Genomic DNA, 113,593 nt, shown 5'->3' on the forward strand with positions numbered 1-113,593 from the left:
GGTGCTCGAGCTGCGCGTGGCCGCGCTGTGGGCGAGCACCATGGAGCGGGCCCAGCAGACGGCCTCGATCGTCGGCGAACGCCTGGGCCTGCCGGTCGTGTCCGACGACCGCCTGCGCGAGCTCATCAACGACGATCGCTGGACGCCCCCGCTCTGCGACAAGGACGAGCCGGGCGACGTCTATGCGGCCTGGCTCGACGGTGACCTCGACGGCACCATCTTCGGGGAGACGGGACACGACGTCATCGCCCGGCTGCGAGACGTGGTGGAGGAGGTCGCCGACCGGTTCCGCGGCGAGGCCGTCCTGCTGGTGTCGCACGGCGGCATCATCGAGCTCGGGCTGAGCCATCTGTGCCGCAACGTGACGCCCTCGTTCGTCGACCGCCACCCGCTCGGCAACGGTGAGGCCGTCGAGGTGGAGGTGGACTCGTCGGGCTGGGTGTGCACGAGGTGGGCCGGAAAGCCCCTACCACTCCCTCTCTAGCAGGGGTTCTCGTCTCGTCCGGGCACTCGCGGCATGCCCGTGACAGACCCGTGGGGCTGGGTGGCGACGCGCGCTCGGTCCCAGCCCCACGGCATACCCCTGCTTGTCCCCCTGCTCCTTCCCCTGATCCCCGTCAGGCGTTCTTGGCGGCGGTGAAGCCCTGCTCGAGGTCGGCGATGATGTCGTCGATGTGCTCGATGCCCACGGCGAGGCGAACGAGGCCGGGCGTCACGCCGGCGGCGAGGCGGTCCTCGTCGGGCCCCTGTGAGTGCGTCGTGGACGCCGGGTGGATCGCCAGCGATCGGACGTCGCCGATGTTGGCCACGTGGCTGTGCAGCGTGAGGGCCTCGACGAAGCGCTTGCCCGCCTCCAGGCCACCCTTGATCTCGAAGGCGAGCACGGCGCCGGCACCCTTGGGGGCGTAGGTCTTTGCTTTGGCGTAGCTCTCGTGCTCGGGCAGTGAGGCCCACACGACACGCTCGACCTGGTCGTTGCCCTGGAGGAACCTCGCGACCTGGTGGGTGTTCTCGAGGTGTCGGTCGAGGCGAAGGCTGAGCGTCTCGATGCCCTGCGCGATGAGGAAGGCGTTGAACGGGGAGATGGCCGCACCGAGGTCGCGCAGCAGCTGCACCCGTGCCTTGAGGATGAAGGCGAGGTTGGCGCCAAGCGCGCTGCCGACCCCGAGGTCCCGCGCGAACACCAGCCCGTGGTAGCTCTCCTCGGGGGTGTTGTAGTTGGGGAACTTCTCGGGATCCCTGCCGTAGTCGAAGGTGCCACCGTCGACGATGACCCCTGCGATCGAGGTGCCGTGTCCCCCAAGGTATTTCGTCGCGGAGTGCACGACCACATCCGCGCCCCACTCGAGCGGGCGGATGAGGTAGGGCGTGGCGATCGTGTTGTCGACGACGAGGGGGACGCCGTTGTCGTGGGCGACCTTTGCCACGGCCTGTATGTCGAGCACCTCGGACTTGGGGTTCGAGATGGTCTCGGCGAAGAACAGCTTCGTGTTGGGCCGCACCGCCGCCTTCCAGGACTCGACGTCGTTGGGGTCGTCGACGAAGGTGACCTGGAGCCCGAACTTCGGCAGCGTGTGCTTGAGCAGGTTGAAGGTGCCGCCGTAGAGGCTTGGGCTGGCGACGACGTGGTCGCCGGCTTCGGCGATGTTGAGGATCGCGAGGGTCTCGGCGGCCTGGCCCGAAGCCACGAGGAGCGCGCCGACGCCGCCCTCGAGGGAGGCGATGCGCTGCTCCACCGCGTCCTGCGTCGGGTTCATGATGCGGGTGTAGATGTTGCCGAACTCCTTGAGCGCAAAGAGGTTCGCAGCGTGGTCGGTGTCCTTGAAGACGTAGGACGTGGTCTGGTAGATCGGCAGCGCGCGGGCGCCGGTTGCGGCGTCGGGTTCCTGTCCCACGTGGATCTGCCGGGTCTCGAAGGACCAGTTCGGGGTGTCGCTCATCGGTGGTGTCCTCTCACATCAGGTTCGGTATGCCGTGTGTGCACGAGTCGGGGCTTGCGCCCGAGACGCCCGTCGGACTGCGGTCGTCGTACGTGCCGGAGCCCTTGGGGCGTCACCGACGGCGGTGATGAGCACCGTCGGTGACGGTGCGGGACACGTGATGAGGTCTCCCGCGCTTGCGATCGACGTCATGCCGCTCGCCAGGTCTTCACCCGGGGCACCCCACCGCGGTTGGAGGGTTGCCGGCCAGCGAGCCGGGGCTTGGCGCTGGCACTCATGACCTGCCGTGATGATAGGCATAACTCTCAGACGCAGTGCACGCCTGTCTCTCATGGCGGACGGTGCAATCGGGTGGCGCGCGGGCTTCAGTGGGCACAGGCTCCTCGTGGGGACACCTCACAGGGGATGCAGAGGTGCCGGCCCCACAACACGGGGACCGGTCCCCTCTGCACTTGACGTCGTTTCGGACGTGACGTGACCCGAAGCCGCCCCCACTCGTTGGCCCAGGTGGGAGCCAGTCGGCGAGACACGGCTGTGGAAAGACCAAATGGTCCCAATGCGACAGATCCGTAGACTCGGCTCCACAGTGTGCTGTGAAGGGCAGCGCCCTCCAAGGGTCGAGATGGGGAGAGTTTTGGCCGGATACGCGAGAGCCACAGTCTTCGGTGTCGGCGTTGCCGCGGCGCTTGCGTTGGCGGGCTGCAGTGACGGTGCCGGCGCGCAAACGGGGCCCACCTCCTCGGGACCGTCGAGCAGCGCGACGACGAGCGCGACGGTGTCCAGCTCGGCCACGACGTCTCCGCCCTCGCCCACTGCCGCCGTCAGCATTCCCGCCGCGGCGCGTCAGCACACAGAGGAAGGCGCCAAAGCCTTCGCGAAGTTCTATCTACTGACCTATTCCAAGTCGGCGTTTAGCGCGGACGCGGCCTCCCTTGAAGCCCTTAGTAGCGACTCGTGCGGAGGCTGCAAGTCGCTCATAGACCTCGTCAATGGTTATCGCGCGAAGAACCAGCACGTTGATCGGGTTGCGCTGACGGTGGACACAACCATGCTGCGCCCCGAGGGAACGTCCGAGCGACCGGTTGTAGACGTGCTGGCGAAAGATGCACGAAAGCAAGTGCTGAACGCCGACGGCAGCGTGGCGAAGGTGGTGGCGGCGGCCAGCATCAACTTCAGACTGACTATGCGCTGGGATGACAACAACTGGGAAGTCGATGACCTGCGGGTTGCACAATGACGTCGCGGCTGTTGGCATCTGCAACGGCAGTGGTCCTGTCTGGTGCAGCCGTAACCTCGACGGCAGGGCCTGCGAGCGCCGGAGGAGTTCCTACGCCACCTCCACCCGCAACTGAGGTCACCAACGACACCATCGGTGCGGTCACTGCAGATGGGTTCATGACTCCTGTCCAGCCAGCGACACCGAAGAATTCGGCCAATGCCGAGCCTGCCCGCAACGGAGACAAGCCTGCATACGAGTACCGACTCACGCTGGCTTGTGGCTCGAACCGCGTTCGGAGCATGGAGGGCAGCAGTGACGTCACGAACTGCTCGTACGCCCTGACCGCCTGTCGATATCGCACTCCCCCTTCGGACAAGCCGCTGTACTACCTCTGGCGTCGCACGGCAGAGCCGGCGAACAGCCCATGGCAACTCGTCGGTGACATGTGCGGGACCGAGGCCGCCCCTGCGGCCGCTGCGCCTCCGCCCATCCCCACGATGGGGCAGATTCAACAGGCATTTCGCCGCCTGCCTTTCTCGAGGCCGACGGTTCGCATCGAGCCCAAGGGCAACGTCACCCTGGTCAACCTCCCGACCTTCTACGAGGGGACCTGGCCGAGTGACAGCGGCCTGCAGCCCGGCGAGGTCAGCAAGCCCGTTCAGCTCCTGTCCTGGTCGGTGGAGTTCAAGATCGACTCAGAGTCCTACAACTTCCACTACGGCGACGGCTCCTCCTCCGGCACCGTGAAGGACGCCGGTGGCGGCTACCCCGACGGCAGCGTCAAGCACACCTACACCCAGCCGATCGAGGCCGCTCAGGTCCGCGTCGACTCACGGCTGACCGGACAGTTCCGCGTGAACGGCGGCGACTGGATCGACATCGACACCGTCGCAGACCTGCAGAACGAGCCCGTCACCACGCTCGAGGTCCGTGAGGCCAAGGCGCGCCTGTACACCAACTGAGGATTCAGGGGTGCGTAAGCGGTGCCCCGGTACGCAGGGCTATGACGACGTCGTGGATCGCTCGGGTGACGGCTGCGGCGTGGACCGGGTCCTCCACAAAGCCAGCGTGGGTCGCCCCTGCGACGACCCGATGAAGGCTGTTGGCGGACAGCCTGACTGTCTGGTTCTGGTCAGCCATCCACCCCTTGGAGTTTCCGCGTTCGGCCGTCAGGACGATCAGTGGCTTCGCATCGAGGCTGCGCAGGCTCCCCGCCTCAGCCGCGGATCGACTTGCGACGCCGTACTCATCGAGGACTCCGGCCATTCCCTTCGCGGTGGCGGCGGTGGCACGGGCATCGTCCCGGTACTGCGGCGGTAGATCCGAGTAACTGGTGTCGGCGAGGATCCGACCAAGCCCGAGCCGAGAGGTCGTCGCGAACAACGTGGACGCGTGCTTCACAAGGCTGTACGAACCCGCTTTGGGTTGGGAGACGGGCTTGTTGTTGGCGGCGGTGGAGTCGACCAGGACGAGTCCGGCAACCTCGTCGGGATACATCGCGGCATACGTCCGCACGTACAGTCCGCCGAAGGAATGCCCGGCCAGCACGTACGGACCCGGAACATGTGCGCGGTCCAGCAGCGCATGGAGGTCTGTGGCGATCTGCGCACCATCGGGCGGACTCGCAGCAGGATCGCTCCAACCACGCCCCGCTCGGTCGTACACGCAGACCCGGCTGTCACGGGCCACCGCGGGAGCGATCAACCCCATCGACGCCGCCGAGCCGCCCGCACCGGGCTCGAGAATCACGGTCGGGCCGTCAGAGCCAGTGCAATCCAAGTGGAGTCGGTACGGTCCCACGTCGACGAGCTGCCCGCGCATGGCAACCGTCGGTGCGGTGGACTGGCTTATCCTCTCGTAGGCCCCGCCCAAGGCGAGGAGCACCAGGACGACCAACACCGGGTTCAGCAGCCACACCCTGGCCCGGCTGTGCATGTCGCGCCTGGCGCGGGTCCATGCCCAGACCACCAAGACCAGCAGCGCGGGCGGCCAGACCCATCCCAGCGCGTCCACCACGGGGTCGGGGGCCACGAGCACCATCACCCCAGCCACCGCCATGAAGACCGCGGGCGATACGGCCCAGCGTTGTGGCTGCTCGGTGAACCGAGTGGACAGCACCGCCAACAGCGCCCACCCGATCGCAAAGCCGAACAGCACCATCGCAGCGGAGAAGTTCACGTCCACCGCGCCCACGGGTAGGAACGGAAGGACGAACGCCGCTACGAGACCGGCAGCCAGCGACCCGACCACGACACCACCGAGATGCCTGCGCCGTGACCCTGGCCCAGCGGCAGCAACCCGGGCGGCGTCCGAGGTCTCGGACGCACTTCGCTGGGTCATGACGGATCCTCTCCCCTTGGTCGGGTCCACGCCCCCATCGAGCATGCGCCCCGGCGGCGCGAACCCGGAATAGCCCAACCGGGCCCACGCGGTGCCATCCGGAACGCATCGCCGGGATATGCCAGCAGCAGGGACTGAGATCGCCTTGCCACAGCCCAAGCGGCCAGTCTCCGCGCTGCCGGCTCGGCCCCCGGCAGCGTCACCAACCCGGTGTGGCTCAGCGGGACCGGTAGCGCGCGTAGATCAGCCCGCTGCCGAAGGCACGCTCCTCGACCAGCTCGAGATCGAGGCGCACCCCGCTGGGGAAGAACCGCTTGCCGCCGCCGACCACACTCGTGGTGATGAACAGGTGGTACTCGTCCACCAGGCCGGCCGCGATCGCCTGGGCCGCGAGGTTCGGGCCGTCGACGGTGAGGTCATGATCAGCCTCGGCCTTGAGCTCGCGCACCGCGTCAGGGTCGAACGTCCGCACGATCCTGGTCTTCTCGCTCGACACCGACTCCAGCGTCGTCGAGTACACGATCTTCTGCGCCGCCTGCCAGTCGCGCGCGTAGTGCAGGATGTGCGGCGGCACGTCGGGCAGTGTGTGCGCGGTCTCCCAGTAGACCATCGTCTCGTACATCCGTCGGCCGTAGAGGTACGTGCCGACGGGACGGAAGAGGTCGCCGATGAAGGTGTGCACCTCCCGGTCCTCGGCCCCGAAGCCGAGGTCGCCCTCCGCCGGCTCGGCGTAGCCGTCGAGCGAGGTGATCATCGAGTAGATGAGCTTTGCCATGCGTCTCCTCCGGGTACGAGCGCGTCAGCCTGCCAGCGGTCCTGCAGGCTTCGACCTCCGCACGACCCGGAACTCATCGTTGCCCACCTACGACCTCTGGTCACACCGTCATCCCCGGAGAATCGAGCCCTGCACTCCCATTGCATCGAGGAGCGCCCTGAGGCCGCGCTCAACTGGCATCTCTCAGAACCCGCCCGACCGTTGACAGCACGAGCACTTCTGGCCCCGCTACGTTGCCGCAATGGGTGGCGACAGCGGCGAGCCCCGAAGACGTCGTGCTTGCCATGGCGGCAGCGGGCCACGAGGCGACGTTCAACACCCTCCTTCTTCTGACCGGCGAAGAAGACATCGCGGCCCTCCGAGTCTGGCGCGGCGAACATGCTCCACGAGGTTGCCGACGTGGTCGAGGAGAGTCGCTTCGCCGACATCGCCTCCGAGCTCGACAACCCGGAAGGACCGGGTCTCCCCGCTCCCGGCGGGCAGGTCGACGCCGCCACCATCACCATCGGCGCCGGCTTCACACTCCTACGCCTGACAGGGCGTATCGACGAAGACGGTCGACTCCAGACGCTCAGGGCCCTGGACGTCCTCATCCATCGCTACGACTCACCCCCACAGCTCGTCCGCCAGCGCAGGGATCTCGAGTCCTGGGCGGGATGAAGATCCGAGCCGCTTGGTGCACCCGTAGCCGGATCGTTCAGGGACGACCCACGACCTGCCGCACCAGACGGGCGATCTCGACGTCCTCGCGGGCCTCCACCACCGCGACGGCCACCGAGCTCTCAGGAGCGTGGACCAGCGCGTCGAGCTCGGGGGCCTCGTTGTCCGACGCCGAGACCCGCGCGCCCGTGAAGCCCAACCCGGCGATAGCCCGGATCCGGATCGAGGCCGCGTTCTCCCCCACCCCACCGGTGAAGGTGATGGCGTCGACACCACCGAGCGACGCGACCATCGCGCCCATCTCGCGCACCAGCCGGTGCACGTAGACGTCGATGGCCGCCGAGGCCTCCTCGTCACCCGCCTCGGCCCTCGAGAGCACCTCCGCCTGGTCCGCGCTGCCGGCCAGGGCCTTCACGCCCGACTCGTGCTCCAGCCCCTCGTTCACCTCGTCCGCGGACAGCCCGCCCTCGCGCAGCAGCCACAGCACCATGCCGGGATCAACGGTCCCCGACCGCGTCGCCATCACCAGTCCCTCGAGCGGCGTGAACCCCATCGTCGTGTCGACACTGCGACCGCCCGCCACCGCGCACAGCGACGCCCCCGCCCCGAGGTGGCAGGTCACGATCCTCAACGAGGAGAGCGGCCGGTCCAGCAGGTCAGCCGTGCGCTGCGCGGCATACGCGTGCGAGAGCCCGTGGAAGCCGAACCGGCGCAGCGGCCACCGCTCCCGCCACACCGCCGGCACGGCATACGTCGAAGCGGCTGCGGGCAGCGTGCCGTGGAAGGCGGTGTCGAAGCACGCCACTGAGGGAACGTCGCCGAACGCCTTGCGGGCGGCGTCGATCCCCGCCAGCGCCCGCGGCTGGTGCAGCGGCGCGAGCGAGGTCAGCGCCTCGATCTGCGAGCGCACCGCGTCGTCCACCACCACGGGGTCGGTCATGTCCGCGCCGTGGACGACCCGATGGCCGACCGCGTCGAAGGACCAGTCCCCGGCCACGGAGTGCAGCACCGAGGCGTCGCCGTCGTCCCAGTGGTCGATCTCGTGCTTGTCGACGATGGAGTCCGACTCGTCGAGCACGCTCAGCTTCAGGCTCGACGACCCGGCGTTGACGACCAGCACCCGGCCGATCGTCATGACTGCGGCCACGTCCAGTCGCGCACCTCCGGCATGTCCTCCCCGTGCTCGCGCACGTAGCGGTGGTGGCTCGAGCGCTTGTCCGCCATCTGCTGCCTCACCACCGCGGCCCTCGTCGCGAGGCCCGGCACGCGGTCGATGACGTCCATGACGAGCTTGAAGCGGTCCATGTCGTTCATCACCACCATGTCGAACGGCGTTGTGGTGGTGCCCTCCTCCTTGTAGCCGCGCACGTGCAGGTTGTCGTGGTTGGTGCGCCGGTACGTCAAGCGGTGGATCAGCCAGGGATAGCCGTGGTAGGCGAAGATGATCGGCTTGTCGGAGGTGAAGATCGCGTCGAACTCGGCGTCCGGCAGCCCGTGCGGGTGCTCGCTCGCCGACTGCAGCTTCATGAGGTCGACCACGTTCACGACGCGCACGCGCAGGTCCGGCAGGTACTGACGCAACAGGTCGGCCGCCGCGAGCGTCTCCAGCGTCGGCACGTCCCCGGCGCACGCCAGCACCACCTCGGGCGACCCCTCGTCGTTGCTCGCCCAGTCCCACACGCCGATGCCACGGGTGCAGTGCGCTGCCGCGTCGTCGACCGTGAGCCAGTTCGGCTGCAGCTGCTTGCCGGCCACGACGACGTTGACGTAGTCGCGGCTGCGCAGGCAGTGGTCGGCCACCGACAGCAGACAGTTGCCGTCCGGTGGCAGGTAGACCCGGATGACCTCAGCCTTCTTGTTCACCACGTGGTCGATGAACCCCGGGTCCTGGTGCGAGAAGCCGTTGTGGTCCTGCCGCCACACGTGCGAGGTGAGCAGGTAGTTCAGCGACGGGATCGAGGCCCGCCACTCGATCTGCTGCGTCGTCTTCAGCCACTTGGCGTGCTGGTTGAACATCGAGTCGATGATGTGGATGAACGCCTCGTAGCAGCTGAACAGGCCGTGCCGACCGGTCAGCAGGTAGCCCTCGAGCCACCCCTGGCACAGGTGCTCGGACAGCACCTCCATGACCCGCCCGTCCGGGGCGAGGTGCTCATCGGTCGGCAGCACGTCGGCGTTCCACGTCTTGTTGGTCACCTCGAAGACGGCCGACAGCCGGTTCGAGGCGGTCTCGTCCGGCCCGAACAGCCGGAAGTTGCTCATGTTGCGGCGCATCACCTCGGCGAGGAACCCGCCCAGCACCCGCGTCGCCTCGGCCTCGCTGCCTCCAGGTCGGGGCACCTCCACCCCGAAGGCGCGGAAGTCCGGCAGGTCGAGGTCGACCGTCAACCGACCACCGTTGGCGTGCGGGTTGGCGCCCATCCGGCGCTCCCCTTTCGGCGCCCAGTCCTGCAGCAGCTGCACCGGCCGGCCGTCGGCGTCGAAGAGCTCCTCGGGCCGGTAGCTGCGCAGCCAGCCCTCGAGCACCTCCATGTGCTCGGCGTTCCCGCGCACCGACGCCAGCGGCACCTGGTGCGAGCGCCAGGTGCCCTGCACCTGCACGCCGTCGACCTTGTCCGGCCCCGTCCAGCCCTTGGGCGTCTTGAGGACGATCATCGGCCACAGCACCTCGGGGTCCCCCGGCGTCGGCGTCGAGCCGTCCTCCGAGCGGGCCTGCTGCTGGATGGCGCGGATCTCGTCGAGCACCGTGTCGAGGGTCGCGGCCATGTCGTGGTGCACCTGGGTCGGGTCGTCGCCCTCGACGAGGTAGGGCTTCCACCCACACCCCTCGAGCAGCTTCGCGAGGGCGTCGTCACCGATGCGAGAGAGCACCGTCGGGTTCGCGATCTTGTAGCCGTTGAGGTGCAGGATCGGCAGCACCGCACCGTCGCGCGCCGCGTCGAGGAACCGCGTCGACTGCCACGACGTCGCTAGCGCACCGGTCTCGGCCTCGCCGTCACCGACCACGCACGTCACGACGAGGTCGGCGTTGTCGAAGGCCGCACCGAAGGCGTGCGCCAGCGAGTACCCGAGCTCGCCGCCCTCGTGGATCGAGCCCGGCAGCTCGGGCGCCACATGGCTCGGGATGCCACCGGGGAACGAGAACTGGCGGAACAGCCGCTGCATCCCGCGCAGGTCCTGGCGGATCGAGGGGTAGGCGTCGCTGTAGCTGCCCTCGAGCCAGGCGTTCGACGCGATCGCCGGGCCGCCGTGCCCTGGGCCGATGATGTAGATCATGTCGAGGTCGCGCTCCCGGATCACCCGGTTGCAGTGTGCGTAGATGAGGTTGAGCCCGGGCGTGGTGCCCCAGTGCCCCAGGAGCCGCGGCTTGATGTGCTCGGGCGCCAGCGGCTCCTTCAGCAGCGGGTTGTCCAGCAGGTAGATCTGCCCGACGGACAGGTAGTTGGTCGCCCGGAAGTACGCGTCGACCCCCTCCAGCGCCTTCTCGTCGAGTGTCGCCCCGTGCTCGCCTGCCGTGACCCTGCGCATCAACGCTCCTCACTCACCCCCGGACACCGCGCGGACGCGCGACGCCGTATGCCGTGCAGCCCACCCTGTCAGGGGTCACCGCGCGGGGCCACAGGACTTCCGACCCGTCCGGATTTGTCCGGGACGGTGACGTGCCTGCGGGTCGCCTGTTTGGATGGGTGCATGGCCATCGAAGGTGAGTACGTCCCGAGCCCACGCGGCTGGGTCCGCGAGCAGGTCGAGACGATCGAGGCGGAGGGCACCACCCGCGCGGTGCACATCATGAACCGCCCCGTCGTGCTGCTCACGATGTTGGGGGTGTCGGGCAAGGTGCGGAAGGTGCCGCTCATGCGGGTCGAGCACGAGGGCGTGTATGCCGCCGTGGCCAGCCAGGGCGGCGCGCCAGAGCACCCGAAGTGGTACGCCAACCTCCGCAAGAACCCGGTGATCGACCTCCAAGACGACACGAGGACGTGGACCGCCCGGGCCCGGGAGATCCACGGCGCCGAGCGTGAGGAGTGGTGGCAGCGCTGCGTCGAGGCCTACCCGCCATATGCGGAGTACCAGCAGAAGACCAACCGGATGATCCCCGTGCTGCTGCTCGAGCCCCACCCGGAAGACGACGCGCAGAGCCCCTCCCACCGGCGATGAGGACGGCCGGTCGCACCGGTCTGTCCATGGTGTAGAGCCGACAAGGACCTCGCGAAGGAGGCCGTCATGGACGTCGAGTTCACCGCCACCCTGCAGAGGAGCCCAGCCCCTGGTGGGTGGACCTACCTCATCTGGCCGGAGTCCGCCAGCTACTTCGGCACGCGCGGCCTGGTGAAGGTGCGCGGCACCGTCGACGGCGAGCCGTTCGAGAGCGCCTTCATGGCCCTCGGCGACGGCAACCACAAGCTGCCCGTCAAGGCCTCGGTCCGCCGGGCGATCGGCAAGCAGGCCGGCGACGAGGTCACCGTGCAGCTCCTCGAGCGGCTCAGCGGGTCGGCTGCCGCGTCCGGTTGAGCCACCACAGCCCGAGGACGGGCAGCACCAGCGGCACGTAGCCGTAGCCGGACCCGAAGTGCGACCACACCGTCTTGTCGGGGAACGCCTCGGGCACGACGTAGGACGCCAGCCCGACGACGAGCACCCCGACCAGCTCGATGAGGATCGCCGCCAGGGCGACCCGCCAGGAGGTGCGGCTCCCCCGGGCCAACGCCACGGTGGCCACGATGTAGACCACCGCCGCCAGCGCGGAGAGCAGGTAGGCCACGGGTGCTCGCGAGAAGTACTCGCTGATCTGCAGCACCGAGCGGCCGGTCGCGGCCAGGGCCAGCACGGCGTACACCGCCACCAGCACGACCCCGGGACCCGACCGCGTGCTCGTGCTGGCCTCAGCCATGGAGGTCCCAGATCTGCTGCAGGCGGCCGGTCATGATCGCCACCGCGAAGGCGCCCGCGGCGATGACGCCCATCGCCCAGCGGGTCTTCTCCTTGATCGCGAGCAACGCGACGGCCGGCGGGATGAAGGGCAGCGTGAGCCCGTATGCCGCGTACGTCGCCTTCTCGGCGCCGCCCCCGCCCACGTCGCCCACGGTCACGAGCACCACCACAGCCTGGACCAGCAGGCCGAGCTCGAGCAGGCCCGCGACAAGCAGCAGCCGGTCGTCGATCAGCCGGTCACGCCACGCGTACCAGCCGGCCATCAGGGCCAGGGCTGCCGAGACGGCGTAGATGGCGACGGTCAGGGGGAACAGCACGCGGGCAAGGCTATCCGGCACCGGTGTGCGCAGCGGTGGCCGGGCAGCGCACCCGGTCGCTGGCCCAGGCGGCCGGCGGGTTCAGGCCGAGAGCTGCGCCTCGTCGAGGGTGTCGCGCAGCGCCTCGAGCAGGACGTCGATCTCGTCCTCGGTCGCCACCAGCGGGGGCGCGAGCCGGATCGTCGAACCGTGGGTGTCCTTGGCCAGCACCCCGCGCTCGAGCAGGCCCTCGCAGAGCTCGCGTCCGCTGAGCAGCGCGGGATCGACGTCGACCCCGGCCCACAGGCCGCGCACTCGGATGCCGACCACGCCCTGGCCGACGAGCTCGCGCAGGCCGGCCTCCAGCCGCTGCCCCAGCACCATGGCGCGCTGCTGGTACTCCCCCGTCTGCAGCATGGCGACCACCTCGCTGCCCACGGCTGCGGCCAGGGGGTTGCCGCCGAAGGTCGAGCCGTGGCTGCCCGGGGTGATGACGCCGAGCACCTCGGCGTCGGCCGCGATCGCCGAGACCGGGTAGAGGCCGCCGCCGAGCGCCTTCCCGAGGATGTAGATGTCGGGCTTGACGCCCTCGTGGTCGCAGGCGAACGTCGTGCCGGCGCGCCCGAGGCCCGACTGCACCTCGTCGGCGACCATGAGGATGTCGCGCTCCCGGCACAGGGTCCGCAGGTCCCGGAGGAAGCCGTCCGGCGGGATGATGACGCCACCCTCCCCCTGCACCGGCTCGAAGAGCACGGCGACGGTGGTCTCGTCGACCGCGTTGGCGATGGCGTCGATGTCGCCGTACTTCACGCGGGGGAACCCGGGCGTGAACGGGCCGTAGTCGGCGGTCGCCACGTGGTCGGTCGAGAAGCTGATGATCGTGGTGGTCCGGCCGTGGAAGTTGCCGTCCATGGTGATGATGCTGGCGCGGTCGGCGGGGACACCCTTGACCTGGTAGCCCCACCTGCGGCTGACCTTGATCGCGGTCTCGACGGCCTCGGCCCCGGTGTTCATCGGGAGCACCATGTCCTTGCCGCAGAGTGACGCGAGGTCGCGCGCGAAGGGCCCGAACTGGTCGTTGTAGAACGCCCGGCTCGTCAGGGTGAGCTTCTGGAGCTGCTCGGCAGCCCGGGCGACGAGCCGCGGGTGGCAGTGCCCGAAGTTGAGGGCCGAGTATCCGGCCAGGCAGTCGAGGTAGCGCCGGCCCTCCACGTCGGTGACCCAGCAGCCCTCGCCCTTCTCGAGGACCACCGGCAGCGGGTGGTAGTTGTGCGCGGCGTAGCGTTCGGTGAGCTCGATGTGCTCAGCCGACGAGTGCCTCACGGGTCAGCCCACCGGACGCTCGAACGTGACGAGCACACCCTCCGTGCCACCGGGCCCCACCCGGCCCTTGACCTCGGCCGAGGTGATGGCCTTCACCCGCCAGCCCTGGGACGCCCACTCGTTGAGCACCTTCTCGAGCTTGTCGGCGGACATCTTTCCCCCGATGAGGCCTTCGCGAAGCTGCACGACCTTGTACTCGTATCGCATGAGCCGACACTAACCGCCGCCGGCGCACACCGCCCGGGCCTTTCGGACTGTCGGCCATCGACTCACCGCACGCCGCGCCGGAAGCCAGCCACGCCCCGGACATGCCGGTCGCCCCGCCGGGGTGGGCGGGGTGTGGGGCGGGGTGGTCAGAGGTGCCAGGTGACGTGGGTGGCGGTGATGGTGCAGGTCAGGTCGCGGTCGTGGACGAGAGTGTGGTGCCGTCCGCAGAGCAGGGCGGTGTTGGTCAGTGCGGTCTCGCCGTTCTGCCACCAGGGGACGCCGTGGTGGGCGTCGCACCACTGGGCCGGCACGGTGCAGCCCGGGTAGGTGCAGCCGGTGTCGCGCAGCCAGGCGGCGAGGCGGATGGCGGGGGTGACCAGGCGTTTGCGGCGGCCGACGTCGAGCAGCTCGCTTCTGGTGCCCAGGACGGCGGGGATCAGGTCGGCGTCGCAGGCCAGGCGGCGCACGGTGCCGGCGGTGAGCAGCTCCTGGCCGAGGGTGAGCCCGGCCCCGCGGGCGGCGCCGGTGAGCTGGTCCAGGCCCATGGTGACCACGAGGGCGGCCTTGCTGGTCCTGGGTGCCTTCCCGGGGGAGGAGACGCCGCGGCCGATGACGGCCAGCAGGGCGTCGGCGCGCCTCGCGGCGGGGGTGCGCAGGTCGGGGTCGTCCTTGGCCGGTCGGGGCCGGGCCAGGGGGTCGATGGCGGCGTCGAGGATGGCCGCCCCCTCGGGGTCGAGGACGATCCGGTAGCTGCTCATCCCGGCCGGACCGGGACTCTTGAACAGCGAGCGTGCGGCCCGGCGGCGTTCCTCGAGGTGCTCGGCGTCGCGCTCGGGCCGCAGCAGCGCACTCGCGTGCCGGATCGCGATGGCGAGCTGCTTGTCGGTCAGGGCCGGGGCGGCCTCAATGAGGGTGGCGGTGTCGGCGTCGAGCTGGTCGGGGTCGGCCAGCGGCGCGGCGCCGCGGTGGAAGCGGGCCAGCTGGGCCGCCTTGGGCAGGCTGATCGCACCGGACTCCACCCCGGCGGCCAGGGCCGCCAGCCGCCGGTCCCGGCACGCGTCGGCCACCACCTGCAGGGTGCCGGCGTGCCCGGCCGCCATGCCGGGCGCGGCCTGGGTGGCCCAGTCGAGCCCGGACCAGCCCTGCTCGCTGCCGAGCCCGCGGGAGCGGGCCTCGGCGACCACGGCGACCTGCTGCGCCTCCGCGCCCGCCCTCACCCGCTCGAGGTGGCCCAGGGTCTCGGCGACCTCGGCGTCCGACAGCGCCCACAGCTGCCCGGTCTGCGCCCCGGCCAGGGCGGCGTCGGCCGCCCTGGCCGGCGACAGCACCGGCCGGGTGCCGAACGCCGAGAGGCCTGCCGAGGTGGACATGCAGACAACGGTAGGGGCGACCACCGACAACCAAGTGAACCCGATGGCAACGGACTCCGTTGCAGCACAACGTGATTCGACGGCATACTCGCGCCTCCGGCACAACCCGGCACCCAGCGGCGGTGGACGACGTGACAACAGGCGCCACCCTGTGGACGACCGAACCGAGAGACAGTCTCCGGACTCGCCTGCCTGCCCCGCCGACTCGTCCGATACTCGTGGTTGGACCCGACTACGAGAGGAGGAGCTGTCCGTGGGCGCCGACGACGTCGCACTGGCCCGGCTCAGCGCGGCCGAGCTCGTGGCCGGGTACGCACGGGGTGACTTCTCCCCCGTCGAGGTGCTGTCGGCCGTGCAGCACGTCATCGACCGCCGCGAGCCCGAGCTCAACGCATTGTGGAGTCCCGACCCCGGGGGCGCCCTGGAGGCCGCCCGCGCCGCCGAGGTCCGGTGGCGCACAGGTGCACCCCGAGGCCCGCTCGACGGCGTCCCCACGACCGTGAAGGAGAACCTCGCCCGCGCCGGAGTCCCGATGCCGCTCGGCTGCGCCGGGGTCGACCCGACTGTGCCGGAGGCGAACTCGCCCGCGGTCGACCGGATCCTGGAGGCTGGCGGCGTCATCCTGGGCTCCACCGTGATGCCCGACTGGGGCATGCTCTCCTCCGGCGTCTCCAGCCTGCACGGCACCACGCGCAGCCCGTGGGACCCCCGGTGGACCTCCGGCGGCTCGTCCTCGGGCGCCGGCGTCGCGGCGGCCGCGGGATACGGCCCACTGCACGTCGGCACCGACATCGGCGGCTCCATCCGGCTCCCCGGCACCTGGCTCGGGCTCGCCACCCTCAAGCCGAGCGCCGGCCGAGTCCCGCTCGACACCCCCTTCCTCGGGCGGGCAGCCGGGCCGATCACGCGCACGGTCGACGACGCGGCCCGCCTGCTCGGCGTCCTCAGCGGGCCGGACCCGCGCGACTTCACCAGCCTGCCGCCGGAGCGCCTGACCCTCGACGAGACAGACCTCGAGCTCGACGTGCGCGGCCTGCGCCTGGGCCTGCACCTCGACGCCGGGTGCGGCACACCGGTCGAGCCCGAGGTGGTCGCCGCCGTCGAGCAGGCAGCCGCGCTGTTCGAGGATGCCGGTGCGGTCGTCGAGCCGCTCGCACCCTTCATGGACGACGCGCTGCTCGCCGACCTCGACCTGTTCTGGCGGGTCCGTTCCTGGGTCGACTACTCCGCGCTGCCTGACGAGCGCAGGCGCAGGGTGCTGCCGTTCATCGTGCAGTGGGTGCACGGCGGCGCCGACGTCTCGGGCGCGCGGGTCATGGAGTGCTACCGCAGCACCATGACCATCCAGCAGCGCACCGTCGCGGCGACCCTGGGGTTCGACGCGGTGCTCTCCCCCGTCGCGCCGGGGCCGGCCTTCCCCGCCGAGTGGCCGATGCCGTTCGGCAGCGAGGACGCCGGGATGGTGCACATCGGGTTCACGGCGCCCTTCAACCTCTCCGGGCAGCCCGCCGGCACGGTCAACTGCGGCTTCACCGGGGACGGCCGACCCATCGGGTTGCAGGTCGCCGGACGGCGCTTCGACGACGTCGGAGTCCTGCGGGTGCTGCGGTGGTACGAGCGGCACCGGCCGGAGGCCGCGCGCCCGCGCTGGCCGATCACCGCGTAGGCGAGCCCGCGGCATACCGCTGCTGTTGTCGCCGCGCAGGCCGCTGACCTGCGCGTTAGTGTCCGGTCATGGCCAGGCTGCGCACTGTCTCCCCCAACTCGAGGGGCTGGACCCGCCGACGCGCGGGCAAGGGTTTCGTCTACCTCGACAGCGACGGGCAGCGACTGCCGGAGGAGGACGTCGAGCGCATCCGCGCCCTCGCCATCCCGCCGGCGTGGAAGGACGTGTGGATCTGCCCCCACCCCAACGGGCACATCCAGGCGGTCGGCACCGACGACGCGGGTCGGCGGCAGTACCTCTACCACCCCGACTGGCGGATCAAGCGCGACAAGATGAAGTTCGACCGGGTGAGCGAGGCGGCGCGCAAGCTCCCCGACGCCCGCCGGCAGGTGCTCGAGCACCTCGGCCTCGACGGCATGCCGCTGGAGCGGGCGAGTGCGGCGGCGGTGCGGCTGCTCGACCTCGGCTACTTCCGCATCGGCAGCGACAGCTATGCGGACGCGAACGGCTCGTTCGGGCTCACCACCCTCGAGAAGCGGCACGTGCGCGCCCGGGGCGGCAAGCTCGTCTTCTGCTTCACCGGCAAGTCGGGCATCGAGCACTGCGTAGAGATCGACGACGCCGACGTCATGGCCGCGCTGGAGCGGATGCGCAAGCGGCGTGGTGGCGGCGATCGCCTTCTGGCATACCAGAACTCACGCCGTTGGAGCAGCCTCGACGCCGCCCTGGTCAACACCTACCTGCGCGAGCTGCTCGCCGGCGACCTGACCGCCAAGGACTTCCGCACCTGGCACGCCACGGTCATCGCGGCGACCGCCCTGGCGATGTCGGACGAGCCCGGCGACACCAAGCGCTCCCGCCAGCGAGCCATCAAGTCCGCGGTGCAGGAGGTCTCCGAGTACCTCGGCAACACCCCCACCATCGCCAAGAACTCCTACATCGACCCCCGCGTCATCGACCTCTACGAAGACGGCACCACCATCGCGCACGTCGCGCGCAAGGTGCACGAGACCCCCGACGTCCGCCAGGCCGAGCTGGAGAAGGCGGTGCTGGAGATGCTCGCGGCCGACGGGTCGGAGGCTGCGGCGCGGGCGGTGCGCAGCCGGGCGCGGAAGACCTCGCCTCGGAAGGCGGTCACCGGCGCCCGGGGCTGAGGGTATGCCGCGTGCCTGCCGGCCGCGGTCAGGCCGGCTTCAGCCGCTGGCTGAGGAACGCGAGGACCCGGTCGACGGCCACCTGGCTGCGGTGCACGGTCAGCGTCGCGTGGTCCATCCGGCCGCTCGGGCGCAGGTCGACCCGGAGGAACCCGTCACCGAGCTCGCGCGCGAGGGTGTCGAAGCGGGTGCCGGTGGCGCGGTCACCGTCGTAGCGGACCCCGAGGACCGGGCAGCCTTGCGCCACACGGGTTTTCACGCAGGCGAGGTCTGCCGGGCTCAGGTTGAGGTCGCCCCGCCGACGTCGTCCGACGGGGAACGGCGTCGACGGCTGCGCGACCACCGGCGCGGCCACCGACGGGTCGACCATGGCCGCCAGCGCGAAGCCACCGGTGAAGCACATGCCCACGACGCCGACTCCCGGGCCGCCGGTCTCCTCGTGCAGGTGGCGGGCGAGGCTGCGCAGCCAGCCGGCCACGGGGGCCGTCTCGCCCACCGCGAGCTTGGTGAACTCGCTGCTGATGCAGACCCGTGGGATCACGCGCAGAACCTCCCCCACCGTGCCCGGCGCACCGGGGGTGCCGAACAGGCTCGGCATCGCGACTGTGAAGCCCGCCTCCACCACCTCGTCGGCGAACGCGACCACGTCGGGGGTCAGTCCCGGCAGCTCGTGGATGACGATGACACCCGGACCCTCACCACGCCGGTAGACCGGGTGGCTGCGGCCGTCCGCGCTGTGCTCGCCCTCGACCCAGCCCTGCAGGGCCGGGGTGGCTTTCACCGCGCCCGGCCCCGGTCGAGGTCGTCGAAGGGAGCGCAGTAACCGGACACCCGGGTGGCCCCACCGGCGGCGTTCGCGAGGTTGCGGAACGCGAGAGCCGTGGCCACGTCGTCGCCCCGCTCGGCGGCCCGGTCGAAGGCCTGGCACAGGCCGTAGGCGGCGGGCACGTTGGCGCCCTGGCCCGCCGCCGAGGTCGGCGGTGCGGACACGGCCGGTCGTGGCTGCGGCCGCTCGGTCGACAGCGGGAGCACCCCGGTCAGGGCGGCGGCCGCTGCCCCTCCCGCCACCAGTGCGGCCGAGGCGAGCGCGAGGGCGACCCGCACCCAGTGCGGGCGTTGCCTCCCTGCGGTCGCCTGCGCCCCCACGCGGCGGCGGGTGAGGTGGACGACCGTCGGCGAGTCGCTCGGCTCGACCGGGTCGGGACCGGTGCGCCGGCCCGCCTCATCGCCGACGTCGCGGTGCCCCCGGAAGGGCAGCAGGGTCCCGCCACTCTCAGGCGACAGCGAGCGGACGTTCACGTGCCCGAGTATCCATGGTCGGCAGGGGCCGCTGGGTCCTTATGCCGCGTTTTGGGGCGAGGCCGCCGTCCGTGCGCCCAGGCCCGTTGGGGCACCGCCATCTCGCCCAGACGCGACCACCCGCTACCCGGGGCGGTGACGTTGACGATGTGCGGGGTCTGGGCGAAGTATGCCGGCAGCTGCGCGGTCGCCTTCTGGAAGTGCGCTGACTCCACGTGGGTGGCCCCCGCGGCGTCGTTCACCGAAGGCCTCGACCAGCACGTACACGTTCGGCTCAGCGCTCCTTCGCGCGTGGTCAGGGGTGGCCCCTGGTGCCACTGCCACGCAGGGCGGAGGGCCGGCGCTGCGGCCGGCGCACGGGTGGTGCGGCGTGGGTATGCCGGCGTGCGCCCGGCATACCCACGCCGCTCCGTGTCAGGAGGCGCGGCGCGATCCCAGCCCGCGCACCTCCGGCGCCCCGAGCCGGGCTGCGTCGGCCGTCTGGTCATCCGGCTCCTTCTGGGACTGCAGCTCGGCCTCGACGCGGGCGAGGTAGTGCTCGACCTCCTCGTCCACCCTCTTGGAGTCCCAGCCGAGGACCGGGGCGACGAGCTCGGCGACGTGCCGTGCCGAGGACTGGCCACGGTCGAACGTCTCGATCGAGATCCGGGTCCGCCGCGTGAGGACGTCGTCGAGGTGGAGAGCGCCCTCGGCCAGCGCGGCGTAGTACGCCTCGACCCGCAGGTACTCCGGAGCGCCCTCGATGGGCTCGCCGAGGTCCCGGTTCTCGCCGATGAGCTCGAGGAGCTCGTCGGTCAGCGTCCCGTAGCGGCGCAGGAGGTGCTCCACCCACGCGACATGGATGCCGGCCCGGTCGGCCCGGGCCTGCCGCTGGTTCCAGGCGGCATGGAACCCGTCGGCCCCGACGATCGGCACCGAGTCGGTGCACGACTTCGGCACCTTCCACGGCAGCGCGTGGGCCACGACGTCGACGGCGTCCTTGGCCATGACCCGGTACGTCGTGTACTTGCCGCCGGCGACCATGACGAGGCCGGCCACCGGGCTGACGACCGCGTGCTCGCGGGAGAGCTGGCTGGTCGCCTCAGACTCCCCCGCGAGCAGGGGCCGCAGACCCGCGTAGACGCCGGTGATGTCGTCGTGCGTCAGCGGCGTGGCGAGCAGCCGGTTGGCGTGGTCGAGCAGGTACTCGATGTCGCTCCGGCTGGCCGCCGGGTGCGCGAGGTCGAGGTGCCAGTCGGTGTCGGTGGTGCCGATGATCCAGTGCGTGTCCCACGGGATGATGAACAGCACGCTCTTCTCCGTGCGGCTGATGATCCCCGTGCTGGCGTGGATCCGGTCGCGGGGCACGAGGATATGCACGCCCTTGGAGGCACGCACGTTGAACTGCCCCCGCCCACCGACCATCTCCTGGATCTCGTCGGTCCACACGCCGGCCGCGTTGATCGTCGTCTTCGCCCTGACCTGGTGGGTGCGGCCCGTCTCGAGGTCCTCCACCTCGGCGCCCACCACCCGGTCGCCCTCCCGGAGGAACCCGACGACCCGAGCGCTGGTCGCGCACAGGGCGCCGTACCGGGCCGCCGTGCGAGCGATCATCATCGTGTGCCGTGCGTCGTCGACCTGGCCGTCGTAGTACTGCACGGCTCCTACCAACGCGTCCTTGCGCAGCGAGGGAAACGCCCGCAGCGCCTGCCTCTTCGTCAGGTGGCGGTGGCCCGGCACGCCGTGCCGGCCGCCCATGCTGTCGTAGAGGAGGATGCCGCTGCCGACGTATGGCCGCTCCCAGATCCGGTGCTGCAGGGGGTAGATGAACGGCACCGGACGGGCCAGGTGCGGGGCCAGGCGGTTGAGGATGAGCGACCGCTCGTGCAGGGCCTCACGGACGAGCGCGAAGTTGAGCTGCTCGAGGTAGCGCAGCCCGCCGTGGATCAGCTTGCTCGAGCGGCTCGACGTGCCGGCCGCGTAGTCGCGTGCCTCGACGAGGCCGACCCGCAGACCGCGGGTCACCGCGTCGAGGGCCGCCCCGGCACCGGTGACGCCGCCACCGATGACCAGGACGTCGAGCTCCTCGGCGGCCATGCCCTCCAGCGCCTGTTCCCGGCTCTGCGGGTCGAGGCGGGCCACCTGTTCGGGCATCGTCAGACCTCCACCCAGTCGAGCGTGCGCTCCACAGCCTTGCGCCAGCCGCGGTAGCCCTCCTCGCGCTGCTCGTCGTTCCACTCCGGCGTCCAGCGCTTGCTCTCGTTCCAGTTCTCGCGCAGCTCCTCCGGGTTCTCCCAGAACCCGGTCGCGAGCCCTGCGGCGTAGGCGGAGCCGAGCGCGGTCGTCTCCGCGACGACGGGGCGGCTGACCGGCACGCCGAGGACGTCGGCCTGGATCTGCATGCACAGGTCGTTGGCGGTGACGCCACCGTCGACCTTGAGCACCTCGAGCTTGACGCCGGAGTCCTTCTCCATGGCGTCGGCCACGTCGCGACTCTGGTAGCAGATCGCCTCGAGGGTGGCCCGCGCCAGGTGCGCGTTGGTGTTGAAGCGCGACAGGCCGACGATGGCGCCGCGCGCGTCCGAGCGCCAGTAGGGCGCGAACAGGCCGGAGAACGCGGGCACGAAGTACATGCCGCCGTTGTCCTTGACCTGCCGGGCCAGCGACTCGCTCTGCGACGCGCCGGAGATGATGCCGAGCTGGTCGCGGAGCCACTGCACGGCCGACCCGGTGACCGCGATCGAACCCTCGAGCGCGTAGATGGGCTTGGCGTCACCGAACTGGTAGCAGACGGTGGTGAGCAGGCCGTTCTCGGAGCGGACCAGCTCCTCACCGGTGTTGAGCAGCAGGAAGTTGCCCGTGCCGTAGGTGTTCTTCGCCTCGCCGGCCGCCAGGCAGACCTGACCGACCATCGCCGCCTGCTGGTCGCCGAGCGCGGCGGCGAGCGGGACCGCCCCGCCGAGGGGGCCGTTCTCGAGCGTCTCGCCGTAGAGGCTGGGGTCGGAGGACGGACGGATCTCGGGCATCATCTGACGCGGGATGCCGAAGATCTTCAGCAGCTCGTCGTCCCACTCGAGGGTCTCGAGGTCCATGAGCATGGTGCGGCTGGCGTTGGTGACGTCGGTGACGTGCACCCCTCCGCGGGTGCCGCCGGTGAGGTTCCACAGCAGCCAGCTGTCGGTGTTGCCGAAGATGGCCTCGCCCTTCTCGGCCGCCTCGCGAACGCCGTCGACGTTCTCGAGGATCCACTGGATCTTGCCGCCGGAGAAGTAGGTCGCCGGGGGCAGACCGGCCTTGCGACGGATGACCTCTCCCCGCTCGTCACGGTCGAGCGCCGCCGCGATCTTGTCGGTGCGGGTGTCCTGCCACACGATCGCGTTGTAGTACGGGCGGCCGGTGCGCTTGTTCCACACCACGGTGGTCTCGCGCTGGTTCGTGATGCCGAGAGCGGCCAGGTCGGAGGGGCCGAGCCCCTTGCCGTTCATGACGGTCTGCAGCACCGAGCTGGTGCGGTCCCAGATCTCCACGGGGTTGTGCTCGACCCAGCCCGGGTTGGGCATGATCTGCTCGTGCTCGAGCTGGTGGCGGGCCACCTCGTTGCCACCGTGGTCGAAGATCATGAACCGCGTGCTGGTGGTGCCCTGGTCGACGGCGCCGACGAATTCAGCCATGACGTGCTCCTTGTTCTTGGGTGTTCTGGACGTGCTTGGGGTGGGCGGGGTTCGTCAGTTGACCGATGACGTCCTCGCGTGCGGGTTGGGCTCCTCGGTGGGGACCTCGCCGACCTCTTGCTCCTCCTCCACCGGCGGGAGGAACTTCTCGATGAGGAACACGTATGCCGCCGAGCCGAGCAGCCCGCCCACGATCGGGCCGACGATCGGAACCCAGAAGTACAAGGCGCCGTTCTGGTCCTCGAACGCGGTCTCGTAGCCGGTGAGGAAGGAGGCCAGGCGGGGGCCGAAGTCACGGGCGGGGTTGATGGCGTAGCCGGCGTTGGTGCCCCAGGCCATGCCGATGGCGACCACGATGAGGCCGACGATGAACGGCGCCATCCAGGCGACGGGCGCACTGTTGCGGGTGTCGGTGACGGCGAGGACCAGGAACAGCAGGATCGCGGTGCCGATGACCTGGTCGAGGAGCGCGGCGCCCTGGCTGATGTCCATGGCTCCGTTGCCCGGAAGGGTCGAGAAGATGCCCTGGGTGGCGATGGTGTGCCCGGGGTCGACGGTGTTGATGGCCTCGGCGTAGCCGAGCCGCACAATGAGGGCCGCGGTGAAGGCCCCGGCGACCTGCGCGAGCGAGTAGGGCAGCACCTTGCGCCACTCGAAGTCCCGGAAGACGGCGAGGGCGATGGTCACTGCGGGGTTGAGGTGGGCGCCGCTGATGCGGGCTGCGGTGTAGACGCCGAACACCACGCCGAGGCCCCAGGCCCAGGCGATGGAGTCGTGGTCACCGAGCGCCCCCTCGCTGGTGACGACCTGGGCCACCACCGCCGTGCCGAGGATGATGAGGATCAGGGTCCCGAGGAACTCGGCGATGAGCTCGCCGACGAGCGTCCGTCTTCCGAGCGCTGCCATGTCAGTACTCCTTTGTACGAGTGGCTCTGCTGTGTGCGAATGGCTCTGCTGGGTGCGAGTAGCTCTGCTGTGTGCGAGGAGCTCTGTTGGGTGCGGAGGGGGCTCTGCCGGCCGGGCCACACACACATGTGGCTCATCCGAGACTCGCCCCCAATTGCCGATCGTGCATCTCGAGGGTTGTTGGCGACCGTAGGCTGCCCCCGAACCCGAAACAACGGCGACCGTTCGACATCGTCGAACGCACCCCGCGTTTGACAATGTCGAACGCCGTGGCACGGTGGGGTCATGCCCGGGTCCGTGCAGTCGGTGGAACGTGCCGCAGCGATCGTGCGGCTGCTCGCCGCGGAGAGCGAGCCGCTCGGGCTGGCCCAGATCTCCGGGGCGCTCGGGCTCGCCAAGCCGACCGCCCACGGCCTGCTGCGGACGCTGTGCGAGGTCGAGTTCGTGGACAAGGACGAGGTGACGGGTCTCTACCGGGTCGGGCGCGACCTGCTCCAGCTGGGGTCCACGCAGCTCGATGTCAACGAGCTGCGTTCCCGAGCGATCAACTGGACCGACGCGCTGGCCGCCCGCACGGGCGAGTCCGCGCGGGTGGCCATGTTCCGCGGCGGCGCAGCGGTGATCGCCCACCACGTGTTCCGAGTCGCGGCCGGGCCTCAGACCCTCGAGACCGGAGCCACCATCGCGCTGCACGCGACGGCGCTGGGCAAGGTGCTCATCGCCTTCGACCCTGGGGCGGCGCGCAGCGTGCTGGACGGACCGCTCGAGACCCTCACCCACCGCACCATCACGGATCGTCCCACCCTCATCCGCCAGCTCGCCGACGTCCGGGACGCCGGCTACGCCGTCGCGGTCGAGGAGTCGGAGCGGGGCCAGGCGGGCATCGCCGCCCCGATCCGCGACCGCGGTGGCTACGTCGTGGCAGCCGTCGGCGTCGCCGGCCCGGTCGACTCCCTCTGCGACGGTCGCGGCCACCCGCGCGACGCCCTCGCCGAGGACGTGCTGTGGGCCGCCCGGGCGATCTCCCGCGAGTTCGGGCACGGCCGCTCGTGACCGACCGCTACGTCGCCGCACTCGACCAGGGGACGACCTCGACCCGGTGCCTGCTGTTCGACCGCCAGGGGAGGCTCGTCTCCCTCGCCCAGCGCCAGCACCACCAGCACTTCCCGCGGCCGGGCTGGGTCGAGCACGACGCCGGGGAGATCTGGGACATCGTCCAGCGCCTCGTGCCCGAGGCGCTGGACAACGCCGGCGCCTCCCCCGAGCAGGTCGTGGCCCTGGGCGTCACGAACCAGCGGGAGACCACCGTCGTGTGGGACCGGCGCACGGGCGAACCGGTGTCCCCGGCGATCGTGTGGCAGGACACGCGGACGGCGCCGCTCCTCCAGGAGGTGTGTGAGGAGCTCGGTGCGGAGACGATCTTCGAGCGCACGGGCCTCCCCGCGGCGACCTACTTCTCCGGCCCCAAGCTGCGGTGGATCCTCGACAGCGCCCCGGGCCTGCGCGAGCGGGCCGAGCGCGGCGACCTGCTGTTCGGCACCATGGACAGCTGGCTGGTGTGGAACCTCACCGGTGGTGTCGACGGGGGCCTGCACGTCACAGACGTGACCAACGCCAGCCGCACCATGCTCATGGACCTGCGCACCCTCGCGTGGGACCAGGAGCTGCTCGACTGCATGGGCGTTCCCGCGGCCATGCTGCCGCAGATCCGGCCGTCGATGGCCCACCTCGCGCAGACCCGGAGCCCGGTGCCCGGCATCCCGGTCACGGCCGTCATCGGCGACCAGCAGGCCTCCCTCTTCGGGCAGACCGCTTTCGAGCCGGGCGAGGCCAAGTGCACCTTCGGCACCGGCAGCTTCCTGCTCCTCAACACCGGCACCGACATCGCCCGCTCCCGGCACGGACTCATCACCACGGTCGCGCACAAGGTCGACGGCGAGCCGGCCGTCTACGCCCTCGAGGGGTCGGTCGCGATCGCCGGCGCCCTGGTCGAGTGGTGCCGCGAGAGCCTGGGCCTCATCCGCTCCCCCGCAGAGATCGAGACCCTGGCGATGACGGTCGAGGACAACGGCGGCTGCTTCGTCGTCCCGGCGTTCTCCGGACTGTACGCGCCCCGCTGGGAGACCAAGGCCCAGGGCATCGTCGCAGGACTGACGTCCTACATCACCAAGGGGCACATCGCGCGGGCGGTGCTCGAGGCGACGGCCCTGCAGATCAGCGAGGTCGCGCGCGCGATGAACCTCGACGTCGACGTGCCGCTGAGCAGCCTGGCGGTCGACGGTGGCATGACCGCCAACAACCTGCTCATGCAGGCCGTCGCCGACTTCGTCGACGTGCCGGTCGTGCGGCCGATGATGGCCGAGACCGTTGCCCTCGGGGCGGCCTACGCGGCCGGGCTGGTGGCGGGCTACTGGCCGGACCGCCAGGTGCTCAAGCGTCAGTGGCACAAGGCCGCCGAGTGGCACCCGCGGATGGAGCCGGCAGTGCGGCAGCACCACTTCGAACGCTGGGACCGCGCCGTCGAGCTCTCCATCGCCTGGGGCGCCCCACCGTCGACCTCGAGCTGACCGATGGTGGGACGCCTCATGGGGCGCCCTGTGGCAGGACTCAGCTGCACATGCCGTCGCGCGGCTCGCACCAGCTCCAGCCGGTGAAGGCCGTGGTCTTCCGGTTGGCGCCGCGCAGGTTCTGGCCGATGTGGACGTGGTCGCGGTGCGCGATGGTGTCGTTGCTCGTCGGGCAGGCGCCGTAGGGCCGCAGGCCCTCGCTCGCCCGCTCCGCGGTCCAGATCTTGCAGTTCCAGATGATCTCCTGGACCCCGAAGCGCTTGGCCAGGGCGTACTTGTTGCCCTTGGTGTCGGCGCGCAGGAACGCCGCGACGAGGGAGTCGCCGGCCGCCTTGTCCTTCTCGTTGTGGACGGACAGGCGGTGGTCGTAGGCGCGGCCGCCGGCGTGCAGGCTGTAGCTGCTGCTGCCGGAGACGTTGCGGCAGTTGTAGATGCCGGCGCTCTCGCCGCGCGGCCACCAGTACTCGATGTAGCTGGCCAGCCGCTCGGTGCCTGCGGCCGGGCCGCCCGAGCACTGCGTGACCGACGCGGAGCCGAGCTTGTCCGGCCGCGGGTTCCCGTGGTGGATCTTCACCTTCGGGTTCACGCTGCCCGGCCGCGCGGCAGGCTTCACCGTGACGTAGTGCGGCTCGGACGCGACCGCGACCGCCGACGGCACTGCGACCGCGGCCGCTGCGAACAGGCCGATCCCGATTCGGCGAATCCTGTTGCTGTTCATGGCTTTCCCCTCGTGTGCTGAGCCCGGCTGACCGCCGATGGGCCCGGTTTGTCCGCTTCTGCAGGCGGGGAAAGCGTCGTGGCGCAGGGGCCGCTCCGGCAATGGGGAGCACTCCCCCGCCGGTCACGGGCAGACTGCGGCGTGCCACCCTGGCGGGCGTCGGAGGGATCTCAGCAGGCAGCAGTCAGGGGTCCGGGCAGCGCGAAGACGCCCTCGCTGGTGGCGAGGTGGAAGCCGAGCAGCCGGACCCCGGAGGCGGCGCAGCAGTCGATGGCCTGCTGGTGCCACTCGCGGTCGAGGTCGTTCGGGGCACCGCCGCCGCGCCGGCCGCGGCCGACGAGCACCGATCCGCCCTGCTCGGCGACGGCCGGCAGGAAGAGGTCGAGGAGCTGGCGCAGGACGCTGCACTCGGCGTCGGTCGGCACGTCGGCCAGCACGACGGGCTGGACGCCGCGGTCCCGGCCGTCGCAGAGCATGAGCCCGATGCTGCCCCGGGAGCGCGCATCGTCGCCGATGATGAGATCGATGACGTCGCCGGCAAGCCGCGAGTCGGTCAGCGGCAGGTTACGGATGTCAGGTGGCAGGTCCTTGAAGGTCATGCGGGCATCGTTGCCCGAAAAGGAGTTTCGGCAGCGGACTTATCCCCAGCCGCCGACCTCGACGGCCTCGTCGACGTAGCGGCACAGGGCGTTGACGGCCCGGAGCTGCTCGGGCGTGTGCACCTGCGCGTCGAGGAGTGCCGGACTGGCGACGACGATGCCCAGGGCCTTCGCCCGCGAGATCGCGACGTTGAACCGGTGCAGGTCGTAGAGGAAGCCCACGCCGCGCGGGGCGTCGGCTGCGGTGGAGCTCGCCATCGAGTAGATGACCACCGGCGCCTCACGCCCCTGGAACCGGTCGACCGTGCCGATCCGTATGCCGTCGGGCAGCGCAGCCTGCAGCCTCGCCACGTGCGCGTTGAACGGGGCCACCACGAGGATGTCGTCCTCGGTCATCGGATGGGTGACACCCTCGACGTCGGTCCACGACCGGGACAGCAGGTCCTTGGCGAGGTCGGCGACCACGGCGGCTTCCTCGTTGCTGGCGGCCGAGCAGCCCACGTGCTCGACGGGCGCCCAGCGCAGCCCGGCTCCCGAGAGCGGCCCCTGCCCGCCGATCGCCTGCCGCTCACGCCCCAGCTGCGCGTGGAGGCGGCCCTCGTAGGAGAGCTCGGAGACGAAGGCGGTCACCTCGGGGTGCATGCGCCAGGTCGTGCCGAGGAAGATCCCGCGGTCGGCGGGCACCGTGTCGTGCTCGCCGATGAGGTGCTCGAGCGCCGAGACGCCGGCGCCGTAGGGGTGTGTCGCCTGGCTCGGCTGCGTCAGCTGTTGCGGATCGCCAAGCAGGACAAGCGACTTCGCAGCGGGCGCGACGGCGACGGCGTTGGCCAGCGAGAACTGCCCCGCCTCGTCGATGACGAGCACGTCGACCGACTCGCGCATCTCCTCGCGGGCCCACAACCAGGCGGTGCCGCCGACCAGCTGGACCTCACCGTCCTGCAGGGCAGCGCGCGCCTCCTCGTTGACCGTCGTCAGGCTCACGTGGCCGGCCGGCAGCTCCTCCGGCAGCTCGGACACCTTCTGCAGCGCCGGACGGTCGACCTTGTCGAGGACGTGCCGGATCACGGCATGGGACAGCGCCGTCACGCCCACCCGCAGTCCGGCATCGAGCAGCGCGCGGACCAGCTGCGCGGCGGCATACGTCTTGCCGGTGCCGGGCGGGCCCTGCACGGCCAGCACCTCGCCCCGCAGCGACCTGCCCACGCGCACCACCGCGTCGGCGGGCGCCTCCCCCGGGCGCGGCCGCAGCACCTCAGCCGGAGGCACCACCCGGTCGAGCAGTCGCGCCGCCATGCCGCGCTCTCCCGCCAGCAGGCTCCCTGCGGTGGCAGCGATGGACCTGCGCAGCACCGCGTCGACCACCGGGCCGGGCGGCTTGAGCCCCCGCGGCAGCGGGGGGTCGACGGACGTGCGCATGGACAGCTCCACCCAGCCCTCCACGCCGTCGACGGCACAGACCCTCCCCACCGACGTGTGGGTGTCGACGTCGTGGACGTACTTGTCCACCGGCAGCTTGCAGTCCTGCGGCTCGAACGGGTAGCGCCACACCTTCGAGGTCGCCGTGCCCCGGGCGTTGACGACGTCTCGGACGAACACCGGCGCGCCCAGCCCGCCGACCGCGGTCGCGTCCTCGGTGAGCTCGCGGGTGTCGAGGCCCTCGTAGCGGAAGTAGTCCCACCAGCCGGGACGGGCCTCGCGCCGGTGCCAGCCGACACAGCCCGCCAGCAGGTCGTGACCGGCCTCGAGCAGCTGATCGGCGAGAGCGGTCTCAGCGAGCTCCTCCTCGCCCACCTCGCGCAGCTCGGGCGGCACCGGTCGGCGAAGCTCGTGGCCCTGCCGCTCGAGCTCATCCCGTCGCTGCTCGAGCCAGCCGTGCAGGTCGTGCGTGGATCGCACGTCGTCCTCGTTGTAGCTGCGGATCCGCTCGAGGATCGTGTCGTCACGGTCGACGAGCCAGCGCTCGTACTCCACGACCGAGGTCATCGCGTCGGCCACCTCGGACCCGTCACCCCTGCGCACGTGGCCCCAGTAGAAGTCCTCGAGCTTCTTGATCGAGTACGACGGCTTGCTGATCCGCAGGCCCTGGCGGACGACGGCATAGAGGTCGACCAGGCGCTCGCCGCGCAGCAGCTGGTCGAGCTCGGTCTCGCGCGTCCCGTGCCGGCCGGTAAGCCGCTCGAGCGCGGTGCGCTCGTAGGCCGCGTAGTGGTAGACGTGCATGCCCGGGTCGGCCTTCCACCGCCGCATGAGCTCGTCGAGCAGGCGCTCGGTGAGCACCTTCTCCTCCGCGGTGGAGTGCGCCCAGAAGCCGGTGAAGGTGCCCGAACGGTCCCAGAGCCCGGCGAGGTACTCGCGCCCGCGACCCTCGTCGGCCCACGGGTCGCCCTCGAAGTCGAGGTAGACGTCACCCGGGCTGGGCTCGGGGAGCCGCTGCAGCCCGCGGGCCGGCTCCGGCGGCAGCAGCTCGTACCGTGGCACGCCGGTGTCGCGCTCGTGCGCCTGCAGCCGCGCCTGCTGGAGCAGCCGCGCTGCCGTGCCGCTCCCCACGGCGGCGCGGACCTGCTCGAGTGGTGCCACGGCGAGCTCGGCCAGGGTGCGGATGCCGTTGGCGCGCAGTGCCTCGCGCTGGTCGCCGCGCAGTCCGGCCACCTGGACGAGGTCGTCGGCGAGCTCCCAGTCCTGTGCACACCGTTTCTGCCAGCGGCACTGCGAGCACTGGTGGCTCGGCACCGGCTCGGTCGGCGTGCTCCGCTCGATCGCGGCCAGCAGTGCTTCCCGGCGCCGGCGGGCGTAGGCGGCGACGTCGACCAGCCGCCACGGGTGCTCCGCCTTGTCGCCGGTCACCACGACGAGGCGCTGGGGGGCGACACCCTGCAGCGTCTCCAGCCGCGCGGCATACGTCGCCATCTGGAGCAGGGCCGGCACCTTGAGGCGGCGGGCGAGCTTGGTGTCGGCGATGTCGTAGGACCAGGCGCCGAGCCGACTGGGGCGGTCGGTGCGCAGCAGGAAGTCTGCGTGCCCGACCCACTGCCCGTCGAAGAGCGTCGCCTGGTAGACCACGTCGGCGCCCCCTCGCATCGCGTCGAGCGTCGCGGCCTCGGCCGCCTCGCGGTCGGACCCGAAGCCGTCGATCTCGACGATGTCGAGCCCGCGGTCTCGCAGCACGTGGAGGTAGTCGGCCTCGTGGGCAAGCCCCTTCTCGAACACCAGGTTGAGGGCGTCGTCGGCGGCCGTGGCGCCCAGCTCTGCGGCCGGCGTGTCGAGGGCCTGCCGGTCGAGGGTGGTGATGTGTGGGCAGGCGACGTGCTTGGTGAGGTCTGTGGGGCTCAGCACCAGGCGGCCGTCGACTCGCTGCATGCGGCGATCATGCCACCGGGGTCGGACACCCCCGGGACTCAGAGGCGGTTGAACCGGACGGAGGAGAAGGCGAAGTAGCTCACCCCGGCCCTGATCTCGAGGTCGACCCGGGTGCCGAACGCGTCGGACGGACGGAGCAGGAGGTCGAACGTGTGCGACGCGAATCCGGTGACGGGGAACGACCGGGGGCTGGCACTGTCGGCGCGGACCTCCACCGACCCCGTCGCACCCGCGGGGGTGCCGACCTTGGCAGAGACAGTGACCAACACCTCCCTGCCCGGCTCCACGTCACGGAACCAGAACACCAGCCCCCCGTAACGTCGATCGGCGCCCGTGTCCTCGGCCCACTCGAGCCTGTTGCCCTCGGCCCAGACGGACCAGCTCCGCCCGACGGCGTTGACGAAGGACAGCGGCGCCGACTCGTAAGGGTGCCGTGCCGTCAGCGAGCGCTCCGGCAGCTCGAGAGGCCAGAGCAGGAGCGGTCCGAGGGAGTCGGCCAGCACCCTCTGGCGCGCGAGGTCGGTGAGGGGCCGGTCGGAGGCAGTCGTCTCCACGCCACGGTCACCCGACAGGTCGGCCAGGTGGTGCACCCACTGCTGGCCCTCCTCCCTCGCGAGGATCTCGCGTTGTCGCTCGTAGCAGGCATCGATGCTGTCGAGGGGACGTTCACTGGCCATGGCGACCTCCCGGTCCGATCCACCCGGGTCCGACGCTAGGGCTGGCCGGCACGCGCGGGGACTGCCAGATGGCGTAGACCCAGCAGGCGCTGCCGCCCTCGACCTGCGCAGGCTGTGAGCCGGACCGGGCGAACCGGACGCAGATCGAGCACTCCTGGGCCCCGCCCCGTCCCGGGCCTTTCGCACCTGTCGAGAACCGCCCACCCCTGGGCCACACTGGGAGGGACGTGCGGGCCCACCGGGGGCCCGCGGGCCGCGCACAGAAGGAGGACAGCATGACCGCGTCGCGTGATGACATCCCCCTCGCCGACCTCGAGGAGCAGCAGAGGGGTCTGGACAGCGAGCCCGAGCCGACCCCGGGTGAGGACCTGCCCGACGAGGAGCCGCCCCACACAGCCGAGGTCGAGGCCAACGAGGCAGACCTCCTCGAGCAGAAGATCTCCGTCAACGAGAGCGAGGACTACCCCCACGCCGGCGCCGAGGGCTACGAGGAGTAGCCCGCCCGCGCGCCCGGCCGGTCACCAGCCGCCGTAGGGGACGGTGATGACCTCGAGGTCGTGGCCGCTGGGGTCCTTCCAGTAGAGCCCCCTGCCGCCGTCCTCGGTGTTGACCTGTCCCTGTCGACTGTGGAACGGGTCGGCCCAGTAGGTGATGCCCCGCTCGGTGAGGCGCCCGAGCACCTGGTCGAACTCCTCCTCGGAGACGAGGAAGGCGTAGTGCTGGCGGTGCGGGGTGCCGAACTCGTCGGCGAAGTCGAGCGTGACCCCGTTGCCCAGCCGCACCGCGACGAAGGGCCCGTAGGCCGTCGGCGGCTCCAGGCCGAGGATGTCGGCCAGGAACTGTGCCGACGCCTGCTTGTCGTGGCTGTGCACGATCGTGTGGTTGAACTGAGCGCTCACGCTGCGAGTGTCCGACGCCGCGCGGGTCGTGCGCCACCCCACCGCGGCGTATGCCGAGCGTCCGCCTCCGGTGGCCGCCTCCTCCGTTCGGCCCGTGTTGGCCCTTTCCGGCGATGCGGCCCTCGCGCCGTCGGCAGCATGTCGGCGTGCGTGTGGGGGGACTCTGGGATGCGGCGACGTTCGGGCCGGCGCGGCGTCGGCGGTGGATGGGCCGCCAGCTCGCCGAGCTCGACCGGCTCGACGTGCTCGCCCTGCAGGGAGGCGCCGCAAACCGCCGTCCCGCCCGCTCGAGCGGGCCCCAGCGTGGTCTCGCCATGGGGGTGGCGGGGGTGCTCGTGGGCAGCGGGGCGCTGTTCTACGACGAGTGGTGGGAGATGGCGGGCCCGATCATCACGGGCCGGCCCCCGGAGGTGCGCACCGTCACCAGCGACGTGCCGCTCGGGGTGGCGCCGACCAAGGCGTCGAACTCCACTGACTACGCCTTCATGGACACCCGCTCCGGCTTCCGCAACGAGCCGGTCACCTTCGACCCCTGCAAGGTCATCCACATCGTCGTGAACACCGCGGATGCCCCGACCGGCGCCGAGGGGCTGCTGAGGGAGGCCGTCGCCCGGGTCAGCGCCGCCTCGGGACTCGTCTTCACCATCGAGGGCACGACGACCGAGCGGCCCTCGAAGAACCGCCCGAGCCGCGATGTCGGCCGCTACGGCAACCGCCCCTCCCCCGTGCTCGTCGCCTGGACGAACCCCACGGTCGTGCCGGAGCTCGAGGGCAACATCGCCGGCATCGGCGGGCCGGTCCCCGACCGGAGCGCGATCTCCACGAGCAAGCGGTGGGTCAGCGGGATCGTCTACCTCGACGGACCGAGCATGTCCAAGCTCCTCCAGCGCTCGTCGCGGGGCTGGGCCCAGGCACGCGCCATCGTCATGCACGAGCTGGCCCACGTCATCGGGCTCACCCATGTGCAGTCCCGCGCGGAGCTGATGCACGCCAAGAACGACGCGGGGGTCCTCGACTGGGGGCCCGGCGACCGCGAGGGGCTGCGCCTGCTCGGCTCCGGTCCCTGCGGCTGAGCCCGCGCCCCCTCCTAGCCGAGAGCCTGCGCGATCGCGACGTCACCGTTGTTGAAGTCGATGATCCGGCCGACGGTGCTCGGGTGGTCCAGGACGTATGCCGCGACCGCCGCCACGTCGTCGCGGCTCACCGACGAGCCCCGGACACCGTCGCCGGTCTCGATGCGACCGGTCCCCGGATCGTCGGTGAGACTGCTCGGCCCCAGGATCGTCCACCGCAGCCCGCTCCCCTGGAGGTGGGCGTCGGCGGCGGCCTTGGCCTCGGCATACGCGAAGAAGGGGTTGTCCTGCGGCACCCCGTGGTCGGGGCGGTCGTAGAAGTAGGACACCATCACGTAGCGCCGGACGCGGGCCTCCTGCGCCGCGTCCATGGAGCGGATGGCGGCGTCCCGGTCGACGGCATACGTCCTGCCGGGGTTGCCGCCACCGGCCCCCGCCGACCAGATCACGGCCTCCTGGCCGCGCAGCCGCTGCACCATCTCGTCGGTGTTGAGCTGCTCGACGTCGGCCTCCATGACGCGCGCACCGGTCGCCGCCACCTCCGCGACGTGCCGTGGGCTGCGGATCCAGGCGGTCACGTCGTGGCCCGCGTCGATGAGGAGCGGAAGGAGCCGGAGGGCCACCTTGCCGTGGCCGCCGATGACCGTGACGTTCGCCATGGCTGCCACCCTAGGACGCCTCGCCAGTGCTCCGCGCGCCCACGTGAGGGCCGACCAGGTGCTGGGGTGCGTCGTCCCGGCTCAGAGCCCGAGGCGGGCGGCGACCTGGTCACCGCCCATCCCCCGGACGACCTCCGGGTCGCCGACGACCACGAGCACGTCGGTGGCGCGGGACATGCCGACGTAGAGGCGTTCGCGCGAGCGGTCGGTGACCTCGGCCTGGTTGACGCAGAGCACCACCGCGCGGCGCTCGAGCCCCTTGCAGCCGAGGACGTGGCCGTAGAACACGTCGTCGTTCTCCCAGAAGGAGCGCCAGTACTCGCGCTGGTCGGTGCCGTCGGCCCGCTCGACCTGGATGGGGTGGCGCCTGCCCGTGGTGACGAGCGCGACGTGCTGCGGCTGCCAGCCGTCGGTGAGGAGCTTGTCGACCTCGTCGTCGGCGGCACTGACCGCGTCGTCCGCGCTGGTGGGGACGAACCGGACGTCGACGCCCTCGCCGCCGCGCAGCGTCATGCGCATCGGCGCCAGAGGGCCGAAGGACTGCGCGATCTGGCGGGTGTTGCGCAGGTTGTGGTCGAGCACGAGCGGGACGAGGGGCACGGGAGGCTGGCCGAACCGGGCGAAGATGCGCTGGTTCTCGTCGCTGTAGAGGAACAGGCCGCCCGCCTCCTCGTCCTTCAGCGACCGCAGCAGCGGCCGCCACCACAGGTCGGCGAAGTCCTGCGCCTCGTCGACGATGACCGAGTCGAACCGCTCGTTCGGCGGTAGCGCTGCGGCCAGCTCGGCCATCCGCTCCGGCAGGTGGTGCTCCCAGAAGTCGCTGTCCTCCCGGCTCCCGTCGGGCGCGCCCCACGACCGGCCGAGCTCGTGGAAGGTGCCGACGAACGCCGGCCGGTGCCTGCGCGGCGCGAGGGCGATCTCACGCTTGAAGTACTCCGCGAGGCCGATCGAGTAGCAGACGAGGGCCACCCGCTGGCTGGCCCGCTCCCCCGAGCCGCGGCTGAGCTCCTTGGCCTGCGTCAGGGCCAGCACCGTCTTGCCGCTGCCCGCTCCTCCGCGCACCTCGACCCGGTTGAGGAGCCGCGTCACCTTGAGCAGGGTCGCCTGCTCGGCGGTCAGGCGGTCGGCCTCGCGCTCGCGGTCGTCAGCGACGGAGGCGGGGTCGTAGGCGGGTAGGTGGCGGCCTCGAAGGATCTCGATGATGAGGTCGACGTCGTCCTCGTCCGGGACGCGGTGGCCGCCCTCCTGCTGCGTCGGGATGTCCCAGATGCGGCCGGCGAGGTCGTCCTGGTCGGCCTTGCCGTGCACCGCCCACCGCGGGCAGTCGGGCATGCAGAAGTCCTCGTGGATGTCCGAGTAGGGAACGACGACCGTGTGGCCCCAACGGATCCGCTTGCGGGAGCTGTTCTTCCAGCGCGGGTCCTTCTCGACGTACTCCCTCAGCGCGTAGAGGTTGCTGCGGGCCTGGTCGACGGGGTCGATCTGCCTGGTGCCCGAGCCACGGGTCTGCACCCACTGGCCGTCCTGCACCCAGACGCTGCCGCCCTTGACCTCGACGACCACCACTCCGGCGCCGGGCAGGAGGGCGACGAGGTCGATCTCGTGGTCCTTGCGCTCATCGGTCAGGCGGACGTTGGCCAGGACGACGTCCTCGGGGCGCAGCTGCCCGACGAGCCGCTCCCAGACCTCACGCTCCGAAGCGGTCGTGAAGGTCGGCACCTCCGGCAGCGCTCGTGCCCCCATGGCCTGCCTCCCGTCTGACAGCGTGTCGTCCCAGTTCCTCGGTGATGCTGCCACGGGAGCAGGCCTCCGAAGGGCCAAACCGGACATTCCTCGTGCGCATGCCGGTGGGCCCGCCGGTGGTCGGCGGGGTGTGGGGCGGGGTCACGCTGGCTCCTGCGCGGCGCGTCTCGCGAGGAGCTCGTCGTAGGAACCCCGGGTGAGGTCCCACTCGACCCGTTCCCCGTCGGTGTCGTTGACGACCCGGCCGGCGTGGCGGCGGGCGTGCACGACCGTGTGGTGCCGCTCGCACAGCAGCGCAGCGTTCGAGAGGTCCGAGGGGCCGAGGTCTGCCCAGTGCACGAGGTGGTGGGCGTCGGTCCACTGCGGCGGCGCATCACAGCCCGGGTAGGTGCAGCCGCCGTCGCGGAGCCAGAGCCGTTTGGTCTGGGCGTCGCTGAAGTACCGCTTCTCCAGGCCCCAGTCCACGACCTCACCCTTGCCGCCGAGCACGATCGGGATGACCGACCCGTCGCAGCACAACCGGCGCACGGTCTCGGGGCCCAGGTGGGTGCCGGCGTCGAGCCCGCCCAGGGTGGTCGCCGCCCCGAGTCCGGCCTTGAGCGACTCGAAGTCCATGGTCAGCAGCAGGGTGGTCTTGTTGGTCTTGCCGACCTCGTCCCCGGCCGCGACCGCCCGCCTCACCAACGTCACCAGGGCGTCGCCGCGGCGCCGGTCCGAGGAGCGCAGGTCGCGTTCCCCGTCGACCGGCTTCGGCGCCGACAACGGCCCCAATGCCGCCTCCAGGACTGCCTTGCCCTCGACGTCGAGGGTCAGCCGGTACTCGAAGGTGTCGGCGCCGGTGTCCCGCGGCTGGGACAGCGCGACGAACGCCTTGCCCAGGTTCTGTTGCTCCTGCAGGACGCCCTCGGCGCCGTACCGGGCGAGGATGAAGGGTCGCACCCTCCGGCAGGCCCGCGGCCCGTCGTCGACGGCAAGGTCGATCAGCGTGCTCAGGGCCGGTTCCTGCACCAGCTCGCCGAGCATCGGCCGGAGCTTCTCGAACTCGGACACCACCGCCGCCGCGGACGTCACCGGCAACCGGCCCGCGTCCACCGCTTCTTTGACCGGCGCGTTGACCTGCTTCTGGAACGCCTGCGCCACCGCCACCACCGTCCCGGCGCCACCCGCCCGAGTCGACGGGGCGTGCGCCCGCACCCACTGGGTCACCGACATCGCCGCGGGCCCGCCGGAGGTCTCACCCCGGTCCATGGCCTCACCGACCACCGCCACCATCGCGGTACCGCACGCCACACCGAGTGCGTCGACCTCACCGAGCAGCCCGGCCAGGCCGTCGGGCCCACCACCTGACGGTGCCTGCCACAGCTCGCTGTCGAACCCGACCAGTGCCTCCCGCGCAGCAGCGATCCGCGCCCGGCGCTCCGCCAGGCTCAGACGCGACTGGTTCCCCTCCATGACGACAACCGTAAGGTCGACCACCGACACCCCAACATCAGTCCACCAGCACGAAACCTGTTGCAGCACAGGCAGACTCGACACATGCCAGACTGCACGGCGCCACTCTGGGAATGTGACCTGTGGACGACGTGACCGCACGCGACCCCGCTGTGGACGGGGCACGCCTGGTGCCGGCTACGAACACGGCTGCGCCGCTCGGCAGACACGGTTGTGTGCAGCGGCATACCGGTACGAGGACCGGCGAGCGTCAGAACCTTCACGCTGGGCGCTCGCCTGCCTGAGGGCTGACGACCCCACCCAGCCCCGACACGCCGGGTCCGCCTCGGCCGAACGGTCAGGGATTCATGAGAAATGCGACAAATGGCCGAGGCGGATGCCACCCTCACTGACGTCTCACCAGCCCCGACTCCCCCTCTGGACCCTCTCGTGCGCCGACTCCTGTCCTCCACGCTCGCCCTGGCCCTCACCCCCGCCTTCATCGCCCTCCCCACGGTCTCCTTCGCCACGACCGACAAGCCGCACCCGGTGGCTCCGCGCGTGACCTCGACCGCGGTCGTCGGCGTCGACGCCTCCGCGGCGTCGGCCACCGACCGCAGGGCCGCGCGGGCCGGGCACGCCGTTTCGGCCCTCACCGGCGGGCAGTCCCGACCCCGCTTCACGGTCGCCGGCGTCTCCTGGGCGCGCGGCAGCGGGTTCACGGCGGCCGACGTGACTGTGCGGGTGCGGGTCAAGGAGGACACCGGCTGGTCCGGCTGGGAGACGCTCAGTGCCTCGGACGACGGCCCCGAGGCCGGGTCCGGCGAGGCGGCCTCGGCACGGGTCGGCACCAGCCCGCTGGTCACCGACGGCGCCACCGGCATCCAGGTGCGCGTCGAGACCCCCGGCGGCAGGACACTCCCCGACCTCAAGGTCACCACGATCGACCCCGGCCACTCCGCAGCCGACGACGACCTGGTCAACCGGGCCCCGGCCTCCTCCGCGTCGGCCGCGGCGCTCACCCCAGCCATCATCACCCGGGCCCAGTGGGGTGCCGACGAGTCGCTGCGCGGCGCCACGACCTACAACACGACGGTCAAGGCGGTCGTCATCCACCACACCGCCGGTTCCAACGACTACACGGCCGCGACGGCTGCGGCGCAGGTGCGGGGCATCTACGCCTACGACACCCGGGGCCTGGGCTGGTCCGACATCGCCTACAACTTCCTCGTCGACAAGTACGGGCGCATCTACGAGGGCCGGGCCGGCTCGATCACCCGCGCGGTGAGGGGCGCCCACGCCATGGGCTTCAACACCGACACCATGGGCGTTGCCGCGCTCGGCAACTACGAGACGGCCAGCGCACCCGCCGTGATGGTCGACGCCCTCGCCAAGGTCGCGGGCTGGAAGCTGTCGCAGTACGGCGTGGACCCCAGCGCCAGCACGCGGCTGACCTCGCAGGGAGGGACCGGCGCGAAGTTCGCCAAGGGCGTCACCGCCACCCTGCCCACCGTCAACGCCCACCAGAACACGTCGTACACCTTGTGCCCGGGCCGCTACCTCTACCCGCAGATGGCGACCCTGCGCAGCAAGGCCGCGCTCTACGCGAAGTACTCGACCACCTCCGGTCCCGCACCGGTCACCACGAGCAGGCTCTACGCGGCATACGGCACGCTCACGCTGGCGAGCGGCTCGACGGGCTGGGCCGTGCGCGACCTGCAGCTCGAGCTCAACCGGCGCGGGTTCTCCGTCGGCACCGCCGACGGAGCCTTCGGGCCGGCGACCCTCGCGGGGGTCCAGAAGTTCCAGCGCGCAGCGGCCCTCGCGGTGACCGGGAAGGTCGCAGCCAACGACTGGCGAGCGCTGTCAGGCCTGTCGTACAACAAGGTCACCACGACGCCAACGACGCCAACGACGCCAACCGCAGTGGCAGGGCTCGACTCCGACGGGCGCGGTGACGTGCTGGGGCGCACCGGGATCGGCGACCTCTACCACTACCCGGGCCGGCTCGGCGGCATCGCCGCCCCCGTGCGCATCGGGCCGGGCTGGAACGTCTACCGCCAGGTCGTCTCCCCAGGCGACCTCACCGGCGACCGTCGCGCCGACGTGCTCGCCATCACCCCGGCCGGTGACGTCTACCTCTACAAGGGCACCGGCACGAGCCGTCTCCAGAGCCGGGTCCTCCTCGCCCGCGGGTGGGCTGCCTACACCGACCTCGTCACCCCCGGGGACTGGACCGGCGACCGCAAGCCCGACCTGCTGGCCCGCAAGGCGAACGGCGAGATGTGGCTCCTCGTCGGCACCGGCACGGGCGGCTTCACCACGCCGCGCAGGATCGGCACCGGTTGGGAGGCGTTCACGCAGATGATCACCCCGGGCGACGTCACCGGCGACGGCCGCGTCGACCTGCTCGGGCGCACGCCGGCGGGCACGCTCTACCTCTACCGCGGCACCGGGGTCACGTACCCCACGGCCCGGGGATACCAGGCGGGCACGGTCGTCTCCCACGGCTGGCGGTCGTTCAACACCGTGCTCTCCGTCGGTGACCTCACCGGTGACGGACGCGCCGACCTGCTCGCGCGCACGCCGGCCAACGCCAACTACCTGTTCCCGGGCACCGGCAAGGGCACCTTCACGACGGCCAGGCGGATCAGCGCGCCGTGGGGTGACACGACGCGCATCGTCGGGGTGCGCTGAGGCTCAGCCTCACAGTCCGCCGGCGAGCCGTCCCAGCGCCTCCTGCCAGTGCTGGTGGTCGCCCCGAGGGTCACCGGCGATGCCGCGTCCCTCGTGGTAGAGGTCGACGCGGGTGGCGTCACCGTCCGCGCGCAGCTGCACGTCGAGCATGCTCAGCGGACCGTCCTCGTGCGGGTGCCAGCTGACGCGCACCTGCTCGAGCGGGTGGAAGGAACGCATCACGCCGTAGGAGCCGTCGCTCGCGCGCCAGGGCTCGCCCTTGCTGCCGAGCCGGGCGCCCTCGCCCAGCAGCGCTTCGGTGCCGGCGGGGCTGATCAGGTGCTCCCAGACCCGTTCCACCGGGGCTGACATGGTGACGCCGGCGTGAACGCCCGCTTCGGGCTCGCCGGCGTCGACGTCGTCGGTGAAGGTGTCGACCTCACTGCTCATGGAGACCTCCGTTTCGGCGGACCGCCCCGGGTGGGCGGACCCACGAGGACAGTCGACCGCGTGGAGGGTGGTTCGGGCAACAGGTCTGAGGGCCCCATCGACGAACGGTATGCCGCGTGGGCGGGCGGGCGGGGTGAGGTCGCCCACGCGGCATACCCGGGAAGGGCGCGTGGCGGTCAGGCGGGCAGAGGCTCGCCCTCCTTCTTCCCGAGACGCGCCCTGGTCTCCTCGACGTCCATGCCGTGGAGCCGCATCAGGTTCTCGCCGAGGATCTTCTTCTTGGCCTGCGGGGTCAGCTGCGGGTAGCCGTAGCCCTCGACGAGGTCGGGGGGCAGCTGGAAGTTCCAGAACGCCCGAATTGCCCACTGTGGGTGGAAGATCGGCGCCTCGGAGCCGTAGACGATCTTGTCCTCGCCGCACCAGAAGAGCAGCTTGCCGAGGATCTCGGCGAACATCCGCGGGGCGCGCACGACGAAGTTGATCGTGGCCGCGAGGCTCGCGTGGAGGTTGGGGTAGCGGATGAGCTGCCAGCAGGTCTCGTCGATGAACGGCAGGCCGACGTGGTAGATCACGAAGTTGATGTCGGGGAAGTTCGCGGCTGCGCCGTCCATGTCCCAGGTCTGGGTGAACTCGACCGGCTGCGGTCCGAGCGGCACGCCCTTGTGCACGCCGACGAGGTTGATGCCCAGCTTCTGCAGGTGCTCGAAGACCGGGAAGGCGACCTTGGGGTCGTCCATGCGCCACGGCACCGGGCCGCCGTCCTCGTAGCGGACGTTGTAGAACTTGAAGCCCTTCGCCCCGAACTCCTCCACCTGGCGGGTGATGTCGTCGAGCGCCTGCTTTCCCTCGAGCGGGTTGCAGGTGCCCCAGAAGACGGTGCGGTCGGGGTCGAGCGCGGTGAGCTCGGTGCACCGCTGCCACGAGCTGAGGCCGTCGCGGTAGAGGTCGGTGAGCGGCAGCGGCATCGCGATGCAGATGTCGGTGTCCGACTCGTTGTAGACCATCTGCCGGATCTCCTCCGGGCTCCACTTGTGCAGCCACTCCTGGGAGGGCATGACCGTCTCGCCGTCGGGGGTGAGCGTGGCGTGGAACGCGTAGAGGTGGTTGGAGAACATCTGCCCGGCCGTGCCGTAGGCGTTGTCCGCCTCGAAGTTGAAGGGGTGGGCCACCCCGTCGAAGACGATCGCGTCACCGATCATGGCTCAGTGCTCCTTCGCTGCGGGTTTGCCTGTGGTCCAGTGCTTCTCGACGTATGCCGCGGGGTCGCCGGCGCGCGTCGGCGGCGGCAGGAAGCGCAGCTTCTCGCGGGCGCTGGGGGCGAGGCGTTCGGTCGACCACGCCTCGTCCCAGACGATCTCGACGTCGGCGCGCGTGATGCCTGGCATGTCCTCGACGCTGGTCTTGATCTCGGTGAGCACGGTGCTCGCGAAGGGGCACCAGCCGCTGGTGAGCAGCAGCTCGACGCGCGCCTGGCCGGTGTCGTCGACGTGTGCCCGGTGGAGCAGACCCATGTCGACGACGCTGATGCCCTTCTCGCGGCAGCAGGGGTCGTAGACACCGGTGAGCCGCTCGCGGATGGCGGGGTCGACGGCCGGCACTGTCGTCATGAAGGTCAGTCTCCGGCGCTCGCCCGGGCTGCCATAAGCCCCCGGGATTTCCCATGGCGAAACGTCTGTTCTGGCAGCCTGCTCCGCGGTTACCCTCGATCGGGACGGCGTCGTCGGGAGGAGGCCGCGCCATGAGCCAACCCGAGGTGATGGTGGCGCGCGGCCGCGAGCCGGAGGACCTCGTGCAGAGCGTCTCGCGGGCGCTGCGGGTACTCGAGGTGGTGACGACCTCCCCCGGCCTGCCGGTGAAGGCGATCGCCAGGCGCAGCGGGCTCAACCTGTCGACGACCTACCACCTGGTGCGCACGCTGGCCTACGAGGGCTACGTGCGGCGGCTGCCCGACGGCTGCTACGACGTCGGCACCGAGCTGCCCCGGCGCTTCCACGACGTGGTGGAGTCGCTGGGCCGGCCGCCACAGTCACGCGACGTGCTGTCGCACCTGGTGCAGGCGACCGGCCTGTCGGCGTACCTCGGCCGGCTGAGCGCCTCGGGCATGGTCGTCGCCGAGGTGGTCGAGGGACCTGGGTCGCCGTACCTCGAGGACTTCGAGGTCGGGCTCGAGGTGGCCGCGCACGCCACCGCGCTTGGCAAGGCGCTGCTGGCCGCGATGCCGCGGGCCACCCGCAAGGAGTACCTGCGGTCGCAGGGTGGGCTCCCCGCCTTCACCGCGCAGACCATGACCGACGCCGAGGCCCTCGAGGGCTGGCTGAGGTCGGTCGACCCGGCCGGTCCGGTGGTCGAGCACGGCGAGTACCGCGACGGGGTGTCGTGCGCGGCCGCGCTGGTGCCGCAGACGGTCTCGGTGCCGCAGCTGTCGCGGGGTGCGGCGGCCGCGGGGTCGCCGGTCTCGCCGGCGGAGGGGCCGGTCTGGGCGGTCGTGGTGTCGACGCGCACCGACGAGCTGTCCCCGCAAGTGGGCGCCGAGGTGATGCGCGCCGCCCGCGACCTGGCCCACGCCTGACCTGCGCACCCGGCACCTCGCGACGGGTCCGGCAGGCTGGCCCGAGGCGGCTTCCCGGCAGGCCGTGCTGGCCGCGGCGGTGACGGTGAAGGTCACCCGGGCCCACTGAGCCTGCGCAGCCAGTCCCGGAGTCGGGCCGAGCGCGCCGGAAGGATCGGGTAGCAGCCGACCCGGACGACGCCGGTGCGCCCTCAGCCCGTGCCACGCTGCGACGCTGGGCCCGGGTACTCCCTCGTGCCAGCCACCGGCGCGATCGGTCAGCCCGTGGGCATCTCGACGACGCCGACGATGTTGCCGGCGGGGTCCTTGAACCACGCGATGGCGCCGCCCAGGTCGCGCGAGATGCCCTTCGCGTCGGTCTTGATCGGGTCCTCGGTGTACTGCTCGAAGGTCACGCCTTTGGCCGTGAGGTCGTCCACCGCCTTCTCGACGTCGTCCACGACGATGTGGAGCACCGTGAAGGTCGCCGGCTCATGGTTGTCCTTGGGGTAGACCATGGCCTGCCCGCCTCCTCCGAAGTTCAGCAGCAGGCCGTCGAACTGCTCTTCGACGTCGAAGCCCAGGGTGCCGCTGTAGAAGGCCTTGGCGGCGGGGATGTCGTTGCTGGAGAAACTGCTCATCACCTGGTTGCTGCCGAACATGGGCTGTCCTTCCTGGGGCCGGAGCTGGTCTCCGACCCAGTCTTGCGTCGCCGACGTTCTCCGACCTCAGCCCAATGACGTGTCCCGGGTGCCGCCGGGTCAAGGCCGGCTGCCCCCCGGAGACGGACGTGGAGGATCTTCCCCGTGGCCGGGAGTCGTTGGTCCCTACCGCACACCACCCAGCGGGTCGACGGTGGCGTGGTGGGCGTCTGGCCCCGTGACGCCCCGCGTGGAGGTGCTCCCGATGACGACCGTCCCGCACCCGGCGTCCGGCCCCACGACCAGGTCGACGCCGTCTCGCAACCGGTGGCAGCAGGTCCTCCTCAGCTGTGGGCTGGTCTCCTCCGTGCTGTGGCCGCTGACCGCCGAGACGCTGGCCGCCCTGCTCTACGACGACTACGACTCTCGGTCACAGACGGTCAGCGAGCTGTCCGCGATCGGCGCCCCCACGCGCGCGCTCCTGACCGTGGAGGGCGCACTGTACTGCGCGCTGCTGGTCGCGTTCGGGATCGGCGTGTGGCGCGCCGCTATGGGCAACCGCCCCCTGCGCGTCACTGGCGCTCTCCTGTTCACCTATGGCGCCATGGGTCCGCTGTGGTACCCCTTCCCCATCTCGGCGAGGGCGGACATCGTGCCCAACACACCCATGGGACTGACCGATGTCATGCACATCGTGCTCGGGGCGGCCGACACGGTGTTGATGCTGTCGATGCTGGGCTTCGGGGCCATGGCCCTCGGCCGGCGGTTCCGGGTGTACTCCCTGCTCACCCTGGCGACGGTGGTGGGTTTCGGAGCGCTGACCTTCGGCTCCATCCCCCAGGTGGCGGCGGGTGAGCCCACGCCGTGGCTCGGGGTCATCGAGCGCATCTACCTCGGCGCGTTCCTGCTGTGGGTCGCCGTGCTCTCCGTGGCGCTCCTGAGGTCCTCGACATCGCAGGGGCCGATGCGTGGCGGCGACGGCGACGACGGGTGACCGATGTCGCGTACCCGCCTCGCGGCATACCCCTGCCTGTCACAACCACGAGGGCTGTGCTGTCTCCATGGATGGGGGCAGTCTTCGAGGAAGGGAGTGCACGATGAAGGTGTTCGTCGCAGGAGCGACCGGCGCGATCGGGCGGCAGCTCGTGCCGCGGCTGGTCGAGGCGGGCCACGAGGTCCACGGCATGACGCGCAGCGCGTCGAAGCAGCAGCTGCTGCGCGACCTCGGCGCGGTGCCCGTCGTCGCAGACGCGCTCGATGCCACCGCGGTCGCCGAGGCCGTCGGACGGGTGCAACCGGACGTGATCGTGCACCAGCTGACGTCCATCGGGCCGATGGACCTGAGGCACTTCGACGGCGCGTTCGCGATGACGAACCGGCTGCGCACCGAGGGCACGGACCACTTGCTCTCCGCCGGTCAGGCCGTCGGGGTGCAGCGGTTCGTCGCGCAGAGCTTCTTTGCTGCCTACGAGCGCATCGGCGGACCAGTCAAGTCCGAGGAGGACTCGTTCGGGCCGCACCCGGCGAAGGAGATGCGGCAGACGGTCGCTGCGATCCGGCACGTCGAGGACTCGGTGCTCGCCGCGACCTGGACCGAGGGGATCGTACTGCGCTACGGCGGGTTCTACGGGCCGGGCACCTCGCTCGGGCCGGCTGGCGAGCAGACCGAGGCTGTCCGCCGGCGCCGGTTCCCGGTGGTGGGCGACGGTGGCGGCGTCTGGTCGTTCATCCACATCGCCGACGCGGCCTCGGCCACCGTCGCGGCCATCGAGCGGGGCCGTCGCGGGATCTACAACATCGTCGACGACGAGCCGGCGAGGGTTGCCGAGTGGTTGCCGACGCTGGCGCGTACGTTGGGCGCCAAGGAGCCGAGGCACGTCCCCCGTTTCGTGGGACGGTTGCTGACGGGTGAGATCGGAGCGGTGATGATGACGGAGCTGCGTGGAGCGTCGAACGCCAAGGCCAAGCGTGAGCTCGGCTGGAGCCCGGCGCGCCCGAGCTGGCGGCAGGGGTTCCGTGAGCTGATGCAGACAGCGCATGAGGACGCGCGGCCTGACACAGCGGGGCCTGACACGGCGCGGGCGACAGGCCAGGAGGTGACGTGAGGTCCCGGGACGAGCTGCTCGACGAGCTGCGGCCAACCTCGTTCGCCATCGCCTACCGGATGCTCGGCAGCGTCACCGAGGCCGAGGACGTGGTGCAGGAGTCGCTGCTGCGGGTGCACCAGAGGCTCGACGCCGGCGAGGAGATCGCCTCACCCCGGGCCTTCGTCGCGACGGTCACGACCAGGCTGGCGATCAACGAGCTGCGCACTGCGCGCGTTCGGCGCGAGCGCTACGTGGGCGAGTGGCTGCCCGAGCCGATCATCACTGACGGCTCCGCCGAGGCCGGTGACCCCGCTGGGCACGCTGAGACTGCGGACTCGCTGTCGCTGGCCATGCTGGTGCTGCTCGAGAGCCTCTCCCCCGAGCAGCGCGCAGTGCTGCTGCTGCACGACGTGTTCGGCTACGGGTACGCCGAGATCACCGACATCGTCGGCACCACCGAGGAGAACGCCCGCCAGCTCGCCTCACGTGCCCGCCGTCACGTGAAGGAGCGCCGGCCGCGGTTCAGCACGACGCGCGAGCAGCAGCAGGAGCTGGCCCAGCGGTTCTTCGCCGCAGCCCAGCAGGGCGACCTCGCCGGGCTCGAAGCCCTGCTCGCCCACGACGTCGAGCTCACCGGCGACGGTGGCGGCAAGGTCCCGGCACTGGCGCGGTCGCTGCGGGGTCGCAGCCGGGTCGCCCACACGCTGACGAACTGGCTGAGGCTGCTCGCCCGGTTCCCTCAGGTGTCGGTGCGCCCGGTCGAGGTCAACGGCGACCCGGGAGCCGTGTTCCTCGACGACCAGGAGCGCCTGCTGGCCGTGTGGGCGCTCGACGTCGCCGATGGCCAGGTCGCCGGCATCCGCTCGATCGTCAACCCCGACAAGCTCGCCCACCTCGGCCCGGTCGGCGACGCCACCGCCATCCTCCGCTCGGCTCGGTGAGCGGGTGCGTCGCTCCGGCGGTGGTCGGTCAGACGCGTTGTCCTTGAACGGAACTACCCGGTATGCCGCGTGCCGCACCCTGGGTGCGCACGCGGCATACCGGCTGGACTGTGACTAGAGGCGAACCTTCACGCCGCCGGAGAACGCCGAGTCGTGCAGCTCGAGGCTGGTGAGCTTCGCGCCCTTGGGGATGTCGAAGTAGACCGTGCCCTTGACCGCGTTGCCGGGGTTGATCTCCTCCCACAGCACCTGCGACGACTCGTCGGCCATCGACGCCATCGAGTTGGCCGAGAACCTCCGACCCTTGGTGTCGAAGGCGTGCTGGTTGTCGGCGAACATCGACTGCGGCTCGTCGCCGATGTTCTCGACGGTGAGCTGCACCGCGCAGAACTGGCCCTGCGCCTTCTCCTGGAGGTACGGGTTGTCCCCCACCACGGGAATGCCGCACTTCACGCTGCGCACGGTGAACGCGAACTTGCCGTCACGGACCGCCTTGCCGACCTGCGACTTCGGCGGAGCCGGCTTCGCCGCAGGGGCGTTCGTCGCCGGAGCCGCCTTGGGCGAGCCCTTGGCGGTGGGCCTGGGTGACACCTTCGCGGCCGGTGCGCTGGTGGCGCTGCTGCTCGAGTCGGCCGCCACGGGAGCCGCGTCGACGCCCTCGGTGCCATCGCCACCGGACAGCGCCGAGCCGAACACCACCAGGGCGAGCAGGCCCGCCGGGATCAGGATGCGCTTCCTGAACCACGGACGCGGCGCCTTCACGTCGGCCGCTGCGCCCTGGACCATCGGCGCCGGTGCGCCGGTCGGTGACGGAGCCTGCCCGGGGGCGAAGTGCTCGGTCCACTGCTGGCCGTCCCAGTACCGCAGACGGCCATCCTCCTGCGGGTACCAACCCGCCGGTGATGCGCTCATTGCTTCCTCCTTCATCTCTCACGCAGGCATGGCGAAGGAAGGCATCACGACATCGAGCCATGGCGGCTCTGGTGAGCTGGTCGACCCCACTGCGCCGACTGGCGCAGCCCCCTCGTTCCTGCACTGAGAACGCTAGAGGTGACCACCGACAATGCTTGTCCGGCAACAGCGCCGGAGCTGTTCGGCCATCACGCGTGCGTGGTGCCGGGGCGACGCCGCGAAGCGGGCGACGATGTCGGCAGCGTCACCCAATGATTCGCCGCAGGAGGACCTCGCCCTCGGGGTCGAGCTCTCCTGTCGGCACGAATCCGAGTCGGGCGTAGAAGCCGGCTGGACCCCCGTCGCCGGGCACATGGCTGGTGAGCAGCTCGGCGCCACCGTGATCGCGCACCAGCTCCACGACCTGTCGCACGACCTCCTGGCCGTAACCCTTGCCCTGGTGCCGGTGGTCGATGAGCAGCTTCCAGAGGAACCAGGGGCCGTTGATCTCGGGCGGCTGGGGCTCGACGTCCCAGCTCAGCATGACGAACCCGACCGGCTGTTCGTCGGCGTAGACGGCTCGGAACCAGGGGTTCCCGTGCGGGTTCGCATCGGCTTCCGCCAGCGAGTCGGCCACCGTGGAGACGAACCGTTCCTGATCGGGAGAGGTGCGCAGCGCGAGGACGGACTCGGCGTTGTCCTCGGTGATCTCCCGCAAGGTGATCGTCACGGAAACACAATAGGGCGGGCGACCTGCTGGTTCGGCCCGATTCCGCGTGCCCGCTGGTCTGTGACCTTCGGGGTTCTCCTCAGGCCCGGAAGGACACTGGCGCGCGCGGACTAGTGCCGGCGGTATACCTCTAGGCGGCGCCAGGCGGACGGCACCAGCGTGAGCGCCAGCAGCCCAACGCCGCTGGCTCCGATGCCGGCTGAGATCTCGACGTCGCCTGAGGTCGTCCACCGGGCGACGTCGCGGGGCGTCATCGCATCGACGTTGCGTCCGACGCGGTAGACGACCTGCAACGGTGGCCGGTAGCTGGTGGCCGCCGTGGGCTCCTGCCACCCGGAGAACCACAGTCGGCCGTGCAGAGTCGGGTCCAGCTCGAACGCATGCAGCCCATACAGGTCAACCCACACACCGTCCGCCACGCCCGCGATGCGCACCTGGACCCGGTCAACCTCATGCCACCCGCCGCCCTTGGCTCGCCGGTGGTGGACGTGCACGCGGACGTCCGAGACGGTCACCGTCTGCCCCGAGGCTGCGAGCGCGAGAGCACGGCGATGATCGGCCCAGTCGAAGGGCAGCGAGATGAGGCCGAAGGCAATGGCGATGGTGGCGAAGACGCGCAGCGATCCGGTGCGACCGCTGATGCGCTTCCCCTGTCGAGCTCTCGGACGGCTGCCGTCTCCTCCCGTCAGCCCCAGGCGTCGACGCTGCTCATGGGTCGGCCGGTGCTCACGCCGCCCTGCGCGCCGCTCCTGACCCGGCCGTGGCTTCTTCACGCGACCTCCACTCCAGGGCTCATTCGCTGCAGCCGCGTTCGGCGGGGCGGGTGTCCCCATCGACCAGGAAGCGCGTGACGGCTGAGTCAACGCACCCGTCGCCCTGGAAGGCTGCGGTGTGCCCGAACAAGCCGGTGCGCAGGTGCACCGCACCGGGCATCAGCGCGGTGAGACGGTCGGCCGCCGCCTCCGGGGTGGCGGGGTCAGGGCTGTTGCTGAGCACGAGCGCATCCACGCGTCCCGGCAGACGGTTCGACGGCGCGTTGCGGGGCGGCACCGACCAGTCCTCGCACGCCACCGCGTCAGCCGCGAGCAGCTTCCCGAAGGCCGCGGAAGTCGCCTCGATCTTGACCCGATCACCCTCGCTCACGGCCTCACGCGGTTCGTCCAGGCACTGCGTGCCGGCCGCAGCGCCATTGACAGCAACCGTGTTCACCACTGGCCCGGAGCCGGCGAGCTCGTCGAACACCTCGACGAACGGTGCCGGGTCCCCCTCGCGCAGTGCGACCAGCACGTCGTCGAACTCGTAGGCATATCCGGGGTGGTAGAGCGCCCGGAGCATCGTGCCGGTGAGGAGGTCCTCGTCGACCTCGGCCAGCACGTCATGTGACTCGACGGGGACGGGGTTGGCATCGAGGCGGTCCTGCAGCTCGACGATGGAGGACAGCACCTCCTCCTCGGTGTCTCCCAGCCCGCACCCGCCTTCGACGCAGTCGGCGGCAACCTCCCACAGCGCGTCCTGCGCGGTCCGGGCCCGTGCCAACGCACTGTCCGCTGGCGCCACCCCCGGTGCCACCGCGCCGTCAAGTACCAGCCGCTCGACCCGCTGCGGGAACAGGCGCGCGTAGTGGTAACCGAGCAGGCTGCCGTACGAGTAGCCGAGCACGTTGAGCTTGGGCACCTTCAGCGCCGAACGGAACAGGTCCACGTCGCGGGCGAAGTCCTCGGTGGCGAGGTGACCGATCAAGCTGGGCTGCCGCTGTGCGCACGACTGCCCGAGCTGCCGCCTTGCCGCTCGCAGGGCCTGCCGTTCCTCGTCGGTGTCCGGGGCCAGGTCCAGGGCGTCCATCGCCTGCGTCGAGTCACCGCCCAGACAGCTCAACGAGCCGGACTCCCCCACCGCCCGCGGGTCCATCACCACGACGTCGAAGGCGGCCCGGACCACCTCCGGCAGGTCCTCAGCGAAGGGACGGGCGAAGGCGGTGGCCGGCTCCCCGGGCCCGCCCGGGTTGACGAAGAGCACCCCGGACGCCTTGCCACTACTGGCCGGCACCCGCAGCACGGCCAACTGCTGCTCGCCCTTCTGCGGGTCGGCAAAGTCGGTCGGCACCCGCAGGTAGGCGCACTGCGGCTCGCCGGGCTTGGCCTCCCCCGCCTGGAACGACTGCCCGTCGCCGCAGCCGCGCCAGGCGAGCGCTTGACCGGAGAACCCCGCGAGGTCGGGCTCGGCGGCAGGTCTGATGTCGCGCGCGTCGGGGCAACCGGCAGCGAAGGCAGCCACGATCAGGAGGCCGGCCCACGCCTTCCGAGCCACCACATCCCCCGTCCCGGTTGTGGACCAACCGCCGCTGGAGTGTAGGCGCTGCGTGCCGCCGCCCATGCGCGACGCACGTGCCCACTCGCCGCCACGTGCGGGACGCATCAGTTGTTGAGCGCGGCGGCGATGGCGAGCGCCTTGCGGCGCGCCTGGTCGTCCGTCAGCCCGAGCATGGTGGTGGAGACCACGACGTGGGTGTCGGCCGACGCCCTGACGTGTCCCTTCGCTGTCGCGATGGGCTGCCCCGTCGCCACCCACAGGGCGGTCGCGGGCTTGAAGCTCGAGTCGTATGCCGTGCCGTAGACGACGCGTCGCTGCTTCTCCGATGTCACGAGCTGGCTGTCCCACCTCTTGTGGTCAGCGCTCATTCGGATGCCCACGAGGACGGTGGACGCGTCGTCCAGTCGCGTCCCCCAGGCGCATCCGCTGCTGACCATCACCGGCTGGACTCTGCGGCCGAGTACCTTGGCGACCTCCGCACCGGTCGCCCGGGCACAGTCCGTCGGTGCGAGGGCCGGCACCACCGGCTTCGGCTTCGGCGGGGCCTTCGCGGGCGCCTTCGTCGGCGAGGCCTTCGCAGTCGTGGGCGGCTTTGCCTTCGCTGCGCTGGACGGCTTGGCGGATGGAGCCAATGGAGTAGGAGCCACGGTGGTGGGAGCCGCGTTCGGCTCGCCGACTTCGGTCAGCGAGGTGAACAAGGCAGTCAGGAGCACCGGCATCACCGTGACGAGGAACCATAGGCTCCCCAGCATCATGACCAGGCCGACGAGGGCCCGCAGCAACCGGCCCGCGAAGGAGCGCTGCGCACCGCCACGAGGAGTGGACGGACGACGCTGCCGACGCGTCGCGTGCTTGACGGGCTTCTGCCGTGCGGCCGCCTGGCCCATCGCTGCCAGCAGCGCCGGATCGGTGGTCGTCGAGGGGAAGTCGGTCATGGCACGGGTCACGACCCGTCCGGCCGTCTCGCGGTCCAGCACGTAGGGCTGGGCGTTCAGCCAGTCCACGAGCTTGGAGACCGGCACGACCCAAACTCCCTGCAGCATCTGATGCTCGCCGAACTCTGCCTCGTGGGCTCCGGCGAGGCAGAGCACCGGAGTGACCGGCCGGCCGCTCTCGACCGCCATGTAGGCGGCCATGCCGTGCACCTTCTTCAGCTCGGCGGCGAGGTTGAGCGAGACGCGGTCCCCAGCCTGCACGGTGTGCTGGAACAGCCCGCCCTCCCACGCCATGACCCGTCCCGCACGGTTCTTCGCGTCGACCAGGAACATGCCGCCCGGCCCGATGACCACGTGGTCGAGGTTCGCCTCCGACTGCCCCGGCCGCAGCAGCCGGTCGTGCAGCACCGTCCACGCCTCACGCAGGTTCGACAGCTCGGCGGCCACGCGCCGCTCACCCTCGGCGCCGGCCGCCCACGCACCCGCAGCCGAGTCCGAAGACGCACCGAGCTCCTCGGCCTTGCGTTCGGCGCTTCCTCCCCCGACAGCCATGACGGCCAACCCCTCTCAAAGCGAACGACTGATGCTAGGAAGACGCCGGGTCGGCACGCAGGCGATCAGGCCGACAATGCGACAAACCTGACCAAAGGTCTGACCGCTGCCCTACTCTGCCGCCGTGGAGCGACCCTCTATGAGCCCGCTGGAGCAGGCGCTGGAGCGCCTGACGTCGCTGCGCCAGTACCAGCACCACGGGAAGCGCGTGCCGCACAAGCCGCTGCTCGTGCTGCTCGCGCTCGGGCAGCTCGAGGCCACCGGCTCGAGCGCGGTCACCTGAGAGCAGGCCCAGACGCGCTTGGCCGATCTCATCCGCGAGTTCGGACCGCAGACCAAAACCGGCGCCAAGCAGTCAGCCGCCTACCCGTTCACCCGGCTGCGCTCCGACGGTGTCTGGGCGCTCGACGCAGATGTGCCCAACGATGTCGTGGGTGACCTCGACCGGGCCCAGCCGACCGGACGCCTCGACTCAGCGCTCGAGGCCCAGCTGCGGGATGCGACGACCCGCGCCGCCGTGGCCAGGACCCTGGTCGAGGCACACTTCCCGGACACGGTGGCGCCCGACGTCCTCATCGCCGCGGGCCTCGATGCCGACGCCGTCCTTCATGGCGGGACGCTCCTCGGCGCAGCAACACCCCAACGACAGCGGAGTTGGCGCTGGTCCTGGAGATCCTCAATGCCTGGGACGAGAGCTGCGCCTTCTGCGGCTACGACGGGCGGCTCGGCTCCACTCCGGTGGGTCTCGAGGCCGCCCACGTCCGCTGGTTCAACCTCGGCGGACCCGACGACCTCGACAACGGGCTCGCGCTCTGCTCGTTGCACCACAAGCTCTTCGACCGTGGCGCGCTGGGCCTGTCCCCCGAACTCACCATCGTGGTATCCCCCGGCTTCACCGCCCGCACCGAGGCGAGCAAGCGGGTCTACGACCTGCACGGCCGCGAGCTGCAGCCACGCCCGGGAGCGGCAACTCCGGCGGAGCACCACCGCGCCTGGCACGAGGACCAGGTCTTCAAGTCCGCTGCGTAGGAGTCATGCCTGGCCGTCGCGGTTGACCCGCCGGCTCGACGGATGCCCGGGCGGCGGCGGGGCGACGATGTATCCGGAGCGAACATCGCCGTAGACGCGCAGCGCGTCGCGACGGTTGCCCCACAGCCACGCCAGATGCGCGCAGACGATGGCGTCGATCTCGTCCTCGATCCGCTCGAGGTCCGCCTTGCGCGCCGGTGCTGCCGCGATGGCGCGCAGCTGCGCCCACCGGCCGTTCCGCTGGAGCTTCAGCTCGGGCAGGTGACGCTCCATCGAGTCCAGCAGCACCTCGTATGCCGCCTGGAGGCTGGCGAGGTCGCGCCCTCTCTTGCCCTTGTAGGGCAGCGTGTAGGGCAGCGAGAACAGGCCGACCATGGCCGGGTGCGGGTAGACCTCGATGCAGCCGGGGGCTCCGGGACGACCCGCCTGGGCAGGGTCGGTGCTCCAGTGGAGGGCAGCTGCCAGCATCGCCGCGCGCGGCGGGTCGAAGTGCGGGTTCGAGGTGTTCGCGGGATAGGCGCCGGCGCCATACCTGCCGAAGACGGCACCGATCTCGCGCTCACACGGCCGCTGGCCGGTCGGGTTGGCGACGATGAGTGGAGCGTCCACGGCCACCGTGGCCAGTGCATCGGCATACGGAGCGAGGAAGTCCCGGATCTCGGCGTCGGTGTGCACCGAGGCAGACGCCATCAAGGAACCGCCCGCGGAGACGACGGCCAGACCGGTGCGGGCGCGCCGCCCCCACGCCAGGTCGATGCCCGCGAACAACGGGGCGGCCGAAGTCGCCGAGGGAAGCACGTGCCGAAGTATGCCGCGCGGCGGCGAGCAGGCCTGCGCTGGGCGGCGTCACAGTTGTGCCGCGACGCCGCCCCGATGCTTGGGCGCCCTAGTAGCCCAGCACCTTGTAGGTGACGACCAGTCGGACCTGGCCGATGTCGTAGTCGTTCAACTCGTAGGTGTTCGGCAGGTACAGCGACGCCTCGACCACACGTCCGGAGCTGACCAACCCGGAGGGCGACACCGTCCCAATGGTGCGCCAGGCGTTGGAGGTCCCAGTGCTGATCTCCTTGGTGTAGCTGTAGGTGTCCGTCCCCCACTTGGTGAAGCCGGCGCCCAGCTTGGAGGGGTACAGCGAGTTGCCGTACGTGTCCAGGCGGAGGGAGCTGTAGCTGTAGGCCGCCGGCAGGGTGAAGCGGTACGCGGCGGCCGCGATCTCTCCGTCGTAGTAGCAGGTGTTGGCCAGCCACAGGCCGTTCGGGTAGAAGTCCGAGCTCCAGGGGTCGGCGTCGGCGCAGGAGGTGTCACTGCCACCGGCCCACTCGTAGTCGGCGCCGTACCTGGCCAGCGTCGCCGTCTTGGTGACGAGCTTCTTGCTGCTCACGTACACCGGGTACCGCGAGCTGTAGCGCCGGTTCCCTGCCGTGTCCTGCGCGGTGAGCGTCCAATAGTAGGTGCCGCCGGCGACCTGGTAACCGGAGCCGGTGCGCCCGTTCCACGAAAGGTAGGTCCGACCGGCCGACCGGAGCGCCGAGACCGAACGCACGACGGTGCCCGCGCTGTTCTTGACCGTCAGCGTCACCGTCGCCTTCTCGTTCAGCGTGAACGCCGGCGAGAAGCTGTCCTTGTAGCCGTCGGCATACGGGTAGAAGGTCGTGCCGCTCCCGCTGATGGACGACATGGTCGGGGACCCGAGGTCCACCGTGACGTTGGCCACCGCCGACCCGCGCAGGGTGGTGGTGCCCGAGGTGCGGCTGGTCACCAGCTCGAGCTTGTAGGTGCCGCTCGGTGCGCGGGTGCCGCCGTTGACGTAGCCGTTCCAGGTGTAGGTGTGCCAGCCGGCGTACTGGGTGCCCAGGTTGAGCGGGCCTCGGACGACGCTCCCCGCGGCGTTGCGCACCTGCAGCTTCACCGCTTCGGTGTCGGGCAGGGACCACGTGGCCTTGGTGGTGTCCGAGCGCTTGTCACCGTTCGGGCTGAACACCGCCGGGGAGACAGAGGTCAGCTTCGGGTGGAGGGAGAGGTTCTTGAACGACACCGACGACGACGGGCCGCTGCAGTCGCCGGCCGTGGTGCAGCTGACCGCCTTGAGGGTGTGCGTGCCGTCGGTGAGCGCGCTCACCGGGTAGGTCATGGAGTACGGCGCCGAGGTGTCGAGACCCTTGCGCACGCCGTCGACGTAGAAGCCGACCGCACCGCCACTCGCCGTGGCCGTGAAGGTGGCGCTGCCCGACACGGTCTGGGACGCCGTCGGGGAGGTGATCACGGGGGCCGGGTTCGACAGCGTCACCGGGATGGCCTCACCTGGCGTGTTGCACAGGTCAGCCACGCTGCAGGCCGCCACGGCGACCGTGTGGGCCCCGTTGGCCAGGCCCCAGGTGGGCCAAGTGGCCCGCGCGGTGCCGTCCACCGTCGGCACGAGTCCGCCGAGCGGGGCCCCGTCGACGAGGAAGCGCACCTTGGGAGCCTGTGATGCCGCGGACAGGTCCACCACGCCGGACACCCCGGCGCCGGTCGTCGGTGCGGTCAGGACTGGCACCGAGTCAGGTGCGACGGTGTCGAGAGCCTGCCGGAAGTCGACCTGCCCCGCGCCGAGGCCGAGGCCCGCGTAGCCGTGGGCAGAACGCGTGATGGCCGTGCGGAGGTCGGTCGCCGCGATCCCCGGCCGCAGGGACTTCAGCAGCGCAGCCTCCGCCGCCACGATCGGCGTGGAGAAGGACGTGCCCTGTGCCAGGTCGTAGCCGCTCGCGAAGTTGCTGCTGCCCTCCGTGGGGGTCGTGCTGGTGATGGCGGTGCCCGGGGCAGCGACCGTCACCCAGCTGCCGTACTGGGAGAAGCCGGCCCGCTGGCCAGCAGCGTCCGTGGCGCCCACGGCGATGACCTGCGGGTATGCCGCCGGGTAGCTCGGCGTGGTGGTCCCGTCGTTGCCCGCGGCGGCGACCACCAGGACACCCTTGCCCACGGCGTACGCGACCGCGTCGCTCTCCATCTGGTCGGGGGTGCCGCTGCCCAGGCTCAGGTTGATCACGTCGGCGCCGTGGTCGGCGGCCCAGATGATGCCCGATGCCAGGGTGTCGGTCCAGATGTCGCCGACGGAGTCAGCGACCTTCACCGCCAGCACGCTTGCGCCCATGGAGGCGCCGGCGATGCCGATGCCGTTGTCACCGGTGGCTGCCGCGACGCCGGCGACGAAGGTCCCGTGGCCGATCGCGTCGGTCACATCGGAGCTCGTGTCCACCGCGTTGTAGCTGCCTGCGATGCGGCCGGTCAGGTCGGGGTGGTCGACGTCCACGCCGCTGTCGACCACGGCGATCCGCACGGCCGGGTCTGCTGTCTTGACGTCCCAGGCCGCCGGGGCGGTGACGGCGTCGAGGTAGGGCGCGGTGGCGGCGTAGCTCTCGTCGTTGGGCACGTAGTCGAAGGTGCGGCGGCCGACGACGTGCACGCTCTGGACGTCGCGGCGCTGGCGGAGGCGGTCTGCGACGAGGCCTGCCATGGCCTTGGGCACCTCGACCGAGACGGTGCCGATCTGGCGCAGGACCTTCTGCTGCCGTCCGCCCTGGGCCTTGGCTGCGAGCGCCACGTCATTCAGCGACGACGAACCGGCGGACGCACCGCCACGGGCCTTGACCGCCAGCCGCACGACGTCGGAGGAGGCGGCTCGATCCGTGGAGAGCCGGCGCAGCGCGTTGTTGCGGTGGTCGCGCTTGTCTGGTGCCTTCGCCGAGTCGAGTCGCTTGGTCCGCTGCGACGCGAGCTGCTCGAGGCGCTCCTTCTTGGTGACGTCGGGCTTCCGCGACGTGTCGGCGCCGAGTGCGGCCGAGGCGGCCGGCACGGCCAGACCCAGCGCGAGAACGGCAGAGATCATGGAACGTCGGCGTGCAGCCGGCATTGAACCCCCTGGATGGTCGGAGCCTGCCCGGCCCCGGAAGGTGTCTCCGTCAGATAACGGCGAATCGACCATTTCCTACCGTGTGGGGCGCCCCTTTCGCGCCCTTTCTCACGACTCTCGGCCGTTCGGCTGACGCCAGGCACCTCAGCGGAGGAGGCCCGGGATCCGGCAATGCGCCCGAGGCCTGCTCCCCCATGCGGGTTTGCTGCGATGGCGCGCAGTTGCTCACAACTTCCGGGGGGTGGCATCGGTCACCCGGCCAGGATCGGCGTCAGGTGAGGCTGGGTCCGCGTCAACGCGCGGTGATGTATGAGGCCAAGGGCGCACGGCGCACAAGCGGGGCACCGCGCCCCGGCTCCCCCGTGCCGGAGGCGCGGCGCCCCGATCGTTCCCCCGATGCCCTCCGCCGGCGACGTCCCGATGGCCGTCTGCGGAGGACGCGTGGGTCAGCGCGCCTGGGCTGCGCTGAAGATGCCGAACAGTGCGTCGCCGTACTTGGCGAAGAAGTGGTCGACGCCCTTGCCGTCGCCGGACTTCGTCGACAGCGCCTCCAGCTCGTTCTGGGAGCGCGGGATGGTGAACTTCTCGAACATCGTGACGCTGAGCGGGATGCCCTGCGCCTCCGTCTGCTCGAGCGCCCAGGCGAGCTGCTCCTCGGTGAGCGCCTCGCCGCCGAAGAACAGGTGTGCCTCGGCGAAGAGGTCGGACATCTGCAGGGTGTACCAGTTGGCCGAGAAGGCGGTGGGCCCGGAGCGATCGCTCCGGGCCCACCGTTTACTAACTGCTGGAGTCAGCTGCAGCCGCTGGTGCTGCCGCAGCCCTCACAGACGTAGCAGGAACCAGCCGGGCGCATCTTCGTGCCGCAGGTCATGCAGATCGGCGCGTCAGCAGCCTTGCCCTGGAACTTCTCCAGCAGCTCGGCCGAGCTCGCCACACCGCTAACCTCACGAGCGGAGGCAGCGCCGGCGCCGAACTTCACCTCACCCGACTTGTCGTCCTTCGCCTCGGCCGGCTTGGCCGCCTTGGCGACGGGAGCCGACTGCTGCAGGCTCTCGAGCTCGTCCTCGATCTCCTCGTCCGACTCCTCGGAAACCGGGGCGTACGAACCGGTCTCGAGCTGGCGGGCCCGCTCCTCCGCGGTGTGGATCCCCATGAACGAGCGGGTCTCGAAGTCCATGTGGTCCAGCGCCAGGCGGCGGAAGACGTAGTCCATGATCGACTGCGCCATGCGCACGTCCGGGTCGTCCGTGAGGCCGGCCGGCTCGAAGCGCAGGTTGGTGAACTTCTCGACGAAGGTCTCCAGCGGCACGCCGTACTGCAGGCCGATCGAGACGGCGATCGAGAAGGCATCCATCACGCCGGCCAGGGTCGAGCCCTGCTTGCCGAACTTGAGGAAGATCTCGCCCAGCTCGCCGTTCTCGTAGGTGCCGGCAGTGAGGTAGCCCTCGGCACCGCCGACCGCGAACGAGGTGGTCTGCGAGGTCCGGCGCTTCGGCAGGCGCTTGCGCACCGGGCGGTACTCGACGACCTTCTCGACCTTGGCCTCGACGGCCGCGGCCTCAGCAGAGGCAGCCTTGTCCTTGGCGGCCGAGCCACCATCGGACAGCGGCTGGCCCACCTTGCAGTTGTCGCGGTAGACCGCGATCGCCTTGAGGCCGAGCTTCCAGCCCTGCATGTGGACGTCCTCGATCTGCTCGATCGTCGCGTCCTCCGGCAGGTTCACCGTCTTGCTGATCGCGCCGGACAGGAACGGCTGCACCGCGGCCATCATGCGCACGTGGCCCATCGGGGAGATGGCGCGCGCACCCATCGCGGTGTCGAACACCTCGTAGTGCTCCGGCTTCAGGCCGGGCGCGTCGATGACGTGGCCCTTGTCGGCGATGTACTCGACGATCGCCTCGATCGACTCCTCCTGGTACCCGAGCTTCTTCAGCGCGCGCGGGATGGTCAGGTTGACGATCTGCATCGAGCCGCCGCCGACGAGCTTCTTGAACTTCACCAGCGAGAAGTCGGGCTCGATGCCGGTGGTGTCGCAGTCCATCATGAAGCCGATGGTGCCGGTCGGGGCGAGCACCGACGCCTGGGCGTTGCGGTAGCCGTTCCTCTCCCCCACCTTCACCACGGCGTCCCACGCCTTGGTGGCGGCGCGGTGGATGTCGGAGTCCATCGCGTCGAGGGTGCGGATCGCGTCGTTGGCGGCCTGGTGCTTGCGCATCACGCGCTTGTGCGCGTCCGCGTTCCGGGCGTACCCGGCATACGGCCCGACGACGCCGGCGAGCTCGGCGGAGCGCTTGTAGGCGGCACCGGTGAGCAGCGAGGTGATCGCCGCGGCGAGCGAGCGCCCACCCTCGGAGTCGTAGCCGTGGCCGGTGGCCATGAGCAGCGCGCCGAGGTTGGCGTAGCCGATGCCGAGCTGGCGGTAGTCACGGGTGGTCTCGCCGATGCCCTCGGTCGGGAAGTCGGCGAAGCAGATGGAGATGTCCATCGCCGTGATGACGAGCTCGGCGACCTTCTGGAACGTCGCCACGTCGAAGGTGTCGTCGTCCTTGAGGAACTTCAGCAGGTTGAGGCTCGCCAGGTTGCACGAGGAGTTGTCGAGCGACATGTACTCCGAGCACGGGTTGGACGCGGTGATGCGGCCGGTCTCGGGGTTGGTGTGCCAGTCGTTGATGGTGTCGTCGTACTGCAGGCCCGGGTCGGCGCACTCCCACGCGGCCTTCGCGATGTCGCGGAAGAGCTTGCGGGCGTCGACCTCCTCGATGACCTCACCGGTGGTGCGGGAGCGCAGACCGAAGTTGGTGCCCTCCTCGACCGCGCGCATGAACTCGTCGGAGACGCGCACCGAGTTGTTGGCGTTCTGGTACTGGACCGAGGTGATGTCCTTGCCGCCGAGGTCCATGTCGAAGCCGGCGTCACGCAGCGCGCGGATCTTGTCCTCCTCGCGCGCCTTGGTCTCGACGAACTCCTCGATGTCGGGGTGGTCGACGTCGAGCACGACCATCTTCGCCGCGCGGCGGGTGGCGCCACCGGACTTGATGGTGCCCGCGGAGGCGTCGGCGCCGCGCATGAAGGAGACCGGACCGGAGGCGGTGCCACCGGAGGACAGCAGCTCCTTGGAGGAGCGGATGCGGGAGAGGTTCAGGCCGGCGCCGGAGCCGCCCTGGAAGATCTTGCCCTCCTCCTTGTACCAGTTGAGGATCGAGTCCATCGAGTCGTCGACCGCGAGGATGAAGCAGGCGGAGACCTGCTGCGGCGACGACGTGCCGACGTTGAACCAGACCGGGCTGTTGAAGCTGAACACCTGGTGCAGCAGGGCGTAGGTCAGCTCGTGCTCGAAGACCTCGGCGTCCTCGGGCGTGGCGAAGTAGCCGTGGTCCTTGCCGGCCTTGACGTAGGTCAGCACGACGCGGTCGATGAGCTGCTTGAGGCTCTGCTCGCGCTTCTCGGTGCCGAGCGCGCCACGGAAGTACTTGGTGGTGACGATCGTGGAGGCGTTGATCGACCAGAAGTCGGGGAACTCGACGCCGCGCTGCTCGAAGATCGTCGCGCCGGTCTTCCAGTTCTGCTGGACGACGTCGCGCTTCTCCCAGGTCACCTCGTCGTAGGGGTGCACACCAGGGGTCGTGTAGATCCGCTCGATGGCAATGCCCTTGCCACGACCGTTCTTGCGGGCACCTGCACGTGCTCCGGCGGTTTCTGTCATTTGGTAGGCCTCCCTGACCCCTCGTGGTGGTGTGTGCTCTTCGTCAATTCTCGGTCCGACCACTGACAGTCGACGCTGTCCGTGGTCATCCCCCGTGCGGTCCTGCTGGCACTGCTGGTCTTGCCCGGCTGGGTGGTGCAGTGGTCGTGCTCTGTGCGTTGGTCCCGGTATGCCGCTTGCTCTGGGCCGGGCGGCATACCGGAGCTCTAGGGCTGCTTGCCGGAGCTGGGCTCCGCGGCGTTCTCGCTCGGCTCGACGCCGGTGGCGTCGCGCTCGGCACGCAGCAGCGTGATGGCGGCCTCGAAGTCCTCGAGGGAGTCGAAGGCCTGATAGACGGAGGCGAAGCGCAGGTACGCCACCTCGTCGAGCTCGCGGAGCGGACCGAGGATCGCCAGGCCCACCTCGTGGGCGTCGATCTCGGCGTGCCCCTGCTGGCGGATGCACTCCTCGACCCGCTGGGCCAGGAGGGCGAGGTCGTCCTCGGTGACCGGCCGGCCCTGGCAGGCCTTGCGGACCCCGGCGAGGACCTTGGAGCGGCTGAACGGCTCGGACGCGCCCGAGCGCTTGACCACGGTGAGGCTCGCGCTCTCGATCGTGGTGAAGCGGCGCCCGCACTCCGGGCACTGCCGGCGACGGCGGATCGAGCTCCCGTCGTCGGTGGTGCGCGAGTCCATCACCCGGGAGTCCGTGTGGCGGCAGAAGGGGCAGTGCATGTGGGGCTCCTTCCGCTGCGCTTCTCGACGTGCTTCCTGGGGACGACCATGTGGACCGTCTGGGGACAATCTGTGGGTAACCGGCCTGCGCCTGTGAACTACATGTGGACGAATGACAACGGTGTAACCACTAGATGTAGGGATATCTTGTCCCACCCCGACCCCCGATGCAAGCGGCTCGCTCAAACATCAGCCGAACGATGTATCGCCGCAGGTCAGAGCCGTGGGAGGCGCGCCGCGCCGTGACGGATGAGGCCCGTGTGACGCCGCCGGCGACCCCACATCTGGGGTGTGGACGCCCGCCCACACCCCAACATGTGGGGGCACCTGGGGTGGGCACGGGGGTGGGTATGCCGCGTGGCCGGCCCCGCGGCATACCCCCAGGCTCCCCGCGGCTCCCCTCTCGGCGTCGACACGCTGGGAAACGGCCCTTCAGCGCCCCTCGAAGGGCCCTTTCCCAGCGTGTCGTCGACCAGCGTGTCCTCGACCCGTCCTCAGCCCGGAGCCAGGGCCGGGTGCCTCCGACGGGCCGGCCGCTCCACCTGCGCGGTCTCCCCCACCGCGGCGTGCAGCGGCACCGCGACACCGAGGCACAGCACGGCGAGCAGCCCGAGGTAGAGCACACTCGCCCACAGGCCGTGCGGGGTGTCGAGGGCGAAGCTCGGTCCGCCGACAGCGGTGGCCGTGAAGACCCCCACCGACATGGCGCCGAGGGTGACCAGTCCCGCGAGCGCTCGCGGCACCACCCGCCCACGGCCGCACACGGCATACCCACCGAGCAGGCCGATCAGGGGCACGGCGAACGCCCCGGCGCCCACGCCGTCCTCGAGGATGGCGAGCGGGTCCGACAGGTCGGAGAACAGCACCGCCGCGAAGAGGAAGGGCGAGAGGGCCAGCCGGCGGCGGTATCGCGGGTCACCCGTGCGGCGCAGGTGTGCGGCCCACCCGAGCAGCCCGCCCGCCACCAGGCCGGGCAGCAGCACGAAGGCGAACGTGCCGACCCAGTCGACCCCCGACTCGTCCCCCGCCACCTCGGCCATGAAGCCCCGGAGGGCACAGGCCCAGGCGAGGCCGACGAGCGCACCGACCGCGACATGGCCCAGCACGTCCGAGCGCGCACGGGCGGCGCGGGGCTCGCCCGCCGGGTAGGGCAGCGCGGCCGCCACGCACAGCACGAGGACGTGCGTCAGGCCGAAGAGGGACACCCACGCCCCTCGGGCCGTGCTCATCGGCGCGTCCATGGTGCCGATGAAGGTGAGCAGCAGGAGCCCGAGCACGGCGACAACCGCAGCCGCGACACGGAGCACCGACCAGCGACGGCGACCGAGCACGAACCCGCCGGCGAGCGCGGTCGCGACAACCATGAGCGACCCGCTGCCGATGCCGCTGGTGATGAGCTGCTCGAAGATCGTGGGGTCGAGCAGGGCCGACGACAGCAGCAGCGGTGAGAGCGCCAGCCAGCGGGCCGTCCGCGTGCGGCCGGGGCGCCCGTGGGCAGCCCAGCCGAGGAGTGCCCCCACGGCCGTCCCCGGAAGCAGGAGGAGGGTGAACGTCATCCAGCTGAAGGTCGAGTCGTCCCCGACGAGCTGGACCATCCACGAGCGGAACCCCGCCGCCCACACCAGGCCGGCCAGGCCCCCGACCACGACGAAGGGAACCACGCTCGTCCCTGGCCAGGTGCGTGTCGGTGCCGTCGGCTGCGATGTCGAGACCACTGTGACCTCCCGCATCAGCGGAGCTGGCCCCTCGAGGCCATGCTACGCACCCAGAGCCCCTGGCGCCGGGCGCTGACCGTGTCGGCGCGAGGTGGTTCGCTGGTGCCATGACAGCCGCCGCAGCGACGCCGACCTGGGAGACGCACCCGGTCACGCCCGACCGGTTCGAGGACTTCGCCGACGTCATCAACGCCAACCGTCGGGCCAACCACTGCTGGTGCCTCTCGCACCGGCTCCAGGACAAGGAGATCACTGAGCTCGGCGGCACCGGCCACGACGCCCGCGAGCAGGCCATGCGCCGGCTCTGCGAGCGCGAGCACCCGCCCGGGGTGGTCACCTACCTCGACGGCGAGCCGGCCGGCTGGTGCAACATCGGCCCCCGCGCGGAGATCACCCGCCTGGCGAGGTCGAAGCTCATGCCGCCCACCGACGACCTGCCCGTTTGGAGCATCGTGTGCGTCGTGGTGCGGTCGGGCTACCGCAAGAGGGGCGTCACCCGTCCGCTCATCGAGGGTGCCGTGGCGTATGCCGCAGCCCACGGCGCGCCGGCCGTCGAGGCCCACCCCGTCGATCCCCAGGGCCGGATGGACCTGACCATGGCGTTCGTGGGCACGAAGGCGATGTTCGAGAAGGCGGGCTTCCGCGTAGTCGGCCGCACCGACGCGGTGGCGAGCGGTATGCCGCGGCTCACCATGCGCCGCGACCTCACCTAGACGCCCGCCCGCCATCGCGCGCACGGTCACTGCAGGATGACCACAAGCGCCGTCTGCCGTCCCCTGCCGTCGGGCTGACCCAGCCATCGGATGCCGAAGGGTCGAGCGTGCCGCAGGCCAAGGGTCCACGTGACGGCACCGTAGATGAAGTCGGTCTGCACCCCCTCCACGACGTTGCGGGCCCCGGTTGCCCCGAACCGGTAGCGCCGAGACTCCCTGTCGTAGCGCGCCCCCGGCGTCCCGAGCGGCAGCGGCGGCATCGACATGGCATCGACGGGCGAGCACCGCACTCGCAGGAACGCCCGTCCGGTGATGCGGACGGCCTCGGCGGTGCCCCTGTCCCTGACCGGTGAGGAGACGTACTCCGCCACGCACCGTGGGGCAGCCCCAATGAAGTCGAGCCAGACGACGTCGCTGCCGCCGCTGCCGTCGGCCGCCTCTCCGCCGGACGCGACGATGTAGGCCTCCGGGGACGTCACCGCGGAGTCCACCGGCCCCCAGCTGAACCCCGGCGGGACGCCCGGCGAGGCTCGGGCACCAGCCACGTCCGTGCGCCCGGGTGAGGCGGGCGCAACCACCGCAGACTCACCGGACGACGAATTGGAGCAGCCCAGGCCGATCAGCAGCAGGACGAGACCAGCTCCCCCGAGGCTGAGCCCCGTCCCCATGTCTCAACGGTGCGCCCGGCGCACCGCCGCGGTCAAGCCCTCTCGGCCACGCGGCATACCTGTCCTTGCAGCATGCACCGCGGCCGCTGAAGGGCCCGACGACACGCTGGGAAACGGCCCCCGGAGAGCGCCCCATGGGCCGTTTCGCAGCGTGTCGACCGTCATAGGCAGGGTCAGTGGGTCGCGACCGGCTCCTGCGCCGACGCGTCCTGCTCGAGGCGCGCCATGAGCCTGTCGCCCTCGACGTCGAGGTCGGGCAGCACCCGTTCCATCCAGCGCGGCATCCACCAGGCCCGCTCCCCCAGCAGCGCCATCGACGCCGGGATGACGAGCATCCGCACGAGGAACGCGTCGATGACGATGCCCGCCGCGAGCGCCAGACCGAACTGCTTGATCATCGCGTCGTGGCTGAAGATGAAGCCGGCGAACACCGCGGTCATGATGACCGCCGCGGCGACGACGACCCGGCTGGCCTGGTCGAAGCCGTGCACCACGGCGTCGACGCCCTTGTAGCCGTGGACGTGCGCCTCGCGCATCGAGGTCACCAGGAACACCTGGTAGTCCATGGCCAGGCCGTAGAGGATGCCGGTCACCATGATCGGCAGCATGCTGATCACCGGCCCGGGGCTGTCGATGCCGAACACGCTTCCGGCCCAACCCCATTGGAAGACCGCAGTCGTCAGGCCGAAGGTGGCGACGATGCTCAGCAGGAAGCCGAGCGTCGCCACTACCGGGATGACCAGCGAGCGGAACACCAGCGTCAGGATGACCAGTGACAGGCCCACGATGATCGCGAGGTAGACCGGCAGCACGTCGCCGAGCTTCTTCGAGATGTCGATGTTGATCGCGGTGAGGCCGGTGACCCCGAGGTCGACGCCGAACTCCTGCGCCACGGCCGAGTCGGAGGCGCGCAGGCCCTGCACAAGGTCGACGGTCACCTCGTCGTCGGGCCCGCTCTCGGGGATGACGCTGAAGATCGCGAGGTCACCGGTCGGCAGCACGCCCATCGGGGTCACGGTCTTGACGTCGTCGACGGCGCCGATGGCCCCGGCCATGGCGGCGAGGTCCTGCGGCTCAATGGCGGCGCCCGGCGTGGTCGGCTCGGCCGTCACCAGCAGCGGCGCGTTGTAGCCCTCGCCGAAGCCGCGGGTGATCGCGTCGTAGCTCTGGCGCGCGGTGGTGTCGAGGTTGGCGGATGCCCCCGACGGCATACCGAGCGTCATCGACGCCATCGGGATGGCGGCGACGCCCATGACCGCGACGGCCGCCAGCATGACCACGACCGGGCGCCGCACGATGCCGGTGACCACGCGGTTGGCGAGGCCGTGGTCCTCGTTGGCGGTCATCTCGGCGCGCTTGGCGCGGGCCTTCGACGACGCGATCTTCTCGCCCACCAGGCCGAGCAGCGCCGGCAGCAGGGTCAGGGCGATGAGCACCGCGAAGAGCACCGTGGCCGCGGCGACGAACGCCATCGTCGTGAGCATCGAGATGCCGATGATGCTCAGCGACGCGAGCGCGATGACCACCGTCAGCCCGGCGAAGAACACGGCACTGCCGGCGGTGCCGACCGCCCGGGCCGCCGCCTCCCTGGCGTCGAGGCCCTGGAAGAGGATGAGCCGTCGCTGCCGGTTGACGATGAACAGCGCGTAGTCGATGCCCACGGCAAGACCGACCATGAGCGCGAGCGCCGGCGTGGTGGCCGACATCGTGAAGCTGTGCGAGAGCGCGAAGGCACCCCCGACACCCGCGGCGACCCCGACGAGTGCGGTGATGAGCGGCAGCCCCGCAGCCCGCAGCGAGCCGAGGGTCAGCACCAGCACGAGCGCGGCGATGATGAGGCCGAAGCCCTCGGTGGCGCCGACCGGCGGCTCCATCTTCTGCAGCGACTCGCTCGGCGTCGCGGTGATGCCGGCCTGCTCGACGGCGGAGTCGGCCGCCTCGACGACCCCCGCGGTGGCGTCCTCGGGCAGGTCCTGCACCTGCTCCTCCAGCTGGAACGAGAACAGCGCGACGTCACCCCGGGCGGAGACGAGTATGCCGGGCACGGGCTGCCCGCCCACGACGAGCGGCCGCGGCTGGCCGCCACCGGCGGCCGCCTGCTCGGCAGCCTGCCGGGCGGCCTGCTGCGCCGCCTCCTGCTGCGCCTTCAGCGCCGCCTGCGCCTCGGGCCCGGCCTGGGCAGCCTGCTTCGCGGCCTCCTCGGCCTGCTGCGCCGGGTTGACCACGAGGTCGTCGTCGTAGACCGCACGGGCCGCCTGGGCCAGCGCCGCCTGTCGCTCCGGGGTGTCGAGCCGCTCCCCCTCGGGCACGGTGAAGACGATGCTGCCCTGCGACCCCGACGCGGCTGGGAGCCGCTCGGCGAGGGTGTCGAGCACCCGCTGGGAGGGCGTGCCCTCGATGGTGACGCTGTCGGAGATCTTGCCGCCGCCCACCGCGAGGGTGCCGAAGACGACGCCGAGGATGACGGCCCAGGCGCCGATGAAAGCCCAGGGCTTGCTGAAGCCGAGCCGGCCGAGCCGGTGGAGGAACGTGGACATCGTTGGTGTGCTGCTCTTCTCGTGGAGGGTGGAGGTCGCGGTGGTGGGTGTCAGAAGCCGTCGCGGAGGTGCGCGAAGGTGGTCGCGAGGAACGCGTCGACGTCGAGCGAGGCTGCCTGCTTGCGCTCGCCCGGCAGGCGGAGGGTGAACGGTCCGTCGAGCACCGCCGACAGCGCGCCGTAGAGGGCGCCGACGAGCAGGTGCACGTAGAGCGCGTAGTAGCGCTCGCCCGCCCGCTCCGACACCACGTCGAGGGCGACCTGGCGGATGGTGCGCTGGACCTCGAGGAACCACGGGTCAAGGCTCGGGTGCGCCTCGGCCAGCGCCTGGACGCTGCGGATCGTCTCGAGCATCGGGCCGGAGAGCTGCTGCCGGGCAACCCCGGACAGCCAGTCGAGCAGCGGCGCGTCGGCGGGCACATCAGGCAGCTGCCCGACCCCCTCGCGCACCACCTCGAGGATGACCGCCGCCACGGCTTCCTCCTTGCAGGAGTAGTGGTTGGCGAAGGTGCGGCGGGAGTAGCCCGCCCGGGCGGCGACGTCGTCGATGGTGAACCCGTCGACGCCGCGCTCGCTCGCCAGCGCGAAGGCTGCCTCGGAGAGGGCCCGGGCGGTCGCGGCTCGCTTGGCGTCGCGGAGGCTGGGCTCGGTCACGCGGTCGGTTGCCCGGTCGGTCACCGGGCCAGCATGCGCCACTGATTGCCCATTGGGCAAGTTTGCTCTTCAGGCAGCGAGTGTGGCGGCCCGTCAACCCGACGTATGGCCCTCCCCGAGGGCATAGGACGGATGGGGGTGTGCGCCCGCACGCAGCGGGCGAAACATGCGGAAGGAGCAGGGGAACCAGACCTGAAGCAGGAGGTTCTCATGGGCGAGATCACGATCAACCGGCGCCAGGCAGTACGCGCAGCAGCGGGTGTGGCAGCCGGAGGCCTGCTCGTCACCAGCGCGGGCGTCGGAGCGGCATCAGCCGCCAGCAACGGCCTGGTCGGCAGCTGGCTCGTCACCATCACGGATGACGAGAGCGGCGACGAAGGCCTGGTCGTCGCCAGCTTCGTCGACGGCGGCGTCTTCATCAGCAACGACGTCCGGCCCGCCGGCGGCGTCGGCACCGGCTCCTGGGAGGACAAGGGAGACGACAAGTTCAAGGTCACCTTCTGGGTCGGCCACCCCGCCGAGGACCACTCCATCAAGGTGGAGGTCTGGGGCAAGCTGGACGGCGACGAGATCTCCGGGCGGTACGAGGGCACGGTCTACGACTCCGACGGCGAGGAGGTCGACTCGTTCAAGGGCACCTTCACCGGCGAGCCCCTCGAGGCGTGACGTCAACCCTTCACAGCGGGTCCAACTACCGCAACGCGCAAGGAGATTCGCATGAGTGAGATCACCATCAACCGGCGGCAGGCCGTACGCGCCGCGGCGGGCGTCGCCGCCGGTGGGCTTCTCGTCACCGGAGCAGGCGTGAGCGCCGCGCCGGCGAACAGCAGCAACGGCCTGGTCGGCAGCTGGCTGGTTCACCACGAGGACGAGAACGGCGAGAAGGGCATCGGCGTCGCCAGCCTCATCGACGGAGGCGTGTTCCTGACCAACGACGTCCGCCCAGCGGGAGGCGTCGGCACCGGCTCCTGGGAGGACAAGGGCGACGACAAGTTCAAGGCCACCTCGTGGGTCGGCTACCCCGCTGACGACACCTCGGCCAAGATCGAGGTCTGGGGCAAGCTGAAGGACGACAAGGTCTCGGGCCGGTTCGAGGTCACCGTCTACGACTCCGACGGCGAGGAGACCGACACGGTCACGGGCACCTTCACGGCCGAGCGTCTCGAGGCGTGAGCCCCTGAGTCGGTCCGGGAAGCACCACGGTCCACGACTCTGCCACTGCTTCCCGGGCCCCTCAGAGCTAGCGAGCAACCAGCTTGTTCACGGCTGCGGTGAGCGGTCAGCTCTCCCCCCGGGGCGCCTGCGCTCCGCCTCGACCAGCTCGCGCACCTCGGGCGCCACCTCCTCGCCGAACCGTCGGACCATCCGCGGGTCGTCGCCGGCCAGGATGAACGCCGACACGCCGTAGCCCAGCGCGAGCTCGGACAGGAAGCCTGGGTCCGCCTCTCGGGGCCCGATGTTGAGCAGTCGTCGCACCGCCGCCGGGTCGCGGCCCGCGGCGGTGGCGGCCTCGTCGATCACGGCGTTGGCCGTGCCGATCGCCGCCACCCCGTCGAGGCGCGACAGGCTGGGCAGCCAGCCATCCGCGCGCCGACCCACCAGTCGGAGCATGCGCGGCCTGAGCGCCCCGACCCAGATGGGGATGTCGTGGGCCGGCGCGGGGCCCCGCTTGGCGCCCACCACCCGGTGGTGGCGGCCCTCGACCCGCACTCCCCCACGCGTCCCGGTGTCCCACACGGCGCGGATGACCTCGATCGCCTCCGCCAGCGCCTCCACCGCCTCGCCCGGGGTGTGCCGCGTGCCGCCCATGGCCTCGATGGCGTCCCAGAACGCACCGGCGCCCAGGGCGAGGTCGACCCGGCCGCCGCTCAGCAGGTCGAGGCTCGCGGCGGCCCGGGCGAGCACCGCCGGGGGGCGCAGCGGAAGGTTGATGACGTTGGCGGACAGGCGGATTCGCGAGGTGCGGGCCGCGGCATACGACATCAACGTCCAGGTGTCGAGGAACGCCGGCTGGTAGGGGTGGTCCTGGAACGTCGCGAGGTCGAGACCCGCCTGCTCGCTGGCCTGCGCGAGCAGCACCGCCTGCTGCGGCTGCCCGGCGGTCGGCGTGATGAAGCTGCCGAACAGCAGGTCGTGCCCGTAGTCGCCCACGTGTCCACCTCCCTGTCGTCGTCCATCCAGGACGTTGGGGTCCAACGACCCCTCGCCTCCACAGCATTCCCTCCATAGCCTGAGCAGGCGCGGAGAGGGACACCGCGCTCGGCTGTCCCGACCACCGTGCCGCCGGCCCCTGGCCCGTTGGCAACCCGGCGTGCCACCCGTGGGTGTCGGTGCCCTCCGACATCATGGGTGGCATGGACCGCACGAGGGCGCTCCGCCAGCGGCTGGCCACCCAGCGCCTCAGCTCGGCGCCGCTGCCCCGGGCCGCCGACGTCGTGCGTCTGCTCACCTGCGTGCAGTCGCAGGAGCGCGACCACGCGTTCTTCTCCCTCGCCCTGAGGTCGAGGGCTGCGACGTATGCCGCGGTGCGGGCGGAGTACGACAGCGGCGCCTTCCTGCGCACCCACCTCCTGCGGCCGACCTGGCACTTCGTGCTGCCCGAGGACCTGCGCTGGGTGCTGACGGCGACCTCGGAGCGGGTGATCAGGAGCATGGCCGGCCGGCACGCCCAGGTGGGGCTCGACGACTCGCGCCACGTGGGACGGTCGCTCGACGCGCTCACCGAGCTCCTGTCCGGCCGCCACTTCGCCACCCGCCCGGAGGTCACCGCCGAGTTCGAGCGCCGGGGCGGCCTGCCCGCCAGGGGCGAGCAGCTCGGCCACCTGCTCCTGCTCGCCGAGCTGAGGGGGCTGGTCTGCTCCGGCCCGATGCGCGGGGTGCACCACACCTACGCGCTCGTCGACGAGGTCGTGCCCCCGCAGGCCGAGGTGGAGCGCGAGGAGGCACTGGCCCTGCTGGCGCGACGCTTCTTCGCCGGCCACGGCCCGGCCGGCGTCAAGGACTTCACCCGGTGGGCCACGCTGACCATCGCCGACGCGACCACCGCCATCGCGGCGGCCGGCGACACCCTGGAGCAGGTGGACGTCGACGGTGTCCCGCACTGGTTCGACCCCGCGGTGCCGCGCCGCACCAAGGGCGGGCGCGCGGCATACCTCCTGCCCGTCTACGACGAGGTGGCGCTCACCTACCCGGCCACCGGCTTCCCGGCCCTGGACGGACACCCGAGCCCCGGCGGGGTCGACCCGTTCTGGGCGCCGGTGGTCGTCGACGGCACGGACGTCGGCCTGTGGAAGCGCACGGTCGGCAACGGCACCGTCGCCGTCGAGACCCGGCTGGCGCCGGCGACCACCGCCGAGCAGCGCGCCCTGGTGCGGTCGGCGGCCGAGCGGCTGGCAGCCTTCCTCGAACGCGAGCTGGTCTACACCGAGGCCGAGGGTCGGCCGAGGCTGTGGCGGGAGGGCCGGGGACAGCCCGCCTCCCGGTGAGCCCCCCCGGGGGCTCACCGGTGTGAGAAGAAGAGCCGGATGGCCGTGCCGGGCCCGTGCGGTCGCACCACGGCGTCGTCGGCCAACGTTCGGGCCATCCAGAGGCCGCGACCGCCCAGCTCCTCGGCCGGGGGTGGCACGTAGCCGGCGGTGGTCTGGTGCATGCCGGGGCCGTCGTCGCTGACCTCCCACACCATGGCCACCCCGTCGCGCCAGTGGCTGACCTCGGCGGCACCGGCGGCACGCACGGCGTTGGACACCAGCTCGTTGACCGCCAGCAGCACGTCGTCCTGCAGCCCTTCGGGGGCCCAGCCGGACAGGGCCGACGAGACCAGCGCCCGGGCCTGCGCGGCTGCGGTCACCGTGTGGCGCTCCCGGCGCTGGGGCGCAGGCCCCCACGACGGCTCGACCCTGCGCAGGAACTCCTCGGTCGGGACGTAGGACGGGGAGGCCAGGGCCTGTGTGCCGTCCCACACCAGCGGGTGCACGCACAACCCCTCCTCCAGCAGCGATGGGGGGACGCTGCGGCGGTCGTGCAGGCAGAGGATCTGGCAGGGGTGGTCGGCGAAGACCTCGTTGACCACCGCGTCGTAGCGGCTCCAGACCGCACCCCAGGGGTGGGCCATCCAGGTGGGCTCGGCCACCACGCGGCACGGCCGGCCGGTCCCCAGGAGGGGTCGCAGGACGTCGCGGTACCACCCCATGGTCTGCGACCCGCCGACCCACACGTCGTCGGCGTTGACGAAGAGCGCGAAGTCCTTGACGCCCGCACCGAAGTGGTCCAGCAGCACCGACCTCGTCCGGGTCCCGGCGACCACGAGCACCGGCTGGTCCGCCCGGAGCCCCGCCTCCACGAAGGGCAGGAGCCGGTCGCGCAGCTCGTCGTCGCCGGCATACGGCAGCAGTGCGTGGGCAAGCCGGTCGCCGGACCAGGCAGAGGCACTGGTGGCCGCCGTCATAGCGCACCCGCCCCCTTCGTGCTCTGCCTGCTCCCTGTGCTGTGAGCGCCCCCCGGGCAGCGCCTTCGACGGAGTCTAGGTGGTGCTGCGACAGATGTCCTCGTGCGATGTGCACCAATTGTCAGCGACGCGCGGTGCCCCGTGACCTCAGACGCCGACGACCTGTCGTTCCGCGACCTTGGAGGTGGCGAAGGAGAGCCGGATCGCTGTCCCGGGGCCGTGGGGCCGCACCTGCACCTCGTCGGCCAGGCTCCGAGCCAGCCACAGCCCACGGCCCCCGTCGAGGTCCAGGGACGGTGGCGCGTAGCCGGCTGAGGCGTTGTGCAAGCCGGGCCCGGAGTCCGCCACCTCCCACACCTGCGTGCCGTCGTCGGCCCAGGTGCTCACCTCCGCCCGGCCGGCCGCCCGCAGCGCGTTGGCCACGAGCTCGCTCACCGCGAGGGCCACGTCGTCCGCCCGTTCCGCGGCTGAACCGCCGATGCGCTCCCGCACGAAGCGGCGTGCTGCCGCACAGTCCGTGACGTCGGTGCGGTCCACGTGCTCGGGCCGGGCCGTCCACGCAGGCTCCACGGACCGCAGGAAGGCCTCTGTGGGCTCGTAGTGCGGCGACGCGACGACGTCGGAGCCGTCCCAGACGAGCGGGTGGGCCCGGAGCTGGTTCTCGACCAGGTGGTCCGGGACGCGGGTGCGGTCGTGCAGGCACAGGCTGTAGTAGGGGTAGGCCGCGAACGCGTCGTTGGCGACGGCCTCGAACCGGCTCCACGCCTCGCCGCCGCGCGCCGTGAGCCAGGTGGGCTCCCCCACCAGACGCCACGGCCGGCCCGCCTCCAGCAGCGGCCGCATGCTCTCGTGGTAGGCCGCCAGGGTCTGTTGTCCGCTGCCCTGCCAGAAGGCCGCCGAGTCGGCGAAGACCGCCAGCTCCTCGACGGCCGAACCCAGCCGTGCGGCCAGCGCATCACGCACGAGCGGGCTGGCCACCACGATGGTCGCCTCCTCCCGCTCGAGGCCCTCCTCGACGAAGGGGACGACCCGCTCGAGCACCTCGCCGGCCCCGTCGTAGAGGAACGCCTCGTGGGCGAACGCCTCACCGGTCCACCCGCCGACCGTCCTCGCGCTCACTGCCCCTCACCCCCGAGGAGGTTGAAGGCCTGCAGCGGCAGGACGGCCGACCGCTTCACGTCGCGCAGCACCATCTGGCGGCCACCGCATCCCAGGGTCTGGTGGGCTCCCGCCAGCACCCGGGTCGCGGCCACGTCGATGAAGTCGAGCCCCCGCAGGCTCACCTCGAGCCCGCCGGTGCTGGTGGTCAGCACGGCGTCGAGCAGCCGGCCCAGCTCGTCGACCGACCCAGCGTCGAGCTCGCCGAAGAGGCGCACCACGCCATCGGCGAAGGTGAGGGCGAAGGTCGGCTGGCCGCCGGCGACGTGCTGGATGCGGTGCAGGCAGCTGACCTCACGCCACCGGTCGCCCACCCGGCCGCGGTCGATGGCACAGATGCCGAGCACCGGCGTCTCGGCATACATCGACTCCAGCGCGAGCTCGTAGTCGACGAACGCCGCGTGCAGCCCGGGGTTGGTGACGATGTCGGTGACGTCGCCGACGACCCGCAGCCCGGTGTAGCCCTCGCGGACCGCTCGGTGTGCCTCGGCCCGGAAGGTCTCCACCTGCGTCTGCGGGTCGAACGCACCTGTCGCCCGGTAGAGCTCGGCGATGCTGTGGATCCGCAGGCGTCCCGTCTCGAGCAGTGCGTCGCGGCCCTCGAGGCCCGCGAGGTCGTCGTGCAGGTCGCCGTGGTTCCGGTCACCGATGTAGATGAGCTGCTCGCCCCGGGCGGCACCCTCGGTGAAGGTGTCGACACAGGCCGCCCGCAGTCCGTCGAGGTCGTCGTAGGCCCAGGAGACGTGGTCCCCCGGGGCGAGGCCGACGGCCCGGTCGAGGGCGCGCAGCTCGGTCACCACCTCAGGGTACGGACGCCGGGCCGCTTCGGCATCAGCACGCGCGCCCTCGGCCCGTCTCGTGACGTCAGGGCTGCTCTCCATCCCCCAGTAATTGTCCGGACCTTTGTGCTACCGTCGGAGCGACACACCCCCTGGGGTATCCCCGACACGGAAGAGCACCATGACCGCCCTCGTCGTCCTCCTCGCCGTCCTCGTCGGCATCTCGCTCGGCCTCCTCGGCGGCGGTGGCTCGATCCTCACCCTGCCGATCCTCGTCTACATCGCCGGCATGGAGACCAAGGAGGCCATCGCCACCTCCCTGCTGGTCGTCGGCGCGACCAGCGCTGTGGCGGCCGTGTCCCACGCCCGCGCCGGCCGGGTCCAGTGGCGCACGGGCCTGCTCTTCGGTGCGGCCGGCATGGCCGGCGCGTATGCCGGCGGCCGGCTCGCCGAGTTCATCCCCGGGGGCGTCCTGCTCGGCGGCTTCGCGCTCATGATGATCGCCACGGCCGTCGCCATGCTGCGCGGTCGCCGCGGCGGCGAGAAGCTCGGCGTCCACGACACCATGCCCGTCGGCAAGGTCCTCCTCGAGGGCGTGGTCGTCGGCCTCGTCACCGGCATCGTGGGCGCTGGCGGCGGCTTCCTCGTCGTGCCCGCCCTGACCCTGCTCGGCGGCCTCAGCATGCCGGTGGCCGTGGGCACCTCGCTGCTCGTGATCGCCATGAAGTCCGCCGCCGGGCTCGCCGGCTACCTCTCCTCGGTCGAGCTCGACTGGGGCCTGGCCGCCATGGTCACCGCCGCCGCGGTGGTGGGCAGCCTCATCGGCGGACGGATGACGGGCATGATCAAGCCCGAGCAGCTGCGCAAGGCCTTCGGCTGGTTCGTCCTCGCGATGGCGGCGTTCATCCTCGTCCAGGAGCTCCCCGAGAGCTTGTGGGAGCCGCTGCCCGTCATCGGCAAGGTCGGCATCGCCGCCGGTGCTGCGGCCCTCGTCCTCGGTCTCGGCCTCGCCGGACAGCGGATCGGACGACGCGTCGAGGCAGTGGAGCCGGCCGAGGTCCCCGCCGGCCGCTGACGACCACAGGCTCCAGGGGAGGGACGATGGGCACGATGCACACCGCACAGCTCGACCGCGCGAGCGGCGTCCCCCTCTGGCGCCAGCTGCACCAGGACCTCCTGCGCCGGCTGGCCGCCGGGGACTTCGAGCTCGGCTTCCCCGGCGAGGTCGAGCTGCAGCGGGAGTACTCCGTCTCGCGCCACACCGTCCGGGAGGCCCTGCGCCGGATCCGCGAGGCCGGTCTCATCGATTCCGGTCGGGGCCGCAGCACCCGGGTGCGCTCCGACGCCATCGAGCAGCCGCTCGGCGGCCTCTACTCGCTCTTCCGGCAGGTCGAGGCCCAGGGCCTCGAGCAGCGCAGCGAGGTGCTGACCCTCGAGCTCACCACCGACCCGGACGTCGCAGCGCGCCTCGAGCGCTCCGCCGACGAGCAGCTCGTCCACCTCGAGCGGGTCCGGCTCGCCGACGGGGAGCCGCTGGCCCACGACGAGGTGTGGCTCCCCGCGTCCGTGGCCGGCGGGCTCCTCGAGGTCGACTTCACCCGGGCCGGCCTGTACGACGAGCTGGCCCGGGTCGCCGGCACCCGGCCGACCGGCGGGTGGGAGCGCATCACCGCCGTCGCGGCCGGACGCCTCGGCCCGCTCCTCGGCGTCGACGAGGGGGCGCCCTGCTTCGCCATCGAGCGGGTGGGCCAGGTCGAGGACGAGCCCCCGCTGGAGTACCGCCGCTCCCTCGTCCGCGGGGACCGCTACGCCCTGCTGACCTCCTGGACGCCGCGGGGATACCGGCTCGGCGCGCGCGACCTCTAGGCGGGCCCCCGGCTCAGCGCACGACCTCCCGGTGGGAGGCGTCGACCCGTCGCGTCCAGCCACGACCGTCGAGGTGCTCGAGCAGCGGCACGGCCACCCGCCTCGTCGTGCCGAGCGCCTGGCGAGCCTCGCTGAGGGTGAAGGGCTGGGGCAGCCCGGCCAGCACCCGCATCGCCCGTGCCGGCCCGGAGGGCAGCAGCAGCACGTCGTCCGGCAGGCGCAGCAGCCGACCGGCGCGCACCGCCGCCGCGACCTGCCGCGGCCCGAGGCCCGCCGCCTCGAGGTCCGGGCGCTCCGGGGCCGCGAACGGGTCGGCGGAGAGCCGCTCCTCGATGCGCCGAAGCCCCTCCTCCGCCCCACCCAGCGAGGCCGACACCCCGGGGATCCGCACCCGCCCCGCCTCGACCTGCAGGCCCGCCTCCACCGCGAGGGGCCCGACCAGGGCACGGTCCGGGACCTGCACGGCCTCGCGGGCAGCCTCGACGGTCAGGGTCGGATCGAGCGGGTCGGCCGCGGCCTGTGCTTGCACCGCCGTCCGCAGGGCCCGCGCCCAGCCCTGCCACGTGCGCCGATCGACGAGCCAGTCACGCTCTCGCACAACGGATTCCGGCAGTTCGGCGCCGTCTCCGGGCACAGCCAGGCCCAGGCTCCCCGCCGCCGACACCGCCATCGCGCCTCGCCGGGCCACCTCGCGGGCGAGATCGAGCTCTCCAGTCGCCGCGGCCAGCTCCTCACCCCGGCGTGCGCCGGCGCCGCGCCGGGCCAGCGGTGGCGGGTCGGCGTCGACCACCAGAACCCCTGCCACCACCCGCTGGGCGCCGGGGTCTCGCAGGATGGCGCGGTCACCGGCCCGCAGCGGCAGTGCCACCGGCAGCGTCAGCCGGGCGACATCCCCTGCCAGCGGTCGCACGCGCACCTCGTGGGCGGCCGTGCCGACGTGGAGCATCGCCCTGGCCGGCAGGTCACGCGGGTCGGTGCCCAGCCTGACGTCGACGACGGCCGTGGTCGGCCAGGCGCCGGACGCGACGAGCACCGAACCGCGGGCGACCTCGTCGGTGCCGACGCCGCGCAGGTTCACCGCCACGCGCGCCACCGGGGCGACGGACTCGCGCGGCCGCTCGAGGGACTGCAGGCCGCGGACGCGCACCCTCCGGCCGTCGACCTCGAGCTCGTCGCCCACCCGGATGGTGCCCTCACCCAGGGTGCCCGTGACGACGGTGCCGCTGCCCTTGATGGAGAAGGCACGGTCGACCCACAGCCGCACCCGCGCGGTCGGGTCGGGTGCGGGCATGGAGGCGACGAGGCGGTCGAGGGCTGCGCGCAGCTGCGGCATACCCTCGCCGGTCCGCGCGGAGACGGCGACCGCCGCACAGTGCCCCAGGCTGGAGGCCGCGAGCCGCTCACGCGCGTCGGCGAGGGTTGCGGCAGGGTCGGCGAGGTCGCTGCGGGTGACGACCAGCAGGCCGTGCCGCAGGCCGAGCGCGTCGACCGCCGCCAGGTGCTCGCCCGACTGCTGGCGCCAGCCCTCGTCGGCGGCGACGACGAAGACGACGGCGGGGGCCGGGCCGAGCCCGGCGAGCATGTTGCCGATGAACCGCTGGTGGCCCGGCACGTCGACGAAGGCGACCTGCTCGCCGGACGGCAGCGTGGTCCAGGCGTAGCCGAGGTCGATGGTGAGCCCGCGGCGGTGCTCCTCCTCCCACCGGTCCGGCTCGATGCCGGTGAGGGCGCGCACCAGTGCCGACTTCCCGTGGTCGACGTGACCGGCCGTGGCGAGGACGTGCACGCCTCAGCCCCTCGTGCCACCGACGGCAAGGGCAGCGCGAACCGCCCCGAGCACGTCCCCGTCGGACTCGCTCGGGACGCACCGCAGGTCGAGGAGGCAGCGGCCACGCTCGACCCGAGCCACCACACCGGGCTCGCCACTACGCAGCAGCTCGGCACACCAGTCGGGCAGCTCGACGGCGCAGCCGGGCAGCTCCAGCCCCGGCGCTCCCCCGCCCCCGACGGCCCCGGCCACCTCGACGACGTCACGGCCGAGCTCGCGGGCGAGCGCCTCGGTGCGCCGGCGCACCTCGCTCGCGTCGGCATGCAGGTATGCCGTGACCGGCGGCCGCGGGCCACGCACCGTCGCCTCCAGCGCGGCGAGCGTGAGCTTGTCGACCCGCAGCGCCCGAGCCAGCGGGTGACGCCGCAGCTGTTCCACCGTCTCGGCGTCCCCGAGGACCAGCCCGGCCTGCGGGCCGCCGAGCAGCTTGTCCCCGCTCGCGGTGACCACCGTGGCCCCGCGACGCAACGACGTCGTGGCGTCGGGCTCGGCGGGCAGCAGCGGGTCGGGATGGAGCAGGCCGCTGCCGATGTCCATGACGACGGGCACGCCGAGTCCGGAGAGCTCCTCGAGCGAGGCCTCGGACGTGAACCCCTCGACCCGGAAGTTGCTGGGGTGCACCTTGAGGATGCAGCCGGTGTCGGGCCCGAGCGCCTCGGCGTAGTCGCGCACGGTCGTGCGGTTGGTGGTGCCCACCTCGCGCAGGCGGGCCCCGGTGGAGGCGATGAGGTCGGGCAGCCGGAACCCGTCGCCGATCTCGACCATCTCGCCGCGGCTGACGACGACCTCGCGGCCGGCCGCGAGCGCCGTGGTCGCGAGCACGAGCGCCGCTGCCCCGTTGTTGACCACGAGGGCGCCTCCCGCGTCGGGGACGGCCTCGAGGAGGGCGGCCAGCGTCCCCCGACCACGCCGGGCCCGGGCTCCCGTCGCCACGTCGAACTCGACGTCGACGTAGCCCGCGGCCGCGGCCATGGCGTCGATCGCCGCCTGGGACAACGGCGCCCGGCCGATGTTGGTGTGCACCACGACCCCGGTGGCGTTGAGCAGGGGGCGCAGGGTGGTGGCCCGGGCCGGCAGGGCCGCCTCGGCGGCCGCAGCGACGTCCTCCGGCGAGATCGCCCCGGCTCGCGCCTGCTCCTGGGCAGCCGTGATCGCGCCCTTCACCGCGGCCTCACCGTGGCGGTGGGCCGCCTCCACGAAGGCCGGCAGGGCCAGCAGCGCGTCAGTGCGCGGGATGCGCCGGCGTGGGTCGGACTGCGACATCGGCCACTCACCTCCGGACACCGGCTTGGACGGTTGGCGGAGGTGGACGGGAATCGAACCCGCCAGACCGAGATGCTCGGCCTCACCGGTTTTGAAGACCGGGGGGACCACCAGGAACCCAGACACCTCCGCGGCACACCGTAACCGACTCCCCCGTGCCCGCACCTTTATCGGGCGACCCGAGAAAGGTCCGCTTCACCCGAGGTGGCACCCGGGGTGAAGCGGCCGTCTATCGGGTGACCCGATAAACGGCCAGCGGGGTGGGGAGGTATGCCGCGTGCCGTCGCCGCGCGCGCGGCATACAGTCACGGCGTGGGCACCATGAGCAGTGGACAGGGCAGCGGGCACCGGCTGACGCAGTTCGCACACGGGGGCGGGTGCGCGTGCAAGATCCCCCCGGGCGAGCTCGAGGACATGGTGCGTGGCCTGGTCGGCACCAGCCACCCCGACCTCGTCGTCGGTCTCGACGACGGCGACGACGCCGCTGCGGTGCGCATCGAGGACGGCCTGGCCGTGCTCGCCACTGCCGACTTCTTCACCCCGGTGGTCGACGACGCCTACGACTGGGGGCGCATCGCCGCGGCCAACGCCCTCTCCGACATCTACGCCATGGGCGGGCGACCCGTCGTCGCGGTCAACCTGCTCGGCTGGCCCCGCGACGTCCTCCCCCGCGAGCTCGCGCAGGAGGTGCTGCGCGGCGGGCTCGACGTCGCCCGCGACGCCGGCTGCCCGGTGGCCGGCGGCCACAGTGTCGACGACCCCGAGCCCAAGTACGGCATGGCGGTCACCGGCCTCGCCGACCCGGAGCGCCTCCTGCGCAACGACGCCGCGACCGCCGGGCTGCCGATCAGCCTGACCAAGCCGCTGGGCGTCGGCGTGCTGAACAACCGGCACAAGGCCACCGGCGAGGTCTTCGACCACGCGGTCGCCTCCATGGCCCGGCTCAACGCCGAGGCCTCGCAGGCGGCGCTCGCTGCAGGGATCACGGCGGCGACGGACGTGACCGGGTTCGGACTGCTCGGCCACCTGTTCAAGATGGCGCGGGCCTCCGGGGTGACCGCCGTCGTGGACGCCGCGGCCGTTCCCTACCTCGAAGGCGCGCGCGCGTCGCTGGCGGAGGGCTTCGTCCCCGGCGGCAGCAAGCGCAACCTCGACTGGGTGCGACCGCACCTCGAGGCCGAGGTCGACGACGATGAGCTGGTCCTGCTCGCCGACGCGCAGACCAGCGGCGGCCTCCTGCTTGCCGGGGAGGTGCCCGGCGCCCCCGTCATCGGGGAGTTCGTCCCCTTCGACGGGGTGTCCGTCCGGGTGCGGTGACGGCGTGCCATGAGCGGCGTCGACCGGATCCTCGAAAGGGCCCGCGCAGGCCTGCACCGGCTCACCCCCACCGAGGTGCTGGCCGCCCAGGCCGCCGGCGCCCTGCTCGTCGACACCCGCCCGGAGTCCCAGCGCCTGCACCAGGGCGAGCTGCCCGGTGCCGTCGTCGTCGAGCGCACCGTGCTCGAGTGGCGCCTGGACCCCGAGGGGGTGTGGCGGGTGCCCGAGCTGACCGGGCCCGACCAGGTGGTCGTCGTGGTGTGCAGCCAGGGTTTCAGCTCGAGCCTGGCCGCCGCCTCGCTGCAGGCGGTCGGCCTGCCCAACGCCACCGACATGGTCGGTGGTGTCGAGGCCTGGGAGGCAGCCGGCCTCCCCCTGCTCAGGAGCGACCGGCCCCCTCGGCATGCTCCCGCTGACCGACCTCCCGCTGACCGGCCTCCCGCTGACCGGCGGCCTCCCGCGGCGCAGCCGGACCGAGCGGATCCGGGCGCTTCGTGATGAGCGGCAGCGCCAGGGCGGCGAGGGCGATGACGCCGATGACGGTGAAGCCCAGGGTGTAGGCCTTCTCCTCGCCGATCAGCGACGCGATCAGCAGCGGCCCGATGATGCCTCCGAGGCTCCAGCCGATGAGCATCAGGCCGTAGATCGCGCCGGCGTTGGTGACCCCGAAGAACTTGCCTGCCGTCGACGGCATGGTGCCGAAGCCGCCGCCGTAACAGGTGTAGATCAGCGCGGCGAGCACGGCGAACAGGGCGGCATTACCGGCGTGCGGGATGAGGATCAGGCAGACGCCCTGGATGCCGAGGATCCCCATGAACGCCGGCATCTTGCCGATCCTGTCGGAGAGCCAGCCCCACAGGATCCGGCCGGCGCCGTTGAAGATGGACAGGACGCCGACGAGGCTGGCGGCCCCCAGCGTGGAGTAGCCGGCGATGTCGACGGCGCTGCCGGCAGCGACGGCGATGAGGGAGATGCCGGCGGTGACGCTGAGCGTGAGGATCGCCGTCAGCAGGTACCACTGCGGGGTGCGCAGCGCCTCCTGCTGGGTGTAGTCCCGGCCGGTCCCGGTCACGTTCGTGGCCTGCCCCGAGGCGGCGGCCGGCGCGGCCATGCCGGGCGGGAGGTAGCCCTTGGGCGGGTTCTGGAAGAAGACCGCCCCGGCGAGGATGGCCACGAGGTAGCCGATGCCCAGCGGCAGGAACGCCTTCGTCGGCAGGTCAGGGGTGTTGTCGATGAGCTGCTGACCCAGCGGGGCGGTGATGACCGCACCGAAGCCGAAACCGGCGACCGCGATGCCGGTGATGAGGCCGGGCTTGTCCGGGAACCACTTCTGCAGCATGGCGATCGGCACGATGTAGACCATCCCGAGGCCGAAGCCGCCGAGGACGCCGTAGCCGAGCACAAGGAGCCAGAAGCGGTCGGCGTCGGCGAACGAGGCGAGGATGACGCCGATGCTGTAGACCACGCCACCGACCAGGGCCACCATCCGTGGCCCCTTGCGGTCCTGGATCCGCCCGCCGATGTAGCTGCCCACGAAGATCATCCCGATGACGACCGTGAAGGGCACCGCGGACTGCGCCTTGCTCCAGCCGAAACCCTCCTCGCTCTGCATCGCCTTGGCGAAGACGCTCCAGGCGTAGACAGCCCCGATGGCGAGCTGCACCAGGACGGCGGCGACGAGGATGACCCACCGGTTGGGCGTTCCCCCACCTGCGGTCTCCCGCGCGGACGCTGTTGCGGCACTGGGCCTCTCACTCACGGCATACCTCCCTGGACGTCCGGTGGCTACCGGATGGTGGTGATGGAGTCGTCGGTGACGCCATCGGCTCGTCTCTGCTCCAGCCGCTCGCGCTGCGGCTGCACGGTGTACTTCGGGTCCTTCGTGGACTCCATACCCGCTTCGAACACGCCGAACCGGGTCAGGGCGGACCCGGCCATGAGGGCGATCCCGCTCAGTCCGGCCGCCAGGCGGTTGCGCCCGAAGAGAACCGCGCCGAGGGCGCCTGCGCCGGTGAGCATCTCGGCCATGCGCAGCTTCCTGCCGGCCTCCCCCTCGTGCAGCGGCTCGGCCACGACCGGGTGCATCTCACGGCGCATCAGCTCGAAGGCGCCGAGCTCGAGAGCGGCCCCGGTCAGGGCCATCTTGCGCACCGGGCCGTTCTGGTCGGTGGGGCTCACGAGCAGGGCCAGGCCGGCAGCCGCCGCGTTCGCGGAGCCGACGAAGACGAAGGGCAGGTGCTTGTAGGACTCGCGCCACGTGGGAGCTGCCGTGTCGGAGAGCAGCACCGCCGTGTATGCCGCGAGCGGCGGCGCGAAGAGCGCCGAGCCGATGGCTGCGGGCGGGTCGGCGACACGAAGGGCCTTGGCGAGGAACCCGTCCTGGTCGGGCAGCTCGCGGCCCACCTCCGCTGCGGCGGCGACTCCGGCGAACGCCCCGAACGCGCTGAGGATCCACGAGCCGACCGACATCGGCGAGGTCAGCTTCACCGTGCGCATCATGTTGAGCGCGCGCTCCGGCCGCCCGAGGTCCTTCGCCAGGGCGCCCCCGCCGAGGGCCACCGCGGCCAGGGCGGCGATCCGCCCGCCACGGCGCAGGGCGGGCAGGTTGCGTGCGGATCCGCCTGCGCCGACCAGCCCCGAGCCGGCCGCGAGGCCGCCGAGGAACAGGTAGGTCGGGATCTCGTGCTTCCACGGCGGCGCCTTGACGATGTTGCGTCCGTAGTAGCTGTCGAACTCGACGTCCGGCACCATCAGCGACTCGTCGCGGCGGCCTCCCTGCCCACCCCCGTTGCGCCGGCGCCGGCCGCGGCGGGCAGGCTCGGGCGGGCGGTCGGCGTCGAACGGGTTCGTCGTCATCGGCGTCTCCCCAGGAAGGAGGCGGCAGCCATCGCCAGCATGGTGAGCCCAGCGAGGCCGGCCTTGCGGAACATGTCGGGCAGGTCGGCGGTGGGCACGCGCGGGTCCGGCGGCAGGCCGTAGACCTCGGGCTCGTCGAGGAGCAGGAACACCGACCCTGTGCCTCCCACCCCGTCGTTGGCGTTGGCGCCGTAGAGCCGTGCCTCGGTGTAGCCGTTGTCCCGCAACGTCTCCACGCGCTGCTGGGCCGTCGCAACCATCTCGTCGAGGTCGCCGAACTTGATGGAGGTCGTCGGACAGGCCTGGGCGCACGCGGGCATCTGGTCGTCGCGCAGGCGGTCGTAGCAGAGCGTGCACTTCTGCGCGTTGCCGTGGTTGGTGACGGTCTTGTCGCCCTCGCGCCGGTCGATGACGCCGAACGGGCATGCCGCGACGCAGTAGCCGCACCCGTTGCACACGTCTGGTTGCACGACGACGGTGCCGAACTCGGTGCGGAACAGGGCACCGGTCGGGCAGACGTCGAGGCAGCCGGCATGGGTGCAGTGCTTGCACACGTCGGAGGCCATCAGCCAGCGGAAGTCCGGGATGGTGCCGGTGGCCGCCGCCGCCTGGGCCTGGGCCACCGCCGCGGCGTCCATGCCCGGCGGGGCGGAGTCCATGCCCGCCGCCGCGGGCGACGGGCCGTTCCCAGCCTCGACGCTCGGCGACGCGGGCTCGCTCGGCCGCACCACCGGCATACCGAGGTCCACCAGCCGACCACCGGAGGCGCGCGCCTCCTCGATGCGCTCGGAGGTCTGCTCGATGAAGGCGACATGCCGCCACGTGCTCGCGCCCAGCGAGCCGGTGTTGTCGTATGACGACCCGAGCAGGTTGAGCTCACCGTCCTGCGGGATGGCGTTCCACTCCTTGCACGCCACCTCGCAGGCCTTGCAGCCGATGCAGATGGAGGTGTCGGTGAAGAAGCCCTTGCGCGTGCGCGGTTCCTCCCACGCCGCGTCGGCGATGGGGTCGGTCGGCCCCGAGAGCTGGCGGTCCAGGTAGCCCATCAGTGTCCGTCCTCGCGGGTCATCAGCTCGTTCGACGTGGTCACCGTGACGCCGGCCCGTGACTGGTACTCGTGGACCAGCCGCAGCAGCTCCTCGCCGTGCGGACGGCGGCCCGGCTGGATGTCGCAGGAGCCCACCTTCGACTCCTGGATCTGCACGTTGGGGTCGAGCGCCACTCCGAGCAGGTCATTGACGGCGTCGCCGGACACGACCGCGTCACGACCGACGCCCCAGTGGTAGGGGAGGCCGATCTGGTGGATCGTCCTGCCACCGATGACCATCGGCGTCATGCGCTCAGTGACCAGCACCCGGGCCTCGATGGCGGTGCGCGCCGAGACGATGGTCGCCCAACCGCCGTTCTCCAAGCCGCGCTCGGCCGCCAGCTCCGGCGAGACCTCGCAGAAGAGCTCGGGCTGGAGCTCGGCGAGGTAGGGCAGCCAGCGGCTCATGCCACCGGCGGTGTGGTGCTCGGTGAGGCGGTAGGTCGTGAACACGTACGGGTAGACGTCGCTGCCCGGGGCTCCCGCCGACGGGCTCCACAGGTTGTCCTTGCGCGGGAACACCTTTCGCGCCGGGTTGGACTGCTGCCGGTAGAGCGGGTTGTCCACCGGCGACTCCTGCGGCTCGTAGTGCGTGGGCAGCGGTCCGTCGAGCATGCCCTTGGGCGCGAACAGCCAGCCCTTGCCGTCGGGCTGCATGATGAACGGGTCGTCACCGGCGATGCCCTCGGGGCCGCCGACACCGCGCTCGGGCCGGTAGCTCGGCGCCTTGGTCGCCGGGAAGTCGGGGACGTCGTCGCCCACCCACTTCTGCTGCTCCTCGTCCCACCAGACGTACTTCTTGCGCTCGCTCCACGGCCGACCCTCGGGGTCGGCCGAGGCGCGGTTGTAGAGGATCCGCCGGTTGGCCGGCCAGGCCCAGCCCCAGTCGGGAGCGACCTGGCTCTGCTCGCGTCCCGGCTTGCGGTTCGCGCTGCGGTTGATCCCGCCGGCGTAGACGCCGGTGTAGATCCAGCAGCCGCCGCTGGTGCTGCCGTCGGCCTTCATCTCGGTGAAGAGGTCGAGCAGCCGGCCCTGCTTCTCGCCGGCCAGGTGGTAGCCGTTGATCTCGCGCAGCACGGCCTCGCTGTCGATCTCGCCGTCCTCGTCGAGAGGGTAGTCCCACGTGAGGTCGAGCAGGGGCCGGTCGCGCTCGTCGGTGGAGTCGGCCAGGCGCTCACGGATCTTCCTGCCCAGCTCGTAGAAGAACTCCAGCTCGCTCTGGCACTCCCCCGGCGGGTTCACGGCCTTGTGCCGCCACTGCAGCATCCGGTGGGTCTGCGTGAAGGTGCCTGCCTTCTCGACGTGCGACGCGGGTGGCAGGAAGAAGACCTCGGTGCCGATCTTCTCGGTCTCGAGCTCGCCGGTGGCGATCTCGGGGCTGTCCTGCCAGAACGTGGCCGACTCGATCATGTTGAGGTCGCGGACCACCAGCCACTTCAGGTGGGCCAGCGCCAACCGCTGCATGCGGCCGTGGGCGGAGCCGACCGCCGGGTTCTGCCCGAGCAGGAAGTACCCCTCGACCTTGTCGTCGAGCATGTCCATCGTCGTCTGGTAGGTGCCGTGGGCACCGGTCAGCCGGGGCAGGTAGTCGAACGCCCAGTCGTTGTCGGCCCTCGCGGCGTCGCCCCACCACGCCTTGAGCAGGCTCACCGCATACGCGTCGGCGTTGGCCCAGAAGCCCTTCTGCTCCTTGCTGCCGATCGCGTTGATGTACTCGCGGAAGGTGTCGTGCCGACCCGCGACGGGCATGGCGAGGTAGCCGGGCAGGATGTTGTAGAGCGTCGGGATGTCCGTCGAGCCCTGGATGCTGGCGTGGCCGCGCATCGCCATGATGCCGCCGCCGGGGCGTCCCATGTTGCCGAGCAGCAGCTGGATGATCGCGGCCGTCCGGATGAACTGGGCGCCGAGGGTGTGCTGCGTCCAGCCGACGGCGTAGACGAACGCCGTCGTGCGCTCACGACCGCTGTTCTCGGTGACCGCCTTGGCGACGTAGTGGAAGTCGTCGACCGAGATGCCGCAGGTGTCGGCAACCATCTCGGGCGTGTAGCGCGCGTAGTGCCGCTTGAGTATCTGGAAGACGGTGCGAGGGTCCTGCAGCGTCTCGTCGCGCAGCACCCGGGCGTGCTCGAGTGGCGGACCGGCTGCACCCATCCGGTGGCCGTCGGCAGTCGCCTCCTTGGCCTCGCCCTGCTCGGTGCCTGGGGCCTCGATCTTGCCGTCACCGTCACTCTCGGTGGCGTAGGCCCAGGTGGTCAGGTCGTAGGAGCCCTTGTCGGCGTCGTACCCGGAGAACAGGCCGTCGAGGTCCTCGGTGTCCTGGAAGTCCTCGTTGATGATCGTCGCGGCGTTGGTGTAGGCGACGACGTACTCCTTGAAGTACAGGTCGTTGCTGAGGATGTGGTTGATCAGCGCCCCGAGGAACACCACGTCGCTTCCCGCGCGGATCGGGATGTGCTTGTCAGCCGTCGCCGACGTGCGCGTGAAGCGGGGGTCGATGTGGATGACCTTGGCGCCCTTGAGCCTTGCCTCGGTCACCCACTGGTAGCCCACCGGGTGACACTCGGCCATGTTGGAGCCCTGGATGACGATGCAGTCGGCGTTGGCCAGGTCCTGCTCATACTGGGTCGCGCCACCGCGCCCGAACGAGGATCCCAAACTGGGAACCGTGGCGGAGTGTCAAATACGCGCCTGGTTCTCGATCTGGATCGCTCCCGCGGCGGTGAACAGCTTCTTGATGAGGTAGTTCTCCTCGTTGTCGAGGGTCGCTCCTCCGAGGGCCGCGATCGCCATGGTGCGCCGGAGCCGCCGGCCCTGGTCGTCGAGGTCCTGCCATCCGTTGCGCCGGCTCTGCACGAACCGGTCGGCGATCATGTCGATGGCCGTCTCGCGGTCCAGCCGCTCCCACTGCGTACCGTACGGGCGCCGGTAGAGCACCTTCGTCTGGCGGCCGGGGCTGTTGACGAGCTGCTCACTCGCAGAGCCCTTGGGGCACAGGCGTCCTCGCGAGACGGGCGAGTCAGGGTCGCCCTCGATCTGGACGACCTTCTCGTCCTTGACGAAGACCCGCTGGCCGCAGCCGACGGCGCAGTACGGGCACACGCTCTGCACGACCCGGTCGGCGGTCCTGGTCCGCGGCTCGAGGGTTCGCGTGCGTTCCGAGGTGACCGCCGGGCCGCGGCCCAGGAAGTCCCCACTGCGGAACTGCCGCAGCACCGGCCACGACAGGAAGGTCTTCTTCGCGTCCATCACCCGCCTCCTTTGCCCGCACCATAGCCCCGCCCGTCAGAGCCCGCGATCCGAGCGGGATCCGGACCGATGGTGCTGCTGTGGCTCGGCCGTTCCGGCCGGGTGCACCCCCACGGCCTTTCGCAAGGAGGGGGAACTACAGGGGTGGTATTCACCCATTTGTCGTACAGGCACGTCCGGATCAGGCACTCTGTTCCAGGCCCTGGTCGTGGCGTGGTGCTTTCTCACCGCATGCCGAGACCGTCCCCTACCCCCGGGAAGTCATGCGCACACGCCTGCTCCGCCTGTCCTCGCGCCTTGCCGCAGCCCTCCTGCTCGGCACCGCAGCGCTCGGCGCCTCGAGCACCGCCGCAGGCGCCGGCACGATCGTCTACGAGTGCAAGACCTCCTCGATCGGCTGCGTCACCTTCTCCGGCTACACCGGGAAGTCGGTCTGGGGCTACCCGGTCAGCAGCACCGGCAACAACTGCACGAACTACGTGGCCCACCGCCTCGCGCGCAACGGCGTGGCGCAGCAGAGCGGGCTCGGCAACGCCGGCAGCTGGGCGGTCAACGCCAGGAACCGCGGCTTCGGGGTGGACACGACACCTCGGACGGGCGCGGTCGCCCAGTGGAACTACGGCAGCGTCTACGCCCCGTCCTACGGCCACGTCGGGTACGTCGAGGAGGTCACCTCCTCCCACATCACCATCTCGGACTCCTCGTGGAGCGGCGGGTCCTACCGCTGGCGCATCCCCAAGGGCGACCGCAACTGGCCGAGCAACTTCATCCACTTCAAGGACACTACGTACCAGCCACCCATGCCCGGCACCTTCGTGCGGGTGCGGGAGACCAACGAGGTCTACCGCCTGGTGGGCAAGGCCCCCGTCTTCGTCTCGACGTGGACCGCTTTCGGCGGGAGCAAGCCGACACACCTGGTCAGCAGCACCTCGCTCGCCTCTCTTCCCCGCTATCCCGCGGACGGCACGTTCCTCCGGGGCGCCCAGCGCGGCGAGGTGTACCGCGTGGCCGGTGGCGCCCCCGTCTTCGTCTCGACATGGACCGCCTTCGGCGGGAGCAAGCCCTACACGACCGTGGACCAGGTGGCCATCGACAGCGCCGGCACCGGGGGTCGCTGGAACCACCTGCGAGCAACTCCCGCAGAGGGCACGTTCCTGAAGGGCGCCCAGCGCGGCGAGGTCTACCGTGTGGCGGGCGGCGCCCCGGTCTTCGTCTCAGCCTGGGCGAACATCGGTGGCTGGGCACCCGCGCTCGTGGTGGACCAGGTCGCCATCGACCGGGCTGGCTCGGGCACGAAGTGGAACCATCTGATGCACAAGCCTCGCGACGGCGCCTACATCAAGGGCCGGAGCACCGGACGGGTCTACTACATGAAGTCAGGGGTGGCCCACTTCGTCTCTTCGTGGGCGCAGGTGGGGGGCGTGAAGCCGACGACCATCGTCGACCAGGTGGCCATCGACATGGCGGGCACGAGGACGCCGGTCAAGTGGAGCCACATCGCCGCCAAGACCACGCTCTGAGGCGGGTCCGGCTCAGCCCAGGGCGGGGACGACGAGGACCTGGCCGGCGTGCACCTGCGTGCTCGGCAGGTTGTTCGCCAGCTGCAGCTGCGCGACCGCCTCGTGGACCGGGAGGGCGGGCAGCTCGCGCGCGGCGACCTCCGAGAGGGTCTGGCCCTCGACGACGGTGACGGCGTGGTCGGCGACGGGCGCCGACGCGCCACCGGCGGAGCCGGCCACCACCAGCGCGGTGACGGCGAGCAGGACGGCCGCGACCGTGAGGGTGATGACCAGTCGGCCAGCCCGGGTCAGGCGAAGCCCCCGCGTGAGCGGAGCCGGGACCGCGTCGCCGGTGGGGACGAGGACCAGGCGCGGACGGGCAGGACGGGTCGGCACGCGGGTCGGCGTGGCCCCCAGATCCCAGGCGACAGCTGCACTCATGGTCATTCCCCTCTCCCGGCCCCGCGCCTGCGGGGCCCTGCTCTCCGAACGGGTGTTCGATAGAACGCTTGTACGATTTCTAGCACGCATGTTCGAACGGTTCAAGACACGCGTCGAACACATGTTTGGCAACTGTGTTCGAACTCCATACGCTGTGCCCATGCCTCGAAGCACATCAGAGGCCACCGACAGCCCACCCCCGCCGACCGGCTGACAGCCCCGGCACGGCACCTGACCTGCAGAAACGAGGAGCGGCATGAGCGACGACAACGTCAAGGAGCTGCCCGAGCGAGACCGTGGCGACGGCCTCACGGTGCGACAGCGCCGCGTCCTCGAGGTCATCCGCAACTCGGTGGACCGCCGCGGCTACCCGCCCAGCCTGCGCGAGATCGGGGAGGCGGTGGGGCTCACCAGCCCGAGCTCCGTGGCCCACCAGCTGGCCACCCTGGAGCGCAAGGGCTTCCTGCGCCGCGACCCCAACCGACCGCGTGCCATCGAGGTCGTCTCCCCCGACGCGCCGGCCGACATGCGCGGCTACCGCGGCGGGGCGGCCTCCGACGACGTCGACGCCGGCTACGACGAGACCGGCATCAACGACCAGCGCCCGGAGGCCTCCTACGTGCCGGTGCTGGGGCAGATCGCGGCCGGTGTGCCGATCACCGCCGAGGAGTCGGTCGAGGACGTCTTCCCGCTGCCGAAGCAGATCGTCGGCGAGGGCCAGCTGTTCCTGCTCAAGGTGGTCGGTGACTCGATGGTCGATGCCGCCATCTGCGACGGCGACTGGGTGGTCGTGCGCCAGCAGCCCACTGCCGACAACGGCGACATCGTCGCGGCCATGCTCGACAACGAAGCCACCGTCAAGACGTTCAAGCGCAAGGACGGGAAGGTGTGGCTGCTGCCCCACAACCCGGCCTTCGAGCCGATCGACGGCGACCACGCCACGGTGCTCGGCAAGGTGACGGCCGTCCTGCGGCGCGTCTGACGTCGTCGGTCGCCGTCGGTCGGCGACCGACGTCCTCGGTCGAAGTCAGTCGCCGAAGACGTCGAGGTACCGGCTCACCACCTCGGTGACGTCGTCGGTGGCCTCGGCCTCCTCCCACAGCTCCCACCACTCGTTCTCGTCGGGCCGCAGCGCCCGGTGGAGGGCCTGGGCCGCGAGCTCCTCGAGCTCCTCGTCGACCTCGAGGGGGTCGTTGTCGAGCCAGGGCGGCAGGTAGCGCTCCCCCACGACCGAGTCGGGGTCCTCGCTGCCGGCCACCACCGCGGCCGCGGCGACGGCCTCCGCCATCACGGGCGCGTCGATGTAGTCCTCCGTCGCGACGACGCGGCGCAGGGCCCCCCGCACCTTGGCCGGCCGCCCCTCGGGCTCGGTCTCCTCGAGGTCGTCCAGGAAGTCGAGTGCGTCGTCGTTCTCGAACGGTCCGGTTCGGACGCGTGCCATGACACCACCCCATCGTCACCTGCTCGCCGGTCCCACTGACGGCCTGACCTGAAGATGGTAGGACGCGGCCGCCGCGGGAGACAGACCTCGGACGCGACCCGGGTCCGGCGCGCTCAGGGAAGTCGCTGCCACCAGGCGGTGTCGACGTAGCGGCCGAGCTTGTGGCCGACCTCCCGGAGCACGCCGACCCGCTCGAACCCCAGGCTGCGATGCAGCGCCTCGCTGGCCTCGTTGGGTAGCGCCACCACGGCCAGCGCGGTGTGCACCCCTGCCGCGTCGAGGCGCTCGAGCAGCTCGGCGTAGAGCGCCCTGCCCAGTCCGCGCCCGCGGGCAGCCGAGGCGAGGTAGACGGAGGTCTCGCGCGTCCCGGCATACGCGGGGCGGGGCCGGAAGGGGCCCGAATAGGCAAAGCCCACCACGTCTGCGCCGTCCTCGACGACGAGGAAGACGTCGCCGGGGACCTCCGGCGCCAGGCGGTGGGCGAAGTGGTCGGGGCCCTTGGCAAGGGTGTCGAACGTGCCCACCCCGCCCTCGACCTCGGCGTTGTAGATGGCGGCCACGGTGGCCAGGTCGTCCTCACGGGCGGGGCGGATCTGCGTCACGGGGGCGATGCTAGGTCCATGGAGTCGCAGGGCGGCCGGGGGCCGCAGACGTGGGACGAGCGGTATGCCGCGGCCGAGCGGGTCTGGAGCGCCGGGCCGAACCGCGAGGTGGAGGCCGTGGCCGCCGGCTGGCCGCCGGGGCGGGCGCTCGACCTCGGTGCCGGGGAGGGCAGGCACGCCCTCTGGCTCGCCGAGCGCGGCTGGCAGGTCACGGCGGTGGACTTCTCCGCGGTCGGCATCGACCGTGGGAGGCAGGAGGCCGCGCGCCGGTCAGTGGACGTCGAGTGGGTCGTGGCCGACGTCACCGAGTGGGAGCCTGCGCCGGGCACCCTCTTCGACCTCGTGCTCGTGGCCTACCTGCACATCCCCCAGGACGCCTTCTCACGCCTCGGGCAGTGGCTCGCCCCCGGCGGGGCACTGGTCGTCGTGGGGCACTCCCTGCGCAACCTCACCGAGGGCGTCGGGGGTCCACAGGACCCGAGCATCCTGCACACCACCGACCAGCTGCGCGCCGCCTCGGACGGACTCGAGGTCCAGCGGTGCGAAGAGGTGCTGCGCCCCACCGACGCCGGTGACGCGATCGACGTCGTGCTGGTGGCTAGGCGGCCAGCCGGCTGACGAGCTCGGCGAGGGTGGCGCCCAGGGGCGCGTCGAGCTGGTGCGTGGCCTCGGCGTCACCCCGGGTGGGTCCGTGCGTGATGATGCCGACCGGTATGCCGTGCGCGGCTGCCCGCCGCACGAACCGGTAGCCGGACATCACCTTCAGGGACGAGCCGAGCACCAACAGGGCGCGCGCCCGCTCGGTGAGCTGAAAACACCTCTCCACCAACGGTTTCGGCACGGACTCCCCGAAGAAGACCACGTCGGGCTTGAGCGTGTCGCGCCCGCAGACCAGGCACAGCGGCACCACGAAGTCCTCGACGTCGAGGGTGTTGAGGACGATGTCGCCGTCGGGCCGGATCTCGTTGCTGGTGACCTCGTAGCCGGGGTTCGCCTGGCGCATCCGCTCGTCGAGGTCCCAGCGGCTGGTGCGGTCACCGCACGTCAGGCACACCACTTTCGCCAGCGCGCCGTGCAGCTCGGTGACCTCGACGGCACCGGCCGCCTGGTGCAGTCCGTCGACGTTCTGGGTGATGACGGGCCCCACGAGCCCCGCTTCCTGAAGTGCTGCCACGGACCGGTGCCCGTCGTTGGGGGCCGCCGACGAGAAGCGCTGCCAGCCGACGTAGCTGCGGGCCCAGTAACGCCTGCGGGCCTCCGGCGAGCCGACGAACTCGGCGTACTGCATGGGCTGGACCCTCCGGTTGCCGTCGGGTCCGCGGTAGTCGGGGATGCCGGACTCGGTGCTGATGCCGGCGCCGCTGAGCACCAGCACGTCTCCACCGGCGAGGAGGTCGACGAAGGCGTCGAGATCGGTCGCGAGCGCAGGCATGGCACCCAGTATGCGCGACCTCGGTACATCATCCCCCGCGGCAACATGGCTACCGTTCGATAACCGACGGTTATGCTGGACCCATGATCGACGCAGCGGGTCTCCGCGTCATGAAGGCCATCGCCGACGAGGGCAGCTTCACCGGTGCGGCCCTGGCGCTGGGGTACTCCCAGCCGGCGATCTCGCAGATGGTGCGCCGGCTCGAGCAGCGCACCGGCACCGTCCTGGTCGAGCGCATCGGACGCAGCGTGCGGCTCACGGAGGCGGGACAGGTGCTCGCCCGCCACGCGGTGACGGTGCTGGCCGCCCTCGACGCCGCCGAGGAGGAGGTCGCCGCGATCGCCGGACTGCGCTCCGGGCGCGTGCGCCTCATGGCCTTCCCGTCGTCCTCGGCGACGCTGGTGCCCCGCGCGCTGGCCCTGGTGAAGGAGCGGTACCCGGAGGTCAAGGTCACCTTCACCGAGGCCGAGCCTCCGGAGTCGCTGGCCGCGCTGCGTGCCGGCGAGTGCGACCTCGCGGTCGCCTTCGCCTACGAGGGCACCGACCTCGGCCGCGGTGAGGAGGACCTCGACCTCTTCGTGACACAGAAGCTGCTCGACGACGACGTACGCCTCGCCCTTCCGAGGAACCACCCTCTCGCGGGACAGGACGTCGTGGACCTGGCCGACCTCTCCTCCGAGCACTGGATCGCCGGGTGCCCACGCTGCCGGGGCCACCTGCTGCAGATGTGCTCTGCCGAGGGGTTCTCCCCCGACGTGGCCTTCGAGACCGAGGACTACGTGGCCGTGCTGGGCCTGGTGGCCGAGGGGCTCGGCGTGGCCCTGATCCCCGACCTGATCCTGCGCACCGCGCACCACAGCGATGTCGTCACCCTGCCGATCAGGCCCTCCTCGCGCCGCCAGGTGCACGTCGTCACCACCCCCGACCTCCAGCGGGTGCCCGCCGTGCAGGCCACCATCGACGCCCTCGTCGAGGCAGCGAAGACGCCACCGCGCGTCCTGGCCAGCACCTGACGGCCGCTCGCAGCCCGCGCGGGGCTCGGGCACAACCGGCCTCTGGCGCAGGTCAGCGGCTCGTCGCGACGGCCACCTCGCCACCGCGCGAGAGCACCGCGACGTCGCCGCGCTGGTCGGTGCGGTAGATGGCTGAAGCGCTGCGTCGCAGGACCTCGAGGTGTTTCGGCGCCGGGTGGCCGTAGTCGTTGTCGCGGCCCACGCTGATGACCGCCACCGGTGCCGCGACCGCCTCCATGAAGTCGGTGTCGAGGTTGGACGAGCCGTGGTGCGGGGTCTTGACCACGTCGAGACGCGCAGCTGCCGCGGCCATCGCCGGGTCGCGGCGCAGGGCCAGGAGCATGGCGTGCGCCGCCTCCCGCTCGACATCGCCCAGCAGCAGCGCGTCCACCTCGTCGGACTCGACGGCCAGCACGACGCTGGCGTTGTTGGGCACCGACCCCGCGCTGATCCTCCGCGCGGGCCACCACACGTCGGCGGTGACGCCCTGCCACTGGAGGCGGTCGCCGGCATACACCTCCCGCACCGGCACCCCTCGCGCTGCGGCCCATTCGCGCACCTGCGCCCACTGGTGGGGCGGGTCGCGCACCGGCGAGGCCAGGACCTCCCGCACCTCCCGCCCGGACAGTGCGCCCGGCAGCCCCTCGACGTGGTCGGCGTGCAGGTGGGTCAGCACGATCGCATCGAGCGCGCGGACCTCGAGCCGGCGCAGGCAGCCGTTGACGAGGGCTGGATCGGGACCGGCGTCGACCAGCACGGCCCGCCCCGGTGTGGTCGCCAGCACGAGCGCGTCGCCCTGACGGACGTCGCAGGCAACGAGGCGCCAGCCCTCCGGCGGCCATGTCGCCGGCGAGGTCGGCACGAGCGAGGCGACCGCCAGCACGCCAGCAGCGAGGGCCATGAACGGCCGGATCCGGACGTGGTGCACCACCCAGGGACCGGCGACCAGGGCCAGCACCGTCAGCACCGTGAGCAGCGCGGCACCGACACCCCCATCCGGCCACGGCATCGTGCCGCCGGGCACCTGCGCGAAGACCCGCGCGATTCGGGCGATGCCCAGCGTCGGCAGCGCCCCGGCCCAGCACAGCGCCGTGCCGATGGGCTGCCAGACGCTTGCGGTCAGCGCCCCTGCGACCCCCGCCACGGTCGCCGGCGCCACCAGCGGGGCCGCCAGCAGGTTCGCGACGACGCCGACAGTGCTCACGGATCCCTGCAGCAGCACCACGACCGGCGCACACATCGTCTGGGCGGCAACGGGTATCGCGAGGGCGGGACCCCACGAGCGCAGCAGGCGCGGGAGCCGCCGGCCGATCGCCTCGCCCCAGCTGCGGACGAAGAGCAGCAGCCCCAGGGTCGCGAGCGTGGACAGGGCGAACCCGTAGGTGCGGCTCAGCCACGGGTCGACGAGGAGGAGGCACCAGACGGCGCCGGCGAGCACCGGCAGGCCCGCCGCCCGCCGCGACCGGCTGAGCCCCACCAGCCCGATGGCGCCCATCGCCGCCGCGCGGATCACGCTCGGCTCCGGACGGGCCAGGACCACGAAGCCCGCCAGCACCAGCACCGCGACCACCGGACGCCAGCGCCGCCGGACGCCGAGCAGCGCCGCGCCTCCTAGTGCGGCGGCGAGCACGATGGCGACGTTGGAGCCGCTGACCGCCGAGAGGTGCGTCATCCCGGTGGCGAGCATGGCCTCGGTCAGGTCGTCGGGGGTGCGGCTCGTGTCGCCGATGACGAGGGCCGGCAGCAGGCCGCGGGCGTCTGCCGGCAGGGGCGCGGCGGCGCTGCGCAGGCCCGCCCGCAGGCGCTCCGCGCCGCGGGCCACGACGCCCGGCTCGCTCAGCAGCGTCGGCGCCCCCAGAGGACGGAGGACGGCGACCACCGGCTCCCCGGGCTCGGACGCCCCCAGGCGCCCCTGCACCCTGATGCGTTCGCGCCAGCGCACTGCCGACCAGCGCTCGTCGCCGACCACCAGCACCGGCGTGCGCACCCGGCTGCGCTCACCGCGCCCGGCGACCTCGGTGACCGTGAGCCGCAGCAGCACCGTCTGCGCGTCCCGGCCGCCCCGCACCACAGGCTCGCTCGAGACGACCCCTGTGGCCTGCACGACCGCCTGCCCCCGCGCGAGCGCCGCGACCGGCCCGGCCTCCCGCACCAGGGTGTGGCAGGCGGAGCCGACCAGCACCACCGAGGCCGACGCCGCCGACAGCGCCAGCCACCGGGCCAACGGGTGCGCTCGCGGCGGGGTGCTGCCGGGGCCGGTGCAGCGGCGCGCAGACCTGCTCGTGACGACCAGGCCGGACACCGCGAGCCCCAGCAGGGCAGCCGACAGGCCCAGCCGCCAGGTGGCTGGGGTGGCGAGGGTGGCGGCCGCGGTGACCCAGGCAGCCAGGGCGGGAAGCAGCAGGCGCAGGTCGGGCACCGACCGCTCCGCCACCCGACGGCGCCGTGCCGGCCGCCGGCTCACACGGTGACCTTGCCCTGGAGCTGGGCGAACATCTTCTCGCCGATGCCGCTGACCTCGGCCAGCTCGTCGACCGACGTGAACCGGCCGTGCTCGGTGCGCCAGTCGACGATCCGCTGGGCGAGCACCGGCCCCACGCCGGGCAGCTCCTCGAGCACCGCCACGGTGGCGGTGTTGAGGTTTACCGGAGTGGCGGACCCAGCGGTGCCACCACCCGCGGGCCCGGCGCTCCCGGCCGCCCCAGCGCCACCGGGCGCCTCGGCCGCCGCGGGTGGGGCCTCCCCCGGGCGCGGCACGCGCACCTGCTCCCCGTCGACCAGGGCCCGCGCGAGGTTGAGCGCCCCGAGGTCGGCGCCGGGCAGCGCACCCCCTGCCCTGGTGAGGGCCTCGCCGACCCGGGCGCCCGCTGAGAGCACCACCACCCCCGGTCGCCTCACCTGCCCGACCACGTGCACCACCAGCCGACCGGCGCCGCCGGCACCCGACGGGGGCGAGGACGGCCGCGACGAGGGGCCCACCAGATCGCCCGGCACGCCGGCCCTCGGTGTGCGCGAGACCAGCGCGGAGGGCGCCGAAGTGCCGGCGCCGGCCACGACCGGCTCGGGCGCGCTGGCGGCGCGGGCCCAGGCCACCCGCACCCCGAAGACGCCGACCGCGACGAGCACCACCACGACCATGCCGACCACTGCCGCCGCGGGGCCGGTCACCCGCGCGCCCCGCAGGGCGGCGGGCACGCTCAGCAGGGCAGGACCCGGGGGCCGTGGGCGCCGGTGCCGGCCCGGCGATGCCCGGTGCCCGCGGGCCGGCACCGGCCCCGGCGCTGAAGGGTTGACGTGCGGCTCCGTCGCCTCCTCTCGGCTTCGACGATGTCCGGGCGTCGCGGACCGCTCCTCGAGCCACTCCCGCCGCGGCAGCCAGAACTCATCCGCGACGGCCGGATGCTCGGCACCGGAAGCGTGCGCCTCCACGGCGCCCCGCTCCGGGTCCGGCCCGGCCAGCAGGGCGAGCAGGCGGGGTGACGGCTCGGCGGGACGGCGACGCAACGGCATACGGGCACGCTAGGAAGGTGCGCCGGCCCAGGGCGGCGTCGACCGGACTCCTGTGGACGACGGGGCGTGCTCGGGTCAGGGTGTGGACGAGCTGCGACGGGCGGCGATCCACAGCTCGATGTTGCGTCGGTGGCGGTAGATGACGATGACGGCCAGCACCACGCACCAGGCACCCACGGCCCGCGAGCCACCGGGCACCCACCCGAGCCAGGTCCCGACCCCCAGCAGGAGCAGCACGAGGCAGGCAGACACCGAGGCACCGGCCACCCAGCGCATCCGCCACACGAGCACCCCGAACACGGCGACCACGACGAGGCCGAACCACGGCTGCACGGCGAGGATCGCCCCGAGCGAGGTGGCCACGCCCTTGCCGCCGTGGCCCCTCAGGAACGGTGACCAGATGTGGCCGAGCACGACGGCGATTCCGGCGCAGAGGGCGGGCACCGTGCCCATCGCCGCCTGGACCAGGACGACCGGCAGGTAGCCCTTGAGGACGTCGAGCAGGCCCACCACCACGCCCCACCGGACGCCGAGGACCCGGCCGGCGTTGGTGGCGCCGGGGTTGCCGGAGCCCGAGCGGGACAGGTCCTTGCCCAGGACCCGTGCCACGATCGAGGCGGGGTTGACCGAGCCGAGCAGGAACGCGGCCACGAGCACGAGTCCGAGCAGGGCGGCCGACCCGAGCAGGCCCCCGGCGTCGAGCCCGTCGGCGTCGGGTGCACCCACGGCGGCCGGCAGGACCGCCCAGGTGCTCACGAACCGGCCAGTCTCGGGGAGACGGCCACGGCAATGGTTCCGGGGCCGACATGGGCCCCCACCACCGCGCCGAGCTCGACGACCCGCACCTCGTGGGCGCAGGGGATCCGCTGCCGCAACCGCCGGGCGAGCTCCTCCGCCCTCTCGGCCGAGTCGAGGTGGTGCACGGCGATGTCCACGCCGTCGGAGCCCGGCGACGCCTGTTCCGCGGCCGCGGCTGCGAGCTCCTCGAGACGCGAGAGCGCCCGCGCCGAGGTGCGCACCTTCTCCAGCGCCCGGATCCGGCCGTCCCTGAGGGAGAGGATCGGCTTGATCGCGAGCGCCGAGCCCAGGAAGGCCGACGCGGCACCGATGCGTCCTCCGCGGCGCAGGTGCTCGAGCGTGTCCACGTAGAACACCACTGTCGCGGCCTCGCAGCGCGACAGTGCCTGCGCCGCAACGCTTTCCGCGTCGGCACCGGCGGCCGCGGCATCGCAGGCGGCCAGCACGGCATACCCCATGGCCATGCCCAGGGAACGCGAGTCCACCACGGTCACCGGCACGGGCGAGTGCTCCGCGGCGAGGTGGGCCGACTGCACCGTGCTCGACATCTCGCCGGAGATGTGGATCGAGACGATCTCCGTCGCGCCGCCGGCGGCCGCGGCCTCGTAGGCCGCGAGGAAGGCGCTCGGGGAGGGCCGGGACGTGCTCACCGGGCGGTGGGCGCGCAACGCCGTCGCCACCTCGCCGGTGCTGATGTCGACGCCCTCGCTGAACTCCTTGCCGGCGACGACGACGTGCAGGGGCACCACCCTGATGCCGCGCTCGGCGACGACCGACGACGGCAGGTATGCCGTGGTGTCAGTGACGATCGCGACGCTCACGGTGCGCAGGCTACCGGTCGGTGGCCTGCGCGCCGTGGAGCCTCACGCGGGCACGACGTTGACGAGCTTCGGGGCCCGGACGATGACGGTCCGGATCCCGTTCTCCGTGGCGGCGACGACCTTCGGCAGCGCCAGCACCTGCTCGCGCAGCGCGTCCTCGCTGATGTCGGCCGGCACCTCGATGCGGTCGCGCACCTTGCCCTTGATCTGCACGACGCAGGTGACGGTCTCCTCGACGAGCAGCGAGGCCTCCGGCTGCGGGAACGGCTCGTAGGTGATCGTGCCCTCGTGGCCGAGCCGCGACCACAGCTCCTCGGCGATGTGCGGGGCCAGCGGGGCGACCATGAGCACGATCTTCTCCGCGGCCTCGCGCGGCACGGCGTCGAGCTTGGTGAGCGCGTTGTTCAGCTCGATGAGCCGGGCGATCGCCGTGTTGAACGACAGCGCGGCGTAGTCGCGGCCGACGGCGTCGATCGTCCTGTGCAGCACGCGTGCCGTCTCCGGGTCGACCGGCTCGTCGACGATGCGCACCTCGCCGGTCTCCTCGTCGATGACGTTGCGCCACAGGCGCTGCAGGAACCGCTGCGACCCGACGACCGCACGCGTCTCCCAGGGCCGGGACAGCTCCAGCGGTCCCATGCCCATCTCGTAGACGCGGAAGGTGTCGGCGCCGTAGGCGTCGTACATCTCGTCGGGGCTGACGACGTTCTTCAGCGACTTGCCGATCTTGCCGTACTCGCGGTTGACCGGCTGGCCGCGCCAGGTGTAGATGGGGTCGCCGCCGTACTCGACGGACACCTCCTCCACCTCGGCCGCCGGCACGTACTGCCCGCGCTCGTCGGTGTAGGCGTAGGCCTGGATGTAGCCCTGGCTGAAGTACTTGCGGAACGGCTCCTCGCTGCTGAGGTGGCCGAGGTCGTGCAGCACCTTGTGCCAGAAGCGGGCGTAGAGCAGGTGCAGCACGGCGTGCTCGACACCGCCGACGTACAGGTCGACACCACCGGGGTCGGTGACACCGGCCGGCGCACCCTCCACGGGCGCGGCGTGCGGGCCCATCCAGTAGGACTCGTTCTCCGGGTCGACCAGTGCCTCGGCGTTGGCCGGGTCGAGGTAGCGCAGGTAGTACCAGCACGAGCCCGCCCAGTTGGGCATGGTGTTGGTCTCGCGGCGGTACTTCTGCACCCCGCGGCCGTCACCGAGGTCGAGCTCGACCTCCACCCACTCGGGCACCCTCGACAGCGGCGGCTCGGGGCTCGAGGCCGCGTCGTCGGGGTCGAACGTCTTGGGCGAGTAGTCCGGCACGTCGGGCAGGGTCACCGGCAGCATCGACTCGGGCACGCCGTGGGCGTTGCCTTCCTCGTCGAAGACGATGGGGAACGGCTCGCCCCAGTAGCGCTGGCGCGAGAACAGCCAGTCGCGCAGCTTGTAGTTGACGGTGCCCGCGCCGAAGCCCTTGGCCTCCAGCCACGCGATGATGGCGGCCTTCGCCTCGGCGACGCCCATGCCGTTGAGCGAGATCTCGTCGTTGGCGGAGTTGATCGCCGGACCCTCGCCGACGTAGGCCTCGTCCTCGGGGTGGCCCTCGGCCGGTTGCACCGTGCGGATGATGGGCAGCTCGAAGCGGGTCGCGTACTCCCAGTCGCGGTTGTCCTGCGCCGGCACCGCCATGATCGCGCCGGTGCCGTAGCCCATCAGCACGTAGTCGGCGACGAAGACCGGGACCTGCTCGCCCGTGACCGGGTTGGTCGCGAAGGCGCCGGTGAACACACCCGTCTTGTCCTTGCCCTCCGTCTGCCGCTCGACCTCGCTCTTGCGCGAGGCCTGCAGCTGGTATGCCGCGACGGCATCCTTTGGGGTCGCCGCGCCACCGGTCCACGAGTCCTTCGTCGAGGCCGGCCAGGCACCATGCGAGACAATGGTTTCCAGCAGCGGGTGCTCGGGTGCCAGCACCATGAAGGTGGCGCCGAAGAGCGTGTCGGGACGCGTGGTGAAGACCTCGATCGAGGCGTCCTGCCCGACCACGGGGAAGGAGACGCGGGCGCCCTGGCTGCGGCCGATCCAGTTGCGCTGCATCAGCTTGACCTTCTCGGGCCACTCGACCCGGTCGAGGTCGTCGGCCAGCCGGTCGGCGTAGGCGGTGATGCGCATCATCCACTGGCGCAGGCTCCGCTTGAAGACCGGGTAGTTCCCGCGCTCGGAGCGCCCCTCGTTGGTGACCTCCTCGTTGGAGAGCACGGTGCCCAGCCCGGGGCACCAGTTCACGGGCGCCTCGGAGGTGTAGGCCAGCCGGTGCTGCTCCAGGATCGCGCTCTGCTCGCTGGGGCTCAGGGCGGCCCAGTCACGGCCGTTCGGCGTCGGGCGCTCCCCTGACGCGAACTGCTCGACCAGCTCACCGATCGGCCGTGCCCTCCCGCGGCCACCGTCCTCGCGCACGGCATCCGCGTCGTACCAGGAGTTGTAGATCTGCAGGAAGATCCACTGCGTCCACCGGTAGTAGTCGGGGTCGATCGTGGCGATCGTGCGCCGGTCGTCGTGGCCCAGGCCGAGGCGCCGCAGCTGGCGCTTCATGTTGACCATGTTCTCTTCGGTGGTCTTGCGCGGGTGCTGGCCGGTCTGCACGGCGTACTGCTCCGCGGGCAGGCCGAAGGCGTCGTAGCCCAGGCAGTGCAGCACGTTCTTGCCCGTCATGCGGTTGAACCGGGCGAAGACGTCGGTGGCGATGTAGCCCAGCGGGTGCCCGACGTGCAGTCCGGTGCCGCTCGGGTAGGGGAACATGTCGAGGACGAGGAGCTTCTCGCGGCCGGCGACCTTCTCGGGCTCGGCCCACGGGCCGGCGGGGTTCGGGGCGTGGAAGGTGCCCTCCTCCTGCCAGCGGTCCTGCCAGGCGACCTCGATCTGGCCGGCCAGCTCGGCCGTGTAGCGGTGCGGCGTCTCGTTCATCTCATCCCTCGCGTCGTGGTTGCGCTCGCGCTCTTCGCACAAAAAAGCCCCTCACGCAGGAGGGGTTCGCCGCGGTGACGTCCGGCAGTCCGGTTCGTCAGCGCGGCTGTCGAAGAAGCAGCGAGCGTGCCATGGGCTCAGGCTACCGCAGCAGTCCCAGCACGATGAGCACCTGTCCGAGGTGGTAGGTCACCATGACCAGCAGCGACGCCCGCCGCCACGGCCTGACGAACCGGGCGTGCGCGAGGACGGCGTCGCTGACCATGAAGACCGTCGCGCCCGCGGCGACCAGCGGGCGCCCGGTGCCCCACGCGGTCACGACCATCGCGCCGATGACGAGCACGTATGCCGCGACCGCGGCGGCCAGCCCCGGCCCACCCTGCGCGCCGGCCGACGCCAGCACGGGCCGCCCCACGACGGCCACCAGCGTGAGCACCAGCACCGCACCGGGCAGAGCGGCGACCAGGCTCTGCGGCCCGACCGGCAGGAAGGCCGCGACATAGGCCAGGTGTCCGAGCAGGAAGGCGGACAGACCTGCCATGAAACGCGGCTCGCTGTCGGAGAGCAGCGCCAGGTCGCCGAGCAGGCCGAGCACGAGGCCGGCGAGGAGCCAGCGCCCCGAGGCCGAGTCGGCGGCTCCCATCGAGAGGGCTGCGGCCGTGAGGGCCACCATCGTGAGCGGCTTCGCGAGGTGCTCGAGGCCGTGCGAGCCGCGCCACACGGCATGCCAGTCGAGGACGGCGAAGCCGGCCACCAGCGCCCACAGCACCCCAGTCACGGGCCGAACCCTCCCACACCCCCGGCCACGCCCGTGGCGGAGCTCGCGGCGGTCGGTGGGGGCGTGTTCCCTGCAGCAATCAGCGTAGGTCGAGCCGGGCTCGATGCCGGATCTCGTGCGCGGCCTCGGTCCCTACCGTCGCCCTATGGAGGGGACACTGCGCCTCATCGCCTGGATGGAGCGCCACGCAGGGGCCTGGGGTGCGGCCGGCGCGGTGCTCCTCTTCGCCTACTGGAACGCGCTTGCGCGCGACGTCGCCCTGCCGGCCGCGGCACACACCGCCCTCCAGCTCGCCACCACGGCCCTCATCACCATCGGTGTGGCCGGCCACCAGCTGCGGCAGGGCACCCACCCCGCCAGCTGGGTCGGGTGGGCGGGCGCCGCAGCCGTGGGCATGGGCTTCTGGGGCTCGCTGCTGCTGACCTGCGCGGGACTGCTGCTGTTCGGCATCTCGATCGTGCGCTGCCGGGTGCACCGGACCACCAGCGGCGTCTTCCTCGCAGCGGGCGCGGGCATCCTCATGGTCAGCACCTCGTTCGCGCCCGGCTTCGGCAGCGACAGCTCGGTGCCTCTGGGCATCGAGTGGCTGCTCCTCATGAACGCCGGTCTCGTGCTCATCATCAAGGCCATGGTCGACCTGGCCCTCGCCGTCTCGGAGGACGAGCAGACCGCAGCCGCGTAGCGTGCGGCCATGACCGCACCGGGCGCACCGACCTCCGAGGACCTTCGCAGCGTCATCGACGACCTGCTCCCCCGGCTCGGCGCCCTGCCCAGCCAGGCATGGGACACCAGGGCGGCCGGACTGACCTGGACCTGCCGCGACACCGTGGCGCACCTGCTCGACGACCTCGGCTTCTACGCCCTGCAGCTGTCCGGCCGGCGGCCCCGGCAGACGTCCTACGTCCCGCTGCTCGATCCGCCGCCGTGGCGCGAGGGATCACCACCTATCGTGTTCTGGCCCGATCCCGCGGAGGGCACGGCGGCCGTCGTCACGTGCCTCGACGCCGCCGCCGGCCTGCTGGCCGCCGTCACGGCGACGGCCGCGCCGGACCACCGCGGGTTCCACCCCTACGGCGTCTCCGACCGCACGGGGTTCGCCGCGATGGGGATCGTCGAGGCGGCCTGCCACGGGTTCGACATCCTGGCCGCCCACGACGTCGACTACCGCGCCGATGCCCGGGTGTGCGGGCTGGTACTCGACCGCCTCTTCCCCACCGCCGCCCGTACGGCCGACCCGTGGCACGACCTGCTAGGGGCGACCGGGCGCACCGAGCAGACGCGCGGCACCAGGTGGCGCTGGGACTCGCGCGTCCGGTAGGGGCATCGAGGCCCGTTCGACGCCGGACAGGGCGGCGGGCCCGGTTCACCGAACCGGGCCCGCGCCCACCCCCAGCCTTCGTGTTGCCCCGCGGAGGCCTTGGTCCCCGGCCGCCGGCCCCGCTGGCTGGGACCCACATGCCAAACGTAGGGGATCGGCAGACCAAGTCTTTACCTTTGCGCGCCAGGACCAGCCGAAGAGCCGATGACAAAGACCCGCGAAGCGGGCGCACGCGGCATACGTCCCAAGGCCGTTGCCATCGGTGGGCCACCGGGCTGCGGGATCACCGCCACTTCACGTGGCCGGGTGCGCAGCCCCGGGCCGGGCGGAGGCGCGTGGCGCCTCCCCGTGCAGCTCGCGCCGCGCCTCCCACGCCAGCGCCAGCAGGGCCAGGCCGAGGACGACTGCGTACCAGCCGATGAGCCACGTGACCACGAGGGCGCCGGCGCCGGGGGTGACCACCAGCAGCACGGCGAACCCCATGGACAGCACACCCACCGCGCCGAGGACCCACTCGTGCCTCAGCTCGCGGCGCAGCTGCACGGCCGTCACGAGCTTCGCCAGGCCCGAGAGGAACGCCCAGGCGGCGATGACGAAGAGCAGGACCAGGCCGGTGATCGAGGGCCACACCAGGGTGACGATGCCGGCCGCGATCCCGAGGACGCCGTGGACGACCAGCCAGACCCTGGCCCGGCCCACGGCGCCGCCGAACGCCGCCGCGAGGCTGCCCACCCCCTCCAGCAGGGCGAAGACACCCCAGGTCACCACCAAGGCCCAGAGCGTGATCTCCGGCCACACCAAGGTGGCGGTCCCGAACGCGAGGGCGAGCAGCCCGCGCACCCCCAGCCACCGCCAGTCGCCCACGTAGTCACGGATCATGGCCGGCCTCCTTCGAGCTGCGCAGCAGAGGCTGCTCCCACCCAGTACAGACCCGGGACCAGCCCTCACCGCAGGGGCAAAGGTCCCCCGGCGGCTCAGCCGTCGGGCAGCGCGACCTCCTGCTGTGCGGACGACGCCGACGGGAGCCGAGGTCCCACGAGCAGGAACGTCGGCATCGGCCCCTTGCCCTTGACGTCGATCGTGCCGCGCGGCTCCACCACGTAGGTCGGCCCGAGTCCCGCGGCGGCCCGCTCGGTCACCTGGATCTGACCCGGCAGCCCGTGGGACTCCATCCGGCTGGCCGTGTTCACGGTGTCGCCCCACAGGTCGTAGATGAACTTGCGCCGGCCGATGACCCCGGCCACGGCCGGCCCGGTGTCGATGCCGATCCGCACGGCGAGCCAGGTGTGGCCGGTGCTCGTGGCGAGTGCGGCGATCTCCTCCCGCATGGCCAGCGCGGCCCGTGCCGTCGCCTCGAGGTGCCCCGGCGTCGGGTCCGGCAGGCCCGCGGCCGCCATGTAGGCGTCACCGATCGTCTTGATCTTCTCGAGGCCCTGCTCGTCGGCCACCTGGTCGAAGGCCGAGAAGATCTGGTCGAGCAGCGCCACGAGCTCCCGCGGCGCCATGACCTGCGAGCGCTCGGTGAAACCGACGAGGTCGGCGAACAGCACGGTGACCGAGTCGTAGTGCTCGGCGATGACGCCGCTGTCACGCTTGAGGCGCGCGGCGATCTGCTCCGGCAGGACGTTGCGCAGCAGCCGCTCGGACCGTTCCCGCTCGGCCTCCAGCGCGCGGTGGGCGCGGGCCCGCTGCTCGACGAAGTAGGCCAGCATGACGTAGCTGCACAGTGTCACGCCCATGACGTTGAGCACGAAGAAGGCCGTGACGAAGCCGGTCGGCAGCGCCGCCGGGCTCTCGGCGAGACGGGGGTCGAGCACGGCCAGCAGCACCAGCTCGGCGAAGAAGGCGAGCAGCCATCCGAGCGAGCCTCGGGTGCCCAGCAGGGCCAGGGCGGCCAGTGGGGTGAAGACCGACCACAGGATCATGCCGCTGGACGCCACGAACCCCCCGAGCGAGGCCTGCAGTAGCGCCGGCAGGACCAGGAAGGCGATGAGCTGGGTGGAGCGGAAGAGCGCGAAGCGATGGGTCCGTGACAGCACGACCAACCCGGTCACGGTGAGCACCTGGTACACCGCGGGGATGGCTCCCGAGAGGGGGTAGCCGTAGACGGTGTAGGTGATGACCCAGATGAAGGAGACGAGCGAGATGAGCACCGAGACCAGCACCAGGGTGCCGGAGCGCAGCCGCTCGTCCGCCGAGCTGTCAGGTGGTGCGCCGAGTCCGGCGAGCGCTGCCAGCGCGCTCATCGGGCGCGCGGTCAGGCGCCTCGGCCGCGGTCGGGGAAGAGCGGGGTGGGGGTGCACTTCGCCCACCCGCGAATGCTAGGCCCCCGAGCCGCCGGGCCGCCACGACCGCGGGTCAGCTCCGAAGCCGGAACCACACGTCCTTCCCGACGCCGGTGCGCGGCTCGACGCCCCAGTCGTCGCTGATGACGTCGACCAGGCGCATGCCACGGCCGGACTCGTCAGCGGGGTCCGCCTCGCGAACAAGGGCGGGGCCGCGCTGCGGTCGGTGACCGAGACGCGCAGGCCGTTGCTGCCGTCGCACTCCACCCGCATCGTGATCGGTGGAGCACCGTGCAGGACCGCGTTGGTGACGAGCTCACTCACCAGCAGCTCGGCGTCGTCGACGACCCGTGCGTGGTGCGTCTCACAGGCGGCGGCCCGCAGGAAGGTCCGGGCGAGCGATGGTGCCCGGGCGTCGGCAGGCAGACGCGTCTGCGACGGGCCTTGCACCTCACACATGCACTCCCCCTGTATGACGAAAACCCCTCCCGGAAGGCCTGGGAGGGGTTCTGCTGCTTCGTCCCAGCGACTCGGTGAGCCACTGCTGGTGGAGCTGAGGGGACTCGAACCCCTGACCCCCTCCATGCCATGGAGGTGCGCTACCAGCTGCGCCACAGCCCCGTGCGATTTCTCGCCCGGTCCCCCGGAGGGGACGCCAGAGTTTATCCACCAGACCCCCCGATTCACCAAATCGGCCGCTCAGGCTCGGGATTGGGGGCCGTCGAGCGTCTCGATGCCGGTCGGACCGACGTTCCAGCGGACCAGCCGCCACCCGACGCGCCCCTCGGCGACCTCGGCCCAGTGACAGTTGCCCAGACCGCCCAGCGTGGTCCACGCCGTGCCCTGGTCGAGGCCGAGCAGCTCGGCGACGGCGGCCCGTCCGGCCACCCCATGGGTCGAGACGACGGTCGTCTCCCCCTCGCCCATCGAGGCGATGAGCTCCTCGAGCGCCTCGGCCGTGCGACGGGCCACGTCGGCCACCGTCTCGCCGTGCTCGCCGCGCACGAAGTCCTCGCCGCGCAGCAGCTTCTCCTGCTCCTCGGGCCACTGCGCGCGCACCTCGGCGCCGCTCATGCCCTGCCAGACGCCGGCATGGATCTCGCGCCAGCGCTCGTCGTAGGTGATGGGCACACGACACGCCTCGGCCACCGCCCGCCCTGTGACCGCGGCGCGCTGCAGGTCGGAGGCGACCACCCGCGTGGGTGAGAGGGACGCGAGCGCCCGCCCCGCGGCATACGCCTGCTCCACCCCGCGCTGCGATAGCGGGCTGTCGAGCTGGCCCTGCCAGATGCCGGCCGCGTTGTGGGTGGTCTCGCCGTGCCGGAGCACGACGACCCGGCGGCCCAGCGTCACCTGCCCACCGTCACTGCTGGCGGCGCTTCTGGACGCCCAGCTCGATCTCCGGGCAGTCCTTCCAGAGCCGCTCGAGCTCGTAGAAGTCGCGCTCCTCATCGTGCTGCACGTGGATGACGATGTCGCCGTAGTCGATGAGCACCCAGCGCCCCTCGCGCTCGCCCTCGCGGCGCACCGGCTTGGCCCCGGACTCGCGCAGCTTGTCCTCGACCTCGTCGACGATGGCGCCGACCTGCCGGTCGGTGCTCGCGGAGACGATGACGAAGACGTCGGTCAGCGCGAGCTGCTCGCTGACGTCGATGGCGGTGATGGTGGTCGCCAGCTTGTCCTCGGCGGCGAGGGCGGCGACCTTGGCGAGGTCGAGGGCGTGTTGCGTTGCGGGCACTGCTCTCCTACGGGGCGTTCAGGGGGTGGGCCGCGGCGGTTCGCTCCGCGGCATACAGGTGGTGTTTGTTGATGTACTGCACGACCCCGTCCGGCACGAGGTACCAGATCGGCTCCGCCCGTCCGACGCGCTCACGGCAGTCGGTGGAGCTGATGGCCATGGCAGGCACCTCCTGCAGCGTCACGCCGTTCTCCGGCAGGCCCGCGTCGGTGAGCTCGTGGCCCGGCCGGGTGACGCCGATGAAGTGGGCGAGACCGAACAGCTCGTCGGCGTTCTTCCATGACAGGATCTCGGCCAGCGCGTCGGCGCCGGTGATGAAGAACAGCTCGTCGTTCGGGCGCTGGGCGTGCAGGTCGCGCAGCGTGTCGATGGTGTAGGTGACGCCGGGCCGGTCGATGTCGACCCTGCTCACCGTGAAGCGGGGGTTGGAGGCGGTCGCGATGACCGTCATGAGGTAGCGGTGCTCCGCGGGGCTGACGCCGTCCTTGTGCCAGGGCTGCCCCGTCGGCACAAAGACGACCTCGTCGAGGCCGAACAGCGCCTGCACCTCGCTCGCGGCGACCAGGTGGCCGTGGTGGATCGGGTCGAACGTGCCACCCATGACGCCGAGGCGCATGCGTCAGCCGCGTTCGTCGGCCCGGGGGTGCGCGTGTCCGCCGGACATCCTCTGTGCGGTGCCGCGGAACATCCACAGCACACCGAGCAGGGCGGCGAAGGCGACGAGGGCGATGGCGCCGAACATGTACGGGGACATGGGCAGCTCGCGCCCGTGCTCCTCGGCGGCGGCGAAGAGGTTGGCCAGAGACGACGACATGCGGCACAGCGTACCGGTCGGCCGCTCACCCGCCTGTCATCGCCCGGTGTGGGCCTCGTGCCTGTCCACGGGTTTCGTGCACAGGGCTGTGCACAACTTCCGCCTCACGCAGGGCGGGGCTGTGGACGGACCTGTGGGTGGAGAGGGACGCGAAGAAGTTTCCCGGTTTCCCTGCGGCCCGGGTCGGGCGGGCACTAGAACTTGCCTCACTCGCTCCGTGGGGTGGCCCCCGACCGCGCCCAGCGGTCGTGGGACGCCGCGCGGAGCTGGGCCGGCCGGATAACGGCGGGTCCGCCGTCGCCGGCCCGCCGGTGACGGTTCCGGGGCGCGTCCCCGGGTCCGCGGGCGACGCCGCGGAGGGCCACCGCGACCCTAAGGCCCGACCGCCGCCGGTGACGGGGTTCACCCCCACCCCGCGCCACCGTCGCAGTGGCCACCTCGCGGCCGGTCACCCACCGGATCCGCCCAGCGGAGCGGGAGGCCGCAAGGCCCCGGCGCCCACGACCCTGCCAGCCAGGGTCGTGGGTGCCCGGGCGGGCCGACGTGACGCCTGCGGCCGCCTCACCACTGCGACGCCCGGCTGCCCGACACCGGCACGGCCAGCCCCTAGGCTGGATCCATGCCACCTGCGCTGAGCCCCGAGCTGAGCATCGTCGTCCCCGTCTACAACGAGGAGGACGTCCTGCCCCTGCTGGCCCAGCGCCTGCGTCCGGTGGCCGACGGCCTCGGCACCGGCTACGAGGTGGTCGCGGTCGACGACGGCAGCACCGACGCGACCGCGGTGGTGCTGCAGCGGGTCCGGCGCGAGTGGCCAGAGCTCCGGGTGGTCCGGCTGCGCGCGAACGCCGGGCACCAGGCGGCCATCTCCGCTGGGCTGTCGGTTGCCCGGGGCGACTACGTCGTCACCCTCGACGCCGACCTCCAGGACCCGCCGGAGGTCATCCCCGAGATGCTCGCCACCGCCCGGGAGCAGCGGGTCGACGTGGTCTACGGCGTGCGCACCGACCGCTCGAGCGACTCGGCGTTCAAGCGCCTCAGCGCCCGCGCCTTCTACCGCGTGATCCGCCTGCTCTCCGGCACCCACGCCCAGACCGACGCCGGCGACTACCGCATGATGTCGCGGGCCACGGTTGACGCCGTCAACGCCCTGCCCGAGCACAACCGGGTGCTGCGGTTCATCGTCCCCGCCCTCGGCTTCCCCTCGGCCTCGGTGTCCTACAAGCGCGACGAGCGCGCCGCCGGCCGCTCGAAGTACCCGCTGGCCAAGATGCTGCGGCTGTCGATCGACAGCGTCACCGGCTTCTCGATCGCGCCGCTGCGGGCGGCCACCTGGCTGGGCCTGACCGGCGGCCTCGCGGCAGTGGGCCTGCTCGTCTACGCCTTGGTCGCCCAGCTCGTCGGCCACACCCTGCCGGGCTGGACCTCCACCGTGGTGGCGGTCGCCGGGGTGGGCGCCGTGCAGCTGCTCTGCCTGGGCATCCTCGGCGAGTACGTCGGCCGGATGTACGCCATGCTGCAGGCCCGTCCGACCTACTTCATCGCCTACGACTCGCTGACCGGCCCGGCCACTACCGCCGACGCGCCGTTACCAGCAGAGTCACACCAGGCATCCCTTTGACCGGCAGGTAGCGCTCAGCCGTCACCACGGCCCGCAGGCCCGCGTTCACGAGCGGGTGCAGGTCGCTGAGGTCGCTGCCGCGGCTGCTGCGCCGGCGCAGCGCCACCACGGGGCGCAGCAGCACGTTCCACGACGTCATGGACTCGATCTCGAAGCCCCCGCGCTCGAGCACGTCGCGCAGCGTCACGCGGGTGTAGCGGCGCACGTGGTCGACGGCCACGTCGTGCTCCGACCACAGCCGGGGGTCGGCGGGCACAGCCACGAGGAAGGTGCCGCCCGGGCGCAGCACCCGGTGCACGTCGGCGACCGCGGCGTCGTGGTCGAGGATGTGCTCCAGCACGTCGAAGGCCACCACCAGGTCGAGGCTGCCGTCGGGCAGCGGGAGCGCCGTCGCATCGGCTCGCAGCACGTCGAGCCCCCGGCCGCGGGCCACCTCGGCGCCGTCGGCGCCGTACTCCAGGGCCGCCACCGACCACCCGGCGGCCTTCAGCACCCGGGTGTTGCCACCTCCCGCGGCACCCACGTCGAGCGCCCGGCCGGGCGTCATCCCCCTGATCGCGCGCGCCAGCAGGTGCCGACGCTCGCGGTACCACCAGTGGGTGTCCTCGAGCGCGGCCAGCTTGCGAACCTCTGTGCCTTCCACGGGCGGTCATCCTGCCACGGGCCGGGGTCTGCCGCGGCGCACCCGCCGGTATGCCGCGTGGGCCGGGCCCGCGGCGCCCTCACCACCCGCTCGGGGCTAACCGCCCCGGAGACCGAGGACCGCGCTGCAGGCGTCGGCCACGAGGTCGGCCCGGCCAGAGCGCACCGCGCGGGCCAGCCCCGCCACCGCCGCCGGCTCCGGGGTGTCGTCGGCGAGCTCGCCGATCCGGTTGGCCAGCGCGAGGTCCAGCTCACCGAGGAGCGAGGGGGTCGCCACGAGCCGCAGCACGCAGCCCCAGACGTCGTCGAGGCTGCGCGTCGTGCCGTCGTCGGCGAGCAGGGCGGCGCGCAGGGAGGCGTCGGGGTGCCCGGCGGCCTCGCGGGCGAGCGCAGCCATGGTGGCGGCACGCGCCCGGCGCAGCTCGCCGACACCAGCACCGGCGAGCGGGGGGAGCTCGGCGGCAGCGGCCGGGTCTCGGACCACCGCCCCGTCGCCGTGCCTGACCTCGACCCGGCCGCGGACCTCGAGGGCGACCAGCGCCCTGCTCAGCGTCGCGCGGCTGACGCCGAGGTCCTTGGCGAGGCTGCGCTCGGGCGGGAGCCGGTCACCCGGGACGAGGCCCTGGGCGTCGATGAAGTCGCCGATGTGGTCGGCGAGCTGCTCGTACAGGCGGGGTCGGCTGAGCCGGCCCGGGCCGGTGGAGGCCTCGGTCACCGCCGCCTCCGGGCGGCGCGGGCGGGCTCCGGGCGGCGACACGGCATACCGGCACCCTATTGACAGCGGCCCCGGTGGCCAAGAGGCTAGGCCACTGTCCCGAACCGGACGTATCTCACATTTCGGTCGGGCACTCCCCCGGCGGTCGGCCGAGGGATCCGGCCTCCTCCACCGCCGTGTGGAGCCCGAGCAAAGGAGCTCACCGTGCAGGACGTCATCGCCCTGGGCGTGCTGGCCCTCGTCTTCCTCATCGCCACGGTGCGCTCGATCAACATGGGGGCGCTCGCCCTCGCGGCGGCCGCCGTCGTCGGCGTCGCCGTGTTCGGCGTCGAGACCGACGAGATCGTCGACGGCTTCCCCGCATCCCTGTTCGTCATCCTCGTGGGCGTCACCTACCTGTTCGCGCTGGCCAAGAACAACGGCACGGTCGACTGGATGGTGCACGCGAGCGTGCGGGCCGTGCGCGGCCGCGTGGCCCTCATCCCGTGGGCCATGTTCGGCATCTGCGCCGTGATCGCCGGCATCGGCGCGGCGACCCCGGCCACCGTGGCGATCGTCGCGCCGGTCGCGATGGGCTTCGCCGCGCGCTACCGGATCAGCCCGGTGCTGATGGGCATGGCCATCACCCTGGGTGCCACCGGCGGCTCCTTCTCGCCCATCGGCATCTTCGGCGCCATCACCAACGGCGTCGTCTCCGACAACGAGCTGCCCGGCAACCCGGCGCTGCTCTTCGCCCTCTCGGTGCTCACCTGCCTGGCCATCACGATCCTCGCCTTCGTCGTCTTCGGCGGCCGCGAGCTCGTGGCGCGCGGACGTGACGCCTCGGCGACGGCAGAGCTCTCCGAGCAGGCCGCCGGGGCCAGCAGGGCGGCAACCCGCACGGCCGTCACCGGCACCCCGGAGTCGGCCGTCGAGCGGGGCCGCCAGGGCACCGCCGTGCGCGACCGCGACGGTGTCGACGACGAGGGCGACGACGACTCGCGGCTCAACCCCGAGCGCATGCTCACCCTCGTGGGGCTGGCGTTCCTCGCCGTCACCGCCCTGCTCTTCGGGTTCGACGTCGGCTTCACCGCCATCGCGGTCGCCGTGGTGCTGACCCTCGTCTTCCCCGCCTCCGCCAAGGGCGCGGTCGACAAGGTGGCGTGGGGCACCGTGCTGCTCGTCGGCGGCATCGTCACCTACGTCAACCTGCTCCAGGAGCAGGGCACGGTCGAGTGGCTCGGCAACGAGGTCGCGGGGGTCGGAGCGCCGCTGCTGGCCGCGCTGCTCATCTGCCTCATCGGTGCGGTCGTCTCGGCCTTCGCCTCCACCACCGGCATCCTCGGCGCCCTCATCCCGCTCGCGGTGCCGTTCCTGCTCACCGGGCAGGTCGGCGCGGTGGGCCTCGTGGTGGCGCTGGCGATCTCCTCGTCGGTGGTCGACATCAGCCCCTTCTCCACCAACGGCGCCCTCTGCGTGGCCAACGCCGACGACGAGCAGCGCGACACGGTCTTCCGCCAGCTC

The 113,593-nt window shown here is 71.6% G+C and carries 105 protein-coding genes, 2 tRNA genes and 1 riboswitch (2 of these 108 running past the window's edge); of the genes, 35 read left to right on the forward strand and 72 right to left on the reverse strand.

Annotated features, from left to right (window positions below; all coding sequences use genetic code 11):
• Positions 1-484: the 3' portion of a histidine phosphatase family protein gene (locus P2F65_RS02175; protein ID WP_275803700.1), read on the forward strand. It extends 128 nt beyond the left edge of the window; only the last 484 of its 612 coding nucleotides appear in the window; its start codon lies beyond the left edge, outside the window; its stop codon occupies positions 482-484.
• A gap of 133 nt (positions 485-617) precedes the next feature.
• Here P2F65_RS02175 and P2F65_RS02180 read toward each other — a convergent pair whose 3' ends face one another.
• Positions 618-1,940 carry a bifunctional o-acetylhomoserine/o-acetylserine sulfhydrylase gene (locus P2F65_RS02180; protein WP_275803702.1) on the reverse strand — a complete coding sequence of 441 codons (1,323 nt, stop codon included), beginning with the start codon at positions 1,938-1,940 and terminating at the stop codon, positions 618-620.
• 167 nt (positions 1,941-2,107) lie between these two features.
• A riboswitch (SAM riboswitch) is annotated at positions 2,108-2,222 on the reverse strand.
• A gap of 493 nt (positions 2,223-2,715) precedes the next feature.
• Here P2F65_RS02180 and P2F65_RS02185 point away from each other — a divergent pair.
• Both P2F65_RS02185 and P2F65_RS02190 read left to right on the forward strand, forming a co-directional pair.
• On the forward strand, positions 2,716-3,177 hold the full coding sequence (locus tag P2F65_RS02185; protein ID WP_275803704.1) for a DUF6318 family protein: 462 nt from the start codon (positions 2,716-2,718) through the stop codon (positions 3,175-3,177).
• A 281-nt stretch (positions 3,178-3,458) separates the two neighbouring features.
• Positions 3,459-4,121 (forward strand): hypothetical protein, encoded by a 663-nt coding sequence (locus P2F65_RS02190; RefSeq protein WP_275803705.1) that lies wholly within the window; start codon positions 3,459-3,461, stop codon positions 4,119-4,121.
• Between the two features lie 4 nt (positions 4,122-4,125).
• Here the strand turns inward: P2F65_RS02190 and P2F65_RS02195 are convergent, their stop codons facing one another.
• Positions 4,126-5,499 (reverse strand): alpha/beta fold hydrolase, encoded by a 1,374-nt coding sequence (locus tag P2F65_RS02195; RefSeq protein WP_275803707.1) that lies wholly within the window; start codon positions 5,497-5,499, stop codon positions 4,126-4,128.
• 217 nt (positions 5,500-5,716) lie between these two features.
• Positions 5,717-6,274, reverse strand: coding sequence for a dihydrofolate reductase family protein (locus P2F65_RS02200; protein WP_275803709.1), 558 nt, complete (start codon positions 6,272-6,274; stop codon positions 5,717-5,719).
• Between the two features lie 399 nt (positions 6,275-6,673).
• Here P2F65_RS02200 and P2F65_RS02205 point away from each other — a divergent pair, with 399 nt between their 5' ends.
• On the forward strand, positions 6,674-6,934 hold the full coding sequence (locus P2F65_RS02205; protein WP_275803711.1) for a hypothetical protein: 261 nt from the start codon (positions 6,674-6,676) through the stop codon (positions 6,932-6,934).
• 37 nt (positions 6,935-6,971) lie between these two features.
• Here P2F65_RS02205 and P2F65_RS02210 read toward each other — a convergent pair whose 3' ends face one another.
• Both P2F65_RS02210 and P2F65_RS02215 read right to left on the reverse strand, forming a co-directional pair.
• Entirely contained in the window at positions 6,972-8,081 is a 1,110-nt protein-coding gene (locus tag P2F65_RS02210) for an acetate/propionate family kinase (protein WP_275803713.1), read from the reverse strand.
• The gene (locus P2F65_RS02215) at positions 8,066-10,462 is read right to left on the reverse strand and encodes a phosphoketolase family protein (RefSeq protein ID WP_275803715.1); all 2,397 of its coding nucleotides are present in this window, start codon (positions 10,460-10,462) and stop codon (positions 8,066-8,068) included. The genes P2F65_RS02210 and P2F65_RS02215 overlap by 16 nt, the downstream gene beginning before the upstream one ends.
• Positions 10,463-10,624: 162 nt before the next feature.
• On the opposite strand from P2F65_RS02215, the gene P2F65_RS02220 reads away from it, so the two are divergent.
• Positions 10,625-11,092, forward strand: a complete 468-nt coding sequence (locus P2F65_RS02220) for a nitroreductase family deazaflavin-dependent oxidoreductase (RefSeq protein ID WP_275803717.1) — start codon at positions 10,625-10,627, stop codon at positions 11,090-11,092.
• 66 nt (positions 11,093-11,158) lie between these two features.
• Positions 11,159-11,446, forward strand: a complete 288-nt coding sequence (locus P2F65_RS02225; RefSeq protein WP_275803719.1) for a DUF1905 domain-containing protein — start codon at positions 11,159-11,161, stop codon at positions 11,444-11,446.
• Here the strand turns inward: P2F65_RS02225 and P2F65_RS02230 are convergent.
• The 5 genes from P2F65_RS02230 to P2F65_RS02250 form a co-directional block, all read right to left on the reverse strand.
• Positions 11,418-11,825 (reverse strand): hypothetical protein, encoded by a 408-nt coding sequence (locus P2F65_RS02230; RefSeq protein ID WP_275803721.1) that lies wholly within the window; start codon positions 11,823-11,825, stop codon positions 11,418-11,420. The two genes, P2F65_RS02225 and P2F65_RS02230, sit on opposite strands and share 29 nt — an antisense overlap.
• The gene (locus tag P2F65_RS02235; RefSeq protein ID WP_275803724.1) at positions 11,818-12,183 is read right to left on the reverse strand and encodes a hypothetical protein; all 366 of its coding nucleotides are present in this window, start codon (positions 12,181-12,183) and stop codon (positions 11,818-11,820) included. Before P2F65_RS02235 ends, P2F65_RS02230 begins: the two co-directional genes overlap by 8 nt.
• Positions 12,184-12,264: 81 nt before the next feature.
• Complete coding sequence (rocD, locus tag P2F65_RS02240; protein ID WP_275803726.1) at positions 12,265-13,485, reverse strand: ornithine--oxo-acid transaminase; 1,221 nt, start codon at positions 13,483-13,485, stop codon at positions 12,265-12,267.
• Between the two features lie 3 nt (positions 13,486-13,488).
• Positions 13,489-13,692 (reverse strand): DUF4177 domain-containing protein, encoded by a 204-nt coding sequence (locus P2F65_RS02245; protein ID WP_275803728.1) that lies wholly within the window; start codon positions 13,690-13,692, stop codon positions 13,489-13,491.
• A 146-nt stretch (positions 13,693-13,838) separates the two neighbouring features.
• Positions 13,839-15,062 (reverse strand): HNH endonuclease signature motif containing protein, encoded by a 1,224-nt coding sequence (locus P2F65_RS02250; RefSeq protein ID WP_275803730.1) that lies wholly within the window; start codon positions 15,060-15,062, stop codon positions 13,839-13,841.
• 253 nt (positions 15,063-15,315) lie between these two features.
• On the opposite strand from P2F65_RS02250, the gene P2F65_RS02255 reads away from it, so the two are divergent.
• Together P2F65_RS02255 and P2F65_RS02260 are read left to right on the forward strand one after the other, a co-directional pair.
• Positions 15,316-16,728: an amidase gene (locus P2F65_RS02255; RefSeq protein WP_275803732.1), complete on the forward strand. Its 1,413-nt coding sequence runs from the start codon at positions 15,316-15,318 to the stop codon at positions 16,726-16,728.
• Between the two features lie 68 nt (positions 16,729-16,796).
• The gene (locus P2F65_RS02260; RefSeq protein ID WP_275803734.1) at positions 16,797-17,882 is read left to right on the forward strand and encodes a DNA topoisomerase IB; all 1,086 of its coding nucleotides are present in this window, start codon (positions 16,797-16,799) and stop codon (positions 17,880-17,882) included.
• A 28-nt stretch (positions 17,883-17,910) separates the two neighbouring features.
• Here the strand turns inward: P2F65_RS02260 and P2F65_RS02265 are convergent, their stop codons facing one another.
• The 5 genes from P2F65_RS02265 to P2F65_RS02285 all read right to left on the reverse strand — a co-directional run bounded on the left by P2F65_RS02265 (position 17,911) and on the right by P2F65_RS02285 (position 23,737).
• On the reverse strand, positions 17,911-18,663 hold the full coding sequence (locus P2F65_RS02265; protein ID WP_275803735.1) for a dienelactone hydrolase family protein: 753 nt from the start codon (positions 18,661-18,663) through the stop codon (positions 17,911-17,913).
• The gene (locus tag P2F65_RS02270; protein ID WP_275803737.1) at positions 18,660-19,181 is read right to left on the reverse strand and encodes a hypothetical protein; all 522 of its coding nucleotides are present in this window, start codon (positions 19,179-19,181) and stop codon (positions 18,660-18,662) included. The genes P2F65_RS02265 and P2F65_RS02270 overlap by 4 nt, the downstream gene beginning before the upstream one ends.
• 414 nt (positions 19,182-19,595) lie before the next feature.
• Positions 19,596-21,257, reverse strand: a complete 1,662-nt coding sequence (gene glpD / locus P2F65_RS02275; protein ID WP_275807221.1) for a glycerol-3-phosphate dehydrogenase — start codon at positions 21,255-21,257, stop codon at positions 19,596-19,598.
• A gap of 59 nt (positions 21,258-21,316) precedes the next feature.
• Complete coding sequence (glpK, locus tag P2F65_RS02280; RefSeq protein WP_275803739.1) at positions 21,317-22,831, reverse strand: glycerol kinase GlpK; 1,515 nt, start codon at positions 22,829-22,831, stop codon at positions 21,317-21,319.
• 54 nt (positions 22,832-22,885) lie between these two features.
• Positions 22,886-23,737 (reverse strand): MIP family channel protein, encoded by an 852-nt coding sequence (locus P2F65_RS02285; protein ID WP_275803741.1) that lies wholly within the window; start codon positions 23,735-23,737, stop codon positions 22,886-22,888.
• Between the two features lie 285 nt (positions 23,738-24,022).
• Between P2F65_RS02285 and P2F65_RS02290 the strand changes: the two genes are divergently transcribed.
• Positions 24,023-24,790, forward strand: a complete 768-nt coding sequence (locus tag P2F65_RS02290; protein ID WP_275803743.1) for an IclR family transcriptional regulator — start codon at positions 24,023-24,025, stop codon at positions 24,788-24,790.
• A complete protein-coding gene (gene glpK / locus P2F65_RS02295; protein WP_275803744.1) occupies positions 24,787-26,304 on the forward strand; it encodes a glycerol kinase GlpK in 1,518 nt (505 codons plus the stop codon). Before P2F65_RS02290 ends, glpK (P2F65_RS02295) begins: the two co-directional genes overlap by 4 nt.
• Before the next feature lie 40 nt (positions 26,305-26,344).
• Here glpK (P2F65_RS02295) and P2F65_RS02300 read toward each other — a convergent pair whose 3' ends face one another.
• The 4 genes from P2F65_RS02300 to P2F65_RS02315 form a co-directional block, all read right to left on the reverse strand.
• Positions 26,345-27,022: a hypothetical protein gene (locus P2F65_RS02300; protein ID WP_275803746.1), complete on the reverse strand. Its 678-nt coding sequence runs from the start codon at positions 27,020-27,022 to the stop codon at positions 26,345-26,347.
• 170 nt (positions 27,023-27,192) lie between these two features.
• Positions 27,193-27,621: a hypothetical protein gene (locus P2F65_RS02305; RefSeq protein ID WP_275803748.1), complete on the reverse strand. Its 429-nt coding sequence runs from the start codon at positions 27,619-27,621 to the stop codon at positions 27,193-27,195.
• A 39-nt stretch (positions 27,622-27,660) separates the two neighbouring features.
• A complete protein-coding gene (locus P2F65_RS02310) occupies positions 27,661-30,978 on the reverse strand; it encodes a TM0106 family RecB-like putative nuclease (protein ID WP_275803750.1) in 3,318 nt (1,105 codons plus the stop codon).
• Between the two features lie 38 nt (positions 30,979-31,016).
• Positions 31,017-31,655: a hypothetical protein gene (locus tag P2F65_RS02315; protein WP_275803752.1), complete on the reverse strand. Its 639-nt coding sequence runs from the start codon at positions 31,653-31,655 to the stop codon at positions 31,017-31,019.
• Between the two features lie 275 nt (positions 31,656-31,930).
• Here P2F65_RS02315 and P2F65_RS02320 point away from each other — a divergent pair, with 275 nt between their 5' ends.
• Positions 31,931-32,152, forward strand: coding sequence for a hypothetical protein (locus tag P2F65_RS02320; protein WP_275803754.1), 222 nt, complete (start codon positions 31,931-31,933; stop codon positions 32,150-32,152).
• Between the two features lie 21 nt (positions 32,153-32,173).
• Here the strand turns inward: P2F65_RS02320 and P2F65_RS02325 are convergent, their stop codons facing one another.
• The gene (locus P2F65_RS02325; protein WP_275803756.1) at positions 32,174-32,554 is read right to left on the reverse strand and encodes a VOC family protein; all 381 of its coding nucleotides are present in this window, start codon (positions 32,552-32,554) and stop codon (positions 32,174-32,176) included.
• Positions 32,555-32,700: 146 nt separating this feature from the next.
• On the opposite strand from P2F65_RS02325, the gene P2F65_RS02330 reads away from it, so the two are divergent.
• Positions 32,701-33,627, forward strand: coding sequence for a peptidase (locus tag P2F65_RS02330; RefSeq protein ID WP_275803758.1), 927 nt, complete (start codon positions 32,701-32,703; stop codon positions 33,625-33,627).
• A gap of 14 nt (positions 33,628-33,641) precedes the next feature.
• Here P2F65_RS02330 and P2F65_RS02335 read toward each other — a convergent pair whose 3' ends face one another.
• From P2F65_RS02335 to P2F65_RS02345, 3 genes are all read right to left on the reverse strand, one after another.
• Positions 33,642-34,286 carry an SDR family oxidoreductase gene (locus P2F65_RS02335; RefSeq protein ID WP_275803760.1) on the reverse strand — a complete coding sequence of 215 codons (645 nt, stop codon included), beginning with the start codon at positions 34,284-34,286 and terminating at the stop codon, positions 33,642-33,644.
• A gap of 81 nt (positions 34,287-34,367) precedes the next feature.
• Complete coding sequence (locus tag P2F65_RS02340; RefSeq protein ID WP_275803762.1) at positions 34,368-36,029, reverse strand: NERD domain-containing protein/DEAD/DEAH box helicase; 1,662 nt, start codon at positions 36,027-36,029, stop codon at positions 34,368-34,370.
• Positions 36,030-36,170: 141 nt separating this feature from the next.
• Positions 36,171-37,481 (reverse strand): HNH endonuclease signature motif containing protein, encoded by a 1,311-nt coding sequence (locus P2F65_RS02345; protein WP_275803764.1) that lies wholly within the window; start codon positions 37,479-37,481, stop codon positions 36,171-36,173.
• A gap of 429 nt (positions 37,482-37,910) precedes the next feature.
• Between P2F65_RS02345 and P2F65_RS02350 the strand changes: the two genes are divergently transcribed.
• Positions 37,911-40,157 (forward strand): FG-GAP-like repeat-containing protein, encoded by a 2,247-nt coding sequence (locus P2F65_RS02350; RefSeq protein WP_275803767.1) that lies wholly within the window; start codon positions 37,911-37,913, stop codon positions 40,155-40,157.
• 9 nt (positions 40,158-40,166) lie between these two features.
• Here the strand turns inward: P2F65_RS02350 and P2F65_RS02355 are convergent, their stop codons facing one another.
• The 3 genes from P2F65_RS02355 to P2F65_RS02365 all read right to left on the reverse strand — a co-directional run bounded on the left by P2F65_RS02355 (position 40,167) and on the right by P2F65_RS02365 (position 42,193).
• Positions 40,167-40,586, reverse strand: a complete 420-nt coding sequence (locus P2F65_RS02355; RefSeq protein WP_275803769.1) for an SRPBCC domain-containing protein — start codon at positions 40,584-40,586, stop codon at positions 40,167-40,169.
• Between the two features lie 176 nt (positions 40,587-40,762).
• Positions 40,763-41,785, reverse strand: a complete 1,023-nt coding sequence (locus tag P2F65_RS02360; protein WP_275803771.1) for an amidohydrolase family protein — start codon at positions 41,783-41,785, stop codon at positions 40,763-40,765.
• 3 nt (positions 41,786-41,788) lie between these two features.
• On the reverse strand, positions 41,789-42,193 hold the full coding sequence (locus tag P2F65_RS02365) for an iron-sulfur cluster assembly protein (RefSeq protein ID WP_275803773.1): 405 nt from the start codon (positions 42,191-42,193) through the stop codon (positions 41,789-41,791).
• A gap of 131 nt (positions 42,194-42,324) precedes the next feature.
• Between P2F65_RS02365 and P2F65_RS02370 the strand changes: the two genes are divergently transcribed.
• Positions 42,325-43,155, forward strand: a complete 831-nt coding sequence (locus tag P2F65_RS02370; RefSeq protein WP_275803775.1) for a helix-turn-helix domain-containing protein — start codon at positions 42,325-42,327, stop codon at positions 43,153-43,155.
• A gap of 257 nt (positions 43,156-43,412) precedes the next feature.
• Here the strand turns inward: P2F65_RS02370 and P2F65_RS02375 are convergent, their stop codons facing one another.
• Positions 43,413-43,796, reverse strand: a complete 384-nt coding sequence (locus tag P2F65_RS02375; protein WP_275803777.1) for a VOC family protein — start codon at positions 43,794-43,796, stop codon at positions 43,413-43,415.
• Positions 43,797-44,040: 244 nt separating this feature from the next.
• Between P2F65_RS02375 and P2F65_RS02380 the strand changes: the two genes are divergently transcribed.
• The 3 genes from P2F65_RS02380 to sigJ all read left to right on the forward strand — a co-directional run bounded on the left by P2F65_RS02380 (position 44,041) and on the right by sigJ (position 46,803).
• On the forward strand, positions 44,041-44,769 hold the full coding sequence (locus tag P2F65_RS02380; RefSeq protein WP_275803779.1) for a DUF998 domain-containing protein: 729 nt from the start codon (positions 44,041-44,043) through the stop codon (positions 44,767-44,769).
• 103 nt (positions 44,770-44,872) lie between these two features.
• Entirely contained in the window at positions 44,873-45,880 is a 1,008-nt protein-coding gene (locus P2F65_RS02385) for an NAD(P)-dependent oxidoreductase (RefSeq protein WP_275803781.1), read from the forward strand.
• The gene (gene sigJ / locus P2F65_RS02390; RefSeq protein ID WP_275803783.1) at positions 45,877-46,803 is read left to right on the forward strand and encodes an RNA polymerase sigma factor SigJ; all 927 of its coding nucleotides are present in this window, start codon (positions 45,877-45,879) and stop codon (positions 46,801-46,803) included. The genes P2F65_RS02385 and sigJ overlap by 4 nt, the downstream gene beginning before the upstream one ends.
• A gap of 114 nt (positions 46,804-46,917) precedes the next feature.
• On the opposite strand, the gene P2F65_RS02395 is transcribed toward sigJ, so the two are convergent.
• The 5 genes from P2F65_RS02395 to P2F65_RS02415 all read right to left on the reverse strand — a co-directional run bounded on the left by P2F65_RS02395 (position 46,918) and on the right by P2F65_RS02415 (position 52,221).
• Positions 46,918-47,715 carry a DUF4352 domain-containing protein gene (locus P2F65_RS02395; protein ID WP_275803785.1) on the reverse strand — a complete coding sequence of 266 codons (798 nt, stop codon included), beginning with the start codon at positions 47,713-47,715 and terminating at the stop codon, positions 46,918-46,920.
• A 244-nt stretch (positions 47,716-47,959) separates the two neighbouring features.
• A complete protein-coding gene (locus P2F65_RS02400) occupies positions 47,960-48,424 on the reverse strand; it encodes a GNAT family N-acetyltransferase (protein WP_275803787.1) in 465 nt (154 codons plus the stop codon).
• Between the two features lie 110 nt (positions 48,425-48,534).
• Positions 48,535-49,197, reverse strand: coding sequence for a hypothetical protein (locus tag P2F65_RS02405; protein ID WP_275803789.1), 663 nt, complete (start codon positions 49,195-49,197; stop codon positions 48,535-48,537).
• A 19-nt stretch (positions 49,198-49,216) separates the two neighbouring features.
• Complete coding sequence (locus P2F65_RS02410; protein WP_275803791.1) at positions 49,217-50,698, reverse strand: alpha/beta fold hydrolase; 1,482 nt, start codon at positions 50,696-50,698, stop codon at positions 49,217-49,219.
• A gap of 140 nt (positions 50,699-50,838) precedes the next feature.
• Complete coding sequence (locus tag P2F65_RS02415) at positions 50,839-52,221, reverse strand: nuclease-related domain-containing protein (RefSeq protein ID WP_275803793.1); 1,383 nt, start codon at positions 52,219-52,221, stop codon at positions 50,839-50,841.
• Between the two features lie 124 nt (positions 52,222-52,345).
• On the opposite strand from P2F65_RS02415, the gene P2F65_RS02420 reads away from it, so the two are divergent.
• Positions 52,346-52,504: a hypothetical protein gene (locus P2F65_RS02420; protein ID WP_275803795.1), complete on the forward strand. Its 159-nt coding sequence runs from the start codon at positions 52,346-52,348 to the stop codon at positions 52,502-52,504.
• Between the two features lie 189 nt (positions 52,505-52,693).
• Here the strand turns inward: P2F65_RS02420 and P2F65_RS02425 are convergent, their stop codons facing one another.
• A complete protein-coding gene (locus P2F65_RS02425) occupies positions 52,694-52,831 on the reverse strand; it encodes a hypothetical protein (protein WP_275803797.1) in 138 nt (45 codons plus the stop codon).
• A gap of 44 nt (positions 52,832-52,875) precedes the next feature.
• Between P2F65_RS02425 and P2F65_RS02430 the strand changes: the two genes are divergently transcribed.
• On the forward strand, positions 52,876-53,250 hold the full coding sequence (locus P2F65_RS02430) for an HNH endonuclease (RefSeq protein ID WP_275803799.1): 375 nt from the start codon (positions 52,876-52,878) through the stop codon (positions 53,248-53,250).
• 3 nt (positions 53,251-53,253) lie between these two features.
• Here the strand turns inward: P2F65_RS02430 and P2F65_RS02435 are convergent, their stop codons facing one another.
• From P2F65_RS02435 to P2F65_RS02460, 6 genes are all read right to left on the reverse strand, one after another.
• Positions 53,254-54,048 (reverse strand): DUF429 domain-containing protein, encoded by a 795-nt coding sequence (locus P2F65_RS02435; RefSeq protein WP_275803801.1) that lies wholly within the window; start codon positions 54,046-54,048, stop codon positions 53,254-53,256.
• Positions 54,049-54,136: 88 nt separating this feature from the next.
• The gene (locus P2F65_RS02440; protein WP_275803803.1) at positions 54,137-57,115 is read right to left on the reverse strand and encodes a S8 family serine peptidase; all 2,979 of its coding nucleotides are present in this window, start codon (positions 57,113-57,115) and stop codon (positions 54,137-54,139) included.
• A 470-nt stretch (positions 57,116-57,585) separates the two neighbouring features.
• Entirely contained in the window at positions 57,586-57,849 is a 264-nt protein-coding gene (locus P2F65_RS02445) for a hypothetical protein (RefSeq protein WP_275803805.1), read from the reverse strand.
• Positions 57,850-57,929: 80 nt separating this feature from the next.
• Complete coding sequence (locus P2F65_RS02450) at positions 57,930-60,842, reverse strand: vitamin B12-dependent ribonucleotide reductase (RefSeq protein ID WP_275803807.1); 2,913 nt, start codon at positions 60,840-60,842, stop codon at positions 57,930-57,932.
• A gap of 206 nt (positions 60,843-61,048) precedes the next feature.
• A complete protein-coding gene (gene nrdR, locus P2F65_RS02455; protein WP_275803809.1) occupies positions 61,049-61,555 on the reverse strand; it encodes a transcriptional regulator NrdR in 507 nt (168 codons plus the stop codon).
• Between the two features lie 494 nt (positions 61,556-62,049).
• Entirely contained in the window at positions 62,050-63,216 is a 1,167-nt protein-coding gene (locus tag P2F65_RS02460; protein WP_275803811.1) for a hypothetical protein, read from the reverse strand.
• A 161-nt stretch (positions 63,217-63,377) separates the two neighbouring features.
• Between P2F65_RS02460 and P2F65_RS02465 the strand changes: the two genes are divergently transcribed.
• Complete coding sequence (locus P2F65_RS02465; protein ID WP_275803813.1) at positions 63,378-63,983, forward strand: GNAT family N-acetyltransferase; 606 nt, start codon at positions 63,378-63,380, stop codon at positions 63,981-63,983.
• A gap of 26 nt (positions 63,984-64,009) precedes the next feature.
• On the opposite strand, the gene P2F65_RS02470 is transcribed toward P2F65_RS02465, so the two are convergent.
• The 3 genes from P2F65_RS02470 to P2F65_RS02480 all read right to left on the reverse strand — a co-directional run bounded on the left by P2F65_RS02470 (position 64,010) and on the right by P2F65_RS02480 (position 67,865).
• On the reverse strand, positions 64,010-64,651 hold the full coding sequence (locus P2F65_RS02470; protein ID WP_275803816.1) for a hypothetical protein: 642 nt from the start codon (positions 64,649-64,651) through the stop codon (positions 64,010-64,012).
• Positions 64,652-64,824: 173 nt separating this feature from the next.
• Complete coding sequence (locus P2F65_RS02475) at positions 64,825-67,188, reverse strand: MMPL family transporter (protein ID WP_275803818.1); 2,364 nt, start codon at positions 67,186-67,188, stop codon at positions 64,825-64,827.
• A 50-nt stretch (positions 67,189-67,238) separates the two neighbouring features.
• Positions 67,239-67,865 (reverse strand): TetR/AcrR family transcriptional regulator, encoded by a 627-nt coding sequence (locus tag P2F65_RS02480; RefSeq protein ID WP_275803820.1) that lies wholly within the window; start codon positions 67,863-67,865, stop codon positions 67,239-67,241.
• A gap of 186 nt (positions 67,866-68,051) precedes the next feature.
• On the opposite strand from P2F65_RS02480, the gene P2F65_RS02485 reads away from it, so the two are divergent.
• Positions 68,052-68,507 carry a hypothetical protein gene (locus tag P2F65_RS02485; protein ID WP_275803822.1) on the forward strand — a complete coding sequence of 152 codons (456 nt, stop codon included), beginning with the start codon at positions 68,052-68,054 and terminating at the stop codon, positions 68,505-68,507.
• A gap of 51 nt (positions 68,508-68,558) precedes the next feature.
• A complete protein-coding gene (locus P2F65_RS02490) occupies positions 68,559-69,014 on the forward strand; it encodes a hypothetical protein (RefSeq protein ID WP_275803824.1) in 456 nt (151 codons plus the stop codon).
• A gap of 87 nt (positions 69,015-69,101) precedes the next feature.
• Here the strand turns inward: P2F65_RS02490 and P2F65_RS02495 are convergent, their stop codons facing one another.
• Positions 69,102-69,992, reverse strand: coding sequence for an LLM class flavin-dependent oxidoreductase (locus P2F65_RS02495; protein WP_275803826.1), 891 nt, complete (start codon positions 69,990-69,992; stop codon positions 69,102-69,104).
• Between the two features lie 203 nt (positions 69,993-70,195).
• On the opposite strand from P2F65_RS02495, the gene P2F65_RS02500 reads away from it, so the two are divergent.
• Entirely contained in the window at positions 70,196-71,326 is a 1,131-nt protein-coding gene (locus tag P2F65_RS02500; protein WP_275803828.1) for a winged helix DNA-binding domain-containing protein, read from the forward strand.
• Between the two features lie 14 nt (positions 71,327-71,340).
• Here the strand turns inward: P2F65_RS02500 and P2F65_RS02505 are convergent, their stop codons facing one another.
• The 3 genes from P2F65_RS02505 to P2F65_RS02515 all read right to left on the reverse strand — a co-directional run bounded on the left by P2F65_RS02505 (position 71,341) and on the right by P2F65_RS02515 (position 74,240).
• Positions 71,341-72,285 (reverse strand): MEDS domain-containing protein, encoded by a 945-nt coding sequence (locus tag P2F65_RS02505; protein WP_275803830.1) that lies wholly within the window; start codon positions 72,283-72,285, stop codon positions 71,341-71,343.
• Positions 72,286-72,432: 147 nt separating this feature from the next.
• Entirely contained in the window at positions 72,433-73,404 is a 972-nt protein-coding gene (locus P2F65_RS02510; protein WP_275803832.1) for an anti-sigma factor RsbA family regulatory protein, read from the reverse strand.
• Positions 73,401-74,240 carry an MEDS domain-containing protein gene (locus P2F65_RS02515; RefSeq protein WP_275803834.1) on the reverse strand — a complete coding sequence of 280 codons (840 nt, stop codon included), beginning with the start codon at positions 74,238-74,240 and terminating at the stop codon, positions 73,401-73,403. The genes P2F65_RS02510 and P2F65_RS02515 overlap by 4 nt, the downstream gene beginning before the upstream one ends.
• Positions 74,241-74,403: 163 nt before the next feature.
• Here P2F65_RS02515 and P2F65_RS02520 point away from each other — a divergent pair, with 163 nt between their 5' ends.
• Both P2F65_RS02520 and P2F65_RS02525 read left to right on the forward strand, forming a co-directional pair.
• The gene (locus tag P2F65_RS02520; RefSeq protein WP_275803836.1) at positions 74,404-75,297 is read left to right on the forward strand and encodes a sulfite exporter TauE/SafE family protein; all 894 of its coding nucleotides are present in this window, start codon (positions 74,404-74,406) and stop codon (positions 75,295-75,297) included.
• Positions 75,298-75,323: 26 nt separating this feature from the next.
• The gene (locus P2F65_RS02525) at positions 75,324-76,088 is read left to right on the forward strand and encodes a GntR family transcriptional regulator (RefSeq protein ID WP_275803838.1); all 765 of its coding nucleotides are present in this window, start codon (positions 75,324-75,326) and stop codon (positions 76,086-76,088) included.
• A 13-nt stretch (positions 76,089-76,101) separates the two neighbouring features.
• Here P2F65_RS02525 and selB read toward each other — a convergent pair whose 3' ends face one another.
• From selB to P2F65_RS02540, 3 genes are all read right to left on the reverse strand, one after another.
• Positions 76,102-77,874, reverse strand: coding sequence for a selenocysteine-specific translation elongation factor (gene selB / locus P2F65_RS02530; RefSeq protein WP_275803840.1), 1,773 nt, complete (start codon positions 77,872-77,874; stop codon positions 76,102-76,104).
• Between the two features lie 3 nt (positions 77,875-77,877).
• Complete coding sequence (gene selA / locus P2F65_RS02535; RefSeq protein WP_275803842.1) at positions 77,878-79,179, reverse strand: L-seryl-tRNA(Sec) selenium transferase; 1,302 nt, start codon at positions 79,177-79,179, stop codon at positions 77,878-77,880.
• 34 nt (positions 79,180-79,213) lie between these two features.
• Positions 79,214-79,309: transfer RNA gene (locus P2F65_RS02540), tRNA-Sec, on the reverse strand.
• Between the two features lie 191 nt (positions 79,310-79,500).
• Between P2F65_RS02540 and selD the strand changes: the two genes are divergently transcribed.
• On the forward strand, positions 79,501-80,496 hold the full coding sequence (gene selD, locus P2F65_RS02545) for a selenide, water dikinase SelD (RefSeq protein ID WP_275807224.1): 996 nt from the start codon (positions 79,501-79,503) through the stop codon (positions 80,494-80,496).
• A gap of 9 nt (positions 80,497-80,505) precedes the next feature.
• A complete protein-coding gene (locus P2F65_RS02550; protein ID WP_275803844.1) occupies positions 80,506-80,994 on the forward strand; it encodes a rhodanese-like domain-containing protein in 489 nt (162 codons plus the stop codon).
• Here the strand turns inward: P2F65_RS02550 and P2F65_RS02555 are convergent.
• The 4 genes from P2F65_RS02555 to fdh are packed head-to-tail and all read right to left on the reverse strand — an operon-like array spanning position 80,876 to position 87,685.
• The gene (locus P2F65_RS02555) at positions 80,876-82,255 is read right to left on the reverse strand and encodes an OFA family MFS transporter (protein ID WP_275803845.1); all 1,380 of its coding nucleotides are present in this window, start codon (positions 82,253-82,255) and stop codon (positions 80,876-80,878) included. The genes P2F65_RS02550 and P2F65_RS02555 overlap by 119 nt on opposite strands.
• A 26-nt stretch (positions 82,256-82,281) precedes the next feature.
• Positions 82,282-83,352 carry an NrfD/PsrC family molybdoenzyme membrane anchor subunit gene (nrfD, locus tag P2F65_RS02560; protein ID WP_275803847.1) on the reverse strand — a complete coding sequence of 357 codons (1,071 nt, stop codon included), beginning with the start codon at positions 83,350-83,352 and terminating at the stop codon, positions 82,282-82,284.
• Positions 83,349-84,398, reverse strand: coding sequence for a 4Fe-4S dicluster domain-containing protein (locus P2F65_RS02565; RefSeq protein ID WP_275803849.1), 1,050 nt, complete (start codon positions 84,396-84,398; stop codon positions 83,349-83,351). The genes nrfD and P2F65_RS02565 overlap by 4 nt, the downstream gene beginning before the upstream one ends.
• On the reverse strand, positions 84,398-87,685 hold the full coding sequence (gene fdh, locus P2F65_RS02570; RefSeq protein WP_275803851.1) for a formate dehydrogenase: 3,288 nt from the start codon (positions 87,683-87,685) through the stop codon (positions 84,398-84,400). Before fdh ends, P2F65_RS02565 begins: the two co-directional genes overlap by 1 nt.
• Before the next feature lie 263 nt (positions 87,686-87,948).
• Between fdh and P2F65_RS02575 the strand changes: the two genes are divergently transcribed.
• Positions 87,949-89,205: a CHAP domain-containing protein gene (locus P2F65_RS02575; RefSeq protein WP_275803853.1), complete on the forward strand. Its 1,257-nt coding sequence runs from the start codon at positions 87,949-87,951 to the stop codon at positions 89,203-89,205.
• A 12-nt stretch (positions 89,206-89,217) separates the two neighbouring features.
• On the opposite strand, the gene P2F65_RS02580 is transcribed toward P2F65_RS02575, so the two are convergent.
• On the reverse strand, positions 89,218-89,625 hold the full coding sequence (locus P2F65_RS02580) for a LysM peptidoglycan-binding domain-containing protein (protein WP_275803855.1): 408 nt from the start codon (positions 89,623-89,625) through the stop codon (positions 89,218-89,220).
• A 256-nt stretch (positions 89,626-89,881) separates the two neighbouring features.
• On the opposite strand from P2F65_RS02580, the gene lexA reads away from it, so the two are divergent.
• Entirely contained in the window at positions 89,882-90,607 is a 726-nt protein-coding gene (gene lexA / locus P2F65_RS02585; protein WP_275803857.1) for a transcriptional repressor LexA, read from the forward strand.
• Between the two features lie 45 nt (positions 90,608-90,652).
• On the opposite strand, the gene P2F65_RS02590 is transcribed toward lexA, so the two are convergent.
• Complete coding sequence (locus P2F65_RS02590; RefSeq protein WP_275803859.1) at positions 90,653-91,066, reverse strand: DUF4259 domain-containing protein; 414 nt, start codon at positions 91,064-91,066, stop codon at positions 90,653-90,655.
• 113 nt (positions 91,067-91,179) lie between these two features.
• A complete protein-coding gene (locus tag P2F65_RS02595) occupies positions 91,180-91,668 on the reverse strand; it encodes a GNAT family N-acetyltransferase (protein ID WP_275803861.1) in 489 nt (162 codons plus the stop codon).
• A gap of 18 nt (positions 91,669-91,686) precedes the next feature.
• Here P2F65_RS02595 and P2F65_RS02600 point away from each other — a divergent pair, with 18 nt between their 5' ends.
• Positions 91,687-92,286, forward strand: coding sequence for a class I SAM-dependent methyltransferase (locus P2F65_RS02600; RefSeq protein WP_275803863.1), 600 nt, complete (start codon positions 91,687-91,689; stop codon positions 92,284-92,286).
• On the opposite strand, the gene P2F65_RS02605 is transcribed toward P2F65_RS02600, so the two are convergent.
• On the reverse strand, positions 92,267-93,100 hold the full coding sequence (locus P2F65_RS02605) for an NAD-dependent protein deacetylase (protein WP_275803865.1): 834 nt from the start codon (positions 93,098-93,100) through the stop codon (positions 92,267-92,269). The genes P2F65_RS02600 and P2F65_RS02605 overlap by 20 nt on opposite strands.
• Before the next feature lie 83 nt (positions 93,101-93,183).
• Between P2F65_RS02605 and P2F65_RS02610 the strand changes: the two genes are divergently transcribed.
• Positions 93,184-94,113: a LysR family transcriptional regulator gene (locus tag P2F65_RS02610; protein WP_275803867.1), complete on the forward strand. Its 930-nt coding sequence runs from the start codon at positions 93,184-93,186 to the stop codon at positions 94,111-94,113.
• A 52-nt stretch (positions 94,114-94,165) separates the two neighbouring features.
• Here the strand turns inward: P2F65_RS02610 and P2F65_RS02615 are convergent, their stop codons facing one another.
• From P2F65_RS02615 to P2F65_RS02640, 6 genes are all read right to left on the reverse strand, one after another.
• Complete coding sequence (locus tag P2F65_RS02615) at positions 94,166-96,532, reverse strand: ComEC/Rec2 family competence protein (protein ID WP_275803868.1); 2,367 nt, start codon at positions 96,530-96,532, stop codon at positions 94,166-94,168.
• A 41-nt stretch (positions 96,533-96,573) separates the two neighbouring features.
• Complete coding sequence (locus P2F65_RS02620; protein WP_275803870.1) at positions 96,574-97,623, reverse strand: ComEA family DNA-binding protein; 1,050 nt, start codon at positions 97,621-97,623, stop codon at positions 96,574-96,576.
• 75 nt (positions 97,624-97,698) lie between these two features.
• The gene (locus tag P2F65_RS02625) at positions 97,699-98,379 is read right to left on the reverse strand and encodes a glycerol-3-phosphate acyltransferase (protein ID WP_275803872.1); all 681 of its coding nucleotides are present in this window, start codon (positions 98,377-98,379) and stop codon (positions 97,699-97,701) included.
• Positions 98,376-99,242: a DegV family protein gene (locus P2F65_RS02630; protein WP_275803874.1), complete on the reverse strand. Its 867-nt coding sequence runs from the start codon at positions 99,240-99,242 to the stop codon at positions 98,376-98,378. Before P2F65_RS02630 ends, P2F65_RS02625 begins: the two co-directional genes overlap by 4 nt.
• Positions 99,243-99,284: 42 nt before the next feature.
• Positions 99,285-102,182 carry a leucine--tRNA ligase gene (gene leuS, locus P2F65_RS02635; RefSeq protein WP_275803876.1) on the reverse strand — a complete coding sequence of 966 codons (2,898 nt, stop codon included), beginning with the start codon at positions 102,180-102,182 and terminating at the stop codon, positions 99,285-99,287.
• A gap of 142 nt (positions 102,183-102,324) precedes the next feature.
• Positions 102,325-102,960 (reverse strand): lysoplasmalogenase, encoded by a 636-nt coding sequence (locus tag P2F65_RS02640; RefSeq protein WP_275803878.1) that lies wholly within the window; start codon positions 102,958-102,960, stop codon positions 102,325-102,327.
• A 145-nt stretch (positions 102,961-103,105) separates the two neighbouring features.
• Between P2F65_RS02640 and P2F65_RS02645 the strand changes: the two genes are divergently transcribed.
• The gene (locus tag P2F65_RS02645; RefSeq protein ID WP_275803880.1) at positions 103,106-103,642 is read left to right on the forward strand and encodes a hypothetical protein; all 537 of its coding nucleotides are present in this window, start codon (positions 103,106-103,108) and stop codon (positions 103,640-103,642) included.
• A 9-nt stretch (positions 103,643-103,651) separates the two neighbouring features.
• Complete coding sequence (locus P2F65_RS02650; RefSeq protein ID WP_275803882.1) at positions 103,652-104,278, forward strand: DinB family protein; 627 nt, start codon at positions 103,652-103,654, stop codon at positions 104,276-104,278.
• 294 nt (positions 104,279-104,572) lie between these two features.
• On the opposite strand, the gene P2F65_RS02655 is transcribed toward P2F65_RS02650, so the two are convergent.
• The 7 genes from P2F65_RS02655 to P2F65_RS02685 all read right to left on the reverse strand — a co-directional run bounded on the left by P2F65_RS02655 (position 104,573) and on the right by P2F65_RS02685 (position 109,115).
• On the reverse strand, positions 104,573-105,157 hold the full coding sequence (locus P2F65_RS02655; protein WP_275803884.1) for a DUF308 domain-containing protein: 585 nt from the start codon (positions 105,155-105,157) through the stop codon (positions 104,573-104,575).
• A gap of 95 nt (positions 105,158-105,252) precedes the next feature.
• Positions 105,253-106,524, reverse strand: coding sequence for an adenylate/guanylate cyclase domain-containing protein (locus P2F65_RS02660; protein WP_275803886.1), 1,272 nt, complete (start codon positions 106,522-106,524; stop codon positions 105,253-105,255).
• A gap of 584 nt (positions 106,525-107,108) precedes the next feature.
• Positions 107,109-107,184, reverse strand: a tRNA-Ala gene (locus P2F65_RS02665).
• A 78-nt stretch (positions 107,185-107,262) separates the two neighbouring features.
• On the reverse strand, positions 107,263-107,916 hold the full coding sequence (locus P2F65_RS02670) for a histidine phosphatase family protein (protein WP_275803888.1): 654 nt from the start codon (positions 107,914-107,916) through the stop codon (positions 107,263-107,265).
• Between the two features lie 10 nt (positions 107,917-107,926).
• Positions 107,927-108,301 carry a ribosome silencing factor gene (gene rsfS / locus P2F65_RS02675; RefSeq protein ID WP_275803890.1) on the reverse strand — a complete coding sequence of 125 codons (375 nt, stop codon included), beginning with the start codon at positions 108,299-108,301 and terminating at the stop codon, positions 107,927-107,929.
• Between the two features lie 7 nt (positions 108,302-108,308).
• Complete coding sequence (nadD, locus tag P2F65_RS02680) at positions 108,309-108,917, reverse strand: nicotinate-nucleotide adenylyltransferase (RefSeq protein WP_275803892.1); 609 nt, start codon at positions 108,915-108,917, stop codon at positions 108,309-108,311.
• Between the two features lie 3 nt (positions 108,918-108,920).
• The gene (locus tag P2F65_RS02685; RefSeq protein ID WP_275803894.1) at positions 108,921-109,115 is read right to left on the reverse strand and encodes a hypothetical protein; all 195 of its coding nucleotides are present in this window, start codon (positions 109,113-109,115) and stop codon (positions 108,921-108,923) included.
• A 619-nt stretch (positions 109,116-109,734) separates the two neighbouring features.
• On the opposite strand from P2F65_RS02685, the gene P2F65_RS02690 reads away from it, so the two are divergent.
• A complete protein-coding gene (locus P2F65_RS02690; RefSeq protein ID WP_275803896.1) occupies positions 109,735-110,733 on the forward strand; it encodes a glycosyltransferase family 2 protein in 999 nt (332 codons plus the stop codon).
• Here P2F65_RS02690 and P2F65_RS02695 read toward each other — a convergent pair.
• Together P2F65_RS02695 and P2F65_RS02700 are read right to left on the reverse strand one after the other, a co-directional pair.
• Complete coding sequence (locus P2F65_RS02695; RefSeq protein WP_275803898.1) at positions 110,684-111,376, reverse strand: class I SAM-dependent methyltransferase; 693 nt, start codon at positions 111,374-111,376, stop codon at positions 110,684-110,686. The genes P2F65_RS02690 and P2F65_RS02695 overlap by 50 nt on opposite strands.
• A gap of 96 nt (positions 111,377-111,472) precedes the next feature.
• Positions 111,473-112,090, reverse strand: a complete 618-nt coding sequence (locus tag P2F65_RS02700; RefSeq protein ID WP_275807227.1) for a winged helix-turn-helix domain-containing protein — start codon at positions 112,088-112,090, stop codon at positions 111,473-111,475.
• 204 nt (positions 112,091-112,294) lie between these two features.
• On the opposite strand from P2F65_RS02700, the gene P2F65_RS02705 reads away from it, so the two are divergent.
• Positions 112,295-113,593, forward strand: the 5' portion of a protein-coding gene (locus P2F65_RS02705; protein WP_275803900.1) for an SLC13 family permease. It continues 78 nt past the right edge of the window; 1,299 of the gene's 1,377 nt are visible here — the first part of the coding sequence; its start codon is at positions 112,295-112,297; its stop codon lies off the right edge, out of view.

Origin of the sequence: Knoellia sp. p5-6-4, assembly GCF_029222705.1 — a bacterium.
Lineage (GTDB): Bacteria > Actinomycetota > Actinomycetes > Actinomycetales > Dermatophilaceae > Pedococcus_A.

Coding starts and splice junctions, on each gene's coding strand:
- nrdR (WP_275803809.1), bottom strand. CDS start 61,555: ATGCACTGCCCCTTCTGCCGCCACACGGACTCCCGGGTGATGGACTCG.
- P2F65_RS02610 (WP_275803867.1), top strand. CDS start 93,184: ATGATCGACGCAGCGGGTCTCCGCGTCATGAAGGCCATCGCCGACGAG.
- P2F65_RS02475 (WP_275803818.1), bottom strand. CDS start 67,188: ATGTCCACGTTCCTCCACCGGCTCGGCCGGCTCGGCTTCAGCAAGCCC.
- P2F65_RS02360 (WP_275803771.1), bottom strand. CDS start 41,785: ATGATCGGTGACGCGATCGTCTTCGACGGGGTGGCCCACCCCTTCAAC.
- P2F65_RS02650 (WP_275803882.1), top strand. CDS start 103,652: ATGACCGCACCGGGCGCACCGACCTCCGAGGACCTTCGCAGCGTCATC.
- P2F65_RS02660 (WP_275803886.1), bottom strand. CDS start 106,524: ATGAGCGCGCTGGCAGCGCTCGCCGGACTCGGCGCACCACCTGACAGC.
- P2F65_RS02690 (WP_275803896.1), top strand. CDS start 109,735: ATGCCACCTGCGCTGAGCCCCGAGCTGAGCATCGTCGTCCCCGTCTAC.
- P2F65_RS02345 (WP_275803764.1), bottom strand. CDS start 37,481: ATGGAGGGGAACCAGTCGCGTCTGAGCCTGGCGGAGCGCCGGGCGCGG.
- leuS (WP_275803876.1), bottom strand. CDS start 102,182: ATGAACGAGACGCCGCACCGCTACACGGCCGAGCTGGCCGGCCAGATC.
- P2F65_RS02425 (WP_275803797.1), bottom strand. CDS start 52,831: ATGAAGGACGGCGTCGGCATCGAGGCCCGCGGCGATGAGGACGTCGGG.
- P2F65_RS02440 (WP_275803803.1), bottom strand. CDS start 57,115: ATGATCTCTGCCGTTCTCGCGCTGGGTCTGGCCGTGCCGGCCGCCTCG.
- P2F65_RS02605 (WP_275803865.1), bottom strand. CDS start 93,100: ATGCCTGCGCTCGCGACCGATCTCGACGCCTTCGTCGACCTCCTCGCC.
- P2F65_RS02505 (WP_275803830.1), bottom strand. CDS start 72,285: ATGACGGCGGCCACCAGTGCCTCTGCCTGGTCCGGCGACCGGCTTGCC.
- P2F65_RS02215 (WP_275803715.1), bottom strand. CDS start 10,462: ATGCGCAGGGTCACGGCAGGCGAGCACGGGGCGACACTCGACGAGAAG.
- glpD (WP_275807221.1), bottom strand. CDS start 21,257: ATGGCCGCCGAGGAGCTCGACGTCCTGGTCATCGGTGGCGGCGTCACC.
- P2F65_RS02395 (WP_275803785.1), bottom strand. CDS start 47,715: ATGAGCGCATCACCGGCGGGTTGGTACCCGCAGGAGGATGGCCGTCTG.
- P2F65_RS02565 (WP_275803849.1), bottom strand. CDS start 84,398: ATGGGCTACCTGGACCGCCAGCTCTCGGGGCCGACCGACCCCATCGCC.
- P2F65_RS02195 (WP_275803707.1), bottom strand. CDS start 5,499: ATGACCCAGCGAAGTGCGTCCGAGACCTCGGACGCCGCCCGGGTTGCT.
- P2F65_RS02445 (WP_275803805.1), bottom strand. CDS start 57,849: ATGTCCGACCTCTTCGCCGAGGCACACCTGTTCTTCGGCGGCGAGGCG.
- P2F65_RS02645 (WP_275803880.1), top strand. CDS start 103,106: ATGGAGGGGACACTGCGCCTCATCGCCTGGATGGAGCGCCACGCAGGG.
- P2F65_RS02370 (WP_275803775.1), top strand. CDS start 42,325: ATGAGCCAACCCGAGGTGATGGTGGCGCGCGGCCGCGAGCCGGAGGAC.
- P2F65_RS02490 (WP_275803824.1), top strand. CDS start 68,559: ATGAGTGAGATCACCATCAACCGGCGGCAGGCCGTACGCGCCGCGGCG.
- P2F65_RS02315 (WP_275803752.1), bottom strand. CDS start 31,655: ATGGCCAGTGAACGTCCCCTCGACAGCATCGATGCCTGCTACGAGCGA.
- P2F65_RS02450 (WP_275803807.1), bottom strand. CDS start 60,842: ATGACAGAAACCGCCGGAGCACGTGCAGGTGCCCGCAAGAACGGTCGT.
- P2F65_RS02305 (WP_275803748.1), bottom strand. CDS start 27,621: ATGACCTTCAAGGACCTGCCACCTGACATCCGTAACCTGCCGCTGACC.
- P2F65_RS02290 (WP_275803743.1), top strand. CDS start 24,023: ATGCCCGGGTCCGTGCAGTCGGTGGAACGTGCCGCAGCGATCGTGCGG.
- P2F65_RS02365 (WP_275803773.1), bottom strand. CDS start 42,193: ATGACGACAGTGCCGGCCGTCGACCCCGCCATCCGCGAGCGGCTCACC.
- P2F65_RS02250 (WP_275803730.1), bottom strand. CDS start 15,062: ATGTCCACCTCGGCAGGCCTCTCGGCGTTCGGCACCCGGCCGGTGCTG.
- P2F65_RS02575 (WP_275803853.1), top strand. CDS start 87,949: ATGCGCACACGCCTGCTCCGCCTGTCCTCGCGCCTTGCCGCAGCCCTC.
- P2F65_RS02200 (WP_275803709.1), bottom strand. CDS start 6,274: ATGGCAAAGCTCATCTACTCGATGATCACCTCGCTCGACGGCTACGCC.
- P2F65_RS02190 (WP_275803705.1), top strand. CDS start 3,459: ATGGAGGGCAGCAGTGACGTCACGAACTGCTCGTACGCCCTGACCGCC.
- P2F65_RS02320 (WP_275803754.1), top strand. CDS start 31,931: ATGACCGCGTCGCGTGATGACATCCCCCTCGCCGACCTCGAGGAGCAG.
- P2F65_RS02375 (WP_275803777.1), bottom strand. CDS start 43,796: ATGTTCGGCAGCAACCAGGTGATGAGCAGTTTCTCCAGCAACGACATC.
- P2F65_RS02655 (WP_275803884.1), bottom strand. CDS start 105,157: ATGATCCGTGACTACGTGGGCGACTGGCGGTGGCTGGGGGTGCGCGGG.
- P2F65_RS02415 (WP_275803793.1), bottom strand. CDS start 52,221: ATGGCTGTCGGGGGAGGAAGCGCCGAACGCAAGGCCGAGGAGCTCGGT.
- P2F65_RS02500 (WP_275803828.1), top strand. CDS start 70,196: ATGGACCGCACGAGGGCGCTCCGCCAGCGGCTGGCCACCCAGCGCCTC.
- P2F65_RS02525 (WP_275803838.1), top strand. CDS start 75,324: ATGGGCACGATGCACACCGCACAGCTCGACCGCGCGAGCGGCGTCCCC.
- P2F65_RS02245 (WP_275803728.1), bottom strand. CDS start 13,692: ATGCGATACGAGTACAAGGTCGTGCAGCTTCGCGAAGGCCTCATCGGG.
- P2F65_RS02335 (WP_275803760.1), bottom strand. CDS start 34,286: ATGGCGAACGTCACGGTCATCGGCGGCCACGGCAAGGTGGCCCTCCGG.
- P2F65_RS02285 (WP_275803741.1), bottom strand. CDS start 23,737: ATGGCAGCGCTCGGAAGACGGACGCTCGTCGGCGAGCTCATCGCCGAG.
- lexA (WP_275803857.1), top strand. CDS start 89,882: ATGAGCGACGACAACGTCAAGGAGCTGCCCGAGCGAGACCGTGGCGAC.
- P2F65_RS02550 (WP_275803844.1), top strand. CDS start 80,506: ATGAGCGGCGTCGACCGGATCCTCGAAAGGGCCCGCGCAGGCCTGCAC.
- P2F65_RS02340 (WP_275803762.1), bottom strand. CDS start 36,029: ATGGGGGCACGAGCGCTGCCGGAGGTGCCGACCTTCACGACCGCTTCG.
- P2F65_RS02685 (WP_275803894.1), bottom strand. CDS start 109,115: ATGTCGTCGTCTCTGGCCAACCTCTTCGCCGCCGCCGAGGAGCACGGG.
- nrfD (WP_275803847.1), bottom strand. CDS start 83,352: ATGACGACGAACCCGTTCGACGCCGACCGCCCGCCCGAGCCTGCCCGC.
- P2F65_RS02580 (WP_275803855.1), bottom strand. CDS start 89,625: ATGAGTGCAGCTGTCGCCTGGGATCTGGGGGCCACGCCGACCCGCGTG.
- P2F65_RS02180 (WP_275803702.1), bottom strand. CDS start 1,940: ATGAGCGACACCCCGAACTGGTCCTTCGAGACCCGGCAGATCCACGTG.
- P2F65_RS02380 (WP_275803779.1), top strand. CDS start 44,041: ATGACGACCGTCCCGCACCCGGCGTCCGGCCCCACGACCAGGTCGACG.
- P2F65_RS02600 (WP_275803863.1), top strand. CDS start 91,687: ATGGAGTCGCAGGGCGGCCGGGGGCCGCAGACGTGGGACGAGCGGTAT.
- P2F65_RS02485 (WP_275803822.1), top strand. CDS start 68,052: ATGGGCGAGATCACGATCAACCGGCGCCAGGCAGTACGCGCAGCAGCG.
- nadD (WP_275803892.1), bottom strand. CDS start 108,917: ATGCGCCTCGGCGTCATGGGTGGCACGTTCGACCCGATCCACCACGGC.
- P2F65_RS02225 (WP_275803719.1), top strand. CDS start 11,159: ATGGACGTCGAGTTCACCGCCACCCTGCAGAGGAGCCCAGCCCCTGGT.
- P2F65_RS02590 (WP_275803859.1), bottom strand. CDS start 91,066: ATGGCACGCGTCCGAACCGGACCGTTCGAGAACGACGACGCACTCGAC.
- selD (WP_275807224.1), top strand. CDS start 79,501: ATGAGCAGTGGACAGGGCAGCGGGCACCGGCTGACGCAGTTCGCACAC.
- P2F65_RS02310 (WP_275803750.1), bottom strand. CDS start 30,978: ATGCAGCGAGTCGACGGCCGCCTGGTGCTGAGCCCCACAGACCTCACC.
- glpK (WP_275803739.1), bottom strand. CDS start 22,831: ATGGCTGAATTCGTCGGCGCCGTCGACCAGGGCACCACCAGCACGCGG.
- P2F65_RS02220 (WP_275803717.1), top strand. CDS start 10,625: ATGGCCATCGAAGGTGAGTACGTCCCGAGCCCACGCGGCTGGGTCCGC.
- P2F65_RS02520 (WP_275803836.1), top strand. CDS start 74,404: ATGACCGCCCTCGTCGTCCTCCTCGCCGTCCTCGTCGGCATCTCGCTC.
- P2F65_RS02465 (WP_275803813.1), top strand. CDS start 63,378: ATGACAGCCGCCGCAGCGACGCCGACCTGGGAGACGCACCCGGTCACG.
- selA (WP_275803842.1), bottom strand. CDS start 79,179: ATGTCGCAGTCCGACCCACGCCGGCGCATCCCGCGCACTGACGCGCTG.
- P2F65_RS02470 (WP_275803816.1), bottom strand. CDS start 64,651: ATGGGGACGGGGCTCAGCCTCGGGGGAGCTGGTCTCGTCCTGCTGCTG.
- P2F65_RS02300 (WP_275803746.1), bottom strand. CDS start 27,022: ATGAACAGCAACAGGATTCGCCGAATCGGGATCGGCCTGTTCGCAGCG.
- P2F65_RS02260 (WP_275803734.1), top strand. CDS start 16,797: ATGGCCAGGCTGCGCACTGTCTCCCCCAACTCGAGGGGCTGGACCCGC.
- P2F65_RS02230 (WP_275803721.1), bottom strand. CDS start 11,825: ATGGCTGAGGCCAGCACGAGCACGCGGTCGGGTCCCGGGGTCGTGCTG.
- P2F65_RS02355 (WP_275803769.1), bottom strand. CDS start 40,586: ATGAGCAGTGAGGTCGACACCTTCACCGACGACGTCGACGCCGGCGAG.
- P2F65_RS02620 (WP_275803870.1), bottom strand. CDS start 97,623: ATGCCGTTGCGTCGCCGTCCCGCCGAGCCGTCACCCCGCCTGCTCGCC.
- P2F65_RS02385 (WP_275803781.1), top strand. CDS start 44,873: ATGAAGGTGTTCGTCGCAGGAGCGACCGGCGCGATCGGGCGGCAGCTC.